The 84,426-nt window shown below is 73.9% G+C and carries 64 protein-coding genes and 1 pseudogene; 45 read left to right on the forward strand and 20 right to left on the reverse strand.

All coding sequences use genetic code 11. The annotated features are described in order from the left end of the window. Positions 1–47 precede the first annotated feature (47 nt). The gene (locus tag ABTZ99_RS22825) at positions 48–881 is read right to left on the reverse strand and encodes an NYN domain-containing protein (RefSeq protein WP_498781785.1); all 834 of its coding nucleotides are present in this window, start codon (positions 879–881) and stop codon (positions 48–50) included. A 49-nt stretch (positions 882–930) separates the two neighbouring features. On the opposite strand from ABTZ99_RS22825, the gene ABTZ99_RS22830 reads away from it, so the two are divergent. Next, positions 931–1,095 (forward strand): hypothetical protein, encoded by a 165-nt coding sequence (locus tag ABTZ99_RS22830; protein ID WP_498781786.1) that lies wholly within the window; start codon positions 931–933, stop codon positions 1,093–1,095. A gap of 296 nt (positions 1,096–1,391) precedes the next feature. After that, complete coding sequence (locus ABTZ99_RS22835) at positions 1,392–1,781, forward strand: hypothetical protein (RefSeq protein ID WP_499613704.1); 390 nt, start codon at positions 1,392–1,394, stop codon at positions 1,779–1,781. Positions 1,782–1,834: 53 nt separating this feature from the next. Here the strand turns inward: ABTZ99_RS22835 and ABTZ99_RS22840 are convergent, their stop codons facing one another. Beyond that, complete coding sequence (locus ABTZ99_RS22840) at positions 1,835–2,680, reverse strand: DMT family transporter (protein ID WP_498781788.1); 846 nt, start codon at positions 2,678–2,680, stop codon at positions 1,835–1,837. Positions 2,681–2,794: 114 nt separating this feature from the next. On the opposite strand from ABTZ99_RS22840, the gene ABTZ99_RS22845 reads away from it, so the two are divergent. Beyond that, positions 2,795–3,676, forward strand: coding sequence for a S1 family peptidase (locus ABTZ99_RS22845; protein WP_499613706.1), 882 nt, complete (start codon positions 2,795–2,797; stop codon positions 3,674–3,676). 127 nt (positions 3,677–3,803) lie between these two features. Next, positions 3,804–6,062, forward strand: a complete 2,259-nt coding sequence (locus ABTZ99_RS22850) for a WD40/YVTN/BNR-like repeat-containing protein (protein ID WP_499613709.1) — start codon at positions 3,804–3,806, stop codon at positions 6,060–6,062. A 59-nt stretch (positions 6,063–6,121) separates the two neighbouring features. Here the strand turns inward: ABTZ99_RS22850 and ABTZ99_RS22855 are convergent, their stop codons facing one another. The 7 genes from ABTZ99_RS22855 to ABTZ99_RS22885 form a co-directional block, all read right to left on the reverse strand. After that, positions 6,122–7,201, reverse strand: a complete 1,080-nt coding sequence (locus ABTZ99_RS22855; RefSeq protein ID WP_499613712.1) for a cellulose binding domain-containing protein — start codon at positions 7,199–7,201, stop codon at positions 6,122–6,124. Positions 7,202–7,792: 591 nt separating this feature from the next. Next, positions 7,793–8,434 (reverse strand): SDR family NAD(P)-dependent oxidoreductase, encoded by a 642-nt coding sequence (locus tag ABTZ99_RS22860; protein WP_498781792.1) that lies wholly within the window; start codon positions 8,432–8,434, stop codon positions 7,793–7,795. Continuing rightward, positions 8,431–8,805, reverse strand: a complete 375-nt coding sequence (locus ABTZ99_RS22865; protein ID WP_498781794.1) for a DUF6114 domain-containing protein — start codon at positions 8,803–8,805, stop codon at positions 8,431–8,433. The genes ABTZ99_RS22860 and ABTZ99_RS22865 overlap by 4 nt, the downstream gene beginning before the upstream one ends. After that, complete coding sequence (locus ABTZ99_RS22870; protein ID WP_499613716.1) at positions 8,802–9,386, reverse strand: DUF6230 family protein; 585 nt, start codon at positions 9,384–9,386, stop codon at positions 8,802–8,804. Before ABTZ99_RS22870 ends, ABTZ99_RS22865 begins: the two co-directional genes overlap by 4 nt. Before the next feature lie 118 nt (positions 9,387–9,504). Further along, the gene (locus ABTZ99_RS22875) at positions 9,505–10,479 is read right to left on the reverse strand and encodes an SDR family NAD(P)-dependent oxidoreductase (protein WP_498781797.1); all 975 of its coding nucleotides are present in this window, start codon (positions 10,477–10,479) and stop codon (positions 9,505–9,507) included. After that, positions 10,476–11,753 (reverse strand): cytochrome P450, encoded by a 1,278-nt coding sequence (locus ABTZ99_RS22880; RefSeq protein ID WP_499613720.1) that lies wholly within the window; start codon positions 11,751–11,753, stop codon positions 10,476–10,478. The genes ABTZ99_RS22875 and ABTZ99_RS22880 overlap by 4 nt, the downstream gene beginning before the upstream one ends. After that, on the reverse strand, positions 11,750–18,985 hold the full coding sequence (locus tag ABTZ99_RS22885) for an SDR family NAD(P)-dependent oxidoreductase (RefSeq protein ID WP_499613723.1): 7,236 nt from the start codon (positions 18,983–18,985) through the stop codon (positions 11,750–11,752). Before ABTZ99_RS22885 ends, ABTZ99_RS22880 begins: the two co-directional genes overlap by 4 nt. A 476-nt stretch (positions 18,986–19,461) precedes the next feature. On the opposite strand from ABTZ99_RS22885, the gene ABTZ99_RS22890 reads away from it, so the two are divergent. From ABTZ99_RS22890 to ABTZ99_RS23035, 30 genes are all read left to right on the forward strand, one after another. Next, the gene (locus ABTZ99_RS22890) at positions 19,462–19,905 is read left to right on the forward strand and encodes a hypothetical protein (RefSeq protein ID WP_498781803.1); all 444 of its coding nucleotides are present in this window, start codon (positions 19,462–19,464) and stop codon (positions 19,903–19,905) included. Then, complete coding sequence (locus ABTZ99_RS22895; protein ID WP_499613726.1) at positions 19,869–21,680, forward strand: hypothetical protein; 1,812 nt, start codon at positions 19,869–19,871, stop codon at positions 21,678–21,680. Before ABTZ99_RS22890 ends, ABTZ99_RS22895 begins: the two co-directional genes overlap by 37 nt. After that, entirely contained in the window at positions 21,673–23,586 is a 1,914-nt protein-coding gene (locus tag ABTZ99_RS22900) for a TOMM precursor leader peptide-binding protein (RefSeq protein WP_499613729.1), read from the forward strand. Before ABTZ99_RS22895 ends, ABTZ99_RS22900 begins: the two co-directional genes overlap by 8 nt. Positions 23,587–23,602: 16 nt before the next feature. Beyond that, positions 23,603–25,051 (forward strand): SagB family peptide dehydrogenase, encoded by a 1,449-nt coding sequence (locus ABTZ99_RS22905; RefSeq protein WP_499613732.1) that lies wholly within the window; start codon positions 23,603–23,605, stop codon positions 25,049–25,051. A 221-nt stretch (positions 25,052–25,272) separates the two neighbouring features. Beyond that, positions 25,273–25,452, forward strand: a complete 180-nt coding sequence (locus ABTZ99_RS22910) for a hypothetical protein (RefSeq protein ID WP_499613734.1) — start codon at positions 25,273–25,275, stop codon at positions 25,450–25,452. Positions 25,453–25,545: 93 nt separating this feature from the next. Further along, positions 25,546–28,041, forward strand: a complete 2,496-nt coding sequence (locus tag ABTZ99_RS22915) for a lantibiotic dehydratase (protein ID WP_499613737.1) — start codon at positions 25,546–25,548, stop codon at positions 28,039–28,041. Next, positions 28,034–29,014, forward strand: a complete 981-nt coding sequence (locus tag ABTZ99_RS22920) for a thiopeptide-type bacteriocin biosynthesis protein (RefSeq protein ID WP_499613740.1) — start codon at positions 28,034–28,036, stop codon at positions 29,012–29,014. Before ABTZ99_RS22915 ends, ABTZ99_RS22920 begins: the two co-directional genes overlap by 8 nt. After that, positions 29,011–30,132 carry a thiopeptide maturation pyridine synthase gene (locus tag ABTZ99_RS22925; protein ID WP_499613742.1) on the forward strand — a complete coding sequence of 374 codons (1,122 nt, stop codon included), beginning with the start codon at positions 29,011–29,013 and terminating at the stop codon, positions 30,130–30,132. Before ABTZ99_RS22920 ends, ABTZ99_RS22925 begins: the two co-directional genes overlap by 4 nt. Positions 30,133–30,370: 238 nt before the next feature. Next, positions 30,371–31,642, forward strand: a complete 1,272-nt coding sequence (locus ABTZ99_RS22930) for a helix-turn-helix transcriptional regulator (protein ID WP_499613745.1) — start codon at positions 30,371–30,373, stop codon at positions 31,640–31,642. 243 nt (positions 31,643–31,885) lie between these two features. Continuing rightward, the gene (locus ABTZ99_RS22935; protein WP_498781819.1) at positions 31,886–32,380 is read left to right on the forward strand and encodes a nuclear transport factor 2 family protein; all 495 of its coding nucleotides are present in this window, start codon (positions 31,886–31,888) and stop codon (positions 32,378–32,380) included. A gap of 26 nt (positions 32,381–32,406) precedes the next feature. After that, positions 32,407–32,841 carry a winged helix DNA-binding protein gene (locus tag ABTZ99_RS22940; RefSeq protein ID WP_498781821.1) on the forward strand — a complete coding sequence of 145 codons (435 nt, stop codon included), beginning with the start codon at positions 32,407–32,409 and terminating at the stop codon, positions 32,839–32,841. Between the two features lie 93 nt (positions 32,842–32,934). Beyond that, positions 32,935–34,674: an acetyl/propionyl/methylcrotonyl-CoA carboxylase subunit alpha gene (locus ABTZ99_RS22945; RefSeq protein WP_499613751.1), complete on the forward strand. Its 1,740-nt coding sequence runs from the start codon at positions 32,935–32,937 to the stop codon at positions 34,672–34,674. A gap of 26 nt (positions 34,675–34,700) precedes the next feature. Continuing rightward, positions 34,701–36,152, forward strand: coding sequence for an FAD-dependent monooxygenase (locus ABTZ99_RS22950; RefSeq protein WP_499613754.1), 1,452 nt, complete (start codon positions 34,701–34,703; stop codon positions 36,150–36,152). A gap of 15 nt (positions 36,153–36,167) precedes the next feature. Next, entirely contained in the window at positions 36,168–36,494 is a 327-nt protein-coding gene (locus ABTZ99_RS22955; protein WP_498781827.1) for a TcmI family type II polyketide cyclase, read from the forward strand. Next, on the forward strand, positions 36,491–37,762 hold the full coding sequence (locus tag ABTZ99_RS22960; RefSeq protein WP_499613758.1) for a beta-ketoacyl-[acyl-carrier-protein] synthase family protein: 1,272 nt from the start codon (positions 36,491–36,493) through the stop codon (positions 37,760–37,762). The genes ABTZ99_RS22955 and ABTZ99_RS22960 overlap by 4 nt, the downstream gene beginning before the upstream one ends. Continuing rightward, the gene (locus ABTZ99_RS22965) at positions 37,759–38,973 is read left to right on the forward strand and encodes a ketosynthase chain-length factor (protein ID WP_499613761.1); all 1,215 of its coding nucleotides are present in this window, start codon (positions 37,759–37,761) and stop codon (positions 38,971–38,973) included. The genes ABTZ99_RS22960 and ABTZ99_RS22965 overlap by 4 nt, the downstream gene beginning before the upstream one ends. Before the next feature lie 20 nt (positions 38,974–38,993). Beyond that, positions 38,994–39,257 (forward strand): acyl carrier protein, encoded by a 264-nt coding sequence (locus tag ABTZ99_RS22970; protein ID WP_230568304.1) that lies wholly within the window; start codon positions 38,994–38,996, stop codon positions 39,255–39,257. A 16-nt stretch (positions 39,258–39,273) separates the two neighbouring features. After that, positions 39,274–40,056 carry a 3-oxoacyl-ACP reductase FabG gene (gene fabG, locus ABTZ99_RS22975; protein ID WP_499613764.1) on the forward strand — a complete coding sequence of 261 codons (783 nt, stop codon included), beginning with the start codon at positions 39,274–39,276 and terminating at the stop codon, positions 40,054–40,056. Positions 40,057–40,081: 25 nt separating this feature from the next. Further along, the gene (locus tag ABTZ99_RS22980) at positions 40,082–41,026 is read left to right on the forward strand and encodes an aromatase/cyclase (protein WP_498781835.1); all 945 of its coding nucleotides are present in this window, start codon (positions 40,082–40,084) and stop codon (positions 41,024–41,026) included. 4 nt (positions 41,027–41,030) lie between these two features. After that, positions 41,031–42,950: an SDR family oxidoreductase gene (locus tag ABTZ99_RS22985; protein ID WP_499613767.1), complete on the forward strand. Its 1,920-nt coding sequence runs from the start codon at positions 41,031–41,033 to the stop codon at positions 42,948–42,950. 14 nt (positions 42,951–42,964) lie between these two features. Next, the gene (locus tag ABTZ99_RS22990; RefSeq protein WP_498781839.1) at positions 42,965–44,536 is read left to right on the forward strand and encodes an acyl-CoA carboxylase subunit beta; all 1,572 of its coding nucleotides are present in this window, start codon (positions 42,965–42,967) and stop codon (positions 44,534–44,536) included. Continuing rightward, positions 44,533–44,829 (forward strand): acyl-CoA carboxylase epsilon subunit, encoded by a 297-nt coding sequence (locus ABTZ99_RS22995; RefSeq protein ID WP_499613771.1) that lies wholly within the window; start codon positions 44,533–44,535, stop codon positions 44,827–44,829. Before ABTZ99_RS22990 ends, ABTZ99_RS22995 begins: the two co-directional genes overlap by 4 nt. Before the next feature lie 16 nt (positions 44,830–44,845). Further along, positions 44,846–45,829 (forward strand): LLM class flavin-dependent oxidoreductase, encoded by a 984-nt coding sequence (locus ABTZ99_RS23000; RefSeq protein ID WP_498781843.1) that lies wholly within the window; start codon positions 44,846–44,848, stop codon positions 45,827–45,829. Continuing rightward, complete coding sequence (locus ABTZ99_RS23005) at positions 45,822–47,003, forward strand: MFS transporter (RefSeq protein ID WP_499613776.1); 1,182 nt, start codon at positions 45,822–45,824, stop codon at positions 47,001–47,003. The genes ABTZ99_RS23000 and ABTZ99_RS23005 overlap by 8 nt, the downstream gene beginning before the upstream one ends. Further along, a complete protein-coding gene (locus ABTZ99_RS23010; protein ID WP_499613779.1) occupies positions 47,000–47,584 on the forward strand; it encodes an NADPH-dependent FMN reductase in 585 nt (194 codons plus the stop codon). The genes ABTZ99_RS23005 and ABTZ99_RS23010 overlap by 4 nt, the downstream gene beginning before the upstream one ends. 11 nt (positions 47,585–47,595) lie before the next feature. Continuing rightward, positions 47,596–48,444: a TIGR03621 family F420-dependent LLM class oxidoreductase gene (locus tag ABTZ99_RS23015; RefSeq protein ID WP_498781849.1), complete on the forward strand. Its 849-nt coding sequence runs from the start codon at positions 47,596–47,598 to the stop codon at positions 48,442–48,444. Positions 48,445–48,492: 48 nt separating this feature from the next. Further along, positions 48,493–49,320: an SDR family NAD(P)-dependent oxidoreductase gene (locus ABTZ99_RS23020; RefSeq protein ID WP_499613782.1), complete on the forward strand. Its 828-nt coding sequence runs from the start codon at positions 48,493–48,495 to the stop codon at positions 49,318–49,320. Between the two features lie 81 nt (positions 49,321–49,401). Then, positions 49,402–50,202, forward strand: a complete 801-nt coding sequence (locus ABTZ99_RS23025) for an SDR family NAD(P)-dependent oxidoreductase (RefSeq protein WP_499613785.1) — start codon at positions 49,402–49,404, stop codon at positions 50,200–50,202. Between the two features lie 55 nt (positions 50,203–50,257). Continuing rightward, positions 50,258–51,325 (forward strand): methyltransferase, encoded by a 1,068-nt coding sequence (locus tag ABTZ99_RS23030; protein WP_499613787.1) that lies wholly within the window; start codon positions 50,258–50,260, stop codon positions 51,323–51,325. A gap of 257 nt (positions 51,326–51,582) precedes the next feature. After that, positions 51,583–53,040 carry a LuxR C-terminal-related transcriptional regulator gene (locus tag ABTZ99_RS23035; RefSeq protein WP_498781857.1) on the forward strand — a complete coding sequence of 486 codons (1,458 nt, stop codon included), beginning with the start codon at positions 51,583–51,585 and terminating at the stop codon, positions 53,038–53,040. A gap of 13 nt (positions 53,041–53,053) precedes the next feature. Here ABTZ99_RS23035 and ABTZ99_RS23040 read toward each other — a convergent pair whose 3' ends face one another. Beyond that, on the reverse strand, positions 53,054–55,237 hold the full coding sequence (locus ABTZ99_RS23040) for an Rv1355c family protein (protein WP_499613789.1): 2,184 nt from the start codon (positions 55,235–55,237) through the stop codon (positions 53,054–53,056). Beyond that, positions 55,234–55,794 (reverse strand): GNAT family N-acetyltransferase, encoded by a 561-nt coding sequence (locus ABTZ99_RS23045; RefSeq protein WP_498781861.1) that lies wholly within the window; start codon positions 55,792–55,794, stop codon positions 55,234–55,236. Before ABTZ99_RS23045 ends, ABTZ99_RS23040 begins: the two co-directional genes overlap by 4 nt. A gap of 196 nt (positions 55,795–55,990) precedes the next feature. Between ABTZ99_RS23045 and ABTZ99_RS23050 the strand changes: the two genes are divergently transcribed. Further along, positions 55,991–56,449, forward strand: a complete 459-nt coding sequence (locus tag ABTZ99_RS23050; protein ID WP_498781863.1) for a peptidoglycan-binding domain-containing protein — start codon at positions 55,991–55,993, stop codon at positions 56,447–56,449. 216 nt (positions 56,450–56,665) lie between these two features. Here the strand turns inward: ABTZ99_RS23050 and ABTZ99_RS23055 are convergent, their stop codons facing one another. Then, positions 56,666–58,039, reverse strand: coding sequence for a pectate lyase family protein (locus ABTZ99_RS23055; RefSeq protein WP_499613818.1), 1,374 nt, complete (start codon positions 58,037–58,039; stop codon positions 56,666–56,668). Positions 58,040–58,394: 355 nt separating this feature from the next. On the opposite strand from ABTZ99_RS23055, the gene ABTZ99_RS23060 reads away from it, so the two are divergent. Continuing rightward, entirely contained in the window at positions 58,395–59,738 is a 1,344-nt protein-coding gene (locus ABTZ99_RS23060) for an alpha/beta hydrolase (protein WP_499613792.1), read from the forward strand. Here ABTZ99_RS23060 and ABTZ99_RS23065 read toward each other — a convergent pair. The 3 genes from ABTZ99_RS23065 to ABTZ99_RS23075 form a co-directional block, all read right to left on the reverse strand. Further along, on the reverse strand, positions 59,696–60,862 hold the full coding sequence (locus ABTZ99_RS23065; RefSeq protein ID WP_499613793.1) for a serine hydrolase domain-containing protein: 1,167 nt from the start codon (positions 60,860–60,862) through the stop codon (positions 59,696–59,698). The genes ABTZ99_RS23060 and ABTZ99_RS23065 overlap by 43 nt on opposite strands. 112 nt (positions 60,863–60,974) lie before the next feature. Next, positions 60,975–61,253 (reverse strand): hypothetical protein, encoded by a 279-nt coding sequence (locus tag ABTZ99_RS23070; protein WP_498781869.1) that lies wholly within the window; start codon positions 61,251–61,253, stop codon positions 60,975–60,977. 35 nt (positions 61,254–61,288) lie between these two features. After that, positions 61,289–66,439 (reverse strand): hypothetical protein, encoded by a 5,151-nt coding sequence (locus tag ABTZ99_RS23075; protein WP_499613796.1) that lies wholly within the window; start codon positions 66,437–66,439, stop codon positions 61,289–61,291. 203 nt (positions 66,440–66,642) lie between these two features. On the opposite strand from ABTZ99_RS23075, the gene ABTZ99_RS23080 reads away from it, so the two are divergent. The 7 genes from ABTZ99_RS23080 to ABTZ99_RS23110 all read left to right on the forward strand — a co-directional run bounded on the left by ABTZ99_RS23080 (position 66,643) and on the right by ABTZ99_RS23110 (position 74,919). Then, on the forward strand, positions 66,643–67,731 hold the full coding sequence (locus tag ABTZ99_RS23080) for a chymotrypsin family serine protease (RefSeq protein ID WP_499613798.1): 1,089 nt from the start codon (positions 66,643–66,645) through the stop codon (positions 67,729–67,731). A 76-nt stretch (positions 67,732–67,807) separates the two neighbouring features. Then, a complete protein-coding gene (locus tag ABTZ99_RS23085; RefSeq protein WP_499613800.1) occupies positions 67,808–69,373 on the forward strand; it encodes a sensor histidine kinase in 1,566 nt (521 codons plus the stop codon). A gap of 20 nt (positions 69,374–69,393) precedes the next feature. Further along, positions 69,394–70,065 carry a response regulator gene (locus ABTZ99_RS23090; RefSeq protein ID WP_499613821.1) on the forward strand — a complete coding sequence of 224 codons (672 nt, stop codon included), beginning with the start codon at positions 69,394–69,396 and terminating at the stop codon, positions 70,063–70,065. A gap of 85 nt (positions 70,066–70,150) precedes the next feature. Then, positions 70,151–70,915 (forward strand): class I SAM-dependent methyltransferase, encoded by a 765-nt coding sequence (locus ABTZ99_RS23095; protein WP_499613803.1) that lies wholly within the window; start codon positions 70,151–70,153, stop codon positions 70,913–70,915. 104 nt (positions 70,916–71,019) lie between these two features. Next, positions 71,020–72,318, forward strand: a complete 1,299-nt coding sequence (locus tag ABTZ99_RS23100) for an MFS transporter (RefSeq protein WP_498781879.1) — start codon at positions 71,020–71,022, stop codon at positions 72,316–72,318. Positions 72,319–72,488: 170 nt separating this feature from the next. Beyond that, complete coding sequence (locus ABTZ99_RS23105) at positions 72,489–73,526, forward strand: LacI family DNA-binding transcriptional regulator (RefSeq protein WP_498781881.1); 1,038 nt, start codon at positions 72,489–72,491, stop codon at positions 73,524–73,526. A 343-nt stretch (positions 73,527–73,869) separates the two neighbouring features. Then, complete coding sequence (locus tag ABTZ99_RS23110; protein ID WP_498781883.1) at positions 73,870–74,919, forward strand: LacI family DNA-binding transcriptional regulator; 1,050 nt, start codon at positions 73,870–73,872, stop codon at positions 74,917–74,919. A 264-nt stretch (positions 74,920–75,183) separates the two neighbouring features. Here ABTZ99_RS23110 and ABTZ99_RS23115 read toward each other — a convergent pair whose 3' ends face one another. Then, positions 75,184–75,951 (reverse strand): hypothetical protein, encoded by a 768-nt coding sequence (locus ABTZ99_RS23115; RefSeq protein WP_498781895.1) that lies wholly within the window; start codon positions 75,949–75,951, stop codon positions 75,184–75,186. 173 nt (positions 75,952–76,124) lie between these two features. On the opposite strand from ABTZ99_RS23115, the gene ABTZ99_RS23120 reads away from it, so the two are divergent. Next, positions 76,125–78,554, forward strand: coding sequence for an SdrD B-like domain-containing protein (locus ABTZ99_RS23120; protein WP_499613807.1), 2,430 nt, complete (start codon positions 76,125–76,127; stop codon positions 78,552–78,554). 63 nt (positions 78,555–78,617) lie between these two features. On the opposite strand, the gene ABTZ99_RS23125 is transcribed toward ABTZ99_RS23120, so the two are convergent. Next, complete coding sequence (locus ABTZ99_RS23125; RefSeq protein WP_498781885.1) at positions 78,618–80,546, reverse strand: family 43 glycosylhydrolase; 1,929 nt, start codon at positions 80,544–80,546, stop codon at positions 78,618–78,620. A gap of 194 nt (positions 80,547–80,740) precedes the next feature. After that, a complete protein-coding gene (locus tag ABTZ99_RS23130) occupies positions 80,741–81,559 on the reverse strand; it encodes a phytanoyl-CoA dioxygenase family protein (RefSeq protein ID WP_499613810.1) in 819 nt (272 codons plus the stop codon). Between the two features lie 159 nt (positions 81,560–81,718). Between ABTZ99_RS23130 and ABTZ99_RS23135 the strand changes: the two genes are divergently transcribed. Beyond that, complete coding sequence (locus ABTZ99_RS23135) at positions 81,719–82,507, forward strand: MBL fold metallo-hydrolase (protein ID WP_499613813.1); 789 nt, start codon at positions 81,719–81,721, stop codon at positions 82,505–82,507. 149 nt (positions 82,508–82,656) lie between these two features. Here the strand turns inward: ABTZ99_RS23135 and ABTZ99_RS23140 are convergent, their stop codons facing one another. Together ABTZ99_RS23140 and ABTZ99_RS23145 are read right to left on the reverse strand one after the other, a co-directional pair. After that, complete coding sequence (locus tag ABTZ99_RS23140) at positions 82,657–83,910, reverse strand: cellulose binding domain-containing protein (RefSeq protein WP_499613815.1); 1,254 nt, start codon at positions 83,908–83,910, stop codon at positions 82,657–82,659. Positions 83,911–84,000: 90 nt separating this feature from the next. Further along, positions 84,001–84,426 (reverse strand): annotated as a pseudogene (locus ABTZ99_RS23145) (endo-1,4-beta-xylanase); the annotation flags it as partial.

An 84,426-nucleotide genomic window follows, 5' to 3' on the forward strand; every position in this document is an offset into this window, starting at 1 on the left:
GCGCGGGGGGGGGGGGCGGCGGGCCCCCCCCCCCCCCCCCCGGCGGTTCACTCGAACCGGATCGACTCCGCGCGGGGGTACTTCCGGCCGGGCAACGGCACCGGCGATCCCGTGAACGACACCGGTGTGCCGGTGGGCAGCATGGCGAGGCCGGTGGGCAGGTCGTCGCGGGAGGCGTACCACGAGCTGCCGCGGCTGTCGGTGATGAACCCGTGCGGTTGCCCCGGCTTCCAGCCGGTCACGGTGCCGCGACGGCGGCCGCGCGGCGCGCCGGCGGGCGAGGCCACGACCTCGGTGGACCGCACGAACGGGCCGTTCAACGGGTAGCCGAGGCGGTCGGCGGGCGCGAACAGGTCGTCGAACGCGGGCGTCGAGGTCGCCGCGGCCCTCAGCGGCGCCGCCGTGCGCGGCGTCCAGGCCGGTTGCAGCTCCGGGGCCGACCGGTCGTCCACGACCGGCACCATCACCCCGATGCCGCGACCGGTCAGCCGGGTGGCCAGCGGGGTGAAGTCGGCGTCACCGGTGATCAGCACGACCCAGTCCAACGGCGCGGTGGTCGCGAGCTCCCACGCCTCGAGTGCGAAGTGGACGTCGACGCCCTTCTCCTTGCCGCCGTGCAGGGGCAGGTCGTGCCGCGTGACCCCGGCGGCGGCCAAGGCCGCGTCGAACGCCGCCGCGGGGGTCTCGATGCGACCGCGCACGTAGTGCGCCTCGTGGATCACGCAGTCGTCGAGTGCGGTGCCCGTGCGGGTGTGGAGGTGCCAGCGCACCGCGTCGTGCAACCCGGCCAGCGAGATCCGCGCCCGACGCGGATGGGCGGTGGCGTAGAAATCGCTCAGGTAAGCGAACCACGTCCCGTCGTAGAACACCCCGATGCGCACGATCTCCCCTGCTGGTTTGGGCCGTCCCCCGAAGGGATACACCATGGCCGTGACCACACCGGAACCCGACCCCGCCACCGCGGGGGAGCCGGACTTCGCCGACGAGCACTCGCGCCCGACCTACGCCGACGAGCAGTCGGGCTCCGCCAACACCACACCGGACGAGTCGACGCCCGAGGGCACCGCCGGCGCCGGTGGGATGGACCCGGACTAACCGCCGACCGCCACAGCCCGCCGCGGCGTCGAGCACGCCGCCTCGCCGCTGCGCGAGCGTTCTGACGTCGGCAACACGAACGCCGGTGCCGTGGGTCGACACCGGTCCACCACACCTGCCCGCCGCGCGTCCGGCGTGCGAACGCATCCGGCCACCACGCGTCCCCGGCCCGCCATCGCCCCTTCCCGGTCACCCCGCTGTCGGCCCTGCCGCCGCCCGCCCCGAACCTCACAGGTGTGGCGGACCGGTGGAGTGGGCACTCGGACGGGCGGTACCCGACTCCCGAGGAGGCCTTGGTGTCCCCCAGCCGATTACTGGCCCTGCTGATCGTCCTGCTCCTCACCCCGACCAGCCTCGCCGCCGCCACCCCCGCCGTCCCCACCGCCGCCGAGGTGTCCACGATCCGGTACAACCCCGGCGACACGTCCCCCGAGCACGGACCGAACTCGTTCGTCATCACCGTCGGCGACTGCGCGCCGTTGCGGCACATCGACTACAAGTGGGGCTCCACCTACGGCAAGATCACCGCGCCCTGCGACGAACCGAAGACCGTCTCCCTCGCCCCGCTGGGAGCGAACGAGCACCCCCTCCAGTGGCGCACCTGCTCGACCACCCTGTGGCGCTACCCACCGCGCCTGCACACCGTCTGCGGTGACTACCACTACGACGTGGTCCTCACCGACTGACCACGTCGTACCGCACCACCCGCGCCATCCCGCCGTCCACCGGGATGGCGCGGTCACGGCGGCGTGGGCGCGTGGTCGGTCGGCAGGGACGCCAGGCGGCGGCGGTGGAAGCGGGCGATGGCGGCGATGCCCGTCAGCGACACGGCGGCGCTCGTCACCAGGGCGATCACCGTGCCGCGGCCGGCTCCCTGGGTCTCGTCCAGCAGCACCATCCCGATCCACGCCGCGACGATCGGGTTCACCACGGTCTGACCGGCCACCACGAGGTCCGCCGGGCCGCTCGCGTACCCCAGCTGGATCAGCGCCGCGCCGACCAGGAAAGCCACCGCCAACCCGGCGAACGACACCCAGTGCAACCGCGGCAGCGCGGTCGTCACGTCCCGCACCAGCACGGCGACCAGCCCGTACGCCGCACCCGCCCCGGCGGCCAGCGCGAGGGCACGTGCCGTCCCGCTCCGGAACGCGCCGATGACGACGAACACGCACACCAAGGCGGCGACCACCTGACCCGCCCGCAGCGCCGTCGCCGGCGGCACGTCCGTCGTCACGGCGGACCGCGCGGCGATCGCGACGAACGTGGCCACCCCGCCCGTCGCCGCCATCACGGCCACCGCGAACCCCCGCGTCACGTGCCGGACGCCGATCGCCGCGATGATCGGCAACGACATGACGGCGAGCGGCGCGACGACCGTCACCGGCGCCATCGCCAGGGCCAGGATCTGCAGCACCGCGGCGACGAACAGCACCGCGAACCCGAGCAGCCACCGCCGGTTGCCCGCCAGCCGGGTGAACCGGCGCACGGTGAGGTCGCCGACGTCCCGGACGCCCGCGTGCTGGAGCGCGGCGCCGACCGCGCTCAGCACCGCACCCGCCAGCGCGCACAGGATCGCGATCCCCACCTCACCAGAGTAGGTGCCGCCCCGGTCACGCGGGGTGACGTGATGTCCACGAACGGTCGCTATCCGGCGCGCTCCCGCGGCCGTTACCGTCGCGATCCTGGAGGGGAGCGCACCATGACCTTCGCGCGTCGAGCGGGTGCGGCCGTGCTGGCGGCCGGACTCGCGTTCACCACGGCCGGGCCGGTCTCCGGCGACACCGCCGGGCCCGCCCTCGCCGCGGAACGGCTGGACCGGGGCGCGGCGACGCGCCCGGACACCGTCACCGGGTGGCACGTCGACACCGCGACCGAGGCCGTGGTGGTCTCGGTGCACGGCGACGCGACCGGCGTCGCCGAGTGGGCACGCGGGCTCGGCGCCGGCGCGGTCACCGTCGAGCACGTCGCCGAAGCGCCCCGCCCGGTGTGGGATCTCATTGGCGGGCAAGCGATCTACAGCAGCAGCACCCGGTGCACGTTGGGCTTCAACGCCCGCTCGGGCACCACCCGCTACGTCCTCTCCGCCGGCCACTGCGTCGGCACGGGCAGCGAGTGGCACGGCGTCGGCGGCTACATCGGCCCGAGCGCCGGCTCCTCGTTCCCGACCAACGACTACGGGCTGATCCGGGTGGCGTCGACCGCCGCGGTGTCCACGCCGCTGGTCGACCGGCACAGCAGCGGCCCGGACGTCACGGTCAGCGGCTTCGCGACCCCGCCGGTCGGCTCGTCGGTCTGCTACTCCAGCCCGGTCTCGGGGTGGCGGTGCGGCAGCGTCACCGGGATCAACCACACGGTCTGCTACCCGCAGGGCTGCGTCGGCCAGCTCATCCGCGCGAACGCGTGCCCCGAGCCCGGCGCGTCCGGCGCACCCGTCGTCACCAACCCCGGTGCGGGCACGGTGGTCCGCGCGGTCGGCCTGGTCTCGGGCGGGTCCGGCAACTGCTCGACCGGCGGGACGACGTGGATCCAGCCGATCGCCGAGCCGCTGTCGGCGTACGGGCTCGCCCTCGTGACCGGCTGAGCACCCGCCACGACCGGCACGCGTCGACCAACTGTCAAGAACGACCCACGATCGTCGGTGTCCGGCCGGCCACCGCGTCCCCTAGCGTGCGCGACGCCATGCCGACGTCCACGTCTGGGGGTTCCCGATGAGAGTCCGCCGTCTGCTGGTCCTCGCCGGCGCGCTGGTGCTGCTCGCACCCGCGCCGGCCCTCGCCGCCGACCCACCGGCCCTCGCCGCCGACCCACCGGGCACCGGGCAGCCGGGCGAGTACCGCCCGGTCCGCGGCCCGTCGGCGCCCGCCGAGCACCGGTTCCTCCAGAAAGCCGTCCGCGGCGACACCATCCCGCGGCACGCGCACGACCTCGCCGCCGCCCAGGCCGACCGGATCCCGGCCGCCGGCGCGCCGTGGCGGTCGATCGGTCCGACGAACATCGGCGGCCGGATCGTGAGCCTCGCGCTGGACCCGCGCCGGGCCGACACCGTCTACGCCGCCGCCGCGAGCGGTGGGCTGTGGCGGTCCACCGACGCCGGGCGCACGTTCGCCCCCGCGTGGCCGGACAACGCCACCCAGGCCATGGGCGCGGTCGCGGCGGCCGGTGACGGCACGCTGTACGTCGGCACCGGCGAGCCCAACCCGGGCGGCGGCAGCGTGACCTACGAGGGCACCGGCGTCTACCGCTCCACCGACGGCGGCACGTCGTGGCGCAACGTCGGCCTGCGCGACTCCGGCGCCGTCGGCGGCATCGCGATCGACCCCACCGACCCCGACCGCCTGTTCGTCGCCGCCAACGGCTCCCTCTACAGCGCGGGCGGCGACCGGGGCGTGTACCTCTCCGCCGACGGCGGCGGCAGCTGGCGGCGCGTGCTCGACGTGCCGAACGAGTTCACCGGCGCGGTCGACGTGCAGATCGACCCGACCGACCCCAAGCGCGTGTACGCGGTGCTGTGGGACCACCGCCGGACCCCCGTGAAGCGGATCTACGGCGGCGTGGGCTCGGGCGTCTACCGCTCCACCGACGGCGGCCTGACCTGGCAGCGGCTCGCGGGCGGGCTGCCGGCGGCCGGTCCCGACGTCGGCCGCATCGGCATCGGCGTCTCGCCGTCCGAACCGGGCAGGCTGTACGCCATCGTCAACAGCACCGCGGGACCCTTCGCCGGCTTCTACACCTCCTCCGACGCCGGTGACAGCTGGACGCGGCAGCCCGAGCCGGACGTGCTCAAGACCTCGCAGTCGACCTTCGGCTGGTGGTTCGGCAAGGTCTGGGTCGACCCGGACGACTCGCGGCACGTGCACGTCGCCGGCGTCCCGCTGCTGACCTCCAAGGACGGCGGCGCGACCTGGACCGCCGACGACGCGTCGATCCACGTCGACCACCACGCCATGGTCTGGGACCCCCGCCACCCGGCCCGGGTCTACCTCGGCAACGACGGCGGCGTGTACCGGTCGGACGCCGACGGCGACGGCGGCTGGGTCAAGGCCGAGCACGAGCCGTGGACCCAGTTCTACAGCGTGGCGATCAGCCCGCAGGACGTCACGCGCGTGTCCGGCGGCACCCAGGACAACGGCTCGCTGCGGTCGTGGGGCGGGCCGGCGTTCAACGAGTACCTCGGCGGCGACGGCGAGGAGAACATCATCAACCCGCGCGACAAGGAGAACGTCTTCGCCTGCTACCAGTACGGCAACTGCTTCCGGTCCACCGACGGCGGCACGACGATGGCGTTCTTCACCCCGGCCACGACCGCGGACCGCCGCAACTGGTTCACCCCGGTGCAGTTCGACCCGTCGGACCCGGAAGTCCTGTACTACGGCGGCAACCGGCTCAACCGGTCGGCCGACAACGGGGTGACCTGGACGCCGATCAGCCCGGACCTGACCGGCGGGCCGGGCCAGGACACCTACCCCTACGGCACCATCACCACCGTCGCCGCCGCGCCGTCCGACCCGCGCACGATCTGGGTCGGCACCGACGACGGCCGGGTGTGGCTCACCCGCGACCTGGGCGCCACCTGGGCGAACGTGCTCGACGGCCAACCGTGGGTCACCCGGATCGCGGTGTCCGAGCGCGACCCCGCCACGGCGTACGTGACGCTGTCCGGCTACCGGTCGGGCTCCGCGCAGCCGCACGTGCTGGCGACCCGGTCGGCGGGCGCCCGGTGGACCGACGTCTCGGGCAACCTGCCGTCGGCGCCGGTGAACGACGTCGTGCTCGGCCGCGCCGGACAGCTGTACGTGGCCACGGACCAGGGCGTGTTCGTCGGCAACGCGCTCGCGCCAGGCCACTGGCTCAGGCTGGGCCACGGCCTGCCGAGGGTCGCGGTCGACGACATCGAGTACGACGGCCGCAACCACCGGCTCGTGGCGGCCACCTTCGGCCGTGGGCTCTACGAGACCACCGTGCCCTGATCACCCGCGAGGCCGGACACCGCCGGGTCGACGTGACGCGGCGGTGTCCGACCGGCGGATCACGGGCTGACGCAGGTCAGGTCGAGCGGCGGGTTGGCGTTCGGGCCGTTGGCCACGTAGCCGAACGTGGTCGACGCCCCGCTGCCCAGCGAGCCGTTGTACGGCGCGTTGCGCACCGACACGGCTCCGCTGGTCCCGGTGTTCACACCGCCCCAGAGGTTGTTGACGGTGTGGCCGGACGGGAGGGTCAGGCGGACCGTCCAGCCGTTGAGCGACGCGGTGGAGGTGTTGGCCACCTTCACCTCGGCCTGGTAGCCGCCGCCCCACGAGTTGACCACGCGGTGGGTCGCGGCGCACGCCCCGCCACCGGGCTGGCTCGTGGTGGTCGTCGTGGTTGTGGTGGTGGTCGTCGTGCTCGTCTGGCTGGTGGTCGTCGTGGTCGTGGTGGGGTCGTCGATGCTGCCCGGGACGGACAACAGCGCGTTGTACCAGGCGGTGGCCATCTTCGAGTAGCCGCCGGCGTTGGGGTGCACGCCGTCGGCGAGGTCGGCGGTGGTCAGCGCGCGGTACATGTCGACCAGGTGCACCTTCTTGCCCGCGTTGACCTTGCTCTGCACCATCGAGGGGATCGTGGCGTTGAACGCGCGGACGTTCGCGTCGCCGGACGACAGCGGCACGATGGTCGCGACGAACAGGTCCGCGTTCGGCGCCAGGGTCGTGATCCGGTCGACCAGGGTGGAGAGGCGTTGGGGCGCGCCACCCGGGTTGCTGCCGTACATGTCGTTCGTGCCGATGTGCAGCAGGATGGTGCGCGGCGTGTACGTGCGCAGCCAGTTGGTGATGTTGCTGTCGATCTGGGCGATGGTCCAGCCCGAGTGGCCTTCGTGGTTGCGGTCGCCGAGGCTGGTCGGGCCGTTGGTCATCGACCCGACGAAGTCGACCGTGCGGCCGCCGGCGACGAGCTTCTGCCACAGGTCGACGCGGTAGCCGCCGGGGACGTTGAAGCCGTCGGTGATGGAGTCGCCGAGCGGCATGACCTTCACGCCGCTGTCGGCCTGCGCGGTGCCGACGGCGAGCACCGCGGCGGCCACCAGGGTCAGGGCGGCGGCCGCGCTCGCGAGCAGGTGCCTTCGTTTCATGGACCGGACCTCCGGGGAAGGTGAACTCGGTGGGTGGTGGCGTCGGCGGCGTTCGTCGGGCGACGACTCGGTCCTGCCCGTCGAGGGCGGACGACGGCGGTTCGCCGGCGCCGGAGGAAGCGGATGACCTGGCCGGTGTCGACGGGGATGGCGTGGCCGACCGCTGAACCGGCGCACGGCAACGCGTTCGCGGTTCTCATCGGGCAGTTCCTCCACAACCACGGGCAGGGGCGGAGCGCGTGAAGGCTGCCCGGCGCCCGACGTCGGTGTCCGGCTCTGAAACGTTCAGGAGTGTCCTTGGAAATGTTTCCGCTTGGCAAGGCAATCGAGACGCGGTCACGGCCGGTGGCCGCGCGTCGCGTGCGGCCGATTGCCGGCCCGCCCACGCCCGCCGCCCGCCCGCGTCGGCACGTGGTCGAACACCGGGATCGGCCTGGTGAACTGCGCGATCACCCGGCCGTCCCCAGCGCGGAACCGTTGCGGCGGACCGGCGGCGGCACGGCAGCGCGACCACGTGAGCTGAGCTGTTCGGGCTAACCGCGGGCTCTCGGCCGGGCGGCGAACTCGACGTCTCGTTTCGAAACTTTCAGCTCAATGGCCGATGGCGTGGGGCCACTTGAGCCACCAGGGCGCGATCTGCCGCGGCCGCGAGGTGATGGCGTCGCAGATCAGCGTGACCGCGTCGGCGCCGACGAGTCCGGTGTAGACGGTCGTGGTGGTGACGCCGCGGTCGCGGCCTTTCAGGGCCAGGCCGCGGAACCAGGTGTCGAACGCGGCCTTCGACGCGCGGTGGCCGCCCCAGCGAGCCGGCAGGGGCAGGCGGAGGTGCGCGGGGCACACGTTGATCAGGTGGGCCGAGCCGCCGGTCCGCAGCGCGGGCAGCAGGCCGCGGATGAGCGTCGTCGGACCGACGTAGTGGGTGTTGATCGTGTCCTGGAAGTCCCGGCAGGACGGCCGCCGCGGCGGCGTGCCCGCGGTGTGGATCACGATGTCGAGGCGGTCGTGCTCGTCGAGCAGCCGTTCGGCCAGCACGCGCATGGCGGCCGGCGTGGCCGGATCGGCCCGGTAGACCGGCACCTCGCCGATCGGCCGGTGCGCGGGGTGCGTGGCGACCAGGACCCGCGCGCCCGCCCGGGTCAGGTGACGGGTCGCGGCGTCGGTGACGCCGCTGGACGTTCCGGTGAGCAGGACCGTCTTGTCGCGCACGGCGTGCCGGAGTCGGGCGTCGTTCATGAGGAGCCTTCCGCGGGTGATCCGACCGGGCCGCGGTCGGGCACCCAGGCCAGCGCCAGTGCGCCACCGGCGACCGCGAGCAGGAAGCCGAGCAGGAACCCGCCGAGGTTGGCGCCGACCAGGCTGAGCAGTCCGGCGATGAGGGCCGCCGCGCCCGCGAAGTGCCTGCGGGCCGGGTCGAGCAGGAGGGTCGCGCCCGCGACGACGAGCACGCCGCCGAGGAGCCAGCTCGCCGGCGCGCCCGCACCCGCGAAGCGCAGCGCACCGGGCACGGCGCCGACCACGAGGACCAGTTCCAGCCCGGCCGCGGTGGTCAGCACGCCGGCGAGGAACGGGCAGGACCGCCGGAAGCGGGTGAAGCCGCCGCTCACCGGCCCTGTCCGTCCTGTGTGGACGGACAGCCCTCGTCGCCCTTGTGGTGGCTCAGGTCGAGGTCCGCGACCGTGAACGTGCCGGCGGTGACCGTGCCCGCGGTGATCCTGAGGTCGGTGAGCGTGGTCCGGCCCGCCTGGTAGCCCGGCGTGCCGCCCGCGTCCGCCACCGGCCCGAGCCGGAGTCGGCCCACGTCCAGGCCGCCGGTGATGCCGCGCACCTCCAGCACCAGGTCGGTCGTGCGCACGTGCGGGGCCCGCAGCACGGTCGTCACCCGACCCACCACCGGCAGGTCGACCGTCACCGACTGGCACAGCCCGGACAACTCGGCGGTGGGCAGCCGCGCCAGCAGGGTGGGCACCCCGGGATCGCCGGACGACGCGCCCGGCACGATGCGCAACCCGTCGGACTCCACCCGGTCCACCGTCACGGTGAAGGGGCTGCCGCTGGTGAACGACACCCCGATGACGCCCTCGGCGATACCACCGAGGACCACCGCGCCCGCCACCGCCGTCGCCACGAGCACGGCGGCCAGCCGCGGCAGGCTCGTGCGACCTGTCGGACGATCACGCAGCTCCATCGACACTCCTCGGCTCGCGCCTGTCGGGGCCGGGACACCGCGGTCCGCGGCCATGATCCGCGCCGGCCCGGGTGACCGGCCATTCCCCGGACGCGTGACCGGCGCTCACGCCGCGTGGTCACGGCTGCTCGGACCGCTCGGGACGGGCCGCGGGCACCCGTCCGGGGGGCGACCCGCGCTCGGCCTGGGCGGGGAGCGACTCCGGCCTCGGCCAGTCCGCCGGCGCACGGGCGGCGCGCACCGCGGCCGGCGTGTCCCGACCGCGGCGGTACCACCACGCCAGGACCGCCCGCAGCGGCCGGGAGACCAACCCCGCGCCCAGTTCGGCCGGCAGGCACCACCACGGACCGAGGCTGTGCCGCCGCGTGCACACCGCCGCGCACACGGTGAGCGCCGCGTCCCGCACGTCCAACGCCGGCACCCGGCGCGCGGCCAGCAGCGGCGCGCTCATCCTGGTGTCCACCAGGCCGAGGTAGACCGGCACGACCCGGATGCCGTCACCGGCCACCTCGGGCGCCAGCGCGCGCAGCCACACGTCGAACGCGGCCTTGGACGCCTGGTAGCCGCCCCACCGGGGGAACGGCGGCATCCGCGCGGCGAACGTGGACACCGACACGATCCGGCCGCGCCCGGCCGCGCGCATGGCCGGCAGCAGGTCGAGCGTCAGCCGCAGCGGGCCGAGGTAGTTGACGTCCGTGAGCCGTCGGAAGTCGTGGAAGCGCCGCCCCGACAGCTCGACCGAGCGCCGGATCGACTTGCCCGCGTTGTTGACCAGCACGTCGACCGGCCCGTGCTCGGCGAGGATCCGCTCGGCGACCTCGCGCACGGCGGTGAAGTCGGCGAGGTCGACGGGGTAGGCGTGGGCCCGCCCGCCGTTCGCCCGGACCTGCTCCACCAGCTCGTCCAGCAGGTGCGCCGACCGGGCCAGCACGAGCACGGTCGCGCCCGCGTCGGCCAGCAGCCGCGCGGTCTGCCTGCCGACGCCGTGAGAGGCGCCGGTGACGGCCACGACCCGGTCCCGCACCGCCCGGCGCAACCGGGCCGGGCGCACCCGCGACCGGGAGAAGAGCAGCCGCCCGACCACCCGGCTCATGCGAACCGCAGCGCGTGGTGGTCGGCCGTGCGGGGCAGCGGGCGGTCCGGCGTCAACCGGACGCCGCCGACCTGCCGCAAGCCCTGGTCGAGCAGCGCCGAGAGCAGGGTGGCGCTGGTGAAGAGCACCAGGTGCTGCCCCGGGCACTCGGCCGGACCCCGGCTGAACGGCGCGAGCGACCAGTCCTCCGCCGCCCGGCCGTCCAGCCACACCTCCGGCTCGAACCGGTCGGCGTAGGGCAGGCGGCCGCCGTCGCGGTGGAAGTAGGAGCTGTAGTAGACGACCGCGGTCCCCTCCGGCACGGTGCTGCCGTCCGACCAGGTCGTGCGCCGGGTGGTGTCGCGCAGGATGGCCAGGGTCGTCGGCCACAGCCGCAACGACTCCCGCACGCACGCGCGCAGGTAGTCGTGGTCGGTTCGCGTCCGGTCCGGGTGGCCCACCAGCAGGCCCAGCGCCAGGAAGGTGGCGATCGGGGCGGCGTCGAAGGCGAACAGCCAGTGCTGGGCCTGCGCCTGGGGCAGGGTCCGCGCGGTCCGGGGCGCTTCGGCCACGCACGAGGCCAGCCCGCCGGACCCCTCGTCGAGGTAGCCGAGCACCCGGTCCCACAACCGCTCGCGCAACGCCTCGCGCCGCGGCCGCAGCCGGAACCAGTTGGCGTCGCCGCGCAGGGTGTCGAGCAGCGCGGTGAGCTGCTCGTCGTCCTTGGCGACGTCGCCCAGGACCACCCGCCGCACGATCCGCCGGTAGGTGCGCACGAACTCGTCCCAGGTCAGGTCCGCCCCGCGGCCGGTCGTGCGGCCGATCAGGTCGGCCGCCTCGGCGCGGATGACGGCGTCGAAGGCGGGGCACAGGTGGTGGTCGGCCTTGGGGTAGTCGAGCACGGACTCGTTGAAGCGGCGGCGTTCCTCCCGGATGAGGCCGCGGGACAGCAGCACCGCGCCGGGCTCGAAGTGGCCGAGGGTGGCGACCTTGTCCCGGCTCGCGGCGGTGAGCGAGAGCGTGGTCCGCGCCAACGCCTGCCGGGCGTCCTCCGGCGACAGCAGCAGCAACACCCGGCGGTGCAACACCTTGACCAGCAACGGTCCCGTGCCGTGCTTGTCGCGCAGCCGGCGCAGCACCCGGCACGCCCAGTCGTTGGTGTCCCACCGGGCGGCCAGCCCCACCATGCGCCGCCGCCGCAGGATCGCGCCTTGGGCGAGGGTGGGCACGAGCACCAGGGCGCCGAGCGCGATCGTGTCGACGAGGGAGGCCCGTGCCGGTCGGCGCGTCGTCACGAGGACACCTTCTCCGGCCGGCGCAGACCCAGGCGCAGCCGGATCAGCTCGGTGATGTCGGCGACCGTGCCACCGGACCGGGCGAGCTCCAGCGGCGGTATCTCGACGTCGAAGCGGCGGCGGGCGGAGACCAGCAGTTCGGCGGCCATCAGCGAGTCCATGCCGTAGTGGTCGATGCGGCGGTGGTGGTCGATGGCGCCCGGGTCCATCCGCAGCACGTCGCCGAGCAGCGAGGTGACCTGCTCGGAGATGGCGGCCACCGCCTCCTCCGGCGCCATCCGGCCGAGCTTGCGGATCAGCTCCTCCTTGCGCTCTCCGGCGGCGGCGTCGGGTGGCCGGACCAGCGCGCCGAACCGCGGCCCGCGCAGGGCGGGCATCACGGTGCTGAGCATCGACCAGTCGAACCGACCGACACTGGCCACGGCGTGGTCCGCGGCCAGCAGCGCACCCAACCCGTCGAGCGCGTCCGCCGGTGCGATCGGGTCCAGCCCGATCGCGGACATCGCGGCGCCGAAGTCGTTGCGGGCGACGTAACCGGTCTCGCCGATCGCGCCCCACGCGATCGCCGTGCCCGGCAGCCCGAGGGCGCGACGTCGGCGCGCCAGGGCTTCCAGGAACAGGTTCCCCGCCACGTAGGGAGCCTGCTGGGGGTTGCCGACGAGCGCCGCGCCCGACGAGTAGAGCACGAACAGGTCCAGGTCGAGGTCCCTGGTCAGCTCGTCGAGCACGACCGCGCCACCGAGCTTGGGGCTGAGCACGGCGCGGAAGCGCTCGTCGTCCAGTTCGGTGAGCGGCGCGTCGTCGAGGTGCATCGCGGCGTGCACGACACCGCGCAGCGGTGGGTCCAGGTCGGTGATGATCCGGCGCATGGCCTCCGGGTCGGCGGCGTCGGCCGCGTGCGCCGCGGCGTGCACTCCGCGTGCCGTCAGCTCGGCGAGCAGCGCCGGCGCTTCGGGCGAGTCCGCGCCACGTCGACCGACGAGGGCGAGGTGCCGCGCGCCGCGGTCGGCCAGCCACCGCGCGGTGGCCGCGCCGAACCCGCCCAGTCCGCCGGTCACCAGGTAGGTCCCGGCGGGATCGAGGGCGGGGACCGCCGGTGTGCCCGCCACGACCACCGGTTCGGCGCCGGGGTCGAAGGAGACCACGACCTTGCCGACGTGCCAGGAGTGCTGCAGCTGCCGGAACGCCTCGCCGATCCGCCCGGCGGGGAAGACCGCGTGCGGCAGCGGGCGGAAGGCGCCGTCGTCCATGGCCTCGGCGAGCAGCCGTTCGGCGACCACCGGGTCGGTCGACAGCGCGGACAGGTCGACGCCGAAGAAGGCCAGGTTGTTGGCGAAGGGGCGCAGCGGGAGGTCGTTGTCCTCGTACATGTCGCGCTTGCCCAGCTCGACGAACCGGCCGCCGGGGCGCAGCAGCTCCAGGCCGCGGACGATCGCCGGACCGGCCAACGAGTTGAGCACGACGTCCACCCCGCGCCCGCCGGTGAGCCGGCGGACCTCGTCGGCGAAGTCGAGGGTGCGCGAGTCCAGCACGTGCGCGACACCGAGGGTGCGCAGCAGGGTCCGCTTCGCGGGGCTGCCGGCCGTGGCGATCACGGTGGCGCCGCGGGCCCGGGCGTACTGGAGGGCGGCCAGCCCGACACCGCCCGCGCCGCCGTGCACCAGCACCGTCTCGCCGGCCTCCAGCCGGGCCAGCCGGCCCAGGCCGTAGACGACGGTGCCGAACACCACCGGCATCGTCGCCGCCTCGGTGTCGGTCATCGACCCGGGCACCGGCATCAACGAGCGGGCCGGCGCGACGACCTCGGAGGCGAGCGAGCCCGGCGCCAGCCCGGCCACCCGGTCGCCGACGGCGAACCGGGTCACCCCCTCGCCGACCGCCGTGACCACGCCCGCGCACTCCAGGCCGGGCGCGTGCAGGCCGGTGAACTCGTAGCTCTCCGCCGGCAGGAACCCGGTGGCCTGCATGACGTCCCGGAAGTTCAGCGCGGCGGCCCGCACCGCGACCCGCACCTGGTCCGGCCCTGGTTCGGGGCGGTCGACCGCACGCCAGCCAAGCTCGTAGGACAAGCCGGGCGACCGCACCTCCAGCTGGTACGCGGCGGGATCGGGCACCGTGTCGGGCAGGTCGACCTCGCGGGGCGTGAACCGGCCGTGGGGAGTCAGCGCGATCTCGTCCTCCGCGCTCGGCGCCAGCAGCTCCCTGGCCAGCCGCTCGGCGGGATCGCCCGCGCGGGCGAGGGAGACGCGGCGCACCACCACGTCGGGGCACTCGTTGGCGACCACGCGCGCCACGCCCCAGACCGCCGCGTCACCGGGCGCTTCGACCTCGGTCGGGATCGCGCCACAGGGTCGGGTCACCAGCCACACGGCGCCAGCGCCGGGTCGTTCGGCGATCGACCGCAGCAGCGCCGCGCACCGCGTGGTCCGGTCCAGGAGCGGCGTTCCCGGTTCACCGAGGATCAGCACGGGGTCGGTGCCGTCCGGCGTCCACTCGGCGGCCGGCACGACCCGCGGCTCGGGGCAGCCGGCCAGGTGCAGCAGCCGTGCGGTCCGCTCGGCCAGCGGCGTTTCGGCGGCGGTCTCCACGAGCAGCGTCCGGCGCACGTCCGGATCACCCGCCGGCAACGGCGGCCGGTCGCGGTCGGTGTCCGGCGCCGTCGCCATCAGCACCGAGAAGTCCCCGCGCAGCCGCGCGGTCTCCGCGCCGGTCTGCACGACGTCGGTGAAACCGGTCCGGCGCAGCAGGTCCGGCCACCGGTCGCGGTCGAGCAGCACGGTGCGTGGCCGCAGGTCCCGGTCTTCGGCGTGCCAGAAGCTGTCGAACAGGCCGAAGACCGGTGCGAGCACGACCGGGTTGTGCGACTCGCAGGCGAGCAACCTGCCGCCGGGCGCCAGCAGGGCCGCGACGTGCGTCAGCGCCCGGGTCAGGTCCTTCGCCGTGTGCAGCGCGTTGGCGGCCAGCACGACGTCGAACGCGCCCTCGGCGAACCCCTGCTCGGCCGGCGGCCGGTCCAGGTCGAACGTGCCGCACCGGACCCACTCGTGCTCGGCGAACCGCTGTTCGGCGCGGGAGGTGAAGTACGACGACACGTCGGTGAACGTGTAGTGGGCGCGATCGGCGGGCAGCACGGGCAGCACCGCGGCGGTCAGGCCCCCGGTGCCCGCGCCGACCTCCAGCACCCGCAGCGGCCGATCCGCCGGCCACCGCCGCACCACCTGCCGCACCAACTCCTGGACCACCAGGTTGTGGAAGCGGCAGACCGGTCCGAGGTCGTAGAACTGGGCCAGCAGCCGCTGGTTCTCGTCGGTGGCCAACTGCTCCAACGGGTCCAGCTCGCCCCGCAGCACGTCGACCACGGCGCGGTTGGCGCCGAAGGCGACGATCGTCTCGACCGCGGCCGACGGCACGTCGGCCAAGACCTGGCGCACGAGCGCGTCGGAGTCCGCGACGGCACCGGACAACCGCCACCGCCCCGGCGCCACCGGCCGCACGAGACCCGCGGCTTCGGCCTGCGGCAGCTGCAGCTCCACGAGCCGGAGGTGCTTGGTCAGCAGGCCCGCGGCCACCAGGTCGCCGAGCGAGAACTCCACCGCGCCCGGCAGCACTTCCCGCACCACTTCGACGGTCCGGTGCACCGCGGCCCTCTCGTGCAGCTCGCCGGCGCGGGCCAGCCCGGCTTCGAAGGTCGCCCGCAGTTCTTCGAGCCTGGGCCGGGCGGCGGCCAGCACCTCGTCCGCGCCGGGCAGCGGGCTCGGCGGCGCCGGCTCGTCGTGGTGCGGCGCGGCGCGCAGCACGGTGTGGCCGCGCCGGATCCCGATCCGCCCCGTCCCGCCGATCCGGCGCATCCGGGCGCCCTCGACCTCGACGGTCACGGCGCCGTCGGCGTCCAGCACGGTGATGTCCCAGCAGGCCTCGCTGGAGGTGAGCATCCGTTCGCGGACGTCCACGAAGCCCTCGTCCGCCGGGGTGCGCCACACCCGCAGGGTGTCGAACGCGGCGGGCAGGAAGGCGTCCTCCGGGAGCTTCCGGGTGATCAGCGGCGCACCCGCCTGGAGGGCGCCGTCGAGCAGCACGGGGTGGAGCGCGAAGTCGTCCGCCGGGTGGTCGTGCCGGTAGGAGGCCAGCACCCGGCCGTCGCCGACGAGCACCTCGGTGAGCACCTGGAACGCGGGGCCGTAGCTGAGGCCGAGCCCGTCCAGCTCGGCGTACTGGTCGCGGCCGTCGACGCGGCGGGTCAGACCGGCGCGCAGGGCGGCGAGGTCCCGCGGCGCGGGCGCTCGGCCGATCAGCCGGCGGACCCGGCCGCGCACGTGCGCGCGGGGATCGGGATCGGCGCCGTCGGTGCTGGTGATGGTCACGGTGCCGGCGCGCGGGTCGAGCGAGACCTGCGTGTGCACGCTCGCCGCGTCGGGCCAGGGCACCACCAGGGGTCGGCTGATCTCCAGGTGCCGCACCTCGACCGGGTGACCGAGGGCCTGGTTGCCCGCCGCGAGCGCCATCTCCACGAAACCGGCCGCGGGCATCACCACGGAGCCGGCGAGCCGGTGGTCGACCAGCCACGGCACCAGCACCGGCTCCACCGGGCCGTGCCACAACGGCTGCGGCGACGGCAGGCGTTCGCCGAGCATCGGGTGGTGCACGAGGCCGTCGCCGCTGGTGCGCAGCCACTGCTCCGGCGTGCCTTCCCAGTGCCGCTGGCGTTGCCAGGGGTAGGCGGGCAGGTCGGTGACGCGGCCGGGGGTCGGGAAGTAGCGGTCGCGGTCGACCAGGCCGCCCGCGGCGAGCACGGTGGCCACGGCGGTGCGGGTGGCGGCCGGGCCGTCGGCGTCGCGGTGCAGCGTGGGCACGACCGCGGTCGGGGTCTGCGGGCGTGCGGCGGCGAGCTTGCGCAGGTAGCCGCGCAGCACGGGGTGCGGGCCGATCTCGACCAGCACGTCCACGCCGTCGGCCAGCGCGTGGGTGACGGCGTCGGCGAAGCGGACCGGCTCGCGGACGTTGCGCCACCAGTAGTCCGCGTCCAGCTCGGCGCCGTCGATCACGGCGCCGGTGACGGTGGAGAACAGGGGGATCGTCGTGGCGGCCGGGGCCAGGCCGGAGAGCGCGGCGCACAGGGGCTCGCGGACCCGGTCCATCGCGGCGGTGTGGAAGGCGTAGTCCAGGCCGAGGTCGGCGCAGGCGACGTCGTGGGCGGCGAGGTCGGCGACCAGGGCCGCGACGGCGTCGGCCGGGCCCGCGACGGTGACGTCGTTGGGCGTGTTGATCCCGGCGATCTCCGCCGCCGGGTGCAGCCGGCGCAGCTCGTCGGGGGACAGCGGCACCGCGGCCATCCGACCACCGGCGGTCGGGGCCTGGGCCCGGCTGCGCTCGGCGATCACCCAGGCGGCCTGGTCCAGCGGCAGCGCGCCGGCGGCCCAGGCGGCGGCCACCTCGCCGACGCTGTGGCCGAGCACGGCCGTGGGCACGATGCCGTTGGCGCGCAGGACCTCCGTGACGCCGACCTGGACGGCGAACAGCAGCGGCTGGGCGATCTCGGTGGCGGCCAGCTCGGCCGCGGTGACCGTCGTGAGGCGGTCCAGCACGGACCAGCCGAGGTACGCGGTGAGCGCGGTGTCCACCTGCTCCACGGCGACCCGGAAGTCCTTGTCGGACAACAGGTCCGCGCCCATGCCGGCCCACTGCGAGGCGTTGCCGGAGTAGGCGAACCCGAGTCGGCCCTCGCCGACGGCCTCGACCGGCGTCGCGTCGGGCAGCAGGCGGGCGGCCTCCGCGGGACCGGTGGCGAGCACCGCCCGGCGGTACCGGTGGTGGCCGCGGCGCACGCACGTCGTGTAGGCGAGGTCGTAGAAGTCCTCGGTGCGGCCGAGGTGGTCGACGAGGTCCGCGGTGGCCTGCTCCAGCGCCTCGGGTGAGCTCGCCGACACCAGCACCGGACGTGGCTGGTCGCCCTGCGGCTCGACCGGTTCCGGCGCGGGCGGCGAGGCCAGCACGACGTGGGCGTTGGCGCCGCCGAAGCCGAAGGAGTTGACGCCGGCCACGATCCGGTCGTCGCCGGGGATGGGGCGCGGCGCGGTGGCCACCGCCAGGCCGAGGCCGGTGAAGTCGATGTCCGGGTTGGGCGGGTCGGCGTGCAGCGACGGCGGGATCAGCCGGTGCCGCAGCACCAGCACGGCCTTGAGCAGGCCGACGATGCCGGAGGCCGGTTCGAGGTGGCCCACGTTGCTCTTGACCGAACCGATCGGCAGCGGGCCGGCGGTGCGGCGACGTCCCAGCGCCCGGCCGATCGCGGTGCACTCGATCGGGTCACCCACGGGCGTGCCGGTGCCGTGCGCCTCGAAGTAGGCGATCTCGTCCGGGTGCACGCGGGCCCTGGCGTACACCGCGCGGAGCAACTCCTCCTGGGTCTCGGCGTTGGGCAGGGACAGGCCCATGGTGCGGCCGTCGCTGTTGCTGCCGTTGGCCAGCACCACGGCGTGGATCCGGTCGCCGTCGGCCCGGGCGTCCGCGAGCCGCTTGAGCACGACCAGCCCGCCGCCCTCGGCGCGCACGAACCCGTCGGCGTCGGCGGAGAACGCCGAGCAGCGGCCCTTCCTCGACAGCATCGACGCCTGCGAGAACCCGATGTAGTGGTAGGGGCTGACCAACGCGTTCACCCCGCCGCACAGGGCCGTGCGGCTCGTGCCGTCCAGGACCGCCCGGCACGCCTGGTCGAACGCCACCAGCGACGAGGAGCAGGCGGTGTCCACGGCCATGCTCGGTCCGCGCAGGTCCAGGCAGTGGGAGATGCGGTTGGCGGCGATCGAGGACGCGGCGCCGGACATGGTGTAGGCGTTGATCCCGCGCGCGTCCATCATCTGCAGGCCGCCGTAGGCGTTGTCGGAGATGCCGACGAACACCGCCGTGTCGCTGCCCGCCAGGGCCTCGCGCGCGATCGCGGCGTCGTCCAGCGCCTCGGCCGCCAGTTCCAGCAGCAACCGGTGCTGCGGGTCCATCTGCCCGGCCTCCTTCGGCGAGATGCCGAAGTGCGCCGCGTCGAACCCCGCGAGGTCGTCGAGGTACCCGCCCGCCGTGGTGTAGCCCTTGCCGGGGCGCGGCAGGTCGCGGTCGGTGAACCGGCCGAGGTCGAACCGGTCCGCCGGCGCCTCGCCCACCAGGTCCCGGCCGTCGACCAGCGCCTGCCACAGCCCGGCGAGGTCGTCGATCCCGCCGGGCAGCCGACAGGCCGCACCCACGATGGCGACGGAATGGTCCTCGTGATCGTTCGCAGTGTGCACGCCTCACCCCTCGCCGCCGCCGGCCCGGTCCGCCACCAGCCTTGCCGGCCGCGACACGGCCCCGCCAACGCAGACCGCCAGGTTCACCCGGACCGGTGGCCGCCCCCCGACGGTGCGGCCACCGGACCGTCCACGTCGGACTCGTGGGGCCAGGCATCCGATGCGGCCGATCCCGGCACACCCGACCGGGGGCCTCCGATGGTGTGGATCAGGTCCGACCGCACCGGCCGGCGGAGATCTCGGCGAACCGGTGAGCGGCCGGACACCCCGTTCCGCCGAGCGGTCGCCTCGTCGGCCGGTCCGCGGACCTGCGGACCTCCTACGATGAGCGCGGTGCGGAGGTCTTCCGGCAACGCTCCTCGAGCCGGGCGCACCGTGCGCCACGAGCATGTGACGAGAGGTGACCCGCTGACCGGGACCGGCGGGAAGGCGGTATGAAGCACGACTTCGGTGCCACGACCGCGGTCATCCGGCGACGTGCCGACGTGGTCATCGACGTCGGCATTATGTGGCCCGGCGTTCTCGCGACCGTCCACCCCGGGGTCGAGCTGCGGGCCGGCGGACTCGTCGTCGTCAACTGGTTCGCCAGGTCCCTTGTGCCGTGGTCGGCGGTCGACTCGGTCGTGGTCGACGACCGCCTCGCCTTGGTGCTGCGCGACGGTCGACGGGTGAACGTCGCCGCCGGCGTGCGTTTGTCCGAAGTGGACGTAGAGCGGTCGTCACGTGGTGACTCCTCGTCACCACTCAACCGTGGCGGCCCGTCACGCTTCGACACCCGTCCGGGCGGGGTGCCCTCGATTAGCGTCGGAAGCCGAGCAGCCACCGCGCGGAGGTCCGGAAGATGCGCCCACGACTACGTCCCGACGTGCGGTACGTGAAGAGCCCGGACGGGGTGTACGTGAGCGGCTTCGCCGGGGCGTGCACGTTGACCGGCAGCGCCGGCTACGAGTGGCTCGACCGGCTCGCGCCGTTCCTCACCGGCGAGCACGTCCTCGAAGACCTGGTGGCGCCGCTGGCGAGCGAGCAGCGGGACGTGGTGGAGCACCTCGTCCGGTCGCTGCACGAGCAGCGGTTGCTGGTCGACGCGGCGGACGACGCGCCGCACGCGCTCACCGACGAGGAGCAGCGGGTCTACGAGTCGGAGATCGCCTTTATCCGCTACGCGACCGACTCCGCCGAGCACCGGTTCGAGCGGTTGCGCTCCGCGCGCGTCACCCTCCTCGGCGGCGGACCGGTGCTGGCGGCGCTGCTGGGAGCGGGGCTGCGCTCGGGGTGGCGGCGGGTGGCGGTGCGGACCGGCGACGACGCGGAGAGCCTGCGCGCGCTGGCACGCGGTGCGGTCCGCGACGGCAAGCAGGACGTGACCGTCGAAGGGGGACGGGGGCTGCCGGACGACACCGACCTCCTGCTGTGCGTGTCCGCCCGCCGCGACGACCTGCTCGCCGCCGCACGCGCCAGTGCCCGGTCGGGCGTGGCGATCGGGCAGGTGCTGGTGGGCGGCGACGAGGCGTGGGTGACCGCGGTCGGCGCGCCGGACGTGGTCGCGGCGGAGTCGTGCTGGCGGCGGTTGGGCGCGTGGCGCGGCGAGGGAACCGACGAGGGCCTGCTGACGGGACCGGCTCCGGGCGCGGTCGCGGCGCACCTGGCGTTCGCCTCCTTCCGGCACCTGACGGGCTCGGCCGCCGCGGTCGAACCGGAGTTGACCCGGATCGACCTGCGGGACCTGAGCGCCCGCACATGCCGGCCACTCCCGTACGCGGTGACCGGGCAGGTCCGGCTCGACGCCGAGATCGAAGCGGACGGGTTCACCGAGCGGCTCCGGAGGTTGGTCGACGAACGGGTCGGCGTGCTCGGCCGGCTGGACGAGGACGACCTGCCGCAGGTGCCGCTGGCGGTCTGCCGCGCGTCGGCCTCCGACCCCGAGTCGGTGTTGCCCGGCTGGGTCGGGGCATCCGAGGTGACGGGGTGGGGCGCCGACCGGGACGAGGCCCGGTGGCGTGCCGCGCTGGCGGGCTTGGCGACCTACGGCAGCCTGGTCGACGCGCGCGGCGGCGAGCGGCTCGACCTGCTCACCGGCGCACCGTGCCTGGTCGCGCCGATCGAGCCCCACGTCCCGTACCGGGCGCCGGTCGGCGTCGCCGCCGGTCGGACGTGGGGTGACGCGGTCGCGGCCGGGCTCCGGGCGCACTGCGAGCTGCTGCTCGCCGAACGCGAGGGGGAGCGGCGCGACCTCGCCGCCGTGGTCCGGGAGACGGGCGACGAGCGGGCGGCCGAGCTGCTGCGGTTCCTGCGCGCCGCGGCCGTGGACGTGGAGGCGACCGACCTCGGCTGTGCGCTCGGCGTGCCCGCCTTCACCGTGGCGGTGGCCGGCGCCTCGGTCACCACGTGCGCGACCACGGTCGCCGAGGCGCTGCGCGACGGGCTGGAACGCGCGGTGCTGCACTGGCAGTGCGGCCTGCCCGTGGACGCGGCGACCACGAGGTGGACGGCCGAGGGCGACCGGTCCGCGCCCGCCGACGACCCGCGCTGCCGCACCCTGGCCGCCGCGTTGCGCCGCGCCGGACGCCCACCGGTCGCGGTGCCGCTGCGGGTGGACGACGACGTGCGCGGCCTCGCGCCGTGCCTGGTCCGGGTGGTGGTCGACGGTGACTGACCTCCTGCTGGTCGACCCGGTCGTCGCGTCGCGGCCGGAGCGCGACCGGGTCGTGGTGTCCGTGTCGTCCGCCCCGGGCCGACTGCGCGCGGCGTTGGCCGAAGCGCTGGGCGACCGCCTGACCGAGGGCGTGCCCGTCGCCGGCCGCCGGCTCCCGGTCCGGGTGGACGGTCCGGTCGTGCTGATCGGGCCCGCGGCCGTGCCGCCCGCGCCCGGCTGCCCCACCTGCGCCGAGCGCCGGCGTGACGGCAACCGCGCCGACCGGCTCGGCCGGGCCGCGTTGCGCGCCGAGTTCGGCGACGACCCGGTGGACGCGCGGTCCCCACTGGTCACGGCGGTGTCCGCGCACGCCGTCGCCGAGGTGGTGGCCGACGAGCTGCGCCACCTCGACCGTGCCGACGGGCAAGCGCGCACGCGGGGCGCGCTGCTGAGGTTCTCCCTGCTCACCTGCCTGTTCACCCGGCACGCGGTCCTGCCGGACCCGCTGTGCCCCGACTGCGCCGACCTGCCCGACGACACCCGGTCGGCCGCCTGGATCCACCGCCGGCCACTGCCCGAAGCGGACACCGGGACGTTCCGCACGCGAGCGCTGACGGGTCGGTGGGACGAGCTCGTCAAGTCCTATGTGGACAGCGAGACGGGGCTGATCGGCTCGCTCGCCGCCGGTTCGCCGTACGGCATCCCGACCGCGACGGCCCGGCTCGGCCCGCCCCGCCCGGGCGGCGGGGAGCGGCACGGCTACGGCCGCAGTGGCGACTTCCGCACCGCGCGCCTCACCGCCGTCACCGAGGCGTTGGAGCGGTACGGCAGCCTGCGCCCGCTCGGTCGCCGCACGTCGGTCCACGCGCCCTACGCCGAGGTCGCGGACCGGGCGATCGACCCGCGCGAGCTTGGCCTGTACCCCGACGACTGGTACGACCGGCCCGGTTTCCCGTTCGCCCGCTTCGACCCGGCCCGACCGCTGGCCTGGGTCTGGGGCTACTCCTTCCGGCGCGCCGAACCGGTGCTCGTGCCGGAGAGCTACGCCTACTACGGCAGCCGGACCGCCGAGCAGGACACCCGCCTGGTCTACGAGTGCTCCAACGGCTGCGCGCTCGGCGGGTGCCTTGAGGAGGCCGTCTTCCACGGCCTGCTGGAGATCGCCGAGCGCGACGCGTTCCTGATGACCTGGTACGCCAGGCTTCCCGCGCCCCGGCTCGACCTCGACGCGGCGCGCGACCGGCGCATCCCGGTGCTCGCCGAGTTCGTGCGCCGCCGCCGGGGCTACGACGTGTCGGCCTACTCGATCACGCTGGAGCAGCGGGTGCCCGCGGTGCTGGTGCTGGCCGTCGACGCGCGGGACCGGCCCGAGGTGCCGTTGCACGGGTGCAGCGCGGCGGCGCACCCCGATCCGGAACGCGCGTTGCACGCGGCCCTCACCGACGCCGCCGCGGGCATCGGCACCCGCCTGGGGCGCTTCGACGCCGACGGCGCGGCGAAGATGGTCGCCGACCCCGACGAGGTCCGCGAGATGCGCGACCACGCCCTGCTCTACGGGCACCGCGACACCGCCGGCCGGTGGGGCTTCCTCGACGACCGCTCGGCCGTGCCGCCGGCCGACCTGGCCGCGCGGACCGCCTGGCCGCGCCACCACGACCTGGGCGACGACCTGGCCGAGCTGGTCCGGCGCTACCTGGACACCGGGCTGGACGTCGTCGCGGTCGACACGACCACGTCGGAACAGCGGGCGGGCGGCTTCGCGTGCGCCAAGGTCGTCGTGCCGGGGACGCTGCCGATGACCTTCGGCCACCGGTACCGCCGCACGCACGGCCTGCCGCGCCTGTCCACCGTGCCCCGACTGCTCGGCCACCGCTCGACGGACCTGGCGGCCGAGGAGGTCAACCCGCACCCCCACCCGTTCCCCTGACGTGCCGGGAGGAGCCGTGTCCGGTTCCCGAGTGATCGCACCGGGTTCGCAGCCCGCCGTCGTGCCGGGCGAGGCGACCCGCCGCTACCTGCGCGCCCTCGCCGAGCGCGGGCGTGAGCCGGTCGACTGGACGGCCGCGCCGCCGACGTACAAGCGCTACCGGTACGCGGGCCGCGTCGTGCTGCCCGCGCGGGAGCCCTCACCGCACGGCGACCTGCTGCGCGGCCTGCTCGGCGTGACCCGCGCCGAGTGGTCCCACCGCCGCGTGCGGCTCAAGCGGCCCGCGCCGTCGGGTGGCGCGCTGTACCCGATCGAGGCCTACGTCGCGCTCGGCGAACCCGCCGGGCTCTACCACTACGACGCCGCGCACCACGCCCTCGACCTGATCCGGCCGGGGGACCACCGGCCGCTGCTGCACGCGTCGCTGACCCGTCACTCGGCCGGTGTGCCAGACGTGGTCGTGGTGCTCGCCGCGGTGTTCTGGCGCAACGGCTTCAAGTACAAGGAGTTCGCGTATCGCCTGCAGTGCCAGGAAGTCGGCGTGCTCAGCGCGCAGGCACTGGCGCTCGGCGAGCGGCTCGACCTCGACACGGCGGTGCACCTGCGGTTCGACGACGCGGCCTGCCAGTGGCTGCTCGGCCTCGACCCGACGCGGGAGGGCGTGCTGGCCGCGCTCACGTGCACGTCCGGCAACGCGGTGCCGCCGGGCGACCCGCCACGACTGCCCGCCGCCGTCGAGGAACACCCACCGCCCAGCGTGGTCGACCGGCTGCCCTGCCTGACCGCGCTGCACGCGGCGTCGGCCGCGCCGCACCCCGGTGTGCTGCCCGTGCCGCGGCAGGCGTCGCCCGGTGCGGTCGTGCGCCTGCCCGCGGCACGTGCGGTGCGCGTCGCCGACGCGCTGCCGCTGCGGGCGTCACCGGAAGCCGGGTTCCTGCCGCGGCACATCACCGCGGAGGCGTTGGCGACCGTCCTGGCGCACGCCGCCGCCGGTTATCCGGGCGACCTGCCCGGCAGCCACGACGAGCCGGTCACGGTGGCGCCCTACGTGATCGTCCAACGGGTCGCGGGCATCCCTCCCGGCGGCTACCGGTACGACCGGTCGACCGGCGCCCTGGTCGCCGCGGGCGGCACGGGGGACGTCCTGTCCGGCCGCCTGCAACCGAACACCCGCCTGTCGTTGTCGGAAGCGGCGGCGGTCGTGGTGCCGGTGGGCGACCAGACGACGGGCAGCGCCACGTTCGGCGACCGCTGGTACCGGTTGCAGCAGGCCGAGGCGGGACTGGTCGTGCACCGCGCCACCCTCGCCGCGACGGCGTGCGGTCTCACCGCCCGCATCCACTCCGACGGCACCAACGCGTCCACCGACGCCGTCCTCGGCCTGACCGGTCCGCTGCACGCGTTGTCCTTCCTGCTTTTGGGGACGCCCCGACCCGGCGTCACGGTGACCGGACCGCTCGGCTGACTACCCGTGGCGCACCAAGCGGTTCGAGCGGGTCACGGCCGGGTGACGGAGGACCGCCGTGGCGTGACGGCGACGACCACGAGGCGTGCGGGCCGCGAGCTCGGCCCGCGCAACCCGCACGAGTGGTTTGGGGCGGGATACCGGATCGGGCGTGCTGCACTGGACGAGGTGCCCGGGAACCGTTCGGGCACAACGATGATCCCTATTCTGGAAGTGATCCCATGACTGTCTCCAAGCCTGTGCTGAACTTCGACGACCTGCTGGTCGAGACGATCGGTGTGGTGCCCGCGGCGGGTCCGGAAGAGCTGGTGCAGGGGCACGGGCTGACCGAGCTCGGCGCGTCCAGCGAGGAGTGCGACGACGACTGCGACCGCGGCGGCAGCTGTGGGGTCGTCGCCTGACCGGACAGCGGATCCGGGTGAGCTGATCGGCGCGGGGGTGCGGGAGCCCTGAGGTTGCCGCATCCCCCGTCGGTGCGAGGTCTGGAGGAACCCTTGCCGCACGAAGCAGTCACCGATCCCGGGCCGGGCCCGGCCGGGTTCGAGGTGGGCGGTGTGTTCGGCGTGCGGGTCGGTGGCGCGCCCGTGGCCGACCTCGAAGCGCTGCGGTGCGGGCGGGCGTGGGCGGCGGCGGAGGAAGTCGTTGCGCTCCAACGGTGGCTGAGGGACGAGGGCGCGGCGTTGTCCGACCTGCTGCACCCGGTGATCGGGCGTTGCGCGGACGAGGACCGGCCGCTCCTGGTCGCGTTGCGGCGGGCGGTGTTCCAGGGCAAGCGGCCGGCCGGACGGGTGTGGTCGGTGCGGCGGTCGTTGCCCGAGGGCATCCGGGCACGGGTGGAGCACTGGGCCGACGCGCTGGTGCGGGCCGGTGACCTGACCGCGGGGGTGCCGGCGGCGCTCGCCGCCGACCAGGCCGCGGCACGGGAGGCGGTGCGGGTGGCGGCCGGGCGGGACGCGTTCCGGTTCGCCCTCGTGCTGGGCAGCCCGGACCTCACGCGGGAGGCGTCCCGGTGGCTCGACGACGGGGTGGGGCCGCGTCCCCGCGCGGTGGCGAGCCTGGCGAAGTACCTGGCCCGCGCGGCGGCCAAGCCGAGCCCGTACGCGTCGTTCACGGTGAGCGGGCTGGGCGGGTGGGGGAGTGCCGGCCCGGCGGTGGCGACCTCGGGCGACCTCGGGTGGCGCGGCGTCGTGGAGCTGGACCGGGCGGCGGTGCTGGCGCTGTGGTCCGCCCTGGCCGGGCGCCCGGAGCTGCGCGACCACGTGGGCCTGCGGGTCAACCCCTCGGTCGAACGGGAAGGCGACCGGTGGTGGTTCCTCGGCGCCGGCCCCGACGAGCCGGTCGTCTCCGTGGCGGACGCCGTGCGCGACGTCCTCGACTTCGTCCGCACCACACCGGCACCCACCATCGGGTCGCTCGGCCGCCACCTGGCCCCGGCGCCCGACGACCGGGTGCCCGACGACCGGGTGCGCGACTACGTGGACCGACTGGTGTCCTTGGGCCTGCTGGAGGCGCGGCGGCCGTTCCCGGACCAGTCCGCCGACCCGTTGGACCACCTCGCGCGCTGGGTCGAGGCCCACGCCGCCGGATCACCGTGGCCGGGGCGACTGCGGGACCTGCGCGCGGCGGTGGCCGGCTACGGCACGTCGACCGCGGCGGCGCACCGCGTCGAGCGCTCGCGCCTCGTCCGCGACCTGCTCGACGCGCTGCTGACCGCCCTCGGCCGGCCGCCGTGGTCGCCGGACCGGCCCGTGCTGCTGGAGAACGCGGTGCTGCCCCGACCGGTGGTCGTCTGCTCGCGCGAGCGGTGGCGGCCGGTGCTCGAGGACCTGGAGGCCATCCGCGGCTTCCTCGGCGTGATGGACCGCTCGCTGCCCGTCAAGCTCGCGCTCGCCGAGTTCTTCCGCGCCACGTTCGGCGCGCGGGCCAGGGTGCCGTTCCTGCGGCTGTACCGGGCGTACCGAGCCGATCCCGGCCCGCGGACCACCCCCGTGTCGTGGCGGGCCGTCGCCGCGGGCCTGTACGGCGACGACGACGGCGTCCGGGAGACCGTGTCGGTCGACCCGCAGGTGCTCGCGAAGCTCGCCGCGTCCTGGCCCGCGCACGTCCGCGCGCCGCGCTCGGTGTGCTGCTACGGCCAGGAGCTGCCGGGCCCGGACGGACCGGGTTTCGTGCTCAACACCGTGCGCACCGGCTACGGCTGGGGCATCACCCGGGTCGAGCACCTGCTCACCGCCGCCGGCGTCGTCACGCCCGCCCGCGCGCCCGTGCCCGGCCCGGACGTGGCCCTGGCCGAGTGCCGGGCCGCCTTCGGCTCGCAGCTCAACCAACGCGCGGCCGCGGTGCCGCACGTCATCGACTACCCCGGCGGCGAGCCGGGCGGACGTCCGCTGACCGACCTGTGGGTCCGGCAGGACCCGACGAGCGGCCGGCTGCTGCTGTGCGACGACGGTGGCCGCGAGGTGCGCCCGCTCGCCCTGGGCATGCTCGTGGAACGCGCGCTGCCGCCGGCGTTGCGGTTCCTGGTGGCGGTGTTCGGCGAGCCGCAGACGGCGTTCGCGCCCAACCCGGCCTGGGACGACGTCGGCTGGCGCGCCCCGGTCGACGGCGTCCGGCGCAGGCCGCGGCTGGCGGTCGGGCGGGTCGTGGCGGTCCGCGCCGGGTGGCGGGTGCCCGCCGCGCACGTGCCCGTCCGGGCGAAGGGCCGGTCGGACGCGGACTTCCTGCTGGAGCTGGCCCGCTGGCGCGGCGCGCACGGCCTGCCGCGCCGGTGCTTCGTCCGCACGACCGGCCGTCGCGACGCGTCGCGCAAACCGGTCTACGTCGACTTCGCGAGCTGGTTCCTGCTGCCCTCCCCGCCGCGCGGCGCCGACACCGACGTGATCTTCGAGGAAGCGCTGCCCGACCCGGCGGACGCACCGCGGCACGGCGGGCACGGGCGCCGCGTCACCGAGTACGTCTTCGAGCTCTCCACGACGGACCGGCATGGCTGAACCGGTCCGCCACTGGGTCGCCGCGCACGTCTTCCACCGCGGCGACCAGGACCTCCTCGTCACCGGGGCGATGGCCCCGGTGTGCGAGGAGCTGACCCGGGCCGGTCAGGTCGCCGGCTGGTTCTTCCTCCGCTACTGGGAGGGCGGACCGCACGTGCGCCTGCGCCTGCTCGCCAGGGCCCCCGCGGCCGGCATCCGGTCGGCGGTGGTGCGGTCGTGCGCACGGCACCTGGCCGACCACCCGTCGCCCCCGGACGGCTGGTCCCAGGGCGACTACGAGGCCGTCGCCCGCCGCCGCGCCGAGGGCGAGCGCCTGGCCAAGTGGGACCGGCGGCTGCGGGCGGTCGACACCGTGGAGTTCATCGCCTACGAGCCCGAGCACCACGCGTACGGCGAGGGCCGGGCGTTGCGCGCCGTCGAACGGCACTTCGCCGACTCCAGCCGCATCGCCGTCCACCTCCTGGCCGCACCTCCCGAGCGGCGGGCGGGCGCGGCGCTGGCCATGCTCACGCTCGCCCTCGCGGTGTGCGAACCCGACCTGGAAAGGGCCGCCTCCCGCTTCGCCGCGGTGCGGACCCGGCTGCCGTCACCGCGCCACCACGCGGACCGCCGTGACGACCTGCGCGAGCAGACCCGGCGGCTGTGGGAGCACGCGTCCTCCGACCCCGCCGACCTCGCGCGCGCCGACGTGCTCGGGGCGTGGTGGCGGTCGATCCGGGTCCTGCACGCGACCCTGACCGGGCTGCGGGCGCGGGGCGACTTCGCGCCAGTGGACGCGCTGTCGCCGTTCGCCGGCCTGGCGCGGGCGCTGCGACCCGACGACCCGGTGGTCCCGTACGTGGTCCTGCGCTGCGCGCACCTGCTGTGCAACCGCCTCGGCCTCTCGGCGGCCACGGAGGCGCGACTGGCCTCCCTCACCGCCCGAACGCTGTCCGAACTCCCCGATCACCACGACGAGGTGGCACCGCTGTGACCGTCGACGCCGAACCCTCCCGCCCGGACACCCGCACCACGTGGCACAGCCTGCACGTCTACTACTACGACCCGGACAAGGACCGGCTCATCCTCGACGCGGTCCGCCCCGTCTTCCAGCACCTGCGCTCCCGCGTGGCCGGCCTCTACCTCGCCCGGCACTGGCGCCAGGGCCCGCACCTGCGCCTGTTCGCCAAGACCGACCCGGACACGTGGGCGCGCGTGGTCCGGCCGCGCATCGAGGCCGTGGTCGGCGAGTACCTGGCCGCGCACCCGTCCACGACCGAGCCCGACCTGGCGCACGACCTGGCCCAGCACCGGCTCCTGGCCCGGCGCGAGAAGGAGCACGGGCCGCTGGTGCCGTGGTTCCCCGACAACTCCATCCACGAGCAGCCCTACGACACCAGGCCGCACGTGATCCGCAGCGCGGAGACCGGCGAGCTGATGGCCTCCTTCGCCTCCGAGAACACGAACCTGCTGTTCCGGATGCTCGACCAGGTCCGCGCCGGCGCCGACGCCAAGGAGCTGATCGCGCTGGAGCTGATGCTGGCCACCACGGTGACCGCGTGCCCGCCCGTCACGGCGGGCTTCGCGTCCTACCGCTCCCACGCCGAGGGGTTCCTGCACTCGTGCGCCGACCCGGACGCCGTCCGCGCGGCGTTCGACGCGCACTACGAGGCGCACCGCGAGACCCTGGTCGCCCGCACGCGGGCCGTGCTCGCCACCCTGGAGGGCGGTGCGAACCGCACCCCGTACGCCCGCCGGTGGGCCGCCCGGTGCCACGACTACGGCCGGCGCGTCGAGCCGCTGATCGCGCAGGACCTGGTCTTCCCGCCGATACCGGCCGAACCGCCCGGCGCCCGGCCGCGGGCCCCGATGCACGCGCTGATGTTCGGCAACCGGGCCTACCGCGAGGCCGTGTTCCGCAACCCGGACTTCCTCCGCTACCGGTTCCTGCTCAACTGCACGTACCTCCAGATCAACCGGCTCGGCCTGACCCCGTTCCAGCGCTTCCGCACCTGCCACGCGGCGGCGAACGCGGTGGAGGAGATCTACGGCATCTCCGCCGTGGACACCATCCGGACCTACGTGGAGTTCCACCCGAACCCGACCGCCTGACGGAGCCCGCCGCCGTCCTCCGGCCGCCGCGCCGCGTGCCTCCGTTCGGCAGGCGAAGGGTGCTCGTGTTCACAGGACCGGTGTGATCACGGGCGTGCCCCGGGGCCTGTCCCGCTGGATATTGGAATCGGATGGTTCTACCGTGGGTTACAGGTGTTCTGACCGAGCGTGACCGGTTTCGGTGGGTGGGCCGTCAGGGTGAGGGCGGCGCTGTGGGGACGTTCACGAGGGGGCCGGGATGGGGCATTCGGCAGATCGGTCGTGGTCTCGGCAGAGCAGGGACGCTCCGCTGTTCGAGGCGTTCCTGCCGTTGGGGCGAAGAGAGGTCGTGCCCGTCGAGCACGTCGACGCGGCCACGGGGTCGCCGTGCGCGGCCGACCGCGCGCTGCGCCTGCTGGTGGTCGGGCGCGACTGGGTCGGCGCGATCCGGTGCGCCGAAGAGGCGTTGGAGGACGAGGACTGTCGCAGCCGCGAGGTCTGCGTCGCACGGGCGCTGTCGACGTTGATCTACGGCGGTGAACTGGTCACCGCCGACGCGCACAGCCTGCTCAACGCCGACCGGCCGGAGGTCTCCGGCGTGGTGGCGCTGCTCCAGGCGCGCATCGCCCGGCTGTTCGGCGACGTGGAGCGCGCGCACGCGCTGCTCGGCCGGCTGATGTCGGCCGACACGCAGCTCGAGACCCGCCTGGTCGCCGCCGGCTGGGCGGTGGAGCTGCTGGCCGAGTGCGGCGACGCGGCAGGCGCCCGCGCGCTGGCCCGGGAGCACCGGCTGGACGAGGCGCTGGACGCCGGCGTCGCGTGCCGCCCGGTGCTGCTCGCCGCACGCGGCGCGATGGCGATGGCGGACGGGCGGCCCGGTCTGGCGGTGGCCCAGTACCTGGGCTGCGGGCGGGAGCTGATCGCGCGCGGCGTGGCCAACCCGGCGGTGACGCCGTGGCGCAGCGAGGCGGCGCTGGCGGCGTTCTCGGCCGGGCGGGACCAGCTCGCCGTCGCCCTGGCGCGGCAGGAGTACGAGGCCGCCGTGCTGTGGGGCGAGTCCCGCACGGTCGGGCGCGCGTTGTGCGCCCTGGCCGTCGTGGACGCCGACGGCCAGGAGGTCGAGCGCCTCAGCGAGGCCGGGCAGCTGCTGGAGCTGGCGCAGGCGTGGCCGGAGCTGGCGCGGTCGCACTACGAGCTCGGCATCCGGCTGGCCGCGCGCGGCGACGTGGTGGGCGCCCGGCAGCGGTTGCAGTGCGCGTACCGGCTGGCCCGGCAGACCGGCAACCCGCAGCGGGCGCAGCTGGCCGAGCGCGCGCTGGCCGCCGTCGCCGCGCCGCCGCGCAGGCCGGCGTTGACCCGGCAGCAGGCGCGCATCGCCGAACTGGTGGTCGCAGGATACTCGAACAAAGAGATCGCGACGAAACTGTTCCTGGCGCTGCGCACGGTCGAGTTCCACCTTTCCAACACCTACGAAAAACTCGGCGTGACCGGCCGCGACGAGCTGCGCGCGGCACTGGAGCACTACGCCTGAGGCACTACCCCGTCCGCCCCGCGTCCCATTAGGCGACGCGGGGCGGTGACGTGGGTCACAAATTGTCGGTCGCGAGTTTGCGGGTCGACCGTAGTATCCGGGCGCAACCCTTGTCGGCGTCGAAGCGGCCGTGCCAGCATCGATCCCGTGTGAATGAGCGTGTCCCACACCGACAATTCCGATAAGTCGTGGATCGGGACCGGCGCAACTCATCGCGAATGTGACGAAGGGTTAACGCGAGCCATGGCCGAAGAAGCCGATCTGGCGGCGCAGGTGAAAGCGCTCGCCGCGCGCGTCGACGAGTTGGAGCAGGCGCGGGCGCTGCACGAGCTGCGCAACCGCCTGCCCCGGTTGATCAACGACGGCGCGTGGGGGAGCGTCGGCGAGCTGTTCACCGAGGACGCGCACCTCGACTACGGCGAGGTCGGTCGGGCCGACGGCCGCGCCGCCATCGCGGAGTACTTCGCGGGACTGCCCGCCCGGATCGACGCGGACAACCCGGTCGCGTCCGGGGTGCTGGTCAAGCAGTTCGTGCACGGGCACGACGTGGAGGTCCGGGGCGACCGGGCGAGCGGCGTGTGCTTCTTCGAGGAGAAGGTCGTCTTCGACCGCGAGGCGTACCTGGTAGCGGGCAAGTTCACCGACTCGTACGCCCTGGTGGACGGCCGCTGGCTGTTCGACCGGATCACCCTCACGCCGTACTGGGTGATCCCGCACGACCGCGGCCACGGCCGCTGACCGCAGTCGCCCGAGGGGGAGGGTCCATGCTCCAGCAGAACACCACCAAGCGCATCGGCTACTGGCTGCTCCTGCTGCACCAGGCGTTCGACGCCGCGACCACGACCGCGTTGCGGGACGTGGGGATCGACCGGCGGCAGTGGCAGGTGCTGCACGCCATCACCATCGGGGTCGGCACCGTGCCGGCGATCGACGAGGCGTTCGCGCCGTTCCTCGTGGCGGACCGCGAACAGTCCTACCGGCCGGTCGTCGAGGATTTCGTCGCGCGCGGCTGGGCCGAGTTGGACGGCGACGCGATCACCCTGACCGAGGCGGGCGCCGCGGCGCACGCGAGGGCCGAGGTGCTGGTCAACGCGCACGCCGACGAGCAGTTGCGCGGCATCACGCAGGAGGAGTTCCTCGCGGCCAACGACGTGCTGCGGCGGATCGCCGAGAACATGCGGGACAACGGCTCGCTCTGACCGTTCAGGTCGATTTTCCCCGGAATTGTTTCCGGGGCGGTCGAACCTGCCCGGAGCACGGTCGTGTGGGAAAACGGGGATGGGGGTCCTACCGTGCGAAAAGTGCTGATCGCCAATCGCGGCGAGATCGCGGTGCGCGTCGCCCGCGCGTGCCGCGACGAAGGACTGGAATGCGTGGCGGTGTACGCCGAGCCCGACCGGGACGCGCCGCACGTGCGCCTGGCCGACGAGGCGTTCGCGCTGGGCGGCGACACCCCGGCGACGAGCTACCTCGACATCGACAAGGTGCTCGCCGCCGCACGGGAGTCCGGCGCGGACGCCGTGCACCCCGGCTACGGCTTCCTGTCCGAGAACGCCGGGTTCGCGCAGGCCGTCCTGGACGCCGGGTTGACCTGGATCGGGCCCTCGCCCGACGCGATCCGCGCGCTCGGCGACAAGGTGCAGGCCCGGCGCATCGCCCGCGAGGTGGGCGCGCCGCTGGTGGCGGGCACGCCCGCGCCGGTCGACGGGCACGAGGAGGCGGTCGCGTTCGCCGACGAGCACGGGCTGCCGATCGCGATCAAGGCGGCGTTCGGCGGTGGCGGCCGCGGCCTGAAGGTGGCCCGGACCCGGGCGGAGATCCCCGAGCTGTTCGAGTCGGCGGTGCGCGAGGCCACCACCGCGTTCGGGCGCGGTGAGTGCTTCGTGGAGCGCTACCTGGACCGGCCGCGGCACGTGGAGACGCAGTGCCTGGCCGACCGGCACGGCACCGTCGTGGTCGTCTCCACCCGGGACTGCTCGTTGCAGCGCCGCCACCAGAAGCTGGTCGAGGAAGCGCCCGCGCCGTTCCTCACCCCGGAGCAGAACGCCGAGCTGTACCGGGCGTCCAAGGCGATCCTGGCGCACGTCGGGTACGTCGGCGCGGGCACGTGCGAGTTCCTGGTCGCCCGCGACGGGACGATCTCGTTCCTGGAGGTCAACACGAGGCTCCAGGTCGAGCACCCGGTGACGGAGGAGGTCACGGGCGTCGACCTGGTGCGGGAGATGTTCCGGGTCGCCCGCGGCGAGCGGCTGGACGACGTGGACCCCGTGCCGCGCGGGCACTCGCTGGAGTTCCGGCTCAACAGCGAGGACCCCGGTCGGGGCTTCCTGCCCGCGCCGGGCACGGTGACGCGGTTCGCGCCGCCCTCGGGGCCGGGCGTGCGGCTGGACTCCGGCGTGGAGAGCGGCACGGTCGTGCGGCCCGCGTGGGACTCGCTGCTGGCCAAGCTGGTCGTCACCGGCGCGACGCGCGGGCAGGCGCTGCGCCGGGCGGCCCGCGCGCTGGCCGAGTTCCAGGTCGACGGCGTGCCGACCACGCTGCCGTTCCACCGCGCGGTGGTGGACGACCCGGCGTTCGCGGGCGAGCCGTTCGCGGTGCACACCCGGTGGATCGAGACCGAGTTCGACAACCGCGTGCCGCCCTACGACGGCGAGCCGCACGAGGAACCGGCCGCCGCACCGCGCGAGACGGTGGTGGTCGAGGTGGGCGGCCGTCGGCTGGAGGTGTCGCTGCCGTCGCCGGCGCCCGCCGCGCGCGGACCCGTCGCCACGGCGGTGCGCAAACCGCGGGCGGCGGCGCGCAAGGCCGCCGCGACGGGCGACGAACTGGTGTCGCCCATGCAGGGCACCGCCGTGAAGGTCGCCGTCGAGGAGGGCGGGCGGGTCGCCGCGGGCGACCTGGTCCTGGTCGTCGAGGCGATGAAGATGGAGCAACCGCTGCTCGCCCACCGGGCGGGCGTCGTGCGCGGCCTCACCGCGAAGCCGGGCGACGCGATCGCCGCCGGCGCGGTCGTCTGCCGGCTCTCCGAATGAAGCCTTCCACCCCCGAGGAGGGGACTGTGTACGCATCGGTCGTTGTCGTGGGCGCGGGACCCGCGGGTCTCATGCTGGCCGGCGAGCTGCGGTTGGCGGGCGTCGACGTGGTCGTGCTCGAACGGCTGCCCGAGCGCACCGGCGAGTCGCGGGGCATCGGGTTCACCATCCGCACGATGGAGGTGTTCGACCAGCGCGGCCTGCTGCCGCGGTTCGGCGGGATCGAGACGGGCACGTTCGGGCACTTCGGCGGCATACCGCTGGACCTCGGCGTGCTCGGCGCGGCGCGCGAGTCGGCGAAGACCGTGCCGCAGCACCGCACCGAGGCCGTGCTGGAGGGCTGGGTGCGCCAACTGGGCGCGGACGTCCGGCGCGGCACGGAGTTCGTCGGGTTCGAGGAGGACGCCGACGGCGTCACCGCGCACGTCCGCGGCACCTCGGAGACGGTGCGCGCCCGCTACCTCGTCGGGTGCGACGGCGGTCGCAGCACGGTGCGCAAGCTGGCCGGGTTCGACTTCCCCGGCACGGACGCCACCACCGAGCTGCTGATGGCCGACCTGCGCGGCATCGACATCGAGCCGCGGATGATCGGCGAGCAGGTGCCCGGCGGCATGGTGATGACGGCGCGCCTGCCCGACGGGACCACGAGGGTCATCGTGGGCGAGCGCGGCACCCCGCCGCGCCGCCGCACCGGACCGCCGGCGTTCGCCGAGGTCGCGGAGGTCTGGAAGCGGCTCACCGACACCGACATCTCGCAGGCCGAGCCGGTCTGGGTGAGCGCGTTCGGCGACGCGGCCCGCCAGGTCACCGAGTACCGCCGCGGCCGCGTGCTGCTCGCGGGCGACGCCGCCCACGTGCACCTGCCGGCCGGCGGCCAGGGCATGAACACCGGCGTCCAGGACGCGGTGAACCTGGGCTGGAAGCTGGCCGCCGTCGTCAACGGCACGGCGCCGCCGTCCCTGCTGGACACCTACCACGCCGAGCGGCACGAGGTCGGCCGCCAACTGCTGGTGAACACCCGTGCGCAGAGCACGTTCATCCTCGGCGGCGCGGAGGTCGCGCCGCTGCGGGAGGTGTTCGCCGAGCTGCTGCGCTACCCGGAGGTGCAACGCCACCTCGCGGCCCGGGTGAGCGGCCTGGACATCCGCTACGACGTCGGCGGCGGCGAGAACCCGTTGCTGGGCCTGCGGTTGCCCCACCTCGACCTGACCCGCGGCCACCACCGGACGAGCGGCGCGGAGCTGCTGCGCCGGGGCCGGGGCGTCCTGCTCGACCTCGCGGACAACGCCGTCCTGCGCCGACGGGCGGCTCCCTGGGCCGACCGGATCGACGTCGTCACCGCGACCGCGGCCGACGACCTCCCCGGCGGGACCACGGCGGTCCTCGTCCGGCCCGACGGCCACGTGGCCTGGGCCGCGCCGGGCAGTCACCACGACCTGCCGACGGCCTTGGACCGCTGGTTCGGACCGGCCGGCTGACCAGGAGGAGGACCGATGCACAGCACCTTGATCGTGGCCCGGATGGACCCGGGATCCGCGGGCGACGTCGCCGCGCTGTTCCGGGAGTTCGACGAGAGCGACATGCCGGGCCGCATGGGCACCCGCCGGCGCCAGCTCTTCCACTACCGCGGCCTGTACTTCCACCTCCAGGACTTCGACGACGACCACGGCGGCGAGCGCATCGAGGAAGCCAAGGGCGACCCGCGCTTCGTCCGGATCAGCGACGACCTGAAGCCGTTCATCGAGGCCTACGACCCGAAGACGTGGCGCTCGCCCGCGGACGCGATGGCGAGCCGGTTCTACCACTGGAGCACACCGTGACCAACCGTCGAGTGGTGATCACCGGGGTCGGCGTCACCGCCCCCGGCACACCGGGCGTGAAGAACTTCTGGGACCTGCTCACCGCGGGCCGCACCGCCACCCGCCGCATCTCGTTCTTCGACCCGTCGCCGTTCCGCTCCCAGGTGGCGGCCGAGGTCGACTTCGACGCCGAGCTGCACGGCCTCGGGCCGCAGGAGGTCCGGCGCATGGACCGGGCCGCGCAGTTCGCCGTCGTCACCGCCCGCCAGGCCGTGGAGGACAGCGGGCTGGAGTTCTCCTCGGTCGACCCCGGCCGGGTCGGCGTGACCATCGGCAGCGCGGTCGGCGCGACGATGGGGCTGGACCAGGAGTACCGGACGGTCAGCGACGGCGGTCGGCTGGAGCTGGTCGACCACCGCTACGCCGTGCCGCACCTGTACAACTACCTCGCGCCCAGCTCGTTCGCGACGGAGGTCGCCTGGGCGGTCGGCGCGGAGGGTCCGAGCACGGTCGTCTCGACCGGCTGCACGTCGGGCCTGGACGCGATCGGCTACGCCACCGACGTGATCCGCGAGGGTTCGGCGGACGTGATGGTCGCGGGCGCCACCGACGCGCCGATCTCGCCGATCACCGTGGCCTGCTTCGACGCCATCAAGGCCACCACGCCGCGCAACGACGACCCCGAGCACGCCTCGCGGCCGTTCGACGCGAGCCGCAACGGGTTCGTCCTCGGCGAGGGCGCGGCGGTGTTCGTGCTGGAGGAGCTGGAGAGCGCCCTCGCCCGCGGGGCGAAGGTGTACGCCGAGGTCGCCGGGTACGCGACCCGGTCCAACGCCTTCCACATGACGGGCCTGAAGCCGGACGGCCGGGAGATGGCCGAGGCGATCCGGGTCGCGCTGGCGCAGGCGCGGCTCAACCCGGAGGACATCGACTACGTCAACGCCCACGGTTCGGGCACCAGGCAGAACGACCGGCACGAGACGGCGGCGTTCAAGCGGAGCCTGGGCGAGCACGCCTACCGGGTGCCGGTCAGCTCGATCAAGTCCATGGTCGGCCACTCGCTGGGCGCGATCGGCTCGATCGAGGTCGCCGCCTCGGTGCTGGCCATGCAGCACGACGTGGTGCCGCCGACGGCGAACCTGCACGACCCGGACCCGGAGTGCGACCTGGACTACGTGCCGCTGGTGGCCCGGGACTGGAGGACCGACGCGGTGCTGTCCGTGGGCAGCGGCTTCGGCGGCTTCCAGAGCGCCGTGGTGCTCACCGACCCGGGGCGGGTGCGGTCGTGAGCGTCGTCGTCACGGGCCTCGGCGTGGCCGCGCCGACCGGGCTCGGGGTGGACGCCTACTGGGCCAACACCCTGGCCGGCGCCGGCGCGCTGGACCGGATCTCCCGGTTCGACCCGTCGAGCTACCCCGCCCGGCTCGCGGGCGAGATCCGCGACTTCGTCGCCGAGGAGCACCTGCCGGGCAGGCTGCTGCCGCAGACCGACCGGATGACCAGGCTCGCGCTGGTGGCGGCCGACTGGGCGTTCGCCGACGCGCGGCTCGTGCCGTCCGAACTGGCCGACTACGACATCGGCGTGATCACCGCCAGCCACTCCGGCGGCTTCGAGTTCGGCCAGAACGAGCTGCGGGCGCTGTGGAGCAAGGGCGGCCAGTACGTCAGCGCCTACCAGTCGTTCGCCTGGTTCTACGCGGTGAACAGCGGCCAGATCTCCATCCGCAACGGGCTGCGCGGCCCGAGCAGCGTGGTGGTGAGCGACCAGGCGGGCGGCCTGGACGCGGTCGCGCAGGCCCGCCGCCAGATCCGCAACGGCACGTCGGTGGTGCTGGCGGGCGCGGTCGACGCGTCGATCTGCCCGTGGGGCTGGGTCGCGCAGCTCACCAGCGGCCGGCTCAGCGAGCACGACGACCCGCGGCGCGCCTACCTGCCGTTCGACGAGGACGCCGCCGGGCACGTGCCGGGCGAGGGCGGCGCGCTGCTGGTGCTGGAGGACCAGCAGCACGCCACCGCCCGCGGCGCGCACGTCTACGGCGAGATCGCCGGCCACGCGTCCACTATGGACCCGCCGCCGGGCAGCGACCGTGCGCCGACGTTGCAGAAGGCGATCCAACGCGCGCTGGCCGACGCGGGCGCCGTGGCCGACGAGATCGGCGTGGTGTTCGCCGACGCCGCCGCCGTGCCCGAGCTGGACCGGGCCGAGGCGGAGGCCGTCACGAAGGTCTTCGGCCCGCGCGGCGTGCCCGTGACCGCGCCGAAGACCGGGACGGGTCGGCTGTACTCCGGCGCCGCGCCGCTGGACCTGGCCGCCGCGCTGCTCTCGCTGCGCGACGGCGTGATCCCGCCGACGGTCAACACCCGCCCGTCCGAGCGCTACGAGCTGGACCTGGTGACCGGCGCGCCGCGCCGCGCGGACCTGAAGGCCGCGCTGGTGATCGCGCGCGGGCACGGCGGGTTCAACTCCGCGGTCGTCGTCCGCGCGCCCGAACCGACCTGAGACTGCCGAGAGGAACCACCATGTCCGTGAAGTTCACCATCGACGACCTCAAGCGCATCCTCCGCGAAGGCGCCGGCACGGACGAGGCCGTCGACCTCGACGGCGACATCGCCGAGAGCGACTTCGAGGAGCTGGGCTACGAGTCGCTGGCGCTGCTGGAGACCGGCGGTCGCATCGAGCGCGAGTACGGCATCTCCCTCGACGAGGACGCCCTGGCCGACGCGCGCACGCCCGCCGCCCTGGTCGACCTCGTCAACTCCCACCTCGCCGCCCAAGCGGTCTGAGCACGAAGGAAAACCCATGACGGACAACGGAAAGGTCGCGCTGGTCACCGGCGCGACGAGCGGCATCGGCCTGGCGACCGCGCGGCTGCTCGCCGAGCAGGGTCACCGGGTCTTCCTGTGCGCCCGCGGCGAGGAAGCGCTGCTGCGCACCGTCAAGGACCTCCAGGACGAGGGCCTCGACGTGGACGGCACGACCGGCGACGTGCGCGAGAAGGACGACATCCGCCACGTCGTGCGGGCCGCCGTCGACCGCTACGGCCCGATCGACGTGCTGGTGAACAACGCGGGCCGCAGCGGCGGCGGCGTGACCGCCGACATCGAGGACGACCTGTGGCTCGACGTCATCGCCACCAACCTCACCAGCGTCTTCCTGGTCACCCGCGAGGTGCTCAACACCGGTGGCATGCGCGGCAAGGACCGCGGCCGGATCATCAACATCGCCTCCACCGCGGGCAAGCAGGGCGTGGTGCTCGGCGCGCCGTACTCGGCGTCCAAGCACGGCGTCGTCGGGTTCACCAAAGCCCTGGGCAACGAGCTCGCGCCGACCGGCATCACGGTCAACGCGGTGTGCCCCGGGTACGTGGAAACCCCGATGGCGCAACGGGTCCGGCAGGGCTACGCGGCGGCGTACAGCACCACCGAAGAGGCGATCATGGAGAAGTTCACCGCCAAGATCCCGCTCGGCCGGTACTCCACGCCCGAGGAGGTGGCGGGCCTCGTCGGCTACCTGGCCTCCGACACGGCCGCCTCGATCACCGCGCAGGCGCTCAACGTCTGCGGCGGCCTGGGCAACTTCTGAGCAGCACCGACCGAGGAGGACACCCATGACCGGCTTCCCGGTCCGCGAGGTCGAGCACGAGATCACCGTGCAGGCGCCGCCCGCGGACGTCTACCGCATGCTCGCCGAGGTGGAGAACTGGCCGCGGCTGTTCCCGCCGTCGGTGTACGTGGACTGCGTGGAGCGCGAGGGCAACCGCGAGCGCATCCGGATCTGGGCCACGGCCAACGGCGAGCCGAAGAACTGGACCTCGCGCCGCGAGCTCGACCCGGACAACCTGCGCATCACCTTCGCCCAGGAGGTGTCGTCGCCGCCGGTCGCGGAGATGAGCGGCACCTGGGTCATCGAGCCGCAGGGCGAGCAGACGCGGCTGCGGCTGCTGCACACCTACCGCGCGATCGACGACGACCCGGAAGGGCTGGAGTGGATCGACCAGGCGGTCGACCGCAACAGCAAGGCCGAGCTGCCGTCGTTGAAGGCGAACGTCGAGCTGGCCACCAGGACCGCGGAGCTGACGATGTCCTTCGTGGACTCGGTCACGATCGACGGCGCGGCCAAGGACGTGTACGACTTCGTCAACGACGCGGGCCGGTGGACCGAGCGCCTGCCGCACGTGGCGTCGGTGACGTTGACCGAGGACACGCCCGGCTTGCAGGTGCTGCGGATGGAGACGCTCACCAAGGACGGCTCCGCGCACACCACCGAGTCGGTCCGGGTCTGCTTCCCGCACCACAAGATCGCCTACAAGCAGACCACCCTGCCCGCGCTGATGACCTTGCACACCGGCTACTGGACGTTCGAGGAGGACGAGCACGGCGTCACCACCGCGTCGTCCCAGCACACCGTGATCATCAACCCGGACACCATCGCCAAGGTCCTCGGACCGGACGCGGGCGTGGCCGAGGCGAGGACGTTCCTCCGCGACGCGCTGGGCAACAACAGCCGGGCGACGCTCGGCCACGCCAAGGCCTACGCGGAACAGCGGCGCTGAGGCGATGGACACCGACGTCGTCGTGGTCGGGGCGGGCCCGGTCGGCCTGCTGCTCGCGGGCGACCTGTGCGCGAGCGGCGCGCGGGTCACCGTGCTGGAGCGGCTGACCGAGCCCACCACCGAGTCCCGAGCCTCGACCCTGCACGCCCGCACCGTGGACGTGCTGGCCGAGCGGGGCGTGCTGGAGGCGCTCGGCGGGCTGCCGCCGGGCGGACCCGGCCACTTCGGCGGACTCCGGCTCGACCTCACGGCGGCCGACCCGGGTCACCGCTTCGCCGGGCAGTGGAAGTGCCCGCAGGCCGGGCTGGAGCGGGTGCTGGGTGAGCGGGCGGTCCGACTGGGCGCGCGGGTGCTGCGCGGCCGGGAGCTGACCGACCTCGTCGAGCGGGAGGACCACGTCGTCGCGGTGGCCGGTGCCGACCGGATCACCGCCGCGTACCTGGTCGGCTGCGACGGCGAGGAGAGCACCGTGCGCGTCCTCGCCGGGTTCGACTTCCCCGGCCGGGACGCCACGCTGGAGATGCTGCGGGCCGACGTCAAGGGCGTCGACCTCCCGGACCGGCGGTTCGAGCGGCACCCGAACGGCCTGGCCACCGCCCACCGCTGGCCCGACGGCAGCACCCGCGTCATGGTGCACGTGTTCGGCTCCACGCCCGCGGCGCGGTCGGGTCCGCCCGCGTTCGCCGAGGTCGTCCGGGCGTGGGCGGAGGTCACCGGCGAGGACATCGGCGGCGGGCGGCCCACGTGGCTCAACGCGTTCGGCAACACCAGCCGGCAGGCCGCGACCTACCGCCGGGGCCGGGTGCTGCTCGCGGGCGACGCGGCCCACCGGCAGATGCCGGTGGGTGGCCAGGCGCTCAACCTCGGCCTCCAGGACGCCGCCGAGCTCGGGCAACGGCTGTCGGCGCGGCTCGCGGGCGACGACGACGGCCAGCTGGAGCACTACGACGCCGTCCGGCACGCCGCGGGCGCCCGGACGCTGACCAACATCCAGGCGCAGGCGCTGCTGCTGCTCGGCGGGCCGGAGGTGGAGCCGCTGCGCGAGGTCTTCGGCGAGCTCATGCGCTTCGACGCCGTGCAGGCGCACCTCGCCGGGATGGTCAGCGGCCTCGGCACGGCGCCCGCACCACAGCACACACCTCAGGAGAGGACCACCATGGGCAAGCTCGAAGGCAAGACCGCGCTGGTCACGGGCGCCAGCCGGGGCATCGGCCGGGCCACCGCGCGGCGGCTGGCCGAGGAGGGCGCGCTGGTCGCCGTCCACTACGCGAGCAACGACGAGGCCGCGGCCGAGACCGTGGCGCTCATCGAGAAGGACGGCGGCCGGGCGTTCGCCGTGCGGGCGGAGCTGGGCGTGCCCGGCGACGTGCACGAGCTGTTCCTCGGCCTGGAGCGGGGGCTGCGCGAGCGCACCGGCGCCACCACGTTGGACATCGTGGTGAACAACGCGGCGGCGCAGACCGCGGCGGGCCTCGCGCCCGAGGACGTGACGCCGGAGGACTTCGACCGGCTGATGGCGGTCAACGCCAAGGCGCCGTTCTTCATCGTGCAGCGCGCGTCGGAGTCGCTGGCCGACGGCGGGCGGATCATCAACATCTCGTCCGGCGTCACCAGGGTCGCCAACCCCGAGCAGGTGGCGTACTCGATGAGCAAGGGCGCGATCGAGCAGCTGTCGCTGCACATGGCGCGCCACCTCGCGCCGCGCGGCATCACGGTGAACTCCGTCGCGCCGGGCATCACCGACAACGGCAGCCCCGTGTTCGACATCCCGGAGGCCGTCGAGGCGATGTCGCAGCTGTCGGCGTTCAAGCAGGTCGCGAAGGCCGACGACGTCGCGAACGTGGTGGCGTTCCTGGCGACCGAGGACGCGCGCTGGATCACCGGCGCGTTCATCGACACCAGCGGCGGCACCCTGCTGGGTTGAGATCGGGGGGAAGCATGACGACAGTCCGCGAACCGGAGACCCACGTCGCCCGGATCGACGAGTTGGCCGCGTTGAAGGAGCTGACCAGGGCCGGCGAGGACCCGCGTGCCACCGAGCGGCAGCACGCCAAGGGCAAGCTGACCGCGCACGAGCGCATCGAGCTGTTGCTGGACAAGGGCAGCTTCACCGAGGTGGAGCCGCTGCGCAGGCACCGCGCCACCGGGTTCGGCCTGGAGGCCAAGCGCCCGCACGGAGACGGCGTGGTGGCCGGCTGGGGGAGCGTCGACGGCCGGCGGGTGTTCGTGTACGCGCACGACTTCCGCGCGTTCGGCGGCGCGCTGGGCGAGGCGCACGCGCAGAAGATCCACAAGGTGATGGACCTGGCCATCGCGGCGGGTGCGCCGCTGGTGTCGTTGAACGACGGCGCGGGGGCGCGCATCCAGGAGGGCGTGTCCGCGCTCGCCGGCTACGGCGGGATCTTCCAGCGCAACGTGCGCGCGTCCGGCGTGATCCCGCAGATCAGCGTGATGCTCGGGCCGTGCGCCGGAGGCGCCGCGTACTCGCCCGCGTTGACCGACTTCGCCTTCATGGTGCGCGGTGTCTCGCAGATGTTCATCACCGGGCCGGACGTGGTCCGCACCGTGACCGGCGAAGAGATCACGATGGAGGGGTTGGGCGGCGCGGAGGTGCACGGCGGGACGTCCGGGGTGGCGCACTTCGTCTACGACGACGAGGAGAGCTGCCTGGCCGACGTCCGGCTGCTGCTGTCCATGCTGCCCGCCAACAACCGCGAGCTGCCGCCCGTGGTGCGCGGTGACGACCCGGTGGACCGGCGCGGCGACGCGCTGCTCGACCTGGTGCCCGTGGACGGCGCGCGGTCCTACGACGTGCGCGACGTGATCGAGGAGGTCGTCGACGACGGGCACCACTTCGAGGTGCACGCGCTGTGGGCGCCGAACCTGGTGTGCACGTTCGCCCGGTTGGACGGGCAGCTGGTCGGGATCGTGGCCAGCCAGCCGGCCGCGCTCGCCGGGGTGCTGGACATCCGCGCGAGCGAGAAGGGCGCGCGGTTCGTCCAGTTCTGCGACTCGTTCAACATCCCGCTGCTCACGCTGGTGGACGTGCCCGGCTTCCTGCCGGGGGTCGACCAGGAGCACGACGGCATCATCCGGCGTGGCGCGAAGCTGCTGTACGCGTACTGCAACGCGACCGTGCCCCGGGTGTCCGTGGTGCTGCGCAAGGCTTACGGCGGCGCGTACATCGTGATGGACTCGCGGTCGATCGGCGCGGACGTCTCGTACGCCTGGCCCACCAACGAGATCGCGGTGATGGGGGCGGAGGCGGCGGCGGACGTCGTGTTCCGGCGCGAGATAGCCGCCTCCGCGGATCCCGCGCGCACCAGGCAGGAGAAGATCGACCAGTACCGCGGCGAACTGGTGCACCCGTTCTACGCGGCCGAGCGCGGCCTGGTGGACGACGTGATCGACCCGCGCCGGACGCGCGAGGTGCTGATCCGCACGTTCGCGATGCTGGAGACCAAAGACGCCGACCTGCCGCGCCGCAAGCACGGCAACCCACCGCAATGACGGCCCGGGACCGGCGGTCGGCGGCGGTGGGCGACCAGGGCCCGCGGTCGGCGGTGGCAAGCGACCGCGACCCGCATCCGGTGGTGGGTGGCCAAGACACGCGGCCCGAACTTCTGCTGCGCGTCGAGAAGGGCGATCCCGACCCGGTGGAGCTGGCGGCGTTGGCGGCGGTCCTGCGGCTGCGGGCGGCAGCGGCGGCGGTCGTGGAGGAAGAGGTGCCACGGCGGGCGGCCCGGTGGCGCAGGCCTGAGCGCGTCGCGGGCTTCGCGGGCGCGCGCACCTGGCGGAACTGACTTCAAGGAGACCGGTATGGACGTCGGCTTTCTCTTCGACCTGCGCAACCCCGCGCAGTGGCAACGGCCCTGGGCGGACCACTACGCGCGCAGCCTGGAGCTGTGCGAGGAGGCCGACCGGCTCGGCGCGAACGGCGTGTGGTTCACCGAGCACCACCTGTTCCCCGACGGCTACCTGCCCCAGCCGCTGACGTTCGCCGCCGCCGCGGCGGCGCGCACCCGCGACGTCCGCATCGGCACCGCCGTCACCCTGCCCGCACTGCGCCAACCCGCGCACCTGGCCGAGGAAGCGGCCGTCGTGGACCTCATCAGCGGCGGGCGGCTGGAGCTCGGCATGGGCGCCGGCTACCGCGTGCCCGAGTTCGAGCTGGTCGGCGCCGACCACGGCCGCCGGTTCGCCGAGACCGAACGCGTCATCCGCGAAGTACAGCGGCTGTGGCGCGAAGGCGGCGTCACGCCGCTGCCGATCCAGGACCCCGTGCCCATGTGGGGCGGCTTCTACGGCCCGCGCGGCGCGCGCATCGCGGGCCGGCTCGGCCTCGGGCTGCTGCACATCTCGCGCGACATCCTCCCGCACTACCGCGACGGGCTGGTCGAAGGCGGCCACGACCCGGCGTCGGCCCGGATGTCCGACCTGCTGCCCGTGCTGCTCGCCGACGACCCGGACGCGGCCTGGGCCAGGGTCGCGCCGCACCTCGCGCACCAGATGAACAGCTACCGGCAGCTCTCGGTCGAGGGCACGGACGCGCCGCCACCGCCGCTGATCGAGCCGAGCGACTTCCGCGACCGCCGCGAGGACGGCCCGTGGGGCGCGCTGGAGATCATGACCCCCGACGAGGCCGCCGCACGCATCCTCCGACGCGCCGAAGGGCTGCCGGTCGAGCACCTGATCTTCTGGGCCAGCGTCGGCGCGATGCCCGACGACCTGGTGGTCCGGCACCTGGAGCTGGCCAGTCGCGAGCTGGCGCCGCTGCTGGACAAGGCGCCCGCCCGTGCGTGAGGGCGGCGAGTGGGACCGCAAGGCGTGGGCGCTGCTGTTCGTCCTCTCGGGCAACATGCTGCTCGACGCCCTTGAGGTCGCCGTGGTGCTCCCGGCGCTGACTCCCCTCAGCGCCGGGTTCGCCATCACGACCCCGGACGCGCAGTGGGTGATGAGCGGCTTCGCGCTCGGGTTCGCGCTGCTGCTCGTGCCCGGTCCCCACCTGGCCGCCCGCCTCGGGCGCAAGGAGCTCTACCTGGGCGCGATGCTGCTGTTCGCGGTGGCGTCCGTGGTCGCGGGCCTCACCGACTCGCTGGGCGTGCTCGTCGCGACCCGCGTGGTCAAGGGCTTCTGCGCCGCGCTCACCGCGCCCGCCGGGCTGGCGATCATCGTCTCGGTGTTCGACGGCCCGGCACGGCGGCGCGCCGTCTCGGTCTACTCGCTCTTCGGCGCGGCGGGGTTCACCTCGGGCCTGCTGCTGTCCGGCGTGCTCAGCGCGAACGACTGGCACTGGACGTTCCTGTTCCCCGCGCCGGTCGCGCTGGTGCTGTTCGCCGCCGGGCTCGGGGTGATTCCCCGCGCGCCCGCCGCGCCGCCGCCGCCACTCGACAGAACGGTCCTGCGTGACGGCTCGCTGCTGCGCGCCGGGTTCGGCGCGGCCGTCCTGAACGGCACGTACATCGGGCTGTTGCTGCTGGTCACCACGCAGCTCGCGCACCTCCCGCCGTGGCGGCTCGCGCTCGCCCTGCTGCCCGCCAGCCTGCCGCTGGTCCTCGCCGCGCCGCACGGCGCGCGGCTCGTGCGCCGGTTCGGCACGGCCAGGCTGATCGCGGCGGGCGCGCTGTGCTCGGCCGCGGGCAACGCCCTCTACCTCGCGCGGCCGGACCCGGAGCCGTACGCGACCGCCGTGTTGCCGGTGCTGCTGCTGGTCGAAGCCGGGTTCGTGCTGTCGTTCGTCGCGCTGAACCTCCAGGCCACCGCGACCGTGCCGGCCGACCGACGTGCCGCCGCCGTGCCGGTCTACCAGACGTTCGTGCAGCTCGGCTCGGTCGTGTCGCTGCCGCTGGTCGCGCTGCTGCTCGCCACCGGCGGACCCCGTGCGGCGATGGCGCTGGTCACCGCGGCGGCGGTGGTCGGCGCCGCCGTCGCCCTCACCGGCCTCCGCACGACCACGACAGGAAAGGTCCCGTCATGACCGCAGAACCGCTCACCCTCCTCGTCGTCGTGGGCAGCGTCCGCGACGGCCGGTTCGCGCCGACCGCCGCGCGGTGGTTCGAGGGCGTCGCCCGCACCCACCCGGACTTCCGGGTCGAGCTGCTCGACCTGCTCGACTACCCGCTGCCGCTCGTCCTGCCCGAACCGGGCAGGCAACCGGACGCGGGCACCGCGAGGGTGCGCGACGCGCTGTCGGCCAAGCTCGCCGCCGCCGACGCGTTCGTCGTCGTCACGCCCGAGTACAACCACGCGCCGCCCGCCGCGCTGAAGAACGCGATCGACTGGTTCAACGCCGAGTGGAACGCGAAGCCGGTCGGGTTCGTGTCCTACGGCGGCGCGGGCGCGGGCCTGCGCGCGGTCGAGCACCTGCGGCACGTGTTCGCCGAGCTGCACGCCACGACCGTCCGCGAGTCCGTCAGCTTCACCAACGTGTGGGACCTCTTCGTCGACGGCGCGCCGCGCGACGCGGCGGGCAGCGAGGCGGCGGCGAAGGTGATGCTCGACCGGCTCGCCTGGTGGGGCTCGGCACTGCGCGCGGCGCGGGCCGCGCGCCCGTACTGAAGGGGGAGCGCGTGACCACCGTGCACGACCGGCCGTTCCGCTTCGGCGTCGGCCTCTTCACGCCCGTCGAGCGGTCCGAGTGGGTCGCCAGGGCCAGGCTCGCCGAGCAGTTGGGCTACGACGTGGTGCAGGTGTCCGACCACCTCGGGATGCCCGCGCCGCTGCCGACCCTGCTGCTCGTCGCCGAGGCCACCGAACGCGTCCGCGTCGGGACGCTCGTGCTGAACACGACGTTCTACGAGCCGGCCGTGCTCGCCCGCGACGTCGAGACGATCGACCGCTACTCGGGTGGCCGGGTCGAGGTCGGCCTCGGCGCGGGCTACGAGCGCGGCCAGTTCGACGCGGCGGGGTTGCCCTGGACGCCCGCCGCCGAACGGGTCGCGCACCTGGAGCGCACGGTCGACCGGCTCAAGGAGTCGGCCTCGGCGCCCGTCATGGTCGCCGGCCGCGGCGACCGGGTGCTGCGGCTGGCCGCCGAACGCGCCGACGTCATCGCGTTCACCGGGACCACCCGCGTCCGCGACGGCGAGGGCCTCAAGCTGGGCTCCGTCGGCGAGTTGGCCGATCGCGTGGAATTCGTGCACGCGCACCTCGGCGACCGCGTGCACGACGTCGAACTCAACATTCCCGTTCACCGCGTATTGCTGCCCGGCTCCGAACGCGTGATCGCCGATGTGTGGCAGAATGATCTGGACCTCACGGCCGACCAGCTCGTCGAGTTGCCGTCAATCCTGGTCGGCACACCCGAAGAATGCGTGGAGCAACTGCACGAGGCGCGCAAGCGATTCGGCATCTCCTACTTCAGCGTCCTCGAACCCGAGATGATGTCGTTCTCCCGGGTCATCGAGGCGATGCGTTGAGCGCGCATCACACCAGTTCAACGATAAACGAGATCCAGGGAGCACGGTTTGAAGAGGACATTCGTGATCACGGGCGCCACCGACGGCATCGGCGCGGCCGTGGCGCGGGCGCTGTTCACCCGGGGGGACCACGTCGTCGCGCTCGGCACGAACCCCCGCAAGGGCGAAGCGCTGGCCGGTGAGGCGGAACGCGCCCCCGGCTCCCTGGAGTTCGTCCGGGCCGACCTGAGCCTGGTGTCGACCAACCGGCGCGTCGTCGACGAGATCCTGGACGCGAACCCCGCCATCGACGGCCTGGTGCTGTGCGCGCGCTTCTTCCGCACGTACCGGCGGGAGACGGCGGAGGGCTTCGAGGACAACTTCGCCCTGTTCTACCTGAGCAGGCTGCTGTTCAGCTACGGGCTGCGACCCGCGCTGGAGAAGACCGAGCGGCCGGTGATCGTCAACGTGGCGGGCCCCGGCCACGACACCCCGGTGGCGTGGGACGACCTGCAGAGCACCCGCCGCTACGACGGCGTCAACGCCATGTTCATGACCGGGCGGCTGGACGACCTGCTCGGCGTGACCTTCGCCGAGCGGCACGGCGACGGGCCGGTGCGCTACGTCCTGTTCCACCCCGGCACCACGTCGACCGGTTTCGTGGGCGAGTTCGACCCGCCGACCGCGATGTACATCGAGCAGCAGAAGGCGGTGGCGAAACCGGCCACCGCCGTCGTGCCGCCGATCGTGCGGCTGCTGGACGACCCGCCGGCCGAACCGCTCACCGCGTTCAACCTCTACAGCCAGATGAGCGTGCGCACCGGGCTGTTCTCGCCGAAGGACGCGGCACGGCTCGCCGAGTTGACCGACGAGCTGTTGGCGCGCGTCGACGGATAACTGCGGAAACGACCCCTGGACGGGTAATCGAGGATCACTCGTCCAGGGGTCGTCGGTGAATAAAGGTCACGAGGAGTATTCGTGGATTTGGGGCTGACCGGCAAACGGGCGCTGGTGACGGGGTCGAGTTCCGGCATCGGCGCGGCGGTGGCCGACGTGCTGGCCGCCGAGGGCGCGGACGTCGTGGTCCACGGCCGCGACCGGGACAAGCTGGAGGTGGTCGCGGAGAAGGTGCGCGGCCACGGCCACCGGGTGGACCTCGCGCTGGGCGACCTGGCGACCGACGAGGGCGCGGCCGGAGTGGTCCGCGCGGCGGGCGCGGGCGGACCGGTCGACATCCTGGTCAACAACGCGGGCGGCACGGACCTCGTGCCGTGGTTCGACGCGGAGCCGGACCTGTGGGCCGCCGCCTACCAGGTGAACGTGGTGTCCGCGGTGCGGATGATCCGCGCGTTCGTGCCCGCCATGCGGGAACGCGGGTGGGGTCGCGTGATCCAGGTCGGCGGCGGCCTGGCCACCCAGCCGATCGCGATGCAGCCGCAGTACTCGGCGGCGCTCGCGGCCCGGCACAACCTCGCGGTGTCGCTGGCCCGCGAGCTGAAGGGCACCGGCGTGACGTCGAACGTCGTGTCACCGGGGCCGATCATGGTCGAGTACATGCGCGACTGGCTGGCGCGCGTGGGCCCGGAGCGCGGCTGGGGCACGGAGCTGCCGGAGATCGAACGGCGCGCGGCGGCGGAGTGGGTGGCCAACGACGTCGGCCGCTACGGCACGCCCGAGGAGGTGGCCGCGGCCGTCGGCTACCTGGCGAGCCGGCAGGCGGACTACGTCACCGGATCGGTGTTGCGGGTGGACGGCGGGTTCGTGGCGGCGGTGTCGTGACGGTGCGGGGACGGGTGTGGTTGAGGTCGATCGACGACATGACAGGAGTCCGGTGATGGACGGCGCACAATTCGCGGCCGACGACGGCACCGCGCCCGTGCTGCCCGCCGCGGCCCGCGGCGACGCTCGCCAACTGGTGTTCCACCTCGCGGCGGTGAAGTGGTCGATCGGCACGATCCGCGCCCTGGTCGAGCTCGGCGTACCGGACCTGCTGGCCGACGGCCCCGGCACGGCGGCGGAACTGGCCGCGTTGGCGGGCGTGGACGCGTCACGCCTGCGCCGCGTGCTCGCCGCCGCCGCGACCGCGGGCGTGCTGGCCGAGGACGGCGCGGGCCGGTTCTCGCTCACCCCCGCCTCCGACGGCCTGCGCACCGGCGGGCCCGGCGGTTTCCGGGACGTGCTGCTGTTCCTCACCGACCCGATGATGTGGCGGCCCTACGAGGACGTGGCGCACGCGGTGCGGACCGGCGAACCGGCGTTCGACCACCTGTTCGGCGAGCCGTTCTACCAGCACCTGCGGGGCGATCCCGCGGCCTCGGACCTGTTCGACCGGGCCATGGTGCGCAACGACGGCCCCGAGACCTTCGAGCTGTTCGACGACCTGCGCTCGCGCCGGCACCTCCGGATCGCCGACGTCGGCGGCGGTCGCGGCAGCTTCCTGGCCGAGTTGCTGCGCCGCCACCCCGGCGTGAGGGGCGCGGTGTGCGACCACCCGCTCGCGATCGCCGGCGCGGCCGACGAATTCGCCCGCCGCGGCGTCACGGACCGGGCCGAGGCGATCGCGACCGATTTCTTCGAGAAGGTGCCACGGGGGTTCGACGCCTATCTGATCAAGCGCTCGCTGCAGAATTGGGACGACCTGGACGCGGTGCGCGTGCTGGCCCGGGTCAGGGAGGCCATCGGCGACGATCGTGACGCTCGGTTGTGGATTGTGAACCACCTTCTCACCCGTTCAGGTGTACCTGACCTCGGTAAGCTTTCGGATATCGAGATGATGGCTATTCTGGGTGGCCGCGAAAGGGGTTGGGGGGACTGGACCCGCCTGGGGGCAGAAGCGGGTTTCGCGCCGGTCGGAGAACCGGGCGCCGGGCGCGTCACGTTGTTGACGTTCCGCCCGATCTGAGCGCACAGGTCTGAGCACGCATCGGCCCGCAGCGTCGCGGACCGCGAATCCCACGGCTGGGGCGGGGGAGCGCTGTCGACCGCGGCGGTCACGGGTGGCGAGGCCACCGACCGGCGGGCGCCGCGGCGCGCTCACACCCCTCGTGGTGCACGCTTCCCCTCGGTGGCGCCGCCGCACGCCGACGGGATCGCAGAGGCGAAACGACAACGCCGTGCCCGTCGCCGTCGCGCGCGGGCACGCGGATCTTGGGGGTGTGTGTGGAGCACGACGTCGATCGGTCCACCGGCACGGGTCGTCGCGTCCCGGTGGAGTGGCGGCTGCCCGAGAACCTCGGCCCGGACGGGCTGACCCTGGAGGGGGTGCGGCGGACCAGGGCCGAGCTGGTGGAGCGCGGGCGGTGGGGTGAGGCCGACCAGGTGGTGCGGGAGGTGATCGACCTGCTCGCCAGCGGCCCGGCCGGGGTGCGCGGCCCCCAGCTGGGCGGCCTGGTGTACGTGCCGGGCGGACCGGCGCCGGACGACGCGCACTGCGCCGGGTTGGACGCGGCGGGCGTGCCGGAGGAGCAGCGGCTCGCCGCGCGGGCCGTGCAGCTGGCCAACCGGGGCGTGGACCGGGTCGGGACGGTCGCCACCGCCGAGCAGCTGCTGGCGCTGCCCGGCGGGCGCGAGACCGGGGCGTTCTGGTGCGGGATCCTGGTGCTGGCCTACGCCGACGAGCTGGACACCGCGATGGACCTCAGCGTCCGCGCGATGCGCAGCCCGGACGTCATCGACTTCGGCGAGGCGCGTGGCGTGGTGGCGCTGCTGGTGGCCCGGCTGATGTGGTTGGGCGGCGATCCCGGCGGCGCGGCCAAGGTGCTCGCCGGGTCGCTGCGGCGCGACGTGTGCCGGCAGATCCGCAGTGTGGCCGTGGCGTGGCTGGTGTCCGCGCTGGTCGACCTCGGCGAGCTGAACCGCGCGCACGACCTGCTGCTGGAGCACGGGTTCAGCGGCCCGCTGGCGGGCGTGCAGGACCGCGCGGAGCTGTTCATGGCGCGGGGCGCGCTGCGGTTCGCGCTCGGGCAGTACGACCGGGCGCTGGAGGACTTCCTGGACTGCGGGCGCGACCTGACCGCGTGGGGCGTGACGAACCCGGCCGTGGCCCCGTGGCGGTCGCGGGCGGCGGTGTGCGCGAACGCGATCGGCCGCACCGACCTGGCGCAGGCTTTGGTGTCGAAGGAGATGGCGGCGGCCCGCCGCTGGCGCACCCCGCGTTCGGTCGGCCTGGCCTCGCACGCCGCGGCGCTGGTCGCGGGAGGCGAACCCGCGTCCCTGCGCGAGGTGGTCGCGGTCCTGGACGGCACGGACGCGGTCGGCGACTCGCTGCACGCCCGGTACGACCTCGCGCTCGCGCTGGGTACGCGCGAGCTGCACGGCGAGGCGCGCAAGACGCTGGAAGCGGTGCGGGACACCGCCCGCCGCCGGGGTTACGCGATGTGGTCCGCGCGGGCGGAGGAGGCGCTGGCCAGGATGACCGCCCTGGACCGCGCCGGCGGGCTCACCAGGCAGGAGCGCAAGATCGGCGAACTGGCCCGGACCGGCCGCAGCAACCGCCAGATCGCCGAGGAGCAGTACCTGACCGTGCGCACGGTCGAGTTCCACCTGTCCCGCGTCTACCGGAAGCTGGGCCTGGCCGGCCGGCGTGACCTCAAGGCCATCCTCACGCCGCTGTCCTGAGCCGACCGGGCCCTCAGGCCGCCGGGTGGCCCGGTGGTGCTCCCGCGGTGAGCACCGAGTCGACCGGCAGGCGCCGCGACGGCGTGGCCGGGCCGGTGGTGCGGGTGAGGCGGGAGAGCAGGGTCAGCGGGCCGTCCGGTTTCGGGGCCACCCGGTGGAAACGGGTGCGCAACTCGTGCAGCTCGGCGGTCTCGGCGGCGTCGAGGATCGTCGCCGCCGGGCCGCCCAGCAGGTCGAACAGGTAGATCGCGGTGGTCATCGGGTGCGGTCCGAGGCCGAGTTGCTCGGCACGCAGCCAGGTCCGCTGCATCGCGCGGCCACCCGCGAGCCAGCACTCCGGGGCGTCGTCGGGGACCGACAACAGTGCCACCGCGGACGCGCCGGCCACCGCGTCCCGCGCGGCTTGCGCGAGGCGGTCGCCACCGCCGAGCTGCCGGAGGCGGGCGGCGACCTCCGGTCGGGCGACGAGCCGGAGGACCTCCTCGGCCCCGGCCGGCAACGCCAGCGTGGCGACGTCGATCCCGTCGCGGGCCTCGTCGGGCCCGAACCGCAGTTCGCCGAACAGCTCCGCGTGGAGGTGGGGGTTCAGGAACCGGATCCGGTCGCACGCGCCGATGATCAGGCCGAGCTCCTCCAGGTCGGCCGGACGACGGCACAGGTCCAGCCGTGCGCCGTGGTGCGTCGCGGCGGCCGTGAGCGAGGCGACTTCGGCCGCGGTCAGGGGTGACCGCGTTCCGGGGGCGCGGTGCGTGCGGCGGTGCCGCAACGCGGTCAGCAGGCCGTCCGGGGCCGACGCGCCGGGCCGGGTGGTGATCGCGGCGACGACGTCGCCGAACGGGAACGGTTCGACGACGGTGTCGAGGCCGCGGTCCGCGGCGGCGATGACCACGTTCTCCACCGCCGCGCCCAGGGCCAGGAGCGCCGTGCGGGAGTGCGGGTCCATGAGGTTGCGGCCCCGGTCGCGGTCGTGCGCCACCCAGAGCCGGTCGTCGGCCCAGTAGAAGTGCCACGGCTGGGCGTTCCCGGCCGACGGCGCGAGGACCGCGTGCTCCACCAGGTGCCGCACCAGGTCCGGCACGGGCGTGCGCACCGATTCGGTGCGCGGGTGCGCTTCCGGTTCGGCGGACCGCGCCGTCACGTCGGTCACGGGCTCGCGGACGGCGGTGTCGAGGTCCAGGTACCGGCGGCCGGACGGCATCGCCTCGCCGAGGGCCAGGTTGCGGATCGCCGCGGTCATGCTCGCGCCGCCCAGCGTCACGTCGGAGGCCAACTGCGGCCAGGCGGAGACCGTGGACCCCAGCTCCACGAAGGACGCCGCCAGGTTCGCCGAGATCCGCTGACCGTCGACCAGGCGCAGGACGACGGCCGCCTCGCCACCGGCGTCGGCGAGGTCCGCGGTGTCACCGGTGAGCCCGTGGAACAGCGGGCGCGCCGGTTCGAGGTCGAAGCGCTCCACGTCGAGCATCCCCCGGTCGCTGGTCTCCATCAGCACCGGCAGGCCGTGCGCGCGCGCCCGTTGGCGCACCAGGAACTTCACGCTCAGCGAGTCGCACTCCTCGACCACCGCGTCGAGCGGCGGCCCCAGGTCCGGTCCGCCGAGCAGGAACTCCTCGACGTTCTCCGGACCGATGCCGTCCATCACGGACAGCCCGAGGTACGGGTCGAACTCGGCGATCTGCCGCGCGGCGAGCACGGTCTTCGCCCGCCCGATGTCGTGCACGCCCGCCCGGACCCGGTTCAGGTTGGACAGGTCGAGCGTGTCGTGGTCGGCGAGCCGCAGGTGCCCCACGGCGCCTTCGAGCGCGAGGGTGAGCGCGATGGCGTTGCCCACGGACAGGCCGACGACGCCCACGGTGAACTCGGCGAGTCGCGCCAGCTCGTGCGGTGCGAGCTTGGGCCGGTTGCGGTCCAGGCGCAGCTCGCGGAACTCCGCGGGCGGCAGCAGCCGCACGAGCCGCCCCGACCACGGGTAGTGGACCCACCGGCCGTACTCGGACAGCGGCGTGCCGGCCAGGACCTCGGCCACGTCGGCGGCGCGGTCGCCCGGCCGACGGGCCTCCGCCAGGTCGCGCAGCTGAGCCCGCAGGGTGTCGCTGGTCTCCCACACCCGCCCGGACGCGATGAGCCCGTCGAGCCGTCGACGGTCCTCGGCGTCGGCCGGGTCGAAGACGTCGGGGCGCCACGACGTCGCCGTCATCGCCCCGCACCGCGGTGGTCGAACCAGCAGAGCGTGCTGCGGAACCGGCCGTCGGGGAAGGGCAGGTCGCGGAACCGCTCGTCCGGCACGAACCCGACCCGGACGCCCACGCCGACGCTGAACTGGTTGGCCAACGTGACCGTCCACCGACCACTGCCCGCCCCGGCCGCCCGCAGCGCCGCTCCGGCGAGCGCGGTGCCGACCCCCGTGCCCTGGTGCCCCGGCCGGATCCAGCACCCGCCGATCTCGTTCACGCCCTCCGGCCCGCGTTCGGCGATGGCGGCGGCGAGGTGCGGCGACCCGGTCTCCGCCGGGATCACCGTGCGGGCGCGCAGCAGGATGCCGCCGACGACCTCGTCGGCCGCGGCGGCCAGCACGACCGCCGTCACGTCCGCGGGCACCTCCGGCCCCGGGACCAGGTCGGCCGCGCCGATGCCGGAGTACACCTCGGACAGGCCGCGCTGGTAGGTCCGCCACGCGGCCGCGTCCCGGCCGGGGTCCGCGGTGCGGAGCTCCACGGCGTCCGCGAGGTGCTCGGGCACTCGGTCGGCGGCCATGATCGTCGGGTCCTCTCCTCGGGGGTGGCGTCACCAGAGTGCGTGCCGCGAGGCGTGTACCCGGCCGGGGAGGCATGAACCTGCCGTTCGCCCGATCGCCTGACACCGACCTTCCAGGGCGTGCCGGGAGAGCGGTGGCGCGGCGTCGGGTGTTCACCGGACACCGCGGCCGCTCCCGCGTTCGTACGCTCGTGCCATGAGAGCAAGGGGTCTGCGTTACGGGGCGGCCGGGCTGGTCGCCGCCGCGCTGGGTGCGGTCGTGGTCGTGTCGGCCGCTCCGGCGTCCGCGGCGGTGGCGGCGCTGTGCACCACGACGTCCGAGGTCGTGCGGTCGGGTCGCACGCTCATGGTGCCGACGGTCAAGGGCAGCACCACGTGCACGATCGGTCGCGACTACGCGGCGAACACGTCGGTGGTGTCCCGGTTCCAGTCGATGATGAGTCGGTGCTACCCCGACCTCGACCTGGCGTGGCCCTACTCGGACGAGAAGGTGGGGGACCTGTCCAACGACGGCAGCTTCGGGCCGCGCACCGAAGCCGCGCTGAAAGCCGTCCAGAGGGCCATCGGCACCGCCGACGACGGCATCTACGGCCCGAACACCAGGGACCGCATGAAGTTCCCGAAGCCGGCCACGGACACGTGCTACCAGTACTGATCGAGAGCCGTTGAGCCCTGGGCCTGCCCCGGTACCTCGCGTAGTAGTCGGCCTCCGAACGTTCGCCGCACCCGGCCGCGACCAAGGCGACCAGCCCGCACCGCGATCGACCTCCGCACGTCCCCCACGCGGTCCAGGGTGACACCTGTGACCGCGCCGGCCGTCGAACGGCGGCGACCGGTCGGTGCCGGTCGCCGCCGTGAGCGGACGTGGGGGTCAGAGCTTGCCCGCGCCGGAGCCCGCCGTGACGGAGGACTTCACCGTGCCGACGGCGTCGGCGGTGTAGCGGTACGGGATGGCGGCCACCGTGCCGTTGACCTCGCACGGGCCGGAGTTGGTCAGGGAGTTGTCGCGGGCGACCAGGCGCCCGGGGTCGGAGTCCGCGTAACCGCTCGCCGACCAGCACGCCTGCTGCACGTTCTCGAAGACGTTGCCCTCCACGAGGAGGCCGGCGTCCATGAGCGAGGCGATGGCGTACGAGGCGGAGTTGTTGTTGACGTTGGTGTAGTAGTTGTTGAACACGTGGACCGTCTCGCCGAACCGCACCCGCGGGCTGCGCTCGAAGGTGCGGTCGAACCAGTTGTGGTGGTAGGTGACCCGCAGGTGGCCGCGGTCCTCGCCGCCGTTGCCGTCGGAGTGGCCGACGAGCGAGGTCTTCCAGTGGTTGCGGATGACGTTCCACGACACGGTGATGTAGTCCGCGGCGTGGGTGATGTCCAGCATCCCGTCGTAGTAGTCGGGGTCGTCCTCGATGGTGCTGGACATGGTGTTGTGGTCGATCCAGATGTGCGTGGCGCTCTCGATCTGGATCGCGTCGCCGCCGACCTTGCCGCGGATGTTCAGGTTCTGGATGATCACGTTGGCCGGGCTCAGGTCCTCGATGTTGAGGGTGGTCCCGGAGATGCCCGAACTCGAGCCGACGCCCCGGATCGTCTTGTTCGCGCTGATCTCGACGGTGCCCGTGCCGCTGAGCATGCCGTTGACCAGGATGGTCTTGGCGCCCGAGGACTGCGCCTGCGTGCGGAAGTCGGCGAACGTGCTCACGGTGACCGTGGAACCGCCCGCGCCACCGGTGGTGCCGCCGGCTTGCGCGGCCCAGCCGACGAGCCCGCCGGGTGGCTGCGGCTGCGGGTCGCCGCCGGTCTCGACGTCGAGGTGGTCGACGTTGGGCAGGCCGCTGGAGCTGGTCGGGTTCAGCCGGATCGTGTTGCTGCCCGCGTTCAGCGGCACGCTGACCGTCTTCGTGGCCCACGTCGACCAGGCGCCGGTGCCCTCGAACGACGGCGACTGGACCGTCGACCCGTTCACGAGCAGGGTGGCGGGCCGGACCGTGGTGGTCCCGTTGGCGAACCGGACGCCCACCGCCGCCGTGCCCGCCGCCGCGGCGGTGACGGTGAACTGGAGGTAGCCGCTGGTGGAGTTGGCGCCGTTGCAGAAGCCGCTGCCGGTGTACCCGGTCCAGTCGGTGTCGATGGAGCCGGAGCAGACCGCCGGTGAGCTCTCCGCCTCGTACCGCGTGGGCGCGGCCTGCGCGGTGGACGACGCCACCGCGACCAGCACGCCGGCTAACAGGCCGACGCAGGCAATCATGGGTTTCACGCGCATAATACGTCTCCGTGGCGTAGGGAATACCGATTCCGACGCAGTGGAAGACACGATGCCCCCTGGTGCTTCATTGCGCCGTAGGACGGGAAATCGCTTTCCATCGGATGCTAGGAGGTTCCGAACGGCAGGTCAACGGGGCTGCGGTGGAAATGCGGTCCGGTCACGCTTGTGAACAGAATCGGCTCCCGTCGGTCATACTCGTGAACCGGCGGCGTGCATTTGCGCGATCGACGGACAGAGATGTGAATTCCGGGCGGACGCGCGGGCGGCGCGGACAGGGGTTGCGCCCGGCGAGACGGCCTCGCGAGACTGCACGCCTGCGTTCACGGTTGGGGGACTCATGCGGACGTTGCTCGTCACCGCGCTGGCCGCGAGCCTGCTGGTGGTCGCACCGGAGGCCGGTGCGGCGGCGATCGCCTGGCGGCCCTGCCCGGACCAGCCCGCGGCCGACTGCGGCACGGTGTCCGTTCCGCTGGACTGGGCCGACCCGCGCGGCCCGCGCACGGACCTGGCCGTGTCCCGGGTCCGCGCCACCGACCCGGCCCGCCGGATCGGCGTGGTGTTCGTGGACGCGGGCGGTCCCGGCGGGTCCGGCGCGGAGTTCGCCCGCGCCCCCTACCTGAGCGCCGAGGTGCGGGCCAGGTTCGACGTCGTGGGCTTCGACCAGCTCGGCACGAACGGCAGCTCGGCCATCCGCTGCTCGGCCGACCTGATGGCGGGCAACCCCGGCGACGACCCGGCGGACGAGGCCGCGTTCGCCGCGCTGGCCGCGCACAACCGCGCGGTGCGCGACGAGTGCCGCGCCCGCCACCCGGTGTTCGACCACGTGGACACGGCCCGTTCGGCGCGGGACCTCGACGCGGTGCGCAGGGCGTTGGGCGAGCGGCGGATCAGCTTCTACGGCATCTCCTACGGCACGCTGCTCGGCCAGCAGTACGCGGAGCTGTTCGGCCCGCGGGTGCGCTCGATGGTGCTGGACGGCGTGATCGACCACAGCGCCGACCTGCCCCGGTTGCTGCTGGACCGGGCGCGGGCCGTGGAGGAGGCGTTCGGCGTGTTCGTCGCGTGGTGCGCCGAGAACGCCACGTGCGCGTTGCACGGCCAGGACGTCCACGCGGCCTGGGAACGGGCGCTGGACCGGGCCGACGAGATCGGCTGGGGCCGGGCCGGGCTGATCCAGGGCGCGTTCTCCGACCTCCGGGACGGGGCGTGGGAGGGCCTGGCGTCGCTCATCGCGGACGTCGGCGGCCCGCGGATGTCGTTCGAGCCGAACTACGACTCCCTGCGCTACGCCGTGGTGTGCCAGGACTTCGCGCTGCGGTTCGCGGACTTCGCCGAGTACCGGGCGTTGCGGGAGGCCGAACTGCGCGCGGCGCCCACGCTGCGCGGCACGTTCCTCGGCCACCAGGAAGCGGCCACGTGCGTCGGGTTCACCGACCGCCCGACCAACCCGCCGCACCGCCTCGACGTCGACCGGGCGCCGCCGCTCCTCCTGCTGACCAGCCGCTACGACGTGGCCACGCCGTACCGGTGGGCACAGGCCGTGCACCGGCAGGCGAGAGGCTCGCACCTGGTCACGTTCGACGGCCCGGGCCACGGCGTCTACCACGCCAACGCGTGCACCCGGGCCGCCGCGGACTCCTACCTGCTCGCCACCGCGCCCACGCGCGACGTGACCTGCTGACCGGCTCCGCAGAACTCGGCGAACACCGCCTGCAGCGCCGCGTCCTGGGCCGGGATCGAGGTCAGGTTCGTGGTGACGACGACGGAGAGCTGCCGCCCGGCGTCGGGGGAGTGCATCGTCCACGTGTGGTAGCCGGGCACGGAGCCGTTGAAGCCCCAGATCTCCGGCGCGGCGCAGCCCGGCGGCAGCGGGATCCGCATCAGGCCGAGCCCGAACTCCAGCCCCGGGATCCCGCTCGGCACGGTCTCGCGCATCTCGGCCGCCTGCGCCGCCGGCACGAGCCCGCCGGCGAGCAGGGCGCGGAAGAGCCGGTTCAGGTCGTCGACCGTGGACACCAGGTTGCCCGAGCCCCAGAACCGGGACATCTCGTAGTCGGTGACGTCGGTCGGCGCGGCGCCGGGGCCGTGCAGCCACTCGTAGCCGCGCGCGGCCGGCCGGTCGACGTGGGGGTGGCGGTAGGGGAGGTAGCTGTCCCGCATGCCCGCCCGGTCCAGCACGCGCCGTTGCAACTCGGCGTGCAGCGACCGGCCGGTGACCTCCTCCACGAGCTTGCCCAGCACCGCGTAGTTGGTGTTGGAGTACTCCACGCCCTGGCCGGGCGGGAAGGACAACGGCTTGCCCGCGGTCCCCTTCCGGATCGTCTCGTCCGGTGACTGGTGCTGCCACCGGGTCGTGTCGATCTCCGGCAGACCGGCCCACCGCTCGGTGAACGGGATGCCGCTGGTGTGCTGGAGCAGGTGGCGCACGGTGATCGGTTCGGTGTAGGGCAGCAGGCCGGGCAGTCGGTCCTGGATCCGGTCGTCGAGCCCGACCCGACCTTCGCCGACCAGCTGCAGCACGGCGGTGGCGACCACGGTCTTGGTGACGCTGCCCGCCCTGAACTGCCCGCGCGGCCTGGGCGCGCCGCGGTCGGCGAGGTTGCCGACTCCACTGTGGCCGTACCACTGCCCGCCCTCGTCGAGGACGCCGGCGAGGGCGCCGGGCGAACCGACGGCGACCGCGCCGTCCAGCGCCGCTTGGAGCCCGGCCCGCGACGGCACGGCCGCGGCAGGGGTGACCACCGCAGCGGTGACCAGGACCGCGCCGGTGGCGAGGGTGGCCGCCCGGCGTAGAACACGATTCATGGGAGATCCCCCAGGATCCGTCAGTGTCGTGAACGAACCCTGAGCACCCTAGGGAATTCCGGTCCGGCAACCGGTTGTCGCGCTATATGTTCTCTATATCCGATCGGCAGAGCTAGGCGTCGCCTCGCATCGAACGGCGGATTTCTTCGAGCTTGTCGATACCGGCCTGCCGCCGCGCCTCGAACCGGTCCTCGACCGCCTTGGCCTCCGGGGTGGCCTCGGCGAGTTCCTCCGCGCCGATGCCGGTGGCGACGCGGTTCTCGATCCGGTCCCGCACGTGCTCGAAGGTGGGCACGCCGTCCTCGGTGTAGTCGGCGGGCGGCACCACTACCGGGGCCGCCTCGTGCTCCACGATCTCGGCGTCGATCACCGGTTCCTGGTCTCCGCTCATCGTCCCCACTCCGTTCACCGTGCCGACCACCGAGGCTACCTCGCGAGGACGGCCCGGGCCTCTTCCCGGCACAGCTCGCTCCACCGGGCGAGGTTCGCGGCCGCGTGCCGGCGCACGTGCCGGGGCAGGGACTCATCCGACACCACCACCCGCACGGCCACCGCCGCCTTCTCCCGGACGTCCGGCGACAACCCGACCGCCGCTTCCGCGCACCGCACCCGTGCCACCGGCGCGACCCCGTCGTCGCGTGCCATGGCGACCAGCTCCAGTGCCGCTTCGACGGGTTCCAGCAGTCCGATCGCCATCAAGGCTCTCCGGCGCAGCAGCGGGTTCGGCGTTCCGGACAGTCCGCGCAGGGCCGTCATCGCCGCCCGTCTCGCCGCGGGTGCTTCCTCGATCAGCGTGTGCGCCGACTTGATCCGCACGGTCGTCGGCACGGTCTCGTCGGCCATGAGCGACCGCAGCACCTCGGTGGCGCGTTCTCGTCCTGTGGTCCCGAGTTGTGCCAATCGGAAGCCGGCCAGCCGCCGCAGCGCCGGCTGTGCTGCCGGATCGGTCGCGATCGCGTGCCAGACCCGGGCGGCGGCCGCGCGGTCGTCCACGTCGAAGGGGATCAGCTCGACGGCCGCTTGCAGCCGGATCGCGTGGGGCAGCCCGGTGTCGTCCCGCATGGCGCGCACGGGATCGAGGCCGTCGTGCAGCCGCAACGCGTACCGGAACTCCAGCCGGTCCCGGTCCGACGTGCGCGGGTCGCGGATCACCGAGCGCAGGAACTCCGCCACGGGTTCCGGCAGCCGCGTGGTGATCTCGACGACGAGGCGAGCCGCCCGCACGCGTTCCCGGGTCGAGAGCGCGACGTCGGCCACCGTGCTCAGCGCCTCGTCCAGCACCCGACGCCAGGATGCGGGCGTCAACCGGGCCAACGCCTCCCGCGCGCGCGGCGACGCCATGGCCTCCAACGCCTGGACGGCCTCCGGCACCAACCCGGTCGACAACCCGGCCAACGCCACCGCCGCCGCGACCCGCTCCCGGGGCGACGTCTCGGGCGCGGTGAGCGCGTCGCGCACCTCGGCCTCAGCCTCGGCGGCCAGCGGCAGGTCGTCCCAGAAGTCGGCGACGGGCACGCGTTCGGCCACGGGCAGCGAACGGTCGGCGAGCAGCACGCGTTCCAGCGCGGTCCGCTCCTTCCTGGGCAGTCGGGTCAACAGGCGCTGCGCCCCGTCTCCGACCCTGGACCGCCGGATGAGCGACTCGACGAGGTGGGTGACCTCTTCACCTGCTGACGGCTTGATCAGTACCAGCCACTTCGCGGCCGAGGCGCGTTCGTCCACAGTCGCGGCCGGGTCGTCGCCGCACCTGCGCAGGAAAGCGAGAACGGGTGGGGTGAACCGGCGATCGAGCGTGGTGAGCCAGCATGCGACGGACTGCCGTCGAGAGGACGTCTCCTCGTCCGAAGAGATCACGTCCAGGTGGAACGCCACCACCCTCTCCGTCGTTTCGGCCGCGCATTCGACCAGTGTCAGGTACGCGTCACGGCGCCAGCCGACACCTAGGAACCCGTCGTCCGCCCGGCGCCTGATCACGTCCAAGGCCAGGGTCCGATCGGTCGGCACCAGGTCGTGCACCACGGCCGCGGCGACTTTGCGCACGTGCCCGTCGGCATCGCGGTCCCCTGTCGTCGCCTGGAGTCGGGGCAGGATCTCGAACCCGGCGCGGACGAGCTTCGGGGCGGTCTCTCGCGTCAGCAGCATCTCGGCGACGATGCGCGCCTGATCGTCAGGGGCGACCCGGCCCAGCATGACGGCGGCGTCGTCACGAACCTTTCCCTCGACGGGACCGCCGAAGACGACGGACCGAAGGGAGGTCACGACGTCGTCCTCAGGGCCGAAGCCAAGCCGGTCGAGGGCCTGCACCACGCGCAGGACGCCGGCCGCCGAGCGGGTTTCCCGGGACAGCACCTCCCTCAGCGCGCCGGCCAGCGCGGTCCGGTGGCGAACACCGAGCTCCACGCACAGCGTGGCCGCGTAGGGGAAGTCGAACTCCGCGACGGTGGTCGAGCGCACCAGGTCGCACAGGCCCTCGGCAACGGCGGAGTGGAACGGTCGGCCGAGCCGGGTCAAGCCCGTGACAGCGGAGAACCGGGCCCGATAGCTGTACCGCGCGGAGGTCAGCACGGACAGCAGCGCTCGCGCGATCCGGTGGTGGTCCTCGTCCGATGTCGCATACGTCTGGGCGCCGTCGAAGAGGCCGGTCGCTTGGTCGTCCACGGACCGGGCGGCGTCGAGCAAGGCGTCCAGCGCCTCGTCGCGGCACGTCGTGTCGAGGTCGAGCAGGGCGCGCCACGCCCGCAGCGCCACCCCTCTGTCGGACCGCGTCCGGGTGAGTGCGAGCAGGGCGACCTTGGCCTCGTCGTGGAACTGCGGTCCCGCTCGCACGAGCCGTTCGGCGGTGGCGCACCGGTCTTGCGGCGCCAGGCTCGGATCGGCGAGTCGTTCCCGCAGCCGCGCCACCGCCTTCGCCCGGTGTGGTTCGCCGAGGTCCGCGAGGTGCGACAGCGCGATGGCGCGGTCCAGACCGGTGCAGTCGGGGTCGTCGGCCACCCGCCACAGCTCGCCCGCGGCCTCCGGGCGGTGCTCCGGGTCGAGATCGGCCAGTTCCTTGGCGGCCCACAGGGCGTGGTTCGGCGTCGCGCGGCCGTCCGCGATCACCCGCCGCAGGTGCGTGACCGCGGTCCCGGCGGCCTCCGGCCCGAACTCGCCCAGCCCGGCGGCGCACTGCGTCCGGAAAGCGGGTTCGAGACCGGGTTCGTCCAGCATCGCCGCCAGGTGGCCGGCCGCGGCGCTGCGGTGCTGTGGTCCGAGTTCGCCGAGCGTCCGAGCCATCCGCGCCCGGTCGCCCGGTGAACGGCGTCGATCGGTGATCAGCGCGGTCAGCGCTGCCGCGGCCTCGGCGGCCGGGTCCGGGCCGAGTGAGGCCAGACCCAGTGCGGCGTCACGGCGTCCGGTCACGCTGTCGGCCGGGTCGCGCAGCACGGACCGGAACACCTCGGCGCCGTGCTCGTAGAACTCCGCGTCGATCTCGATCAAACCCGTCGCGGCTTCCACCAGGTCGTCCGCCGGGGTCTCGTCGCCGGTCGTCAACCCGGTCAGCGCCGCGACCGCGAACGCCCGGTCGTCCGGCCCGAACGCGGCCAGCACGACCGCCGCCGTGCGACATGCGTAACCGGACGCCAACGGGTTGGCCAGCACCGCCCGCAGGCCGCGCGCGGACGCCTCGCGCTCGCCCGAGCCGCACTCGGCCAACGCCTCACCGGCCGCCAGGCGCTCGGACACCGCCGCCGACGGGTCGTCCACCAACGCGGTCAGGTAGCCGATCGCTTCGGCCTCGTGCCCGCCGCGCAGCCGGGTCGCCAGCGCGGACGCCGCCTCGGTCCGGGAGTCGGCGGGCGCGGTGGCGGTGCGCATGAGCGCGACCAGCCAGTCCGCCAGGCCGGGGTGGTGGGTGGCACGGCCGGCCTGGGCGAGGATGTCGGAGCCGGGGTGCTGGGTGGTCATCGCCCAGCCCCACACCGTGCCCAGGAACGCGTCCACCACCGCCCGGCTCGCCGGCACCCGCTTGGCGAGCAGGCGGGCCGCCAGCAGGTGGTTCTCGGCGTCGGCGTCGTGCAGCCACCGGACCAGCGGGTCGGCCTCGGTCGGCCGCAGGCGGGTGTAGTGCAGGAGCACCGAACGGGCGAACCGGCCGCGTTCCTTCGGCCTGGCCGCGTGGACGGTCCGCACGAACCCGTCGTGCTCGGGCGTGAACCGCTCGGGGAACTCGCGGGCCAACGAGGTCGCGGCCAGGTGCTCGGCGAAGCTGTGGTGCAGGAACCGCAGGTCGTCGCCCCGGATCACCAACGGGCCCACCGAGACCAGGAACGTCGTGAGCACCTCGGGCCAGTCGAGGGGCAGCGAGGTCGGCGGCACGTGGTCGACCACCCACGACCGGGCCGCGGACACCAGCGAGGTGTCGGTCTCCGAACGCGTGCGCCCGAGGTGTTCCAGCAGGTCCTCGCGGAAGGGCTCGAACGGGCCGGTCGACGTGCGCGCCGACCGCAGGAACGCCAGGTACGCCTCGTACAGCTCGTACTGGTTGTCGGGCAGCGGTCGGTCGCCCTGCCGGGCGAACACGATCGCGGCGATGGTCGCCAGCAGCGGCACGCGGACCAGCTCGTCCAGGTGCGCCTCGCGGATCTGGCGCAGGAACCGGTCCGCGGTCTCGTCGCCCTCCTCGGCGAACCAGTTGTGCGCGAACGACCGCAGCGCCTCGCCGTCGAACGGCAGCAGCTCGTAGCGCGCCGCCCCGATCCGGTGCAGCGGAGCCAACGCCGCACCCTCCACCGGCCGCGTGGTCACCACGATCCGGTACGGCCCACCGGACGCCCACGCCGCCAGCACCGACGCCAGCCGGTCCCGGTCCGCCGCCACCGCGACCTCGTCCAACGCGTCCACCAGCAGCAGCCACCGCCGGCCCGCCACCCGGTCGCCCAGCACGTCCGCCGTGATCGGACCGCGTAACAGCGCCCCGTACTCGGCCTGCGCGCTGTCCGCCAACGCCCGCGAGAACGGCAGGTCCAGCCGTGCCGCCAACTCCCGGGCGGTCAGCCGCAGCGGCACCACCGGCTCGCTCATCGGCACACCACCGGGCTCGCCGCACCACCCGGCCGCCAGGTCCGCCGCCAACCGCAGCGACAACGTCGACTTGCCCTGACCCGCGCCACCCGTGATCAGCAGGTGCTCGTCACCGTCCAGCGCCTCCGCCACGCCCCGCGCCGGAGGCCGCACGGCCACCCGGGGCGTCGGCGGACGGGGCACCTCGACGAGCCGACCGTGGCCGTCCAGGATCGGGGTGGGCCGGGACGCCTCGGCGTGCGCCTCCTCCGCGCCGGTGCTCAAGTCCTGCCGCACGTACACCGTCGCCAACGACGGCCGCCGCGCACCGGGAAGCCGGTACGGCAGCTCGTGCGCAGCCCTCACCTGGGCCCGCATCAGGGACAGCACGCCGACGGGCAGCTCGTCCGGCGCCGCGGCCGGCGGCGCGCCCAGATGGATGTGGACGTCGCCCGCGATCACCCCGGCCTGCACGCTCGGCCCGAGGACGTTCCCGCCTACCTGGTTGGAGGTCACCGGCCGGTCGTCCTGTCGCACCCCGCAGCTCCCCGTCCGACGTGCCGAAGCGAGTGTCCGACCACGTTACCGGACCCGTTCGGCACGGCTCGCGCCTCGATCGACCGGCCTGTTCGACTCCGTGCGTTCTTGTCCGATCGTGTCAGTGACAACGGTTTGGTCCAGACCATAATCTGATCGGACGCCGCCGCTGTCCGTCCCTGTCACGCAGAGGAGTTCCGCTCGTGAGGACAGCACGCACGATCACCGCCATGGCCGCCGCGGCCGTCACGTCCGCCGCGCTGATCACCACCCCCGCCACCGCCGGACCGGTCACCGACTGGGACCGCATGCTCGCCCAGCAGCCGCTGGTGCGCACCGCCGACACGATCCAGGCGGAGGTGCGGCGCGGCGGGCACGCCGGCTTCGCCGGGCTGGTCCTGGAAGACGACCACGTCGCGCTGTGGTGGAAGGGCGACGTGCCCGCCGCCGTGCGCGACGCCGCGTCCCGGGGCGAGGCGCCGGTGACCTTCCAGGCCGCCCGCCACTCCGAGGCCGAACTGCGCGAGGCCGCCAAGGTCGTGCGGGCGCAGCGCGGACCCGGCGTGCACGCGATCAAGCTACCCGCCGACGGCAGCGGCCTCGTCCTGGGCGCGACGTCGGAGTTCGCGACCCGCGCCGTGGACGTCGACGTGCCGGTGCGGACCGTGGTCGAGGAGCCGCTGGCGCCGGTGTCCCGGCAGAACGACGCCCCGCCGTGGAAGGGCGGTGCGACCATCGTGCTCGGCAACGCCGCGTGCACGTCCGGGTTCTCCGTCCGCAACGGCGACAACGCGCGGTTCCTGCTCACCGCGGGCCACTGCGGCAACCCCGGCGTGCGCGTCACCGACCCCACCGGCGAGTACATCGGCACGGCGGGGGCGAAGCACGGCGACCACGACATCATGCTGGTCCCCACCGGCAACGTGGTGAACCAGCAGTACGTCGGCGGTGGCGACAGCAACTCCACCGAGGTCGTCCGCGGCTGGGGCGACGTCTACACCGGCGAGTACCTGTGCCAGTCCGGCGTCACCAGCGCGCGCGTGACCGGCGCGCCCGTGTGCAACATCAAGGTGCTGTTCTTCTACGCCGACCGCGAGGACCTGGTGGAGGGCGAGCAGATGAACGGCCAGCCGTCCGCGCGGGCCGGCGACAGCGGCGGACCCGTGTACGGCCCCTCGTCGTCGGGCGGCGTCATCGCCAAGGGCACCGTGACGAGGGCGGCGGGCGCGCGGATCGGCTTCCAGGACTTCCGCACCGCGAGCCGCGACTTCGGCGTCTACATCCCGCTCTGACAGATCGCCTCGCGGTCGACCCCGACCTCCGCCGGGGTCGACTGTGGACGGCGAGCCGGTGCGTAACCTGGGGCCCGTGAGGGAATCGGTGCCGCGGACGATCGTCACGCCCCTGCCGGCGGTTCCCGTCACCGTCCGCCGGTTCCTGGCCGACACCGGCCGGTGGCTGGTGTCGGCGAGCCCGTTCCTGGTCGACCTCGACGGGCCGACGTCGGTGATCGGGGCCGTGGCCACCGCGCTGGTGGTCCCGCTCGCCAGGCGGCTGCCGCTCGTGGCGCTGGTGGTCGCGACGGTGGCGGCGGCGGTCGAGTGGCGGTACCTGGCCGCCGTGGCGGTGACGGGTTACCTGGCCGGGCGCGGGCTGCCCGCCGGGCGGGCGGCCGTGGCGGTGTTCCCCGTCGTGACCGTGCTCGGCTCGGCGGTGGTGCTGTCCCTGTCGGCCGACGTGTACACCTGGTTGGTCAGGGTCGGCGGGCTGGTCGTGTTCGGCGTGTTCCCCTGGCTGGTCGGCCGCTACCGGCGGCAGCAGGTGCGGCTGGTCGAGTCGGGCTGGGAGCGGGCGGCCCGGTTGGCGGAGCGGCAGCGATTCGTGGCCGAGCAGGCGCGGTTGCGCGAACGGGCACGCATCGCGCACGACATGCACGACTCGTTGGGCCACCAGCTCGGCCTGGCCGCGCTCACGGCGGGTTCGCTGGAGGTCGCCGCCGACCTGGACGAGCGGCACCGGGCTAGGGCCACCGCGGTGCGCGAGAGCATCGCGGTGGCCGCCGAGCAGCTGTGCGACATCATCGACCTGCTGCGCGACGAGGACGACCCGGCGTCGACGACCCCCGGCGGCGAGCGCATCGGCGACCTGGTGGCGCGTGCCGCGGCGGCGGGCGTCGCCGTCGACCTGGCCGTGGACGGTGACGTCGAGGACCTGGAGCCCCTGCGGTACCGGGCCGCGTACCGGACCGTGCAGGAGGCGATCACGAACGCGACCAAGCACGCGCCGGGCGCCGAGGTGTCCGTGCGGCTTCACGGGTCGGACGACGAGACCCGCGTCGTGGTGACCAACGGCCCGCCCGCCGGGCCCGTGCCGCCCGCGCCCGCACGTGGTGGCCGCGGTCTGCCCGGCCTGCGGGAACGGGTCAGGCTCGCCGGCGGCACGTTGCGCGCCGGTCCGCACGGGGGCGGCTACCGAGTGGTGGTGCGGCTTCCCGGGGCACAGCGCGCGCTCGACGCCTCGCCGGACGAGGACTCCACCGTGACCGCCGAGTTCGACCGCGCGCGGGACGGCGTCCGCAGGCGACTGGTGGCGGCGGTGCTCACGCCCGTGGCGCTCGGTGCGGGTCTGGTGGTCGTCCTGATGGGCGTCTACGCCTACGACACGTTCAACTCGGTGCTGCGGCCGGACTCGTTCCAGCGACTGGTGTTGGGCGCCGCGCGGTCGACCACCGCGGACGTGATCCCGGATCGGCAGGTGCCCGAACGCGGCTTCGGTCCCGAACCGCCACGACCACCGGGCTCGACCTGCGAGTACTACCGGTCGGACGCGGGGTTCGTCCCGGAGGCGTTCGACGTGTACCGCCTGTGCTTCCGCGACGACCTGTTGGTGGGCAAGGACGTGCTCGTGCGCACGGGGGAGAGGGAGGGCGAGTGAGCGCTGGAGGGCGGTCCGAGGTGATCAGGATCGTGCTGGTCGACGACGAGGCGCTGATCCGGGCCGGTGTCCGCGCCATCCTGGACGGCGACCCGGGCGTGGAGGTGGTCGGCGAGGCGGGCGACGGCCGGGAAGCGGTCGAGGTGGTCCGCGCGCGGCGGCCGGACGTCGTGCTGATGGACATCCGGATGCCCGGGTCGGACGGGATCTCGGCCACCCGCGAGATCGCGGCGGTCGCGCCCGACACCGGTGTGCTGGTGCTGACCACGTTCTCCGACGACCACTACATCGCCCAGGCGCTCGAAGCGGGCGCGAGCGGCTTCCTGCTCAAGACCGGCCACCCGGGTGAGCTGCGGGCCGCGGTGCGCGCGGTGCGAGCGGGCGGGGCCTACCTGTCCCCGAGCGTGACCAAGCGCGTGATCAGCGCCTTCAGCACCACCCGCCCGGGTTCACGCGCCACCAGGGCCGCCGAAGCCAGGAACCGCATCGCAGGGCTGACCGAACGCGAGCGGGCCGTGCTGGGCCTCATCGGCGCGGGCCTGTCCAACGCCGAGATCGCCGCGCGGCTGCACGTGGTGGAGGGCACGGTCAAGGCCTACGCGAGCACCCTGTTCAGGCACCTCGGCGTCCGCAACCGCGTCGAGGTCGCGATCATCGCCCACCACGCCGACCTGGTGGACGAGTCGCCTTAGGAGGACTCCGACCGGCCGGGCGAGGCAGCCGCGACCGGCCGGGACGACGGCGGTGGTGAGGTACCCTCACGTGCGGGAGGCGGTTGTGGACAGGGGTTTCGACGCGCTGATCGCCGAGGCCGAGGCGGTCGACGTCACCGGCTGGGACTTCTCCTGGCTGCACGGCCGGGCCACCGAGGAGCGCCCGCCCTGGGGTTACCAGAAGCTGATGGGCGAACGGGTCGGCCGCGCGTCGATGAGCCTGGACGTCCAGACCGGCGGCGGCGAGGTGCTGGCCGGGGTGCCGCAGCGCGCGGCCAAGGCCATGGTCGCGACCGAGTCCTGGCCGCCCAACATCGCGCGGGCGCAGGAGAACCTGCGGGACAAGGGAGTCGTCGTGGTCGCCGACGAGGACCGGCCGCCGCTGCCGTTCGCCGACGGCACGTTCGACCTGGTCACCAGCCGACACCCGGTGACGGTCCACTGGGGCGAGATCGCCCGCGTCCTGACGCCCGGCGGCACGTACTTCTCCCAGCAGGTCGGCCCGGACAGCGGCCACGAGGTCTACGACTTCTTCCTGGGCCCGCAGCCGTTGGGGCACGGCGACCGCGAGCCGGAACTGGCGAGGGCCGCGGCGGAGGAGGCCGGCCTGGAGGTGGTCGACCTGCGGACCGCCGAACTGGTGATGGAGTTCTTCGACGTCGGCGCGATGGTCTACTTCCTGCGCAAGGTCATCTGGTTCGTCCCCGACTTCACCGTCGAGAAGTACCGCGACCGCCTGGAGGCGCTGCACGAGCGGATCCGGACCGACGGCCCGTTCGTCGCGCGCTCACGCCGGTTCCTGATCGAGGCGCGCAAGCCGGTGCGCTAGCCGGTGCTCCGTCCATTGTGGACAGACCGCTGCCGCCCGCCGGCGGGACAGCGACCGGGTGCGATGGCGACCCGTGGTCGCCCGATGGCTCTATGTTGGAACGCGTGGCTGTGGAAGATCTCTCCGCACGGGCCGGAGACGGGCAGGACGGCGAACCCCGGACGGCCACCGGCCGCCGCCGGGGGCAGTGGCGCGACGCGGGCGACCTGCTGGTGGACCGGCGTTTCCGGCGCTTCTTCCTGGGCTACGCCACCTCGCTGATCGGCTCCTCGATGGCGCCGGTGGCCATGACGTTCGCCGTGCTGGACAGCGGGGCGTCGGCGACCGACCTCGGCTTGGTGTTCGCGTCGGGCGTCGTGTCGACGATCGTGTTCCTGGTCGCGGGCGGCGTGCTGGCGGACCGGGTGCCGCGCCGGGCGGTCATGGTGGGTGCCGACCTCGTGTCCGCCACCGCGCAGTTCGTGTTCGCGGCGCTGGTCTTCACCGGCACGGCCCAGCTGTGGTCGATGGCCCTGCTGGCCGCCGTGCGCGGCGGGGCGGCCGCGTTCTACCAGCCCGCGCTCGCCGCCATGCCCGCCGATCTCGTGACCGGGGACCAGCTCCAGCGCGCCAACTCGTTCCTGGGCCTGGCCAAGTCGGTCCCGGACGTGGCCGGTCCGGCCGTCGCGGGCCTGCTGGTGGCGGTGGGCGGCTCGGGGGTCGTGCTGGTGATCGACGGGGCGAGCTACCTGGTGAGCGCGTTGTTCCTGGCCGGCGTGCGGGTGGCGCCGCGCACCGGCGTCGCGCGCCGGCGGCTGCTCACCGACCTGCGCGAGGGCTGGACGGAGTTCCGCTCCCGCCGCTGGCTGTGGGTCGGCGTGCTGCAGTTGGCGCTGTGGAACCTGTTCGTGGTGTCCCCGTTCCTGGTGCTGGGGCCCGTGATCGCGCGCGGCGACCTCGGCGGCGCGTCGGCCTGGGGTGCGATCGCCGCGGCGCAAGGTGCGGGAGCCGTCCTGGCGAGCGTGCTCCTGCTGCGCCTGCACGTCCGCCGCACCCTCCTGGTCATCGCGTTCGTCCAGCTGGCCTGGGTCGGTCTGCTGGTCCCGCTCGCCCTGCGCGCCCCGCTGCCGCTGGTCGTGGCCGCCGCGTTCGCCGTCGGCTTCAGCGCGAGCGCGTTCAACGCGTTGTGGCGCACCACGGAACAGCGGCTGGTGCCGCAAGGGGTGCTGTCGCGGGTCAGCGCTTACGAGCTGCTCGGTGCGTACGCGCTCGGACCCGTCGGCCTCGCCCTGGTGGGCCCGGTGTCCGAGGTCGTGGGCACGGGCGCCCTGCTGCTCGCCGCCGCGGGCTGGCAGGTCTTCAGCAGCGCGGCGATCCTCCTGCTGCCGGAGGTGCGGTCGATCCGCCTGGAGAGGGAGTCCTGACCCGGACCGGCCCTGTGCCGCGGTGGTCGCACCCGCTCTGAACGCGCGGTGCCCAGGCCAGTCCGCGACCTGATCAGTCGGTCCGAAGACCTGGACTTTCGGGGCGACCGGGCCCACGCCGGCAGGCGGCGGCGCCGGGTGACAAGTGGCCCGGCCGTTAGACTCCCGCCATGGCCACCACCCGTGACCCGGCCTCCGGCGCCGTGGGCAACGCCGGCGTCACCATCGCGCGGATCGCCGAGTTGGCGGGTGTGTCGGCGGCGACGGTGTCCAAGGTGGTCAACGGGCACGTCGAGGTCGCCGCGGACACCCGCGCCCTGGTGGAGGGCCTGCTCCGCGAGCAGGGCTACCGGCGGCAGAAGAAGGTCAGCAAGGCGCCGCTGGTCGAGGTGCTGTTCCACGAGCTGGCCGGCACGTACCCCGTCGAGGTGGTCAAGGGCGTCGACCGCGTCGCCGCCGAACACGGGCTGACGATCTCCCTGAGCCAGCTCCAGGGCAGGCACGTCCCCGACCGGAGCTGGGTCGACAGCGTGCTGGCCCGGCGGCCGACCGGCGTCGTCGCCGTCTTCTCCGGCCCCGCGCCCGCGCAGCACGAGCAGCTGCGCAGCCGCGACATCCCGGTGGTGCTGGTCGACCCGACCGGCGAACCCGCGCACGGCGTGCCGTCGGTGGGCGCGGACAACTGGAGCGGCGGCCTGGCGGCGACCCGGCACCTGCTGGAGCTGGGGCACCGGCGCATCGCGGTGATCACCGGCGCCACCCGGATGCTGTCGGGTCGGGCGAGGCTCGACGGCTACCGCGCGGCCATGGACTCCGCCGGCGTGCCGGTGGACCCGGAGCTGGTCCGCGAGGGCCACTTCCAGATCGAGGACGGCCTCGAGCACACCCGGCAGCTGCTGCGCCTGCCCGATCCGCCGACCGCGGTGGTCACCGGCAACGACGGCGAGGCGCACGGGGTCTACCAGGCCGTCTACGAGGCGGGCCTGCGCATCCCCGACGACCTGAGCGTGGTGGGCTTCGACGACCTGCCGCCCGCCCAGTGGATGATCCCCGCGCTGACCACCATTCGGCAGCCCCTGGGCGACATGGCCGCCACCGCCACCGGCATGCTGATCGACCTGGCGCAGGGCAGGCCGCTGCCGCAGCACCGGCTGGTCCTCGCCACCGAGCTCGTCGTCCGCGCCAGCACCGCCGCCCCTCGCCGGTGATCCCGCCGTCCTCCATGTGCACGTTCACAACGCTGTTCCGCCTCACCGCGCTCTGAGCATCGGTGAACGCTCACATTCTCACCCTGTCGCCGCGTTGACGCGGGCACGACAGCGGCGCTACATTGCCCGAAACTTCAGGTGAGTGAACCGAAACATTCACTCCAGCGAGGAGCGCCGAGCACCACGCCGGGACAACGCAGTCCAGGAGCAGCACATGTCGTCTTCGACGGAAGCGCACATCCACCGCGGGCCGCGCCACCAGTCGCGGTTCCCCTGACGCGCGCCTCGACGGCACAGCGGTGTCGGAACAGGCCCTTCGGGACCTCGGCTGCGGGAGAACCCGGTGAACCGACGACAGGTCACGCTGGCCGACGTGGCCAAGGCGGCCGGCGTCTCGGTCACGACGGTCTCGCTCGTGCTGTCCGGTCGAGGTCGTGACCTGCGCATCTCGGCGGAGGCCGAGCTGCGCGTGCGGCAGGCCGCGAACGCCGTGGGCTACCGCCGCAAGAGGTCGTCCGTCGGACCCCGCACCGACTGGACCCACACGATCGGGTTCATCTCCGACGCGGTGGCCACGTCCGAGCTGGCCGGGGACATGATCCGGGGCGCCTTCGACGCGGCACGCGAGCACGGCGCGCTGCTGATCGTCGGCGAGACCGACGGCGACCGGACGGCGGAGCAGGGCCTGATCGGGGCGATGCTCGACCGCAAGGTCGACGGGATCGTGTACGCGTCGACGCAGACCAGGCAGGTCTGCGTGCCCGACCGGATCGAGGCCGGTCGCGCCGTGCTGCTCAACGTCCTCCCCGACCGGCCGTCCCCGTTGTCCGTCGTCGTGCCCGACGAGGTCGAAGCGGGCCGGACCGCCGCACGCGCGCTGCTCGACGCCGGGCACCGCGACGGCATCCACCTCGTCGGCACGGGCGTCGACCCGGACGGCGTGCCACCCGGCTCGGTCACCGCGGCCGAGCGCCTCACCGGCATCCGCGAGGTGCTCGACGCGGCGGGCGTGGAGATCGCCGGCGCGTGGCCGTGCCGGTCGTGGCTGCCGGAGCACGGCTTCGCCGCCACCGGGGACCTGCTGGCAAGCGCACGTCCCGGCGCCCTGATCTGCTTCGACGACCGGCTCGCGTTCGGGGCCTACCAAGCCCTGGCCGACGCCGGTCTCGCCGTGCCGGCCGACGTCTCCGTCGTCTCCTTCGACGACCACCCCCTCGCCGGCTGGCTGCGCCCCACGCTGACCACCGTCGCCCTGCCGCGCTACGAGCTGGGCGCGAAGGCCGTCGAGGTCCTCCTCACCGAACGCCGCTCACAGCTGCCCGGTGTCCACCGCGTCCCCATGCCCAGGCGCGACCGCTCGTCCATCGCGTCACCCCGCCCGGCGGACGGGTGATCGGATCGGGGTGACCGGCCGGGTTCCCGGGATCGGCCTGAGTCCACGACTTCCACCCGCCACTGGTTCGGCTCGCGTTGAGAGACGCGTTCCGCCGAGTCGGCCGTGAGGTCGCGCACGGCCGCCGTGTGTCCACATCGGACACACATTGGCACGCCGACCGCCGGGCCGATCGGCAGTGCGGAGCACGACGCGCTCACCGAGTCGGCACCGCGCGCGGAAGTGGGCGAATCCGAGGCACCCCCGCGGTTTCCGGCAGGGTGGCTACGGCGTCGCGGTGACGCCGGGCGCGGGCTGGACCGGGACGTACGGCCGGGTGTCGAAGTCGATGACCACCGGCTGCGGTTCGGACGCCACGTCGGCCTGGACCCGGTGCATGGTGCCGTCCTGGTCGACCCAGTAGCGGACGTTGCCCGCGGTGTCGGGCTTGGCGCGGGCGCTCGGTCCGGACATGACGTCCACTTGGTGCTCGCCCACTCGGTCCTGACCAACCCAGGCCGCGCCGTTCTGCGGCAGCAGCGCGGCGTTGTCCGGCCGGTCGCTGCCGAGGTTGAGCGCGATGAGCAGCGAGCTGTCCAACGAGCTGCCGGACGTCTGCAGCGGACGGCGGTGCCAGCCCGACCCGGGCGGCGAGGCCGGCGCCTCCGCCGGGGCGTTCGCCATCGGGTGGACGAACACCGCGGTGGGGTTCCACTGGATGAGCCCGTCGCTGGACGTGTCGCGCCCGGCGCCGCGCACCACGCCGTAACCGAGCTTCGCCCGGTAGTCGATGGAGCCGGTGATGACCAGCCCGCCGGCGGTGGTCGGCACGGTGATCGTCACCGCGCGGCCTCCCGCCTCGAAGTTGCGGAACCGCGCGATCGCCAGCCGGTTCACCTCGTCCGAGGTCAACGCACGCGGACCGGTCGGCTCGGAACCCGGATCGACGATCAGGAACGCGGTCACCCCGGCCGCCACCACCGCCACGACGCCGATGACGACGACCGACCAACGCGGCCGCGACCACCGCGGAAGGCGTTGCTGGGCTCGCATGCTCCGCACGCGGCGGAACACTAACAGTGCGTTGCTCCACCACGACGATTCACCCGAACGTATGGCGTAGGGGGAGACGGGATTCTGGTTGGCTGTGCACGGTGCATGACGACTTACACAGAGGGACGAGGACGCGCCGGCGAACCCGGACGCGTGGGGGCGGACTGGCGCGGGTGGGACTCGCGGGCCTGCTGCTGGCGAGCAGCGGCATCACGGGGGCGACCACCGGGACGGCTGCCGCGTCGCCGGCGGACGGCACGCTGACCGTCCAGGTGTTGAGGGACTTCTTCGGCACCGGTGTGATCAACACGACGATGGACGTGCCGCAGCAAGGCATGGCCGTCGTCGTCTCCGACCGCGAGGGCCACCGCGTCGACGGTGTCACGGACGCGACCGGCAAGGTCGTGGTGCCGCCGTCCGACGTGCTGAGCGGCGGCCACTACCGCGTCGACGTCACCGTTCCCGAGCCCTACCGGGAGTACCTGAGGGCGGCCCCGGCCTCGACGGCGACCAACCACTTCGACAGCTTCACCACGTTCGTGGACGTGTCGGGCGGCAAGGACGACTCGGTGATCACCGGCGTCTGGAACCCCGCCCACTTCACCCTGCCGGACACCCGGTACTTCGTGCCGATCCAGGCCAGTGCCAACGGCCAGGACACCAGGGCCCTGGTGGCGTTCGGGCGGGACGCCCGCGGCACGTGCCCCGAGGACGTCGGCTGCCCGACCACGCTGGCCACCCAAGCCCAGGTGGGCACGACGTACGGACTCGCCTACGACAAGGACCGGCGTCGGCTGTTCCAGGGCGCGTTCGCCCGGCGGCACGCCGCGTACGGGCCGGAGGGCGGCGACGCGATCTACACCGTGCCGGTCGACGGCGGCGGCGCGCCGACCCTGTTCGCGAAGGTGCCCGGCGCCGCGCTGACGCCCCACGACACCGGGAACATGATCAAGGACGGTGGGTTCACCGACGTGCCCGGCAAGGAGGGCATCGGCGGCCTGGCCCTGTCGGAGGACGGCTCCACGCTGTACGCGGTGAACCTGCTGACCCGCAGCCTGGTCGGCTTCGACGCCACCGGGGCCACCGCCTCGGCGCCCGCGGCCACGGTGCCGATCCCGGACCCGGGCTGCGCGGCTCCTGGCGACTGGCGCCCGTTCAGCGTCGCCGCGCACGACGCCACCCTGTACGTCGGTGGCGTGTGCAGCGCGGAGAGCACGCAGAACCGCGCGGACCTGAAGGCCGTCGTCTACACCTACGACGGCACGGGGTTCACCGCGGTGCTGACCCAGCCGCTCGGCTTCAAGCGCGGCGAGGTCCTCAGCGGCCGGTCGGCTCCCGGCCAGACCGACCGCTGGAACCCGTGGCGCAGCGACCTGGCGACGTGGGACGAGCACGACGTGGGCGGTGGCGGCACGATGATCGACCCGCAGCCGCAGTTGGCGAGCCTGGCGTTCGCGCGTGACGGGTCGATGATCCTCGGCTTCCGCGACCGGTTCATGGACGTGGTGGGCTGGGACGCGCTGGACCCGCGTCCGGGCCGGACCACCACGGAACGCGGCTTCGCCGGTGGCGACATCAACATGGCCTGCGTCAACCCCGCCGGCGGGTACTCCTGGGAGGGCACCGGGACCTGCCCGAACCACGCGACCGGCGACAACACCGCCGGCCAGGCGGGCGACGTGGTCGAGTACTTCCCGGGCGACTACTTCCGACGCCCCGCGGCGCACCAGGAGTCCGCGCTGGGCTCGGTCGCCTACATCCCGCAGCAGCAATGGGTCATCAGCACGCAGATGGACCCGACGGTCAACGTCGCCACGGCCGGGACCGGCTACTACGACGTCACGACCGGTGAAGGGCCCGGCAACAGCCCTACGGACAACGCCTACGAGTTCGTCGGTCGAAACCCGAGTCACGGGTTCGGCAAGGCCGGAGGGCTCGGCGCCATCGCCTACCAGGCGGCGAACGCGCCGATCCAGATCGGCAACCTGGTGTGGTTCGACGGCGACCGCAACGGCGTCCAGGACCCGGCGGACGTGCGGCTGCCGGACGCGACGATCAACCTGCTCGACGCCGACGGCAGGCAGGTCGCCACGACGAGGACCGACGCGGCCGGCGAGTACTACTTCGGCGGTGTCGGCGCGGCCTACGAGCTCACGCCGGGCGCGGAGTACACGGTGCAGTTCAACGTGTGCACCGCGGACACCGACACGGTCCCCGGACAGCCGCCCGCCACCGACCTGCGGTTCACCACCGGGCTGACCGGTGACGACCGGGTGCACGACTCCAACGTGGTGCCGCCGACCACCGGGCAGCTGTGCAACGGCTACGCGCCCGTCACGGCGCCGGCCAACCCCGGAGAAGTCGACCACACCATCGACGCGGGCGTGCACATCCCCCAGCCCGATCCGACCACGACGCCGCCGACGACCACCGTGCCGGCGACGACCCCGGCCCCGACCACGACCACCCCGCCCGGGGGTTCGCTGGCCGACACCGGTGTCTCCGCCGGCCTGCCGTGGGTGGTCCTCATCGGTGTCCTGGTCCTCGGCACGGGCGCGGCGCTCGCGTTCCTGAGCCGCAAACGCCGGACCAGGCAGGAGTGACCGGGTCCGCCCGCCCGCGGATCCTCGCGGGCGGGCGGACCACTCGCCGCCGGGTGCACGGGCTCAGCCGAAGACGCGCAGCTCGTAGATGCGGGTGGCGATCTCGCCGGTGTTCGTGGGAACGCCGACGTCGAGCCGGACGTGGCGACCCGACACCCCGCTGACGCGGTGGACCGTGGTAGCCGCGCCGTTGTTCGTCACGTCGACCACCTTCCGCCACGTCGTGCCGTCGTCGGACACCGAGAGGCCGAACGCCTTGGTGTTGAGACCGGCGCCCTCACCGCCCGCCTGGGCGTGCGCGACCTCGAACCGGGAGATCGACCGGGTGGCGCCGAGGTCCACGCCCAGCCACGCGCCGGACACCGACGAGCAGAACTTGTCGCTGTTCCCGCCCGTCACGGTGCCGTTGACCGCCTTCTCCGGCCCTTCGCCCGGCGCGCACGGGGTCGAGCCGGTGGCCGGGCGACCTCGCGCGAGGTTGACCTCCCCGCCCACGGCCGGGCCGACCACGACGTTGTCGAAGTCGGCCGCCGCGTTGAACACCCGCACGCCGTTGCCGCCGGAGGCGAACGTCGCGTCCGTGACGCTGATCTTCGGCGTGGCCAGGTCGTCGACGTACACCTTGATCGACGTGCCGACCGCGGTGACCCGCAGGCGGTGGGTGGAGCCGACGCTCACCGCCAGCGGCGCGGCGCCCAGCGGGGTCCACGAGTTGTCGGCCCGGCCCAGCACGACCCGCCCGGCGGGGGAGATGCCCGCGTAGTAGCCGGCGTAGCCGTCGACGCCGACCGCCGGCCTGCTCGCCCGGAACACCAGCCCGGCGTCACCACCGCCGGACGTGATCGTCACGTCGGTGTCCTGGGTGAAGTCGCCGAAGTTCGTGTCCAGCAACGCCTTGCCGCCGGCGGAGCCGGCCGCCCGCAACCGTCCACCCGGGACGGTCCACGAGCCGCCGTAGGTCTTCCAGCCGTAGGAGTTGTCGTCGGCGAAGTTGTCCTGGACCTTCATCGTCACGCGCCGGATCGTGCCGTCGGCGTTGAAGTGCATGCGGTCGTAGGCGAGCTGGCGGTGGTTGCCGTCGGTCTCGCTCAGCGGTCGGCGGTGGTAGACGATGTACCAGATGTCGGTGCCGGGCACGTTCACCACCGAGTTGTGGCCCGAGCCGCGCGCGACCGCGGGATCCTGGGCGAGCACCTTGTCCAGCCTGGTGAACGGGCCGGTGGGCGAGTCGGCGATCGCGTAGGACACCGAGTAGTCCGGACCGGTCCACCCGCCTTCGGACCACATCAGGTAGTACTTCCCGGCTCGCTTGAACATCTGCGGACCTTCGACGTAACCCGCCGGCGTGATCTCCTTGTAGGTGCTGCCGTCGGCGAACGTGCCGAGGCTGACCATGTCGGGGTTGAGCTTCACGACGTTGGCGTGACCCCAACCCCCGTAGTACAGGTAGGCCTGACCGTCGTCGTCGATGAAGACGTCCTGGTCGATGGGCTGCGCTCCGTGGTGGAACTTCCCGATCAGCGGCCGGCCGATCGCGTCGCGGTAGGGACCCGCCGGGTGGTCGGCGACGGCCACCCCGATGCCGCCCAGCGCCGAGTCGCCCTGGATGTCGTTGGCGGCGAAGTACAGGTAGTACCGGCCGTTGCGGGTGATCGGCGCCGGCGCCCACAGCGCGTACTCGGCCCAGGAGACGTCGGCGGTGGTCAGCACGTTGCGGTGCTTCGTCCAGCGCACGAGGTCGGTGGAGGAGAACGCGTCGAGGTAGGTCTGCTCGGCGTAGGGCTTCGACGTCGTGGGGTACACCCAGTAGGTGTCGCCGTGGACGATCGTGTCCGGGTCGGCGTACCAGCCGTCGGCGAACGGGTTGCCGGCCACGGCGGTCGGGTGGTCCGGCGCGGGGGCCGCGGCGGCCGCGGGTGCGACCGTGGTGAGGGCGCCTGTGAGCAGCGCGGTCAGGGCGGTGGTGGCGAGCTTGATCGGAAGTGCGGTCATCGTGGCAACTCCGGGTCGCAGGGATGGGGTGAGGCGCCTGGGGCCGCCGTGATCGCGCCCGAGGAGGCAGTCGCGGACCGCCGGTGCGGGGATGCGGTCAGTGTGCGGGGATGCGGCTGGTACGCGGGGATGCGGCCGACCTGCCGCCGGTGCGCGGGGAGGCCGACCTGCCACCTGGGCACGGGAGCCGGTGGCTAGTCGGCCGCACCCATCACGAGGCCCTCGATGGTGTGCTTCTGCACCAGCGGTTCGAGCCGGTCGACGACCCGGCACCCGAGGTGCGCGCGGACCTCTTCGGGCAACCGCTCGTGGAAGGCGCGGCTGACCACCAGGTCGTTGCGGTCGTTCCCGACGCCCGCCGCGGCCAGGCCGAGGACCAGCACGGGCCGTGCCGTGGCCGACCGGTTGGGCGTGCCGCGGTGGATCGTCAACGCGGAACGGGCGGAGATGTCGCCCCGCCGGGGCATCTTCCGCTGGGCCAGACCCTCGTAGCGCGGGTAGTGCGACTTCGGCGGGAACATCCCGTGCTCGAAGTCGGCGCCGTCGTCCCACTGCGTGCCGGGCGCGATCTCGAACGGCCCCATCTCGGGGGTCGTGTCGACCGTCGTGACGTTGACCGCCAGCGAGGTGAGGCGACGGTCCCGCACGGTCTCGTCGGGGGCGGGGAAGTCCCGGTGCCACGGCTGGGCGACCGCGCCGGGCAGCGGCACGTCGAAACCGGTCTCCACGACCTGGTAGTCCGGTCCCAGCACGGCCCGCGCGAGGCCGACCACCCACGGGTGGGTCACCAGGTCGAGGAACCCCCTGATCCGCTCGGGGTGGATCTCGACGTAGTAGCGGTTCGGCCCGCGCCCGATCGCGCCGTCCGGGCGTTCGAGCGCTTCCCGGAACAACACCTCGACGTCCTCGCGGAGGCGATCGGCCCAGTCGGGTGCGAACGCGCCGCGCAACGCGACGATGCCGTCCGAGTGCAGCTCCCCGACCAGGTCGTCGGGCTCACGGGCGCCGGTCATGACCACCTCTTCCGGGCAGGGCGGAGCGGGTGCGGCGACCGGGGCGCGTTCACCCCGACCGTTCGCGCGACAGCGGACCACTGCCGAACGTAGCAGCCCCGGCGGCATTTTCCAACGTTGTAAATTCGGCGGGCCCCGGTCGTGTGGTTGGATCCGCCCGTGGCGTTGTGGATCGAGGTCGCCGACGGTGTGCTGGTGCGGCGGTACGAGGAGCTCGACCTGTCGGTCGGGCTCGTGGTGGGTGACGAGCGGTGCCTGGTGATCGACACCGGGGGTGACGCGGGTCAGGGCGCGGAACTGGCTCGGGCGGTCCGCGAGGTGACCCCGTTGCCGTGGCACGTGGTGCTGACGCACTCCCACTTCGACCACAGCTTCGGCACCGAGGTCTTCGGCCCGTGCGAGGTGTGGGCGCACCGGCGGTGCCACGCCGACCTGGTCGCCACCGGGGCGCGGCAGCGCGAGAAGTGGGCGCGGCACTACCGGGAACGGGGCGAGGTCGAGGTCGCGGATCGCATCGCCGCCGTGCGACTGGTGCTGCCGGACCGGCTGGTCGACGCACGCGCCGAAGTCGACCTCGGCGGGCGCCGGGTCGAGTTGGTCCACTTCGGACCGGCGCACTCCGACCACGACCTGGTGGCGCACGTCCCCGACGCCGGAGTGGTGTACGCGGGGGACCTCGTGGAGCACGGCGCACCGCCGCAGTTCGGCGACGCACACCCCCAGGGCTGGCCGACCGCGCTGGACGGCATCCTGTCGCTCGACGCGCCGATCGTCGTGCCCGGTCACGGCGACCCGGTGGACCGCGACTTCGTCCGGGCCCAGCGCGCGGAGCTGTCCCGGGTCGCCGAGCTGTGCCGGGCGGTGGCGGCCGGGACGATCACCGCCGCGCGGGCCGTGGAGCTCTCGCCCTACCCGGAGCAGTTCACCCTTGCCGCGCTCCAGCGTTGACCACGACCCGCCGCACGCCGTGCACCGAGTGCGGCAGAGCGCGTGGACGCCGACGTGACCATCGTGGGTGGCGGGCTTCTGATCGCGCCGGTCCGGTCGGCCGCGTCACCTGCGACGCGGCCGACCGGACCGCACCCCTCGTGCGGCGATCAGAAGTTCTTCGTGGTCACCACCCAGGGAGCCTTGGCGGCGAGCCCGGACGGGCTGAGGATGTAGGCGCGGGCGGTCTCGTTGTCGTTGAGCACCATGTCCAGGAACTGCACCACCGTCGTCATGCCGTCGGTCAGCTGGCTGCCGGTGATGAACCCGGTGTGCCCGGCCTGCGGGTGGCGGGCCAGCACGGCGGGGACGGTGGCCAGGTCGTAGGTGGCCTGGTTGTTGGCGTAGGCGATGTCGGAGGAGCCGCCGTCCATGAACAGGGCGGGCGTGTGCAGCTTGCCGACCTCGGAGCGCGGGTAGCCGAAGGAGCCGTCGGCGAAGAACCCGCTGTTCAACGACACGACACCGGACACGCGGCGGTCCTGGGCGGCGACCATGGCTTCCAGGCCGCCGCACGAGTGGCCGGCCGTGGCGACCCCGGTCAGGTCGAGCCGTCCGCGCAGTGGCGCTCCGGAGCGGCCCTGCTCCCGCTCGGCCCACGTGATGGCGTCCGTCAGCAGGGAGGGGATGGGCGACCCGCTGGGCACGCCGTTGGGCGAGCCGTCGACCGAGCCGGTGTCCACCACGACGAACCCCTTCGACGCGACGAACGTCAGGATCCGCGTGACCTCGCTGTTGTCCGTGTGCGCGCACGCGCCGTTCCCGAAGGCCAGCACGGGGAGCGGGCGGCCGACCGCCTCGGGGTTCGACGGGCGGAACACCGTGAAGCGGCGGTCGCCGTAGGCGCCTTCCCTGGTGACGGAGAAGTTGTTCTCGATCATGGGTCGGCTCGGCTGAGGCGTCGTCGTAGTCGTAGTCGTAGTCGTGGTGGTTGTCGTGGTCGAGCCGGTGCACACGGTGCCGTTGAGGGTGAACGCCGCCGGCGACGTCGGACGGGAGCCGGACGTGGCGTTGAAGCCGAACGACACCGTCGCGCCGGTGGCGATGCCGCCGTTCCACGCCGCGTTGGCGGCGGTGACCTGCGCGCCGGACTGGGTGTGCGTGCCGTTCCACGACTGCGTGATCCGCTCGTCACCGGGGAACGCCCACGACAGCCGCCACCCGTTCACCGGGTCGCCGAGGTTCGTCACGGCCACGGTGGCGGTGAAGCCACCCGGCCACTGCGAGCCGACCGAGTAGTCGACCCGGCAACCGGTGGCGGCCGACGCGGACTGCGCTCCGATCAAGCCGCCGGTCGTCGCGACGAGCGCCACGGCGGCCACCAGCGCGGCTGACCGCGGCGCACGGGAATCGTTCCTGAGCAAGGCATTGCTCCTTCCACTGCGGGGCGGCGGCTTGGTGTCGTGAGGGTGGGTGCGGGAGGGCCCGTGGTGATCAGGCCCTCCCGCGGCGGGTCAGCCGACCCGGCAGGTGAGGCTGGGCCAGCTCCAGTTGCCGCCGTGCTGGATGGTGAAGCCGAACGTGTTGCCGTTGCCGTTGGGGCGCGCGGTCATGACGTTGGCCGTTTCCCAGGTGGGACTGGTGTTCCAGGTGGCGATGATCCGCTGGGGCGAGCTCACGGTGACCGTGACGACCCAGTTGTCGGTGCCCGAGACGGTGACCTGGCCGTTGAAGCGGTCGCTCCACTTCTGGCCCTCGGAGTAGGTCGCGGTGCAGCCGCCGGGGTTCTGCGGGGTGGTCGTGGTCGGACCGGTCGGGTTGGTCGTCGTGGTCGTGGTGGGGCCGGTCGGGCTTGCTGCGTTGAGGGCGTTGAGGACCGAGGTGTAGGCGGCTTTCTTGTTGCCGGAGCCGTCGAAGAGCAGGGGGGTGCCGGAGGCGCG

Origin of the sequence: Actinosynnema sp. NPDC002837 (assembly GCF_040295345.1) — a bacterium.
GTDB lineage: Bacteria > Actinomycetota > Actinomycetes > Mycobacteriales > Pseudonocardiaceae > Actinosynnema.

Excerpts from the sequence above, each read along its gene's own strand:
- ABTZ99_RS22980 (WP_498781835.1), top strand. The coding sequence starts at position 40,082 with ATGACCGGCTTCCCGGTCCGCGAGGTCGAGCACGAGATCACCGTGCAG.
- ABTZ99_RS23010 (WP_499613779.1), top strand. The coding sequence starts at position 47,000 with ATGACCGCAGAACCGCTCACCCTCCTCGTCGTCGTGGGCAGCGTCCGC.
- ABTZ99_RS23125 (WP_498781885.1), bottom strand. The coding sequence starts at position 80,546 with ATGACCGCACTTCCGATCAAGCTCGCCACCACCGCCCTGACCGCGCTG.
- ABTZ99_RS22920 (WP_499613740.1), top strand. The coding sequence starts at position 28,034 with ATGGCTGAACCGGTCCGCCACTGGGTCGCCGCGCACGTCTTCCACCGC.
- ABTZ99_RS22970 (WP_230568304.1), top strand. The coding sequence starts at position 38,994 with ATGTCCGTGAAGTTCACCATCGACGACCTCAAGCGCATCCTCCGCGAA.
- ABTZ99_RS23115 (WP_498781895.1), bottom strand. The coding sequence starts at position 75,951 with ATGCGAGCCCAGCAACGCCTTCCGCGGTGGTCGCGGCCGCGTTGGTCG.
- ABTZ99_RS23070 (WP_498781869.1), bottom strand. The coding sequence starts at position 61,253 with ATGAGCGGAGACCAGGAACCGGTGATCGACGCCGAGATCGTGGAGCAC.
- ABTZ99_RS23000 (WP_498781843.1), top strand. The coding sequence starts at position 44,846 with ATGGACGTCGGCTTTCTCTTCGACCTGCGCAACCCCGCGCAGTGGCAA.
- ABTZ99_RS23040 (WP_499613789.1), bottom strand. The coding sequence starts at position 55,237 with ATGACGGCGACGTCGTGGCGCCCCGACGTCTTCGACCCGGCCGACGCC.
- fabG (WP_499613764.1), top strand. The coding sequence starts at position 39,274 with ATGACGGACAACGGAAAGGTCGCGCTGGTCACCGGCGCGACGAGCGGC.
- ABTZ99_RS22935 (WP_498781819.1), top strand. The coding sequence starts at position 31,886 with ATGGCCGAAGAAGCCGATCTGGCGGCGCAGGTGAAAGCGCTCGCCGCG.
- ABTZ99_RS23105 (WP_498781881.1), top strand. The coding sequence starts at position 72,489 with ATGGCCACCACCCGTGACCCGGCCTCCGGCGCCGTGGGCAACGCCGGC.
- ABTZ99_RS22995 (WP_499613771.1), top strand. The coding sequence starts at position 44,533 with ATGACGGCCCGGGACCGGCGGTCGGCGGCGGTGGGCGACCAGGGCCCG.
- ABTZ99_RS23050 (WP_498781863.1), top strand. The coding sequence starts at position 55,991 with ATGAGAGCAAGGGGTCTGCGTTACGGGGCGGCCGGGCTGGTCGCCGCC.
- ABTZ99_RS22930 (WP_499613745.1), top strand. The coding sequence starts at position 30,371 with ATGGGGCATTCGGCAGATCGGTCGTGGTCTCGGCAGAGCAGGGACGCT.
- ABTZ99_RS22860 (WP_498781792.1), bottom strand. The coding sequence starts at position 8,434 with ATGAACGACGCCCGACTCCGGCACGCCGTGCGCGACAAGACGGTCCTG.
- ABTZ99_RS23065 (WP_499613793.1), bottom strand. The coding sequence starts at position 60,862 with ATGAATCGTGTTCTACGCCGGGCGGCCACCCTCGCCACCGGCGCGGTC.
- ABTZ99_RS22895 (WP_499613726.1), top strand. The coding sequence starts at position 19,869 with ATGCGCCCACGACTACGTCCCGACGTGCGGTACGTGAAGAGCCCGGAC.
- ABTZ99_RS22955 (WP_498781827.1), top strand. The coding sequence starts at position 36,168 with ATGCACAGCACCTTGATCGTGGCCCGGATGGACCCGGGATCCGCGGGC.
- ABTZ99_RS23055 (WP_499613818.1), bottom strand. The coding sequence starts at position 58,039 with ATGATTGCCTGCGTCGGCCTGTTAGCCGGCGTGCTGGTCGCGGTGGCG.
- ABTZ99_RS22850 (WP_499613709.1), top strand. The coding sequence starts at position 3,804 with ATGAGAGTCCGCCGTCTGCTGGTCCTCGCCGGCGCGCTGGTGCTGCTC.
- ABTZ99_RS22870 (WP_499613716.1), bottom strand. The coding sequence starts at position 9,386 with ATGGAGCTGCGTGATCGTCCGACAGGTCGCACGAGCCTGCCGCGGCTG.
- ABTZ99_RS22875 (WP_498781797.1), bottom strand. The coding sequence starts at position 10,479 with ATGAGCCGGGTGGTCGGGCGGCTGCTCTTCTCCCGGTCGCGGGTGCGC.
- ABTZ99_RS23060 (WP_499613792.1), top strand. The coding sequence starts at position 58,395 with ATGCGGACGTTGCTCGTCACCGCGCTGGCCGCGAGCCTGCTGGTGGTC.
- ABTZ99_RS22890 (WP_498781803.1), top strand. The coding sequence starts at position 19,462 with ATGAAGCACGACTTCGGTGCCACGACCGCGGTCATCCGGCGACGTGCC.
- ABTZ99_RS23030 (WP_499613787.1), top strand. The coding sequence starts at position 50,258 with ATGGACGGCGCACAATTCGCGGCCGACGACGGCACCGCGCCCGTGCTG.
- ABTZ99_RS22845 (WP_499613706.1), top strand. The coding sequence starts at position 2,795 with ATGACCTTCGCGCGTCGAGCGGGTGCGGCCGTGCTGGCGGCCGGACTC.
- ABTZ99_RS22855 (WP_499613712.1), bottom strand. The coding sequence starts at position 7,201 with ATGAAACGAAGGCACCTGCTCGCGAGCGCGGCCGCCGCCCTGACCCTG.
- ABTZ99_RS22985 (WP_499613767.1), top strand. The coding sequence starts at position 41,031 with ATGGACACCGACGTCGTCGTGGTCGGGGCGGGCCCGGTCGGCCTGCTG.
- ABTZ99_RS22990 (WP_498781839.1), top strand. The coding sequence starts at position 42,965 with ATGACGACAGTCCGCGAACCGGAGACCCACGTCGCCCGGATCGACGAG.
- ABTZ99_RS23045 (WP_498781861.1), bottom strand. The coding sequence starts at position 55,794 with ATGGCCGCCGACCGAGTGCCCGAGCACCTCGCGGACGCCGTGGAGCTC.
- ABTZ99_RS22910 (WP_499613734.1), top strand. The coding sequence starts at position 25,273 with ATGACTGTCTCCAAGCCTGTGCTGAACTTCGACGACCTGCTGGTCGAG.
- ABTZ99_RS23130 (WP_499613810.1), bottom strand. The coding sequence starts at position 81,559 with ATGACCGGCGCCCGTGAGCCCGACGACCTGGTCGGGGAGCTGCACTCG.
- ABTZ99_RS22940 (WP_498781821.1), top strand. The coding sequence starts at position 32,407 with ATGCTCCAGCAGAACACCACCAAGCGCATCGGCTACTGGCTGCTCCTG.